The following is a 113255-nucleotide window of genomic DNA, read 5'->3' on the forward strand; positions in this document are numbered from 1 at the left end:
GTCACTTCACCAGACATTGAAAATCAAAAATTGTTTTTGATGTTCGATGCTGTGAGTGCCCACACAGATTGCTTGATTCAAATTGTTAAAGAGCGACGCAACAGTGTGTTGCTGCGGGAGTGGAATTCTACTCAACCGCCTTCTCGAGTCAAGCCTTATTTTCAAAGGCTTTTCGAGGTTACCGACTTGGCTTTCTGCGTTGCCGCTTGCCCTGTCGATGGAGGCGCATTATAGGGAACAGATTCTTTCTGGCAACCCCTTATCTGCAATAAAATTGCAAAAAAGTGCAATTTCTTGGTTATTCATATCAACACACAGCCTTTATACAGACTTATCCACATCCAAGTGTGGAGTGAGGACGTTTTACACCGGATAAATGCCTTACAAGGGTACTGGCCTGGCACTCATCCACCATTGCCGCACTGTCGCGTCTAACGCGCAGCGCCCTCGACATCTTATATATAAGAAGGCGTATGAGGCATATATAGAAGCGCTTATCCCAATCCAGCCTCTTTGACCCAGCACGCCATCAGCTCGCCAGCGGGAAGATCCCGGCAGCCCGATACATCCTGCCCAGCCCAGAGCGGAGAGAAGCCACTGTCCCCCGCCTTCTCGGCGGCGACGCGCAGCGGTGCCAGTGCGCCACTGGCATAGGGGAAGTGAGGGGCAAGATCCGAGAGCGGGCCCAGCTCTTTCATAAGACGGTTGACGATCCCGCGCGCCGGACGGCCACTAAACAGATTGGTCAGTGCCGTCTGCTGGCCCTCTGGTGAATGGATGGCGGCGCGATGCAACGCCGAGGTGGTCGCTTCATGGCAGCAGAGAAAGGCGGTGCCCATCTGCACGGCGCTCGCCCCCATTGCCAACGCGTTGGCGATCCCCTTGCCATCGACGATACCGCCAGCGGCAATCACCGGCAGATCGGTCACCACGAGGATCTGCGCCAGCAGGGTCAAGGTGCTCTGCTGCAAGGCGGGATCATCGGAGAGGAAATGACCGCGATGGCCGCCCGCCTCCAATCCCTGAGCGATGATGGCGTCGGCACCGTGCTGGGCAAGCCATACGGCCTCCGCCACCGTGGTGGCGCTGGCCAAGACCTTGGCCCCCGCAGCCTTCACTTGGACAAGCAACTCGGGCGCGGGCAGGCCGAAGTGAAAGCTGACCACCGCCGGTCTGAACTCAGCCACCATGGCGGCATGATCCTCATTGAAAGGTGCACGGCTTGGCGCCGTCGTAACAGCTGGGGGCTGTACGCCGAACTCGGCGTAGTAGGGAGCAAGGCGCTGCTGCCAGCGGGCCAGAGCAACGGGATCCGGTTCCCGTTGCCGGTGGCAGAAGAAGTTGATGTTAAATTGCCCAAGGCTGCTTTGGGAAAGACGCCCCAGTTCGCCGCGCAGCTCCGCTGGCGTGAGCATGGCGGCAGGCAAGGAGCCCAAGCCGCCCGCTCGGGTTACGGCCAGCGCCAGCTCGCTTCCCTGCACACCGGCCATCGGTGCCTGAATAATGGGATAACGCATCCCCAGCTCGGCAAACAGGCTCATCCGTTCACCCCGAGCAGCATTGCCCGCTCTTGCGGGCCAAACCGGTTGTTGCCATCCATCTGTCAGACTCCTTTCCGATAGCTGTGGTTAAATATCAGGCCCGCAAGGGGCCCGATGAAGAGAGTGGAGGCTTAACGCACGCTGCGCAGCAGGAAATCCGGCTGACCGCAGGAGCGGCGCTCGCGCTTTTGCATCTCGGCGGAGCAGGTGACCGCATCCGTCCCCTCTTTATTGACGCAGATGTAGATCTCCCGCAGGAAGCGGCCACCATCGGCGCAAGCCACCGTGATGTTGTCGGGGGCCAGCCACTCGTTGGCGCTCGCCAGATCGGCCTTGAGCTGGAAACTGGTTTTGCGCAGCGGCTCTTCCGGGGATTGATAAGCCGCCGGGATCTTCACCTTCTGGCGCAGATCGCTCGCCAGCTGATGGAAGGCCTGCTGGCTCAGGCCGGAGCAAGTGCCGTGCTTCTCCCACTCATGGCGATAGAGAAAACGGCTGGGGTAGAGGTCGGCAAACTCGCTCTCCATATCGGGATCGAGCCGTTCGCGGGTGCAGTTGCTGGGGTAACCGCGATCGTACTGAGGCCAAAGACCATGCAGCACAAACCCCAGCTTGCGGGAACACTGGTCCCGATCCGCCGGTTTGACGGCGCAGTGCTCGGGCGACCAGGAGAGCGCCATGGCGTAATAGTCAAACTCCCCCGCCTCCCCTTTGGCTTGCACGGCCGAGGAGAGCAACAAACCACCCGCCAACAGGGCAATCATCTTCTTCATCTTTATATATCCACCTTACGCGACTCTGGATGACAGCCATGCTCCCATATTCTGGCGGCGGGAAACAGCCATGCCGAGACGCCGCGCGACAAGGGTCAGACCAGTCAGGGGTTTCACAAGAGGGCGAGCAGGGGTAAGCTGACCGACCGGTAGGCTCCTCGTCCACCACCAGATAATCCCTCTTGGCAACCACAGGATGTAACATGATCCGCAAGAATCCCTCCGGCCATCTGCCTGTCATCGACGAATCCGCCTATATCGACAAGACCGCCATCATCTGCGGCAAGGTGATCATCAAAGAGAATGTCTTTGTCGGCCCCTATGCGGTGATCCGCGCCGACGAAGTGGATGCCAACGGCGAGATGGAACCCATCGTCATCGGCGCCAACTCCAACATCCAGGATGGCGTGGTGATCCACTCCAAATCCGGCGCCGCCGTCACTATCGGCGAGTACACCTCCATCGCCCACCGCTCCATCGTCCACGGGCCATGCGAAGTGGGAAACCGGGTCTTTATCGGCTTCAACAGCGTGCTGTTCAACTGCCATATCGGCGATGGTGCCGTGGTGCGTCACAACTCGGTGATCGATGGCTGCGATCTGCCGCCGGAGTTCTACGTCCCCTCCACCACCCGCATCAACCAGCAGAGCGATCTGACCCATATTCCGCGGGTTTCAGTGGATGCCGCCGAGTTCTCCGAGGACGTGGCCCATACCAATATCGATCTGGTCAAAGGGTACAAGGCGCTCTCCAACGAGTTCTGATCCCTCTATTTCCCGCGGGTTTCGGTCGATGCCGCCGAATTCTCCGAGGACGTAGCCCACACCAATATCGATCTGGTCAAAGGGTACAAGGCGCTCTCCAACGAGTTCTGATCCCTTTCTTTATTACTAGAGAACAAAACGGGCGCCGAGGCGCCCGTTTTTCATCTGACTATCTATGAAGGCTAGATGGCCCTGACGCAGGTGGCGGCATGGGCCTCATCCGCCAGATCCCACAGCGGATCACCAGTGCTCAGGTCGAGCAGCGGCAACTCACCATCGTCATTGGCAGTCGCATCGCTACTCCAGTAGCGGTTGTAGAGCGGCCACCCCTGCTGCTGAAGCAACTGATCCGTCGCGCCATCCTTGTTGTAAGCGGCAAACAACGCCTCCAGCTCGGCCCGGGTCGGCAGACGCCAGTCATCGTGACCGCGCGCCACCAGCTGCTGGCAGTAATCCCGCGCCCGCGCCTGCCCCATGGTCACATACTCCAGCGGGAAGGGATTGTAGTCACCATCGCTGTCACTGCTCACACCGTCATAGGAGATAGACAGACGCTCCGCCTCGTCCCTGGTCAACTGGCAGACAAAGGCCAGCTTGCCCGCCACCAGCTCGGGTTGACGACAGCCCCGGGCAAAATCGGGCTGGGCATCCACCACCTGCACCGTCACGGTCAACGTGTGACGAGCCGTGGTCGCCACCAATCGTGCCGTACCGACCGCCACACCACGCACCTCGCCCTGCGGACTCACGGTGGCGAACTCCGGCTGTTCGCTGCGCCACTCAACAGGCCCATCGAGCGGACCGAGAGAGCCATCGCTCAGTTGCCACTGCAGTTGCAGAGGAAGCGTCCGCCCCACTTCCAGCTGAGGCTGGGCAGGCAGCACGGCCAAGCCGGTGATCACCGCCCCCACCGGAGTCGGGTCATCCGCCTCACTCACCCCCAGCTCGGCAACCGTGGCCGGAGTGCGGCGCGGCTCGACCGAGGCGCTGCGCAAAAACTCGCCGATGGCATCGAGCTCGTCATTGCTGAGGCCAAGAGCATGCAGGTGATCGGAGGCTTTGGGGAAGAAGGGATCATATTGATCCGCACCGGTCGGGAAGCCGACCCCGCTGCTCCACTTGGTCACGCCAAAGTTGTACATGGCTACCACCCCCTGCACCGAGCCGCCGATACGTTGGGCCAGGATCGGGAAGATGCCGTTGTGCATATAGGGGCCGGTAAAGGCGACGTCCCGCAAGCTGGGGGTCTTGAAGCGACCGATGTCCGCCTTGTTGCGGGTCTGCAGGAAGCGCCCGCGATCTTCCAGCTTGCCACGACCGTAATAGGTGAGCCCCACACTCTCGAACCCGTGCTGACTCAGCAGCGGGCCGGAATGGCAGTTCATGCAGCGGCCATCGGTGCGGTAGAGGTGCATCCCCCACAGCGCCTTGTCACTGAGCGCCTGACTACCCCCTTTGACGAAGCGCTCAAAATCGCTGTCGCGGCTGATGATGGTGCGCTCGAAGGTGGCGATCGCCTTGGCGATCCGCTCCAGCGTGATCCCCTGATCGCCAAAGGCAGTGGCAAAAGCAGCCTGATAGTCGGGGCTGGCCTGCAAGCGAGCCATCAGCTCGTCATGACTCAGCGCCATTTCGATGGGGTTCTGGATCGGGTGAAGCGACTGCTCCTCCAGCGTGGCGACCCGCCCGTCCCAGAACTGGGTCGAGCTGAAGGCGCTGTTGAGGATGGAAGGAGCATTGCGATTCCCCTTCTGACCCAGATGACCTACCGACACGCTCAGGCCGTCGCTCCACCCCTTTTGCGGATCGTGGCAACTGGCACAGCTGATATCCCGCCCCTTGGAGAGCTGTTTGTCGAAAAAGAGCTGCTGACCCAGCACCACCTTGGCCCGGCTATAGGGGTTGTCGGCCGGGAAGGGAACCGCCGGCAGCGGCCCCAGCTCCTGCCATTCCACCCCTTCATCCACCCTGGCGGCAGGCCATTGAGCCGATGAACCGCTATATTGGGCGCGCAGGGCCGCCATGTCCGGCTTGCTGCTGTCGCGCACCACGGAGGGTCGTACCGGATAGGGTGCCAGCGCATACCAGAGCAGACTGCCTTCTCCCTCATCCAGCCAGGTTCGGGTCGCCAGTTGATAGAGACGGGGTTGACCCGCACCATCCTGCAGCCAGATCTGGGCGGGCAGGCCAACAGCAAAGGTATTGGGATAGCGCCATGCCGACTTGTCACTACTCAGCAATCTCTCGAACTCGGTGAGGGTCGGCAGGCGCCAGTCGCTGCGGCCGCAAGCGGTCAGCCCCGCAGCCAGTTGTGGCTGGCTGGCAATCTTCAACCCACTGGTGTCACTGCTATAAAGCCAGTACTGGCTACCCTTGACCCCGCTGACCGTGCGCACATCGTGCAGGCACTGCCAGGGGCCACGCACCACCAGCAGCCCCTGCTCATCGAGACGCAGCAGATCTGCCGTCTCCGGCTCGTCCGGCTGGCTGGGGTTGGCGGGATAGAGCTGGGTGCGGGCGGACTGGATCTGGGCACTGTTGCTGCGCTGATACCAGCTGCGCGCCTGCTTGTCATCGCGCAGGGCCAACAGCATCTGCCAGCTGTCGGCATAGTCGAGCACGGCGCCCGGCTGACGCTGGGCCAGCAGGAAGGCAGCGTAATCCTCAATGGCCGCCTGTTGCTGCACGCGGATCTCCTCTGCCCTGCCCCACTCGGCCTGACTGAGGGAACCATCTCCGCTCTGATCCGCCAGCAGGAAGAGCGCCGTCTCCTCCTCGTTCAATCCCAGCCGCGGCACGCTGTTGCGGCGCGCCAGCGTGATCCCGGCCGAGAGATCCGCCACCCGCACCGATACCGCACGCAGCAGATAGCCCTCGTCGCTACCGAGCAGCTCCAGCGGCTGATCCAGTTGCAGACCTGCTGGCAAGGTGATGCTGACAGGTTGGCCCGGTTCGATGGCCTGCTGCACGCGGATCCCGGTGGCGACCTGTCTCACCTCGAGCAGTGCCCCCGCCCCCAGCCGATCGGCCACATTGACCTCAATGGTCAGGGGAACCCGGGTATGAGTTTCCGGCGGCACTGTTGGCGGCGTGATGGGCGGTTCGGTCGGCTTGACGACCGGTGGGGTCACATCGGGTGAGGGGGTCACAGACGTATTGCTGTGATTGTCATTGCATGCGGTCAGAGCCAGCAGGCTGAGCAGTAAAAGGCTGGTTTTCATTCGGTATGGTTGGGTGGTCAGACAAGTGCGCGATTATCCAACCAAATACCAATCATTATCAATTGCATTCAATTAATATGCTTTTTGACAACAACTCCTTATCAGCAACGCCTTACCACCCGATGAGAGAGGGCAGCCTCTTTGGCTGCCCTCTCTTGCTTCAAACCCGCTTGTCGAAAGCCCGACAATCTTCAGGAGCACTTCTTCAGGCTGATATGCCAGTTGGCACCGGATTGCACCTGATGCTTGGCGGCAAAGCTGTCCATGTTCAGCGCCACCGACACCTGCAGCAGACTGTTGAGGTAGACCAGCGGCTGACCTTCCGGTACGTCACCGAAGCTGCTGACGTAAGGGGCCTTGCCGTCATATTTGACCACATCCCCTTCGCGGATCTTGATGCAGGCGTTATCCCCCTTGTTGATCCCCGCCTTGGTCAGCAGGGCATCGTCGATATTGGTCCAGACGTTGCCGTACTGCACATCGAGGATCGGGATGGTGCCCTTGAGGGTGCCATCCTTCTCTGCTACCGCAGGCTGATAGGGGATCTTCACCACCTCGGCGGGCAGCAGCGGGCCGACCTGCTCATAGCTGATAGCGCCGGAGGCGAGCCGTGCGCCGGTATAGGCGTACACATCGCGGCCATGGAAGGTGTAGGACTTCTCGGAGCCCTTGAGGCGGTTGAGTTTCTCGTCAATCTGGCGCACCGCCTCGATGCCGAAGTGCTCGGCCACCAGGGTCAGGGTGCCGTTGTCCGGGGTCACGATGTATTGGCCACTCTTGGTCTTGAGCACCACTGACTTGCGCTCGGTGCCGACACCCGGATCCACCACGCTGACAAACACTGTGCCCTTGGGCCAATACTGCAGGGTCTGGTAGAGGCGGTAGGAGGCTTCCCAAATGTTGTAAGCCGGGATCTCGTGGGTCAGGTCATAGAGCGGCAGGGTGCGATCCACCCCGAAGGCAACCCCCTTCATGGCCGACACGGCGCCATCTTTGAGGCCGAAATCGGTCTGGATCACCAGCGCTTCGTTGGCGGCGGCGATGCCGCTTGCCAGCATGAGGGCGAGCGCGATAGCACGGGGAGCGGTGCGAATATCCATATCTGAACTCCTGAATCATCTGAGGATAACGAAACGGCGATAGCCATTTAGACATCCAGACTGCCACCAATGGATTTTTTTGCAAGGGGTTTGCCACAAAGTGAGGGACGACTCGCAGAAATTGTGCTCGCCAAACGTCGATAGCGGGGGTATCAAAGGCAGAATGGGAAAACGTTTACAATACAGGAGCTCAGCACCATGACACAACCCGTACCGGAGATGATGACCCTGCTGCTGGAGATTGGTGAACAGAGCAGTCAGCTCTGGCTGAGCCAGCCAGATGCGGCCCCGTCACACTACCCGCTGGCCTTTGGCACCCACGCCATCCAGCCCGGACCGTTTCGCCACGCGCCGCCCACCCCGCTCGAACTGGAGCGGGCCATCATGGTGGTGGAAGATGAGCTGATGCGCATCGCCCCGCAGATCCCGCCCGGCTTGCAGCTGACCCTGCGCAGCCAACCCTCACTGGCCGAAGCGCTGGGGGACAACCAGCTCGACCGGGATCTGGTGGAGCAAGCCTTTGGCCAGCTGGCTGCCATGGCGGAAGGGGATCCCCTCGCCGCCAGCTTGCTGCCCCGCGACGAGCACTTTGCCGCCGTGCTGCTGATCGTCAGGGAGTGGCTGCACCATCTGGCCAGCGAGAGCGTGCTGATCGTGGAGTAGGGATAAATAAGTGGTGAGGGCTTCAGCTTCTGGCAAGGTTTGTCGGTGGATCCTGTCGGGATTTCATTCGCGTATACTTTGCCCGTATGGCGCCCGCGCCCCTATCGGTACTGCACCCAGACACCTATGACCTTATTTTCAGGTAATCCCCCAGCCTTGCGCTGGCCACCGGCGTTTGCTCGCCAGTTCATCGCCAAAGTGGCCGGATTGGCCCTGCTCGCCCTGACCGGGCTGGGCACTGTCTTCTACTACACCTATCTCACTATCCAGCACGACATGGATCTCATCACCGCCAGACAGAAGAACGTGTTCGAGGTCTTCTACCAACGGGCCAAGATCCTCAAGGTGGAGAACATCACCAGCTATCTGGCACAGCACCATCTGCTCGATCAGCCACCGCTCCCGAATAGCGTCGGCAGCGACTATCTCTATGGGTATGACCTCAAAAGCAAATACCGCTTTGCCGATATTCCGCTGCAATACCCAGCAGCCAATATCCTCAACACCTTCCGCTATGCCCTCTCCTATCCGGAGGTGATCAACATCTACACCATCTGGAATGACTACCGGCTGATCGGCATGGTGGCCGACAACAATGTGCTGCCCGCCAGACTGGCGCCGATCAAGGTGGATCTGATGACACTGCCCGCCTGGTATCACTACTTCGGTTGCGCCAGCTTTGCCCCCGGCCGCCCCTTGTGCAGCGCCGATGAGGCCTTTGTCTCCGATATCGAGATCGACAGCTTCAGCATGCGCAACACCATAGTGATGTACTTCCCCTTCATCCATCAGTCGGGGCGCGGCGGTTACAAATACGGACTGCTCGGTATCGATATCGCCGTCGATGAAGCATTTAACGATGTGCTGCGCCCCTTCGACACCATCAACCCGACCCGCACCAACATATCGTTTGAAGCCGCCGAGCCCTGCCGCCCGAGGCATCTCTGCCTGAGCAAACCCTTTATGCGCACCAAGGCGGGGGATGATCTCTATCTGAAGTGGTCCTACAGCTGGGTCGATTTCGTCAAGCTGGCCCTGCAAAGTGCGGCCTTCAAGGTCTATCTCATCGTGCTGTTGATGGGCATGGTGGCCTGGAAGCAGATCTACCTGCGGCTGCGCACCCTGGCGCACACCGACCACCTGACCCGGCTGCCACGCAGGGATGTGCTCTGCCAGAGTCTGCTCCATGAGCACGACTACCTGATGATCCTCGATATCGACAACTTCAAGTCGATCAACGACACCTATGGCCATGGCGTCGGTGATCTGGCACTGGTCGCCTTTGCCCGCCACCTCAGAAGCAATATCCGCAAGGTGGACAGCGCCATCCGTTGGGGCGGCGAGGAGTTTATCGTGCTGTTCAAGGGGATGGAGGATGACGAGATGATGATCCACTCCGCTGGCCGCCTGCTGGATCGGCCATTGGGGATCCCCGAGCTGCCCACCCCCATCACCTTCTCCGCCGGGGTGATCCGCATTCGTGACTACCTCACCGTCACCGAGGCGGTGCATCTCGCCGACGAGCTGCTCTACCACGTCAAACAGCACGGCAAGCACAACATCGCCTGCTACAAGGGCAAAAAGATCCGGCTGATCCGCCCGTTGCCGGACGACGCAGAGGCATAGCCGCCTTCTGCCGCGCCCCCTGCTTCTGTTACCATCGCGGCCACGATCACTCACTGCATCGTGGCCGCAGGCCGCGATAACCCCGACTGGTGCCCCTATGTCCACAGCCTCCTTTGCCGAACTGGCCCTCTCCCCCCGCTTGCAGCAGACCCTGACCGAGCTTGGCTATGCCGCACCGACCCCCATTCAGGCTCGCGCCATCCCCGTCATTCTGGCTGGGCGGGATCTGATGGCGGGGGCACAGACCGGCACCGGCAAGACCGCCGCCTTTGTGCTGCCGCTGCTGGAGCAGTTGCTACAACAGCCACAAGCAGAGCCCCGCCCGATCCGCGCGCTGGTGCTGGTGCCGACCCGCGAGCTGGCGGTGCAGGTTGCCGAGAGTGTCGCGCGCTACGGCCAGGGTACCGGTCTCACCAGCACACTGGTCTACGGCGGGGTGAGCATCGCGGCGCAGGTAGAGGCGCTTCAAGCCGGGGTGGATATCCTGATCGCCACCCCGGGCCGTCTGCTCGACCATCTGCGTCAAGGGGCCTTGAGCCTTGATAGCCTGCGCCATCTGGTGTTTGACGAGGCGGATCGCATGCTCGACATGGGCTTTATGGACGAGATCACCGCGCTGCTCAAACAGATCCCGGTGGATCGCCAGACCCTGCTCTTCTCCGCCACCTGCGACGACAACCTGTTTGCCCTCTGCAAGGTGCTGCTGCGCGACCCCGAGCTGATTGAAGTGGCGCCGCGCAACACCACGGCGGCCGAGGTGGAGCAGCGGGTCTACACGGTGGACAGCGATCGCAAGCTGGCACTGGTCGAACACATGCTGAAAGTGAAAGGGTGGGCACCGGCGCTGATCTTCAGCCGTACCCGTCAGGGGGCCGACAAACTGGCCCAGCAGCTTGGCAAGGCGGGCATCAATGCGCTGGCCTTCCACGGCGACCTGTCGCAAAGCGCGCGGGAGAAGGTGCTGCTGGAGTTTCGCGCCGGCACCCTGCAGGCGCTGGTCGCCACCGACGTGGCGGCCCGCGGCCTCGATATCACGGATCTCAACTACGTGATTAACCTCGAATTCCCATTTGTGGCAGAGGATTACGTCCACCGCATCGGTCGCACCGGTCGCGCTGGCAACAAGGGGCTCGCCATTACCCTGTTCAGCCCGGAAGATGCGCCGCTGCTGGAGAAGGTGGAAGCGGTGCTCGACACCCGTTTGCCCCAGCAGTGGTTCCCCGGCTTTGAGCCGGATCTGACCCGCTTCGAGCCCGAGCCGCGCCGCAACAGCAAGGCGGCCCAGAAACAGCGAGCCAGAAAGCAGGCCCTCGCTGGCAAGAAGGGTGGCAAGGGCAAGCGTTAAACCTCCCCTGCACCGCCAATAAAAAAACGCCCNGTTTTTTGTTATCTGACAGGGGCCAGCTCTTGGCGAGTGACCCCCTAGCGGGTCGCCAGCACCAGTGGCAGGGATCGCAAGATCTGCCGCTCTGCCAGAGTCGAGAGGATAAACATCACCATATAGCCGAGGCCCAGCGCCACGATAATCGCCACCACGTTGGCGGTGAATTCGGCCACCAGATAGTAGGCGGCGACCAGCGCCACTATGCCCGCCAGCCGGATCAACAAACTCCGGGTAAAGTGGCCGTGAGCCTTGATATAGGCGAGCTGATAGCCGTTGAGCATCATAAAGATAAAGAAGATGGAGAAGTGGAACAGCACAGGCACCGCCCCCACGTAGTCGGCGGGGAAGAACAGCAGCACCAGCGGCTTGCCCGCCAGCAGCATCAAGCCAAAGAAGGCCAGACTGACGATGGCGGAGAGGCGGAAGATCCAGCGCCGGATCATCCTTATCTGGCGGTGATCGCCATTGCGCAGATTGACCGCCAGCTCAGGCAGCACAAAGCGGTAGATGGGGAAGACAAACAAGGTGGTCATATAGGTGAAGATGGGGCGCACCACCACCTGGAAATCCCCCAGCTCGTCGATGCTGAAGTGGCGGATGGTGAGCAACACAGTGATGTAGATCATCAGGATACTGGCCCCCGCCTCCAGCGAGGCGGTAAAGCTCTTCTTCACATAGCTCACCATCTCGGGGCCGAGCGCCACCTTGGCCAGCGGCTTGGTGGCGATAGCCCGGCGCCGCGAAACATACATATAACCGGCGATGGCGAGCGACGAGAAGGTCAGCCCGTAGAAGAGCGAAGCGAGCGCATCCATCCCCAGCCAGAAATAGCAGGCCATAAACAACAGGCCGTTGGCCAGCGGCTCCAGCCAGGTGACCCGGTTGGAGAGCGCATACATCCGGTACATGGCCACCAGATTGGTGAAGTAGACCTTGAGCCCCAGCCCGAAGATGACCCCCACCAGTTGCAGATACTCCACCCGGATATGGAGCCCGTGCTTGATATAGGGGATCACAGCACCCCAGGTGAGCAGCACGATGCCGATGAGGAAGTAGCGGAAGATATTGATGATGTCCCGATCGTTCTTGGTCTGGGAGTAGCTCACCACCATGGAGGAGCGAAAACCTGTCATCAGGATAAAAGAGAGGGAGATCAAATCCACCACGCTATTGAACAGCGCCAGCTCTCCCTTGGCGACCCACTGCGCCAGCCACACCTTGAAGGCGAAGCCGATAACGATGCTGACCAGCGAGGCCCACATCCCGGTGATAAAGGCCTGCTTGAGGCGCGCGAGAGAGGCGTATTGCATAACGAAAATGGATAACTTTCAGGGAAAAGAGAGAGGGCCATCTTATGAAAGCCTCCCTCCCTTGAACAGCGTTAATGCCACGCACTCACAGCCACCAAAAAAACCGCAAACGCAAAAGGCCCGCTTATTTCCTGAAAGCGGGCGTTTTGTGGTGTGCCGTTATGGCTGCTGATTGCAGCAATGGCAAGGCTTGCTACCAGTCTGTCGCGCAGCCGTTATGACTGCGGCGCCGCCTTGATCAGCTCCTCGTAGTGATCAATCAGCTCGGGGCCGTGCAGCGGCGAGTCGTGACCGCCAATCACCGTCTTGATCGGCAACTTCATCGCTTTCAGTCGCTCGATGGTCTGCGGATAGGCCTTCACATTGGCAAAGCTCAGGTTACCCAGCTTCTCCTTGAGGATGCAGTTGCCATAGAGCACCTGCTCGTCGGGGAAGTAGACAAAGATGCCGTCCGGCGTGTGGGCCGGGCCCGCGTAGAAGGCGCGCACCTTGCCCTCTTGCAGGGTGAAGTCGCCATCGTGCACCACGTTTGGCAGCACCAGCGGCAGATCCGGATACTCCGGCAGCCCCTTGCGGGTAAAGGCGACAATCTCGGCCCAGTCGCTCTTCATCAGATCCCGGGTCTGGCGGGTCGCCACCACCTTTGCCCCGATGGACTTCCAGTAGGCGTTACCGCCCGCCCGATCGGTGTGGTAGTTGGTGTTGATCACCTCCAGCACCGGCTTGCTGCTGACCCGTTTGATCAGCTTGTGCAGCTCGCGGGCAGTATCCGGCGTCCAGGTCGCCCCCACTACCGTCACCCCCTTGGCCCCGAAATAGACCATGGAGTTCTCTTTGACGTAGTAGTTGTCCTCCACCACATAGACAGGGCCACTTACCTGCTTGAGGGAGATCCCCGCCGCCCGCACGCTGCCACCCCAGAAACTCGCCATCAGCACCACAGCCCCGGCCAATCCACACTTCATCCAACCTTTCATCATCTTGCTCCCTCGAACCAACCGCCCCCTCGCCACCCCTGTGGCAAGCCGGGCCTTTTAAGCAGTGGGCAGAAGATACGGGGGATTTGTGAGGGGAAAATGAGGCTGTGTGAAGAGAAGGTGAAGTCAGGGGGAAGTCAGGGGGAAGTCAGGGGGAAGTCAGGGGAACGTACGGAAAAATCGGCAACGACCTCCTTTTCGCGAACATCCGAATACGCTGCGCTATTCGAACTCATGGCACTAACTGTGAAGACAATCATGCAAACTAAACAATGCTCAATCTATCCCGACAATAGATTAGAAAACAAATATGAAATCATATTATGATACATGAAATTACTCACTAAAACGTGTAGGCACGGTAATGAAGAAAGAGATTTTCTACAAATACAGGGCAATGAATACTAACCTAATAGAATCTCTTTGTTGGGATAAAATATTTTATGCATCACCCGCAACCTTTAATGACCCACTTGACTGCAAAATGTTCTCCATTGAGAATAACTCTTCAATTGAAGAGCTAAGAAAGATATATGCTAGGCTAAAGTTTCCTAGAACACTTAAAAATGCAGAAAAGAACATTAGAGGTAAAGACATTGAAGGAAAAATAAAACCCTTACTAGAAGAAATGGCAAAATCTATAGTAATAGATGACTTAAATAGAATGAGTTATAACTCAACCGATCCAGAGTATACCTGTACACCGGAGGATGCTGAAACTGGAATATTAACTTCAAATATACTTTCGGAGTTAAGGGAGCATTATAGTAGAGGTGTTTTCTGTTTTTCGAAAGATGGGAAAAATATGCTAATGTGGAGCCATTATGGTGATGAGCATAAAGGTATCTGTATTGGATATAGCAATAATAGAAAGCCTATTCCTGATATCAAGCCTGTGATATATGGCAAGCATGGCGTGATAAAAACATCATCACTTTACAATGCCTTTGTTAAAAATGATAAAGATGAACAAGCCATCATAGAAAATGAAATTCTCTTAAAGAAAAGCAGAACGTGGAAATATGAAAAAGAATACAGACTGATAAGTAACATTGGTCTTCAAGACTCTCCCCTAATGTTAGAGGAAATCACGTTTGGTCTCCGATGCCCAGCTGAAATAAGGCATACGATTATCAAAATGATGGAAGGTCGACAACCAAGTATAAAGTACTATGAAATGGTATTAACAAACAAAAATGCAAACCTGATTAAACAACCTTACAACGAAAATTGCGAGTGGAGCGTCCACTTACCCAAGGTAGCATATTCAGGCGTGGAAATTTTTGGTGAACATAAGATGGAAATGCCGAACCAATAACATATTTAAATAAAAACCATCCGAATAATGGGTGGTTTTTTCATTATCTCAGAATGAACCCGAGATATTTAACTCACAACAATCAAACCAACGGTGGCGTCCGTGGCAGCACCATTCGCTTGCTGCTATTGGACTCAAAGCCGAGGCGACACAACGAGCTACCCCCTCCTCACATACGCCAGCACAGGCCAACTCCAAACTAAAATAGTGCAACCATGGCTAATAAACGGCGTTTTCACTGACGGGTATGATGCAGGCCAGATGTATCGCTTGTTAGTGAGATAAGGAACCAAGGTCATGGCTATTCATGGAGCTACCCCGGTGATGTTGAAGGCTATCGACAGCCTGCAGCTCGCCAGCGTCAATCCCGGCAGCAATCAGAAGCTTGCCCTTCATCTGGGTGAAGGCAAGGAGTACACCATTCATATCGGCAAGAGTGGGGATGTCTCCGTACAACGGGACCTGGCCCATTTAAGCACGCTGGGCCGCATCAAAAATGCGGTGATCGATTTCTTTAGCCGCGCCGCCACCAAGGGGGAGAGTGCACTCACCACCCGGGCCACTCAAATTCAGTCCGAGGTGCAGCGGCAGCTGACCGAACTTGGCCAAGCCAAGAAGATTGTGCAGCAAGCCTTTAATCAGCCCGTCAGCGAGTTCAAGAACGAGGCCCAATATCTGAAGCCGGGTAGCGACCCCAAGACAGCGACCATGGCCGATATCACAGATGCCAACAAGAAGCGCCTCGGTCTGGAGACGCTGGATAAGGACTCACTAAGCTTTGTGCAGCAGCACTTCTCCAGCTTTATCAACGGCAAAGATGCCATCTTCAGCATGCTGAGCAGTCGGGTGATCGAGCGGACGATCGCCCTGCACGAGTCACTCTCGGGTGAGGCACTCAGTTCGGCGTTGAATACGCTGGGCCATGAATCGGAGGCGTTCAACGCCAAGGTCAATGCCGAGTTCAATCGCAGCTTCGTCCAGCTGTTTGAGCAAAGAGCCAACGCCGAGCTGGACGCCCTGACCGAGGCAAACACCCGCGCCAACGAAACCTCACCGCTGGTCGAAGAGCACACTGGCTCATCGGACGGGGAGAACGTCGCCGCCAAGATGAAGAAAAGCGTGCGCTTTAACGACAATCCGGTGAGCGATGTCCGGATGTTCGAGCTGGAAGAGGGCCGAGCACTCAATATCAAGGTGTAACCCTTGCCATAAATATGGATGACGGCCCAGCCCGCTCGGTGGCGGGCCGTCTCTTTGTGATCTTACCCTGCCCCTTCGAAGACGACCGGGCAACCGGACTGGAGTGTTGTGTTGGATATCTATCAGAAAATCGTGGCCGAGCTGTCGGTCGAACCGCTGGCCTTCGATGAAAACGGCGTCTGCACGTTCGAGATCCAGCGAACAGCAGAGGAAGCGAGCGCCCCCTTTGTGGTCAATATCGTGGCTCAGCCCGACGAAATGGCGCTGGTGCTCTCGGTGACCACAGCGAGCGATCTTCCCGAGCGCCTGTCGCGCGAATTGTTCCTGCGCTTTGGCGAGCATGCCCTCGCCCCCTTGCGCCATGGCTACGGGGTCGGCATCTATCCGGGCACCGAGCGGGTATCGTTTTTCTCCCAACTCGCGTTGGGGAACTATCGTCCGCAGCAGATCAGGGAGCGCCTCGCCGATCTGCTGGAGAAGGCCCACGAGTGGGAGGCCAGCTTGTCCCAATATGAGCAGACCCCGCCTGTGACAAAAAGCGAGATGGGCGCGAGCCAGAACATCCGGGTGTGATGGCCAAAGCCAGAATATGGACGAAAAAAGAGGGAGGCATAATGCCTCCCTCTCTCTTTGTGCCTGATCTAACAACTATCAGGCCAGCGGCGACGCTCAAGCCAACGGCGGCGTCCGTGGCGGCACCATCCGCTTGCTGCCGGTGGACTCGAAGGCCGAGGCAAAGCGCAGCAGGTTGTTGTCGTCATAGGCGCGACCGGCGAAGGTCAGGCCCACCGGCATACCGATATCAGCCATGATGCCCATGGGGACGGTGACGGTCGGCACGCCGAGGTGGCGAATGGCGAGGTTGCCGTTGGCAACCCAGATGCCGTTGCTCCAGGCGATATCGGCAGAGGCCGGATTCACATCCGCATCAGCCGGGGCGACGTCAGCGACGGTCGGGAACAGCACGGCGTCGAGCTTGAGCCCGTCCATCCAGTCCTCCAGATCCAGCTTGCGGGTCTTCTCCAGACCGCGCAGGCCGTCCGGCACTGTGGCTATCTCGTCCCAGGATTTCAGGCCGCGCTTGGCCATATTGACGTACTCGTCCATGCCCGCCGCCAGATCGCCCTCGCGGTTCGGCAGGGTGCCCGGGTCGTGGGGGAAGATCTTCGGCCCATCGACATCAGCCAGCTTGTTGAGCTTGGGATCGCCGTTGGCGCGCAGGAAGTCGTCGAACGCCCAGCCGGAGAGCTCCCACAACTCATCGTTGAGAAACTCCGGGCTCACGATGCCGCGATTGAACACGGTCGGCGCACCGGGTCGATCCCCTTCGCAGTTGGAGACCAGCGGGAAGTCCACTTCGATGACCTCGGCGCCAGCGGCTTCCAGCGCCTGACGAGCCTGCTCCCACAGCGCAATCACGGTCTCGCGGGTATGGATGCGCTGACCGGTCGGGCCGCCGATACCGGGGTTTTCGCTGGTGCCGGCCAGTTCATCCTTGTTGATAAACATGCGCGGCACGCCGAGGCGCTTGCCCTTGAGGGCATCGGCCTTGGCAGCCAGATCCAGATAGGAAGCCGGACGCACCTCGGAGGCCTTGGGCAGTTGCACCCAGGGCTGCATGCGCCACAGATCGCCACGGGTGTCGGCATCGTCAGCCACCACCACATCCAGCACTTCCAGCAGATCGTTCATGGTGCGGGCATAGGGCACCACCACATCCATGGTCGGAGTCAGCGGCCAGTTGCCGCGCACCGAGATGACGCCACGGGACGGGGTGTAGGCACAGAGGCCGTTGTTGGAGGCCGGGCCACGGCCGCTCGACCAGGTCTCTTCGGCCAGACCGAAGGCGGAGAAGCTGGCGGCGGTGGCGGTACCGGCGCCGTTGGAGGAGCCGGAGGCAAACGGCGCGGTCAGGTAGTCGGCGTTGTAGGGGCTCTCGGCACGGCCATAGACGCCGCGCTGCATGCCGCCATTGGCCATCGGCGGCATATTGGTTTTGCCAAGGCAGATGGCACCGGCGGCGCGCAGGCGCTCAACGGTAAAGGCATCGCGCTGGGCCACCAGATCCTTGAAGGCCGGGCTGCCGGAGGCGGCGGTCAGCCCCTTGACCAGATAGCTGTCTTTGGCGGTGTAGGGGATGCCGTCGAGCGGGCTCAGGGTTTCACCACGGGCACGGCGGGCATCGGAAGCCTCGGCCTCTTTCAGTGCATCGGGATTGGCGACCACCACGGCGTTGAGTTTGGTGGCAGTCTCGGGGCCGTTGTAGGCCTCGATACGGGCCAGATAGGCCTTGACCAGTTCGACCGCTGTGGTGCGGCCTGATTCGAGCGCGGCACGCAGCTCGGCAATGGAAACCTCGGTCACTTCGATCATGGGGATCTCCTGTAAAAGGGTGACTGTTTGTCATGATGATCGCCGCATCGACGCATACGACCATCACACTATCAAGGGATAAAACCCCACGGCGTGGGGTTTTGAATACCAACCTCAGCTGGCGTAAGCCGGTTTACGACCCGTCGCGAGAGGCCGTCAGCAAGGTGAAGAGCAGCGCAGGAACCGGAGTGTATGTGAATACATGAGCCGTTTGTTCCACATAAGCGAGCAGCACATGAGCCTTGATCACGGCTTCGCAGCAGGATCGTCATCCGGTTCTTATTTGCCGGAGGGGATCTGCTGGGTAATGCAGTGAATATTGCCACCGCCCAGCAGGATCTCGCGGGCCGGTACGCCGATCACGGTGTGATCCGGGAAGATCTCTTCCAGAATGCGCTGGGCTTCGCCATCGGTGGCGGCATCCAGCAGCGGATAGACGATGCGATCGTTGGTGATGAGGAAGTTCACATAGGAACCGGCCAGACGGCCTTCTGCCTCGCGCGGCACACCGGTACCGCTCTCGACACCGGCAGACTCCTCTTCAGTGCAGAACAGCGGGCCCGGCTGGGGCAGCTTCCACACTTTCAGCTTGCGACCCTTGGCATCGACCGCTGCTTCCAGCACCTTGAGGGCGGCCACGGAGCGGGCGTACTGGGGATCGTTCTGATCGTCAGTCCAGTGCAGGGCCACTTCACCCGGACGCACGAAGCAGCACATGTTGTCGATGTGGCCATCGGTTTCGTCCATGTAGACGCCTTCGTCCAGCCAGATAAAGCTGGTGACGCCCAGATAGTCACGCAGGTGAGCTTCGATCTGCTCTTTGGTCAGGTGCGGGTTGCGGTTTTCGTTGAGCAGGCACTCGGCGGTGGTCAGGCAGGTGCCTTCGCCATCGACGTGGATGGAGCCCCCTTCCAGAATGAGCGGCGCATCGTAGCGAGCCATCTCGTGTTGGGTCAGCATCTGGGCTGCCACTTCCTCATCCTGATTCCACGGGTAGTAGAGACCGCCCTTGTGACCACCCCAGGCGTTGAAGCCCCAATCCACGCCACGGCACTCGCCGGCAGCGTTGGTAACGATGGTGGGGCCGGTATCGCGGGCCCAGCAATCATCGCTGTTCATTTCAACCAGAGTGACGTGGGCGGGCATGATGGCGCGGGCCTGCTCCATAAACTGGGCCGGTACACCCATAAAGACCGGAGTCGCACCACCGATGGCATCGGCCACCTTGGCGAAGGTCTCTTGCGCGAAGCGACCGGCTACGCGCCAGTTGTCCGGGCGAAACGGCCAGATCATCCAGACGGCCTGCTGGTGCGCCCACTCGGCGGGCATGGTGAAGCCGTCGGCGGCCGGCGTGGAGTTAATGGTCTTGATGCTCATCGCAAGGCTCCTTGCATGGATTGAGGCCCCCGTTTACGCCAGATGCGGCGCGGGAACCCGGAAAAATAACAGTGGGTCGCAGATTAAGACGTTGCGCCCCCATCCATCAAATGAATAGGATGGATTGTCCCATAAACACGGCGAATAATCCCCCCATGAAACTGCACCAGCTCGACCTCAATCTGCTGCTCGCTTTTGACGCCCTGATGACGCAAGGGAGCGTTACCCGCGCCGCCGAGGCGCTCTTTATCAGCCAGCCTGCCATGAGCCACTCCCTAAACCGGCTGCGCACCTTTCTCGGCGACCCACTTTTGGTGCGCACCCCGCAAGGGATGCTGCCGACCCCGCGCGCCCAGCGGCTGCACCTCGGGGTGCAGCAGGCGCTGCGGCTGCTGGAGCAGCAGCTCACCGAGGAAGAAGAGTTCGAACCGAGCCAGTCGAAGCGGCGCTTCGTGCTCTGCACCACAGATTACGTGGAGTGCGTGCTGATCCCGCCGCTTATTCAGCTGCTCAGACGGCTGGCGCCGGGGGTCACCATCGAGATCCGCATCCTGCGCGACACCCTGCCCGAAGCCGAGCTGGCGAGCGGCGAGATCGATCTGGTGCTGGGCTTTGACGAGTACATGCAGGTGCCGGGGTATCTCGGCAAGGAGACCTGGCTCACCGAGCCGCTGGCCGGGCTGGTGCGCGCCGATCTGCCGATTGCCAAATCGGCCCCCGCCGGCGCCGAGGATGATCCCTCCCGATGGCAGGAGCGCATCACCCTGCAGCAGCTCATCGCCATGCCCCATGTGTTCCACTCGCCGCTGGGCACCTCGGAGGCGAGCCTCGACCGCTATCTGAAGAGTCAGGGCTTTAGCCGCACCATCTCGGTCAACAGCCAGAGTTATATGTCCGCCGCAGCCATCGTCAGTCAGAGCGATCACCTGCTGGTGCTGCCCAGCATGGTGGCCGAGCTGCTCGCCACCCACTGGCCGCTGAAAAGCCTGCCGCTGCCCGAGGATGTGCCAGATTATCACCTCAACTGCGTCTGGCATCCCGTGCATGCCCAGCAACCCGCACTGGTATGGCTGAAAGATTTGATGAAAGAGCTGGTGGGGCCGAGGTAACCCTCCCGCAAACAACAGTGGCTCCCGAGGGAGCCACTGTTGTTTCTGCGGTATCGCGTTACGCCCGCAGGGCCCGCATCAGCTGGGCGACTACGTCGTCGAGCAGGGGGCGATCGGGGCGGCACTGGGCGAAGGTGACCAACCCTTGCAGGTTGATCAGCAGCAGGGAGGTGAGGGTGTGGATATTGCTATCTGGGGCCAGTTCACCCTTGGCCTGCGCCTGCGTCAGCAACTCGGCCAGATCCTGCTCCAGCTCGCCATAGATCCCCTTGACCCGCTGGGTCAGCTCCTCATCCTGCTCGCTCAGCTCCATCATGGTGCGAGTCACCAAACAGGAGCCGCAGAGCGCCTCCCCCACAATCCGGTCGAGATAGGCCGCAAGGCCCGCCAACGGGCTCGGGTTGTCGAGCAGGGAGCGGCGCAGGGTGCGTTTGCCCTCGACATAGTGATCCACCGCCGCCAGCAGCAGGCCGCGCTTGTTGCCAAAGGCGCCATAAATGCTGCCCGGGTGCAGGCCGGTGGCAGCCACCAGCTCCTGCATGGTGGTCTTGGCATATCCCTTGGCGCGAAACGCTTCCATGGCATTTCGCAGTACCTCGTCCCGATCAAACTCGGCTATGCGCATGGTTCCTCCCGTGGGAAATGGTTCACCGGCAAGGGGCAACAGGGCCCGCCGATAAAGAGTGGCTGGAAAGGGCGGCAAGTTTACCCCAGCCGCCCGCTCGGGCCAACCTTCTTGAACGCGCATTCAAAAAAAGCTTGCGCCTGACGCAAAAAACGTCTTGAATGCACGTTCAAGAATAACCCGTTCAGGACAATCTATCATGAATACCCTGTTTCAGCCGTATCGACTCAATGACACTCTGACCCTGGCCAACCGTTTCATGATGGCCCCGCTCACCCGCTGCATGGCAGGCCCAGGTCTGGTGCCGACCGAGCAGATGGCAGCCTATTACGGCCGCCGCGCCGACATCGGCCTGATTGTTTCCGAGGCCGTCATCATCCGACCCGACGCGCAGGGCTACCCCAATACCCCGGGCCTCTTCACCCAGGCGCAGATCGATGGCTGGAAGAGAGTGACCAGCGCCGTACATGCCAAAGGCGGCAAGATCTTCGCCCAGCTGTGGCACGTCGGCCGCCTCTCCCACCCCTTCTTCCATCAGGCTGAAGTGTTGGCCCCCTCTGCCGTGGCGCACGAGGGCACTGTGCCCCGCATGCGCGAGCTCACCTATCAGGTGCCGCGCGCCCTGACCGAGGCGGAAATCGCCCAGCTGGTGCAGGATTACGCCCAGGCCGCTGCCAACGCCATCGAGGCGGGCTTTGACGGGGTCGAGATCCACGGTGCCAACGGCTACCTGATCGACCAGTTCCTGCACCACTCCACCAACCTGCGCACCGACAACTACGGTGGCAGCCCGGAAAAGATGAGCCGCTTCGCGCTGGAAGTGGTCGATGCCATCAGCGCCCGTATCGGTGGTGATCGGGTAGGTATTCGCCTCTCCCCGGGTGCCTATGTCCATCTGGCGGGCAGCCCGGAAGATCGCGCCGTGTTCGACTATCTGCTGGGCAAGCTCAACGATCGCCCGCTGGCCTATATCCACCTCGGCATCTTTGATGACAACCTCACCTTCGATTATCTGGGTGGCCGTGCCTCCGACTATCTGCGCGCCCACTACAAGGGCAATCTGGTCGGGGTGGGCAACTACGACGCCGAGCGCGCCGCTGCGGCCATCGAGGCTAACCGCTTCGATCTGGTAGCCATCGGCCGTCCGCTTATCGCCAACCCGGACTACCTCACCAAGGTGAAGAAGGGCGAAGCACTGGTGCCCTACGCCGACACCATGCTGGCTGAGCTGGTATAACAGCCCGCGATCACCAGACCACAGGCAATAAAAAGCGAGGGGAGCTGTTGCTCCCCTCGTGCTATCTGGCTGATGCGCTGATCAGTTGGTGCGGGCTTAATTGGTGCGGATGCTTAATTGGTACGAAATAGCGCCTCGATGGAGAGCCCCTGACTCAGCAGGATCTCTCTCAGACGGCGCAGCCCCTCGACCTGGATCTGGCGCACCCGCTCGCGGGTCAGGCCAATCTCGGCCCCCACATCCTCGAGGGTAGCCGGCTCATAACCCAGCAGACCAAAACGACGGGCCAGCACTTCCCGCTGCTTGGGATTAAGCTCCTCCAGCCAGTGGACAATGCTGCTGCGCATATCATCTTCCTGTGACTCCAGCTCAGGCCCCATGCCGCGCTCGTCGGAGAGCACATCCAGCAACGCCTTGTCGCGATCGCCGCCGATGGGGGTGTCCACCGAGGTGATCTTCTCGTTGAGCTTGAGCATGCGGTTCACGTCATCCACCGAACGATCCAGCGCGAAGGCGATATCCTCGGCGGTCGGTTCATGATCGAGACGGTGAGAGAGTTCGCGCGCGGTGCGCAGGTAAACGTTTAACTCTTTGACCACATGAATGGGCAGACGGATGGTGCGGGTCTGGTTCATGATGGCCCGCTCTATGGTCTGGCGGATCCACCAGGTAGCATAGGTGGAGAAACGGAAGCCGCGCTCGGGGTCAAACTTCTCGACCGCGCGGATAAGACCGAGGTTGCCCTCTTCGATGAGATCCAGCAGCACCAGGCCACGGTTGTTGTAACGGCGGGCGATTTTCACCACCAGTCGCAGGTTGGACTCGATCATGCGCTTGCGGGCGGCTTTGTCACCGCGCAAGGCACGACGGGCGTAGTAGACTTCCTCTTCAGCAGTGAGCAGCGGGGAGAAACCTATCTCCCCCAGATAGAGTTGCGTGGCATCCATCACCTTGTTCAGTTCCGGTGCCAGCAACTCATCGGAGATAATATCTTCCGCCTCGGCGGCTACCTCCTGCAACTCTTCTACCTCGTGAGATTCGGGTTCAGCGTCAAACTCTAACTCTGCATCCTGCATTACCAGTTGTTCTTGGCTCATGGTGTGTCTCCCTGACGTTACCAGAGTAAGACGGTCTCTCTGGGGTTAACGCTTTGGCAAATAGCTCATCGGATTGATCGACTTGCCTCTGTACCGGATCTCGAAATGCAATCGCACATCCGGCGCGTCCGTGCTACCCATGTTGGCAATGACCGAGCCCCCCTTGACGCTGTCCCCTTCCTTCACCCGCAACTCGTCGTTGTGTGCGTAAGCGGAGAGATAGTCATCATCATGCTTGAGGATAATCAGCTTGCCGTACCCCCTTAAAGCACTGCCAGCGTATACCACTTTACCGCTGCTGGCGGCGTAGACGGGTTGCCCCTTCTGGCCGGCTATGTCGATCCCCTTGTTACCCTGTTCTGCAACAGAGAACCCCTCGACAATCCGGCCTTTTGCGGGCCAGTGCCAAGCAAGTCTCGACTGGGAGTTGTTTGTTTTTTGTTCTTTTGACTGAGCGTATTCCTTCGGTGCTGCCGGAGCAACGGATTTCTGAGAGATGAACGGCGTGGTCTGACCAGATCCACTCGGCTCGGCCAACGGACGCGGACCGCTGCTCGGACGGCTCACGGCCACCGGCGTCACGGTTGCCGGACGAGTCGCAGCCACCATCTGGGTCGAACCGCCGCCTGCAGTCTGGACATTGAGCACCTGACCCGGTTGCAGCGCATAGGGGGCGCTCAGGTTGTTGCTCTGGGCCAGCGCCTGCGGCGTCATGCCGAACTGGCGGCCGATGCTGCTCAGGGTATCGCCGCGGCGCACCTCATAGGTACCGGCACTGCGGCTGCTGCCAACACTGGCGCTGGAACCATCGAGCCGCAGTCGCTGCCCCGGATAGATGTTGTAGGGCGGGCTGATGTTGTTGAGGCTGGCCAGCGACGGCACGTCGTTGCCGGAGTTGAAGGCGATGGAGTAGAGAGTATCGCCCCGTTTCACCACATAGCTGCCGCCCTGAATGGGGGCGCTGACCTGGGCACCGCTTTGGCGAGCCGGAATGGTCGAGACAAACTGCCCCTCATCAACACCATCTACCGGAGCTGCATTTTTACTGGAGGAGCAGGCAAGCAGCAGCCATGACAACACCACGACACTGCTTCCTTGCCAAATACGCGAACGCATAATGGATCCTTAACGACTAAACCAGAAATAGGCCACCACGGCCAGACCAATACAGAGCCAACCGAGCACATCAACATAGTGCATCAGTTTGCGTTCCATCTTCTCGCCACCCCAGCGCATCAGGCCCGCCACCAGGAAAAAGCGCATGCCACGACCGATGAGGGAGGTGATGATGAAGGGCAGCAGAGCCATTTGCAACAACCCTGCCGTCACGGTAAACACCTTGTAGGGGATAGGGGTGAAGCTGGCAATGAAAATGACCCAGATCCCCCACAGCTCAAACCAGTTGCGAGCAATCTCGATCTTGTCCTGATAGCCCACAGACTCCACCAGTGGCAGCACGACCGGATCCCACAGGGCATAGCCAAGGGCATAGCCAAACAGGGCACCCAGCACAGAGAAGACAGTAGCCAGCGTGGCGTAGTGCCACGCCTTGTGGGGCTTGGCGAGCGCCATCGGTGCCAGCATCACGTCCACCGGGATCGGCCAGAATACCGACTCGATGAAAGCGGTGATGGAGAGATACCAGGGGGCATGCTTGTGGCGAGCCCACTGCATCACCAGTACGTACAAACGGGAAAACAACTTCACTCAACATCTCCGTCAATCAGGGGAACAAAACGTACCGGCTCCAGAATACGGCTGGTCAGCTGGGATCCGGATCGTTCGATCAGTTGCAGGGTCTGCTGGCTGTCACCCACGGGCAACACCAGTCGACCCCCTTCGGCCAGCTGATCGGTGAGCGCCGTCGGGATCTCGCTCGCCGCGGCCGTCACCAGAATGGCGTCATAAGGCCCCTTGTTGGGCCACCCCAGCCAGCCGTTGCCGTGCTTGGCCGAGACATTGTGCAGATCGAGCTGGCGCAGTCGGCGTCTGGCCTGGAACTGCAGCGACTTGATCCGCTCCACGGTATAAACATGCTCCACCAGATGGGCGAGGATCGCCGTCTGGTAGCCCGAGCCAGTGCCAATCTCCAGCACATGGGCCGGATTGTTTTGCATCAGCAACTCGGTCATTCGCGCCACCATATAGGGCTGCGAAATGGTCTGGCCGTGGCCAATGGGCAGGGCGGTGTTGTCCCACGCCTTGTGCGCCATGGCCTCGTCCACGAACAGCTGGCGCGGCACTTTCGCGATGGTCGCCAGCACGCGAAAATCGCGAATATCCTGCGCAATGAGCTGATTTAACAGGCGCTGTACTATCACACCACCCTCATCCCTGCAGATCTAACCAGGCCCCCAGACCGGCGAGACTGTCATAGGCAGTCATATCGATGGTCAGGGGGGTAATCGAGACATAGCCCTGCTCGATGGCGGCAAAATCGGTGCCTTCACCGGCATCCTGCTGGCTACCGGGGGGGCCGATCCAGTAGATGGGCTGGCCACGGGGATCCTCGGTGCAGATCACCGACTCCGCCCGGTGGCGATTGCCAAGGCGGGTGGTCTTGATCCCCTTGATCTGCTCGAGGGGCAAGTCCGGCACGTTGACGTTGAGGATCTGATCGGCAGGCAGGGGGTGTTTCATCAGCCCCTTCACCAGCAGGGCCGCATAGTGGGCAGCCGTGGCGAAGTGGGTCTTGCCTACCAGCGAGATGGCGATGGAGGGGTAGCCAAGATGGCGCCCCTCGGTGGCCGCGGCGACTGTGCCCGAATAGATGACATCATCCCCCAGGTTGGCGCCGTGGTTGATGCCGGCCACCACCATGTCGGGTTCAGGACGCACCAGCTCGTTGACCGCCAGATGCACGCAGTCGGTCGGCGTGCCCTTCACCGCATAGCTCTCGCACCCATTAAAGCCGTTTTCTGCAATGCGGGTAACCCGCAGCGGTACTTCCAGCGTCAGGGAGTGACTCGCGCCGCTGCGGTTGCGATCCGGCGCCACCACAATGACCTCGCCGCAGGCGCGCAGCGCCTCGCTGAGGGCACGAATGCCCTCGGCATGCACACCATCATCATTACTGACCAGAATTCGCATCGGTCTGATTCCTGAAACCGTGATCGGCCTCTTCGGCCTGCATTAACTCGCGCACCACGCTGGTGGCAAACGCGCCCGCCGGCAGGAAGAAGGAGAGGGTCAGCGCCTCGCCGTCCAGCTGCCAGCTCATCTGCTCCGGCTTGAGCAGCAGGGGGCGCCGGTCCTGATCCAACCCGGCCTTCTCCAGCCCGTCACACCAATCGCTGTAAGGGGCCAGCACGCCCTGTTCGAACTCGGCAGCGGCGCCCTGACTCGCCAGGCGGCCACGGCCCCACTGGGGCGCGGTCAGCTGCACGTCGCCGGAGGCAAGACGCGCTTCCAGCTCGGGGGTTACGCTCTCTTCGCTGAAGATGGAGTGGCTACCCTTGAGCATCACACAATCACCGGCCAGCAGCTGATGAGCCAACCCCTGCTCGATACGGGCGCTGACAATAGCGTTGAACAACATGCTGCGCGCGGCAGAGAGGTAGAGAGAGCGCTTGTTGCGATCCTTGATCCGCTTGCCGGCAAACATCGCCTTGGCCGCTTCCAGGTTGTTGCCTTCACGGCCGAAACGCTGCTCGCCATAGTAGTTGGGCACGCCCTGGGCAGCGATGGCCTGCAGGCGCGCCTCCAGCCCGTCGGCCTGTTCCAGACCGGTGAGACGCAGGGTGAAGTGGTTGCCCTTGAGGTAGCCAACCCGCAATTTGCGGTTGTGACGCCTGGCTTGCAGGATCTGGATGCTGTCGCTCTCGATAACCGACAAGTCCGGTTCGGCCTTGCCCGGCAGGTGAATGCCGAACCACTGCTCGGTCACCGCGTGACGATCTTTCAGGCCCGCCCAGGTCACCGCATTGCGGTTGACTCCGGCCGCATCGGCCAGCAGACCCGCTACCCAGGCGGTGTTTTCGCCGGTTTTGCGCACCCGGACGAAGATATGCTCCCCTTCCCCGCAGGGCTCGAAGCCGAGATCTTCATTGACCACGAAGTCGGCGGCCTCGGCCTTGAGGATACCGCGGGCGGTGGGCGCCCCGTGCAGATAGGCAAGTTGTTCCAGCATTATTGTTTCACCAGTAGGACGACGGCTTCGGTGGCGATCCCTTCCTTGCGCCCCGTAAACCCAAGCTGTTCGGTGGTGGTCGCCTTGACGTTCACCCGGTTCAAATCACATTGCAGATCGGCGGCCAGCACGGCGCACATGGCGTCGATATGGGGGGCCATTTTGGGGGCCTGGGCGATGATGGTCACATCCAGGTTGCCGATGGCATACCCCGCCTTCTGTACCCGGGCAAAGACATCACGCAGCAGAATGCGACTGTCGATCCCCTTGAACTCAGCAGCGGTATCGGGGAAGTGGCGACCGATGTCACCGGCACCGATAGCCCCCAGCAAGGCATCGCTCACCGCGTGCAGCACCACATCGCCGTCAGAGTGGGCAACCAGCCCCTGCTCGTAGGGAACCGGCACGCCACCCAGCATGCAGGGGCCAACACCACCAAATTTATGAACATCAAAACCATGACCAATGCGCATCATCAGCGGCAACCTCCCAACATGCTGAAACCAACCCCATCAATTTTGTGTACGTCCACACCATGTCCAATCCGGATCATGCTAACTCCTTGTTCGGGCCTGTTTGTTCGAGACACTCTGCTCTGAACGGTCTGTTCTGACTGAGGGGCTTATGCCTGCTGGCTTAAAAACAGCCCCGCCAGCGACAAGTCTTCCGGCCGGGTCACTTTGATATTGTCGGCGCGCCCCTCCACCATCCGCACCGTAAATCCGGCCCGCTCCATGGCGGAGGCCTCGTCGGTGATGGTAGCGCCCAGCAGCAGCCCCTCCTCCAGCGCCCGTTTCAGGGCACGGGTCGGGAACATCTGCGGCGTCAGGGCATGCCAGAGCTGCTCGCGCTCGACGGTAGCGATGATATTGCCCTCCCCATCGGAGCGTTTCATGGTATCGCGCACCCGACTGCCGAGAATGGCACCGCCACAGCCCATGGCCGCGGCAATCAGCGCATCGAGATCGCCGTGAGTCAGGCAGGGGCGGGCCGCATCATGCACCAGCACCCACTCCCCTTGCGCCACATAGAGGCCATTGAGGACGGAAAAGGCGCGCTCGGCGCCTCCCTCTACCCGCACAATTCGCGGGTCGGCCGCCACGGGCAGGGCCTCGAACCAGAGGTCATGGGGCGCAAGCGCCACGATCACCTGGGCGATGGCCGGGTGGGAGAGCAGCCTCTCCAGGGTATGTTCGAGAATGGTTTTACCCGCCAGTTGCAGGTACTGCTTGGGGCAATCGGCCCCCATTCGGCTGCCGATACCGGCGGCAGGGACGATCGCCGTCAGGCCGGATATCCGGCTGGCATCAGTCATCGTAGGGCTCATCGTCCGGCGCTGTCTCTTTGTCTTTCTCTTTGGGGATGATCCGGTAGAAGGTCTCCCCCTGCTTGATGTAACCCAGATCGTTGCGCGACAACTCCTCGATGGCCTCGAGGCCAGAGGTGAGATCATCTATCTCGCGGTAAATGAGGTCGTTACGATCCTTGAGAGTCTGGTTGTCCCGCTGTTGCTGCGAGATGGCCTCCGACAGGTTCTGATAATCGGATAGCCCGTTCTTCCCCAGCCAGAGGTCATATTGCAGTCCCCCCAGCAGGAGGATCAGGATCAGGGTGAATAGCCGCATGCACTAGGTCTCCTTCAGGCGGCCTAGTGTCCCATATTCGGTGCCAAGACAAAAGAAAGCGAGCACCCGGGAGCCACCGGCCGAACATAAAAAAGTGCCCAAGAGTGAATCAGATAGCACAAAGCCCCGCCAAACCGGTGCAAGGATGGCCAACCAGGGCGCTCCTTGTCCGGGGGCGGGGCTCTCAATCAGAAAGCGGTAAGGGGGATCAGTTCACCACGACCGGCTCTCCCGCGCTCTCGGCCGGTGTGTTGTACTCCTCCTCGGCATCGCGGAAACGCTCCAGCATCGCTTTTGAGGGCGCTTCGCCCAGCAGACTGCCCACCACGATGGCCAGCAGTGCAAACAGGAAGCCCGGGATGATCTCATACAGCCCCAGCCAGCCGAACTGCTTCCAGACGATGACGGTGATGGCACCGACCAGCATGCCCGCCAGCGCGCCGTTGCGGGTCATCCGCGGCCACAGCACGGAGAGCAGCACCACGGGACCAAAGGCGGCACCGAAACCGGCCCAAGCGTAGCTCACCAGCCCCAGCACCCGGTTTTCCGGATTCATGGCAACGGCGATGGCAATCACCGCGATCAGCAGCACCATCAGGCGACCCACCCACACCAGCTCACGCTGGGAGGCGTTCTTGCGCAGGAAGGGCTTGTAGAGATCCTCGGTAATGGCGCTGGAGCAGACCAGTAATTGACAACTTAGAGTGCTCATTACCGCCGCCAGAATAGCGGAGAGCAGCACACCGGCGATCCAGGGGTTGAACAGGATCTTGGAGAGCTCGATAAAGACCCGTTCCGGGTTGCCGGTCACTCCAGCCGCCACTTCCGGGAAGCGGGCGAAGTAGGCCAGCCCGAAGAAGCCGATTGCCACCGCACCAGCGAGGCAGAACACCATCCATGTCATGCTGATACGGCGGGCATTGGCCATGGAGTGGTGGGAATCCGCCGCCATGAAGCGGGCCAGAATGTGGGGCTGACCGAAGTAGCCAAGACCCCAGGCCATCAACGAGACAATGGCGATCACATCCAGATTCTTGAACATGTCCAGGTTGGTAGCGCTCTTGGCGGCCACCTCGATCATGGCGCTGTCCACCCCGCCGACTGCGATGATGACAAAGACCGGGGTCAGGATCAGGGCGAAGATCATCAGGGTTGCCTGCACCGTATCGGTCCAGCTCACCGCGAGGAAGCCGCCGAAGAAGGTGTAGGTGATGGTGGCGGCGGCACCGACCCAGAGGGCGGTGTTGTAATCCATGCCGAAGGTGCTCTCGAACAGACGGGCACCGGCCACCACGCCGGAGGCGCAATAGATGGTGAAGAAGAGCAGGATCACCAGCGCAGAGAGAATGCGCAGCACCTTGCTGTGATCTTCAAAGCGGTAGGTGAAGTAGTCCGGCAGGGTCAGGGCATTGCGGTTCTTCTCGGTATGCACCCGCAGGCGACCCGCTACCCAGCGCCAGTTGAGGTAGGCGCCGATGACCAGACCGATGGCGATCCAGCTCTCGGAGATGCCACTGACGAAGACGGCGCCGGGCAGCCCCATCAGCAACCAGCCGCTCATGTCGGAGGCGCCGGCGGAGAGAGCGGTCACCCAGCTCCCCATTCGGCGGCCGCCCAGAATGTAGTCATCAAAGTTGCGGGTGGCGCGATAGGCGACGAAGCCGATCAACACCATTCCGAGGATATACACCAGGAAGGTGATTAACATGGGTGTGCTAGCTGTCATGCAAAACTCCGTTTTGTGTCATTTTCTGCCCGCTCTGGTGACGGGCTCATCCCTAAAAAACCGGCCTAGCTTAATCAGCCGTTCGCGCCAGCTCAACCACTTTTAACAAACACAAAACACAATAAAAACCTTTGCGCATCAAATCATCTGCCGCATCAAGAGGATGGCGCCAGATTTCCTGCCGTGGCCGTGACGGTCATCTCGCAGCGCCAGCCGCTACTGAGCGTTATGTTTTCACATTTTGTTACTATCCATTTTTTTACAAGCCGGCGCCCCGCTCCTACACTCCCCGCCCTGTCTCATCACACCAGTCAGAGGTCGGCACCATGTCATCTCATCTGTCACACCTGCGAACCCTCGCCCGCCGCCTTCACCCGGTGGAGGAGTCGGGTCATCTCATCCGACGGGCCAAGTATGTGGGGCGTCTCTGGCTCAATCCCGGCGCCCGCGCCCTCTATCGCCAGCAGCAGGAGCAACCGCTGCTGGCGCAGGCGATCAGCCGCTTCCCCGATATTCTGGAAAAGCCGCTCCACCCCTATCGCCACAAGGGGCTCCGCAAGCGCCTGCGAGCCGGGCTTATCAGCGGCCACTACCAGCAGCTGGCACGTCAGCTGCCCAAGGCGCAACAACTGGCAATCTACAGCGGGCGCGGCCTGCTGCTGGCCCAGTGGCAGAGCGACAAGCTGACGGCACCGCTGACCCTGCAACTGGATTACCAAACCCACATGGGCAAAGAGGGGGAGATGAGCCTGACCCTCAAGCTGGGTGACGCGGCCCTCTATTACATGGCCCTCAATCTGCGCCCCGCGCCGAACCCGACCCTCGAAATCTGCTCGCTGCAGGGCGGCAAGGGACAGAGCGAGGAGATCAAGCAGGTCACCAAGGCGTGCGGCGGACTGCGCCCCATGTCCCTGCTGGTCTATATGGCCGCCGAGCTGGCCCGGGGGCTGGCATGCAAGCGCCTGCTCGGGATCCGCACCCAAAGCCACGTCTATCAGAGCAGCAAGCGCACTGCCGATCGGGTCAAGTTCGACCTCGACGGCTTGTGGCAGGAGCATCAGGGCTGTGTGCTGGATGAACTCTGGATGAGCCTGCCGCTGGAGGTGCCCCGCAAGACATTGGAGGAGATCCCCTCCCGCAAGCGGGCCAGCTACAAGGCGCGCTATCAGCTGCTCGATCAGCTCGGCAGCGAGCTGCAGGCAAATCTGCTGCGAAGCTGAGTCAACGCAGCAGAAACACAAAGGGCGAACAGCTTGCTGTTCGCCCTTTGTCGTGACGGGGAGTTGCCGTTAGCGGTTGATCGCCATCGGCATGCCGTTGCGCTGCTCCAGCGCGTGCTTCACCAACTGGGAGTCGCTGTCGGCGTGGGCAATGAAGCGGGTCACCGCCGGGGTCATCGGCAGCGGCGCCGGCAGCTTGGAGTTGAACTCCTCTTCGCTGCGCGACAGCGGCTGATGCACTTCCAGATAGCGGACACCGTTGGGCTCGAGAGAGGCCTTGATCGGCTGGTTGACGAACTGGACGCGAGTACCGACCGGTACCTGCTTGAACAGGTAGGCGATGTCGTCGTTGCGCAGACGCACACAGCCGTGGCTCACCCGCAGGCCGATGCCGAAGTTGGCGTTGGTACCGTGGATGGCGTACATCTTTCCGATGTAGAGGGCAAACAGACCCATGGGGTTGTCCGGGCCGGCCGGCCATACCGCAGGCAGGCTCTCGCCACGGGCGGCATATTCGGCATGCATCTTGGCGGTCGGGGTCCAGGTCGGGCCCGCTTTCTTGCGCTGCACACTGGTCACCCAGTTTTCCGGGGTGTCGGTGCCGAGCTGGCCGATGCCGATGGGCAGCACTTCCACCACTTTTTTACCCTTGGGGTAGTAGTAGAGGCGCATCTCGGCCACGTTCAGCACGATCCCTTCACGGGGGGCATCCGGCAGGATCAGTTGCTGGGGGATCACCAGCTTCTCGCCGGTCTGTACCAGCAGGGGATCCGCATCGGGGTTGGCTTCGGTCATGTTGGTCAGCCCCAGCTGGAATTTGGCCGCAATGGCCTCCAGCGGCTGGCCGTTCTCTTCGGCCGGAACCACGTATTCCAGATTTTCCCCTACCAGACGGCTGTTGGCCGCAGGCAGAGCATATTCAACAGCGAAAACCGGCGCAGCGGTCAGCAGCAGGCTGTAGCAGAGTGTTGCCACACTATTGCGAAGGAGCTTCATAACTTTCCCATGATGATGACTTGAAGTGACGTCTCTGGGCTGGCAGCTGATCAAGAGGAGATCAGGGGCGCGAAGAGAAGGCCGCCATTTTTCTCCTCTGCACGGCAAATTTCAACTGACAAGTGGCGACGGGTCGATGATTAATATGCGGTTTTTTCCGCGTCCTCGACCCGCCCCATTTCCCTGTTTATCCCCGTTGCCAGGCACGCATATCGTAACCTGTGGGAGATTGATGCAACCGCAGATGAAATTGCTCAATGATGGCGAAGATATGGTCGAAAATATCGGCCTGGATCCCTTCGTAATCGGCCCATGCGGTGGTCGCGGTAAAGCAGTAAATTTCCAGCGGCAAACCGTCTGACGTGGGTGCCAGCTGGCGCACCATCAGGGTCATGTCCTTGCGAATGCCGGGGTGGGCACGCAGGTAGGCATCCAGATAGGCGCGCAGGGTGCCGAGATTGGTGAGGTGACGACCGTTGATGGGGCAGCTCAGGGCATCGCTCAGCTGCTGGTTGTAGGCACTCAGCTCCTGCTCCTTGCGGCTCAGATAGGGTGCCAGCAGTTGCGCCTGCTTGAGCTGCAACTGCTCCTCGGCCGTCAGAAAACGCACGCTGGTCATGTCGATATTGACGCTGCGCTTGATGCGGCGGCCGCCCGACTCGGTCATCCCCTGCCAATTCTTGAAAGAGTCGGAGATCAGGGCATAGGTGGGAATGGTGGTGATGGTCTTGTCCCAGTTCGACACCTTGACCGTGGTAAGCCCGATGTCGGTCACCTCACCATCGGCGCCGTACTTGTCCATCTGCAGCCAGTCACCGACGCTCAGCATCCGGTTGGCAGAGAGCTGGATCCCCGCCACCAGCCCGAGGATGGGGTCCTTGAACACCAGCATCAGCACTGCGGTCATGGCACCCAGACCGCTGAACAGGAACAGCGGCGACTTGCCGAGCAGCAGGGCAATCATCAGGATGCCCACCAGAATGCTGCCTACCAGCTTGGCTCCCTGGAAGATGCCGCGCAGGGGCAAATCACGACCAAGGCGGGTGTAACGGCTCACCGACAACAGGCAGTCGAGCAGGGCGAAGAAGGCCAGCAGCAGGAACAGCAAAATCCAGAGCTGGGCCACCATCTCGATAAGTTTGAGGCTATCCGATTGACGGGGCAGCCAGATCTCCGCCTGACCGAGCAGCACGGCCCCCTGCAGCACAAAGGCGAGCCGGTTGAAGAGGCGCTGTTGCAGCTGAGGCGGCAGCCACACCTGTTTGGCCTTGCCGAGGATCCCCACCAGCCGGACCAGCAGTACCCGGTGCAGCGCCATGTGCAGCAGCAACGAGGTGATGACGATAAAGCCCAGCGCGATCACCAGCGCCATCATGCTGGTCACTTCCACCCCAAGGCCCGACAACCAGTTAAAAAACACCTCTTTCATTGCTCTCTCCCGAACCGGGCAGCCCGCAGGCTGCAAAAACAGTGGTGGTCAGGGTACCGCTCCCCTCCCCCATGTCAAATAACGGGTCGCCACAAACGACAACGCCCGGCACAGGCCGGGCGTTGTTTCAAAGCGAGGCTGACTTAGCAGACCAGGCTCAGGGCATCGCGAGCGATGACCAGCTCTTCGTTGGTCGGGATCACCATGGCGCAACGGCTGTCGGCGGTGGTGATGCGACCTTCGCCACCCAGTACCGCGGCGTTGTTGGCCTCTTTGTCCACCTTGAAGCCGAACAGGGCCAGACGGTTCAGCACCATCTCGCGCACCATGGCGGCGTTCTCACCGATACCGCCGGTAAAGACCACGGCGTCCAGACGACCGTCCATCGCAGCAGCATAGGCGCCGACATACTTGGCCACACGGTAGGTGAAGACATCCAGCGCGCGCTTGGCACCGGCGTCGGTGGCGTAGTTGGTGGTGACGTAGCGGCAGTCGCTGCTCGCTTCGGTCATCCCCAGCAGACCGGACTCACGGGTCAGGGTGTGGTTGATCTGCTCCACGCTGTAACCGAGCTGGTCGTGCATGAAGAAGACTACGGCCGGATCGATATCACCGGAGCGGGTACCCATCGCCAGACCTTCCAGCGGAGTCAGACCCATGGAGGTGTCAACGGATTCGCCGTTCTTGATGGCGCAGACAGAGGCACCGTTACCCAGGTGGCAGTTGATGATGTTCAGTTCATTCAACGGCTTGCCCAGCTCTTTCGCGGCTTCTTCCGCGATGTAGCGGTGAGAAGTACCGTGGGCACCGTAACGACGAATACCGTGTTCGCGGTAGAGCTTGTGCGGCAGCGCATAGAGGTAGGCCTCTTGCGGCAGAGTCTGATGGAAAGCGGTGTCGAACACGGCCACGTTCTTCTCGGACAGCTGCGGGAACACTTTCAGCGCGGCGCGAATACCGATGAGGTGGGCCGGGTTGTGCAGCGGGGCGAACGGAATGGCGGCTTCGATACCGGCGATCACGCCGTCATCAATACGCACGGAGCGGGAGAACTGCTCGCCACCGTGTACGATTCGGTGACCGATGGCCACCAGTTGCTCGGCAAGAGTCGGATCCTGCGGCAGGATGTGACCCACGATATGGTCGAGGGCCTCCTGGTGAGCGGCACCCGCTCCCAGCATGGCTTCGCCCTTGACCCCGTGGAGTTTCCATTTGATACGTGCATCATCCAGATTGAAGCATTCGGCCAGGCCGGACAGCATGTCCTCACCTGTTTCGGCGTCCATTACGGCAAATTTCAGGGAAGAGCTACCGCAGTTAAGGATCAATACCAACTTGCTCATTTTCTACATCTTCCTGTGCTTCGGCTTTATGCCGACAGTGTCGTGTCATCCAAAAGAGGATGGGATTCCCCTGCCGGGGGCTTATGGTCGCAGGAGGGTGCGTCCAATTTTTCAATTCTTGCTCTTGAAAGAGTCATCGCAACTTGTGGTGCGTATCACTGGTTTCAATGCTTGCGAGCCTCAACGCATCAGCAGCACAGGGCTCGCCTCAATGGGAGTGCTCAGGCGATAGCCAGCAGATCCTTGTGTACCTTGACCACCAGCTTCTTCACCTTGGCGGGCTGGTTGATGGTACAGAGCGGGCGGTGCAGCTCGCCCGGCCAGAAGATGGCGAAATCGCCCGGTTGCAGCGCCAGATAGCTGGTCTGCTCGTCATCGACAAACCAGAGGTCGGGATGGGGATGGTCGGCGCCGTCACTCACGTAGTCGTGGGGGCCCACACCTATCCACTCTTCACCGCGCAGCAGCAGCTGGATATCGAGATACTGCTGATGGAATTCGCCACGGCGATCCGCGGCTGGCTCGGTCAGATCCTCGCTCACCAGACAGAACAGGTTCAGGCCATCGATCTCGGTCTTGCCGAGCGGCGCGTCACCCCAGTGCGCCACGCTCTTCACCACCTCGGCCATGATGCGGGCCAGCGGGGCGGGCAGCGGTGTCCGCTGCAGGGTGTTCAGGCTACCGGTGATCATGGCGTCTGTTTCCTGTTAGGTATATCTGGGCGGCATCTTTGCCAGCCAATGAAAAAGGACCTGTGACAGGTCCTTCAATAATGCCGTCTGCAATCCGTGCAAACCGGTTTAGAGCTTTTGCTCATGTTCAGCTATATGGGCACTGTTACACACTCGTCAGCACCTTGCCAAGAGACATAATCCCATTTTCATAGTGATCGTACCAGCTGAAACCATATTATTCACCACCCTTTCCCCCTCGACTTTGACCAGACGCAAAAACGGGCGCATCAGCGCCCGTTTTTTTCGCAAAACCGTTTAACAACCGGTTTCATTCAAGCCTTTTTGGCGTTTTCCACCGGTTTTGCGTACATGGCTCGCCAGATCGCCTTGTGCTCTTCCGGCACCTCTGACTGACGGGTCAGGAAGGCCGCCTGCTCGATGGTGTTGGCCTTGCCGGAGACATCGGCCGCCAGATAGTTGCTGGGGAAGAGGTGGTAGCTGCTCCAGATCGCCTTGTCGATCAGCGCGGCCAGTTCGTCCGGATCGCTGAAGCCCTCGGTAATGGGGGCGCCGAAGGAGACGTGTACCCGCCCCTTCATGCCGACGATACCGGCGACAATACTCTCGATATCCTCGAACTCGCCCTTCTCGTAACTGCCGTTGACCGACTTCTCGTAAAGCTCGCGCGCCTTCGCCTTGTCGGTGGGGTCGAGCTCATAGCTGATGCTGACCGGCACGATATTGAGGCTGCGCATGTAGTCGACGAAGTCGATCTTCTGCTTCTTGCCGTCGACGTAGAACATCTTGAGGATGGCGGGATCTGTCTTGTCATCGCCATTCTTGGCGCGCCCTTCCTTCTGGGCGATCCAGATGGAGTGACCTTCGTGAACCGAGTTGCCAATATAGGCAGACAGCTCGCCGAGCGCCTTCATCATCTCCCGCGGCCCCTTGGCGGAGCGTTTGACGATAAAGCTCTTGTTGAGCTTCATCAGCTCGGTAGCGCAGGGTTTGCGCAGCAGGTTGTCACCGATGGCGATGCGCACGGTATCGAAACCGTGGGTGTGCAGCCCCCAGTTGACGAACGCCGGGTCCATGGCGATGTCTCTGTGGTTGGAGACAAACAGATAGCCCTGCTCTTTCTTCAGATGCTCGATCCCGGAGAAGGTCACCCCCTTGGTGGAGGTGGCGATCATGCGGGACATGTACCGGGTGACCCCCATCTGGACCTGATGCACAGTGGTCACTTTTGACCATTTGCGGCGCAGGAACAGGCGGATCAGCGGGCGAATGGCCCAACCCAGCCAGCTCATCAGGGAACCGAAACGATACTTGGCGATGGCGCCGATAAATTCATCATCCTGGATCAGCCGTTCGATGGCTGCCGGCACTTCTTCATCGCGGTAGGGGCGAATATCCGCGAATCTATCTACTTCAGTCACAATGTCAGCCTTGCATGCTAGGAAACCGCAGCCAACCCGCGTTGGCCGGGGAAAATTCAGGGCGCAATTTTACACGCTTTTATGGCAAGGGGTATGAGACAAGCATGAATAGTGAGATCTGACCAGTTTATTAATCAGCTGCCAGTGCCAGCGCGACCGCCGCTTCGGCATGGATGGCAGTGGTGTCGTAGAGCGGCACCACCGCCCGGGCATCCCCCACCAGCAGGGCAATCTCGGTGCAGCCGAGGATCACCGCCTCGGCACCCGCGGCCGCCAGTTCCTCGATAATGGCCAGATACTCGGCGCGCGACGATGCACGGATCTCCCCCAGACAGAGCTCGTCATAGATGATCCTGTGTACCCGCTCCCGCCCGGCCTCATCGGGTACCAGCACCGCCAACCCGAAGCGCTCCTGCAAGCGCCCCTTGTAAAAATCCTGCTCCATGGTGAAGCGGGTGCCGAGCAGGCCGACCCGGGTTATCCCGTCCGCCCGCAATGTGGCCGCAGTGGCATCGGCGATATGGAGCAGCGGGATATCGATGGCCGCCTCAATCTCGGGCGCCACCTTGTGCATGGTGTTGGTGCCGATCAGCAAGAAATCGGCACCGCCATCCTGCAACTTGCGCGCCTCCGCCGCCAGCTGACGGGCAGTGGCGGGCCAGTCACCGGCATGCTGCAGCCGCTCGATACCGGCAAAGTCGACACTGTTGAGCAGCACCCGCGCCGAGTGCAAACCACCTAGCTGTGCGCGCACCCCGCGGTTGAGCGCCTGATAGTAACTGACGGTGGACTCCCAGCTCATGCCACCCAGCAGACCGATACATTTCATAGGAACTCCTTTCATCCCAAGGGAGGGCAGACCCACGCTACCTTGCAGGCAAGGTCACGCGGGCGAGATAAAAAAGGCCCCGCAGGGCCAACAAGACAGCCGGTAAAGACCCGGGTTAACCCCGGGCTAAATCCAGATCATCCCGACACAGGCGGCCGTCGCCAGCCCCATGCCGAGGTTGAAACGCCGCCAACCCCGGGCAGTGCGAATGATTTGCCGCACCTGGGCACCAAAAAGCACCCAGAACGCCCCGGTGTAGAGGCCGGTAATAAAGAAGATCACCAACACCCAGAGCGCGGAGGGCCAGTAAGCCTCCCCCGCCAGAGTGAAACCGCTGATGGCGGAGAGCGCCATCATCCACGCCTTGGGGTTGAGCAGTTGCAGCATGGCCCCCTGATGGGCGGGAATGAGCGGCCGGTTGCCCTCGGCCGGGCCGCTGGCCGTCGCCACCTTCCACGCCAGCCAGAGCAGATACGCCGAACCGATAAGCTTGAGGCCGTCGTGCAGCAGCGGCACCTTCTCGAACACCACGCCAAGCCCCAGCGCGGTAGCGAGGATCATCAGATTGATCCCCCCGACCACCCCAACCAGCAGGGGAATCGTGCGGCGAAAACCCTGCGCCGCCCCGGCGCTGGTGAGCAACATATTGTTGGGCCCCGGCGTGCCGCAGGTAACCAGGGCAAACCCCGCCAGGGGCAGTAACCAGTTCAGATCCATCTCAACCTCTTGTCGATGCAACGCCCCCGTTATGGGGAAAGCCTTCTAATATGCAGAGCCAACCCCGTGGCGACAAGTCAGAAATGCCTCTTTCCAGGCCACCTCCCCCCATCAGAGCAACACGGCTCAATACCAGAGCATCACCACGCAGAGCGCCGTCAGCAGACCGAGGGATCCGTTGAGTCGCCGCCAGCCCCGATCCGAGCTGATCCAGTTGCTCAGCTGATGGCCGAACAGTACCCAGACAAAGCAGACCGGCAGGGCCACCAGCACAAACATGACCATCACCGCCAGCTGACTCGACCAGTAACTGGCGCCGGGCAGGCTGAAGAGACTGATAGCGGAGATCCCCATCATCCACGCCTTGGGATTGAGGAACTGAAAGCCCAGCCCCTCTAGCATGGTTAGCGGACGGGCACGTCGGGCCGGATCACTAGGCGCACCGGCCACCGCGATACGCCACGCAAGCCAGAGCAGATAGAGGCTGCCGAAGATCTGCAAACCGAGGCGTAATAAGGGCCAGCGCTCGAACAGGGGATAGAGCCCCAGAGCCAGCACCAGCTGCAGCACCGGCTGCCCCAGCCCCACCCCGAGCAGATGTGGCAGGGTGCGACGCACCCCGAAGTTGGCGCCGGAGGCCGTCAGCATCAGGTTGTTGGGCCCCGGCGTACCGCAGGTGAGTACGGCAAAACCGAACAGGGTGACATACCACTCCATCGTCATATTGTGACTCCTTGCCTGCCACATTGTATCGATACAATGTGTGCTATTTGGTTGTTATCAGGTTGAAATTCACGCTATATTGACAACAAATTTTGATCAATGGATTTATTGTCACCATGACAATCTGGACGCCCGACCTTGCGGCCTTCGATGGCCCCCTCTACCTCAAGCTGGTCAAAGCGATCGAACAGGGGATCGTGAATGGCGAGCTGCCACCGCAGACCCGATTGCCCACCCACCGATCCCTGGCGGATCGTCTGGGTGTCACCGTCGGCACCGTCACCCGCGCCTACAGCGAGGCAGAGCGGCGCGGCCTGCTGGCCGCCCGGGTGGGCCACGGCACCTGGGTCAAGGGAGCGAACACGGATCCCGCCAATGAGTGGGTGATCCGTCAGGAGGAGGGGCACCGCATCGAGCTGTGGCAGAACCTGCCGGTGCAGCTGGATCGGGCGGCCATCATTCGCCCCATGCTGGGGGAAGTGGCGGACGGGGATCTCAACGCCCTGCTCGGCTACGACAAGGAGGCGGGACGGCCTGATCAGCGCCAGCAGTTCGTCAACTGGCTGGCGGAGCAAGGGGTGGCCTGCAGTGAGGATCGCCTGCTGTTCAGCCACGGCGCCCAGCACGGCATCATGCTGGCGCTGCTGGCGACCGGCTGCGTGGGGGAGACCATCCTGTGCGAAGGGCTAAGCTACCCCGGCATGCTGGGCAATGCCCGCCAGCTGAAGAATCAGGTGGTGGGACTGGCGATGGACGAGGAGGGGCTGCTGCCCGAGGCACTGGACGCCGCCTGCCGTACCCGCCGGGCCAAGCTGCTCTACCTCACCCCGACCCTGCAAAACCCCACCACCGCCATCATGAGTCTGGCGCGGCGGGAGGCCATCGTCGCCATCGCCCGTCGCCACGATCTGCTGATCATCGAGGATGACGTCAACGGCCTGCTGCCCCAGCAACCTGTGATCCCTCTGGTCAATCTGGCGCCGGAGCGGGTCATCTATCTGGGTAGTCTGGCCAAGATCGCCTGCGGCGGTCTGCGGGTGGGCTTCGTGCTGACGCCCCCCGCCCTGCGCAGCGCCTTCGCCCAGACCATGCGGCTGTCGAGCTGGATGGTGAGCCCGCTGCTGATCGAGCTCGCCTGCAAAATGGTCAGTCAGCGCCAGATCATGCCGCTGGTCGAGCAGCAGCGGGAGATCCTCAAGCGCCGTGGCGAACTGCTGCGCCACCTGCTGCCCGCCGCCCGCTGGCAGCCGGGCAGCATGCACGCCTGGCTGCCGCTGCCTGAACCCTGGCGCAGCCAGCAGTTTGCCGCTGCCGCCGATGCCCTTGACGTTGGCGTGGCGAGCGGGGAACACTTCGCCGCCGGTCAGTTTGCCGCTCCGCAGGGGGTGCGCCTGAGCCTGAGCCAACCCGCCACCGACGCCCGGGTCGGCGAGGGGCTGGCCCGTCTGGCGCAACTGCTGCAGGGGACGCCCCCCAGCAATCCCCTGCTATAGTCAGGGCCAGCCGACCTGACCTTCACGCTTCATCGTCATAGCCAAGGAGATGCCGTGCCCCCCATCAGAGCCGCCCTGCTGCTTGCCACCCTGTTGCTGGGTGGCTGCGCCTCGTCAACGACCCACCAGCAGCTGGGGGCCGCGCTCAATGGACTGGAAGGGGAGTTGCAACGACTGGAAGAGGAGCTGGCGGCGATGAACGGCTTGCACTATCAAAAGGCGATCGATGCCCCGCTCAGTTTGCGCCGTGCGCTCGGGGCGCCGCTGCCCACCCCAGAGGGGCTGGTGCCGGTGGCCAGCAAGCTGGAGGATGGGCCACTCCTTCGCTATCAATACCGACTGCCAGCGGGGATGGCGAGCCTGCCTCAGGACAACCTCTGCCAGCGCTACGAGTTCGAGCTGCGCCATCTGGGCCGCCTCGGCAAACTGGAATTAAGCTGGCTGGGGGAACAGGGCAAGGGGTCGCGGCTGATCCGCCAGAGCGACTGCCCCTTCGGGACACAGATCCGCCCTCGGCAATAGCAGGTCGCGGGCCTGAGCGATTACATAACCGATTGAAATAACAGCCCATAGTGCGCCCTCCAGCACCCTGCTGGCTACTGTCAGCTTTTCACTCAGCGAGTGCTGTGCCTATGTTCCTCTTGGGTCTACCATAATCAACCTAATGGTTTGCTCACAGGAAGTACCTGCATGACGATACTGCTGCTCGAAGAGGATCCCCTGCTCCGTAGCGCCATCACCCGGGAACTGACCGAACAGGGGGTGCCCGCCGATCGGATCCACTACCACAGCCATCCAAACCACGAGCGCAGTGGCCTGCTGGCCCTGCTGCAACAGCACGCCTTCGACGCCATCATCTGTCAGCAGGACAAACAGCAGGATCTTGACGGAGCCCGGCTGCTGCACGAAGCGCACTATCTCGGCCTGCTGCAACCCGGTTGCGTATTGCTGCTGCTCGATGCCGATCAGAGCGAGCAGGAGTTTCTCCCCTCGGATCTCTACTTCTCCCTCTATCTGCCCCTCCCCTTCATGACCCAGCAGCTCACCGCGGTGCTCGGCCAGCTGGTGAAGTTAAGCAACCTGACCCGCACGCTGGCCGCCCCCATTCTGCTGCGGGAGTGGCAACTGGCTACCGCCCTCTGTGAAGACCTGCTGTTTCAACGGGAGAATCGCTCGCTGACCCCCTGGCTGGATCGGCTCAAGGGCTACCTGCTGCTGCAATCAGCCGAGCGGATCACCGCCGCCCAGCACTATGCCCTCTGTGCCAACGAGTATCAGGCGAGCTGGCCAAGGGCCGGGCTCTTCTACGCCATGCTGGGGCTCGGAAAATTGCAGAGCGCCCGGACCGACTTGCAGCGCCATCAAGCCAGCGTCTCGATGGCCACCCGGCTGGAGCTGCAACTCGCCAGCCAGCTGCACCAGCATCACTGGCTGGCGGCGTGGGAGACCATGGGAGAGCTGCTGCAGATCCGCCCCCATCAGCCGCGCTGGCACCAGCTGGCGATGTTGCTCGGGCTGGTGCTGCAAGATGAGGAGAAGGTGCTGGAGCAGGCCAACAGCCTGACCCTGCGCCACTTCGGCGAGCAGCGCGTCCGCCTTGCCATCGACAGCTTCATGCTCAATGCCAGTCTGGCGGTGCTGTGGCACGCCCCCTCCAGCAACCGGATCCGCTCCCTGCAACAGGAGTGGGAGCACCTCAAACGCACCGTCCACCTGCAACCCCACGAATATGAGTTGCTGCAGGCGCTGATGCTGGGGCTGGATTACCGCTTCGACGAGGCGCTGATCCTGATTGCCCACCACCAGCCGGATGAGGGGAGCGACAACCACCTCACCCTGCTGCTCGGCTTTGCGGTCAGCCAGTTCTGCGGTTTGCCCCACCATGCCCAGCGCTACCTGACCCAGCTGACCCAATACCGCGTCAGGGTGGCGCCCCACCCGCTCACCCGCCAGCTGTTCCACCATCTGGTGGCCGAGCTGGGCCAGCGCCTGACGGCGAGAGAACAACGGCTGAGCGAACTGCGCCAGCTGCGCCACAAGGCGATGCAGGCCAGCCAATATCAGACAGCCCTGCAAGCGGGCTTGCAGCTGCTGGAGGAGTTCCCCGCCCTGCCGGGCGATGCCTGGCAACTGCTGGAGCTGCTGCAACACTGCTGGCCTGCGGGTATGGCCGCTCCCAGGGTGGCGCTGCTGGTCGATACCCTGGAGCGGCGCCTCAAGCACAGCCCCGCGTTTCTCGATCAGCATGCCCGGCAGTACCAGCGCACCCTGCAGGAGATCCGCACCCATCTTCAGCCGCACCTCTCCGGCAGCGGCCCCTCCTGTCTTGTCGCAGGGCAGCCCGAGCCGTGATGATGCAAGCGTGCAAACCGGCATTGTCGGCAAAGCCAATATAGAGAGAGGGGAGCCTTGGCTCCCCTCTCTCTATTTGTTCTCTGTCAGCTGATGGTGCTTAGTGCCAGACTCAAACCAGCGCATCACTCTCCAGCGCCGCCTTGAGAAAATCCTTCCAGCTGATGATGCCGACCAGGGCGCCATTCTCCAGCACCGGCAAGCAGGAGACCCCCTTCTCCAGCATCAGCTTGACGCCGTCGCGCACGGTGAGATGGGGTGCGATGGTGACGAGCTGACGACTCATGATCTGGTGGGCCCGCTTGTTGAGGGTTTCGGTATCGCGGCTCATCTCGGCTTCGGAGTCGAGATAGGGGCTGATGGCACGGAACAGATCCCGATCCGAGATGACCCCCACCAGCTCCTCCTCTTCCAGCACCAGCAGGTGGCGAAAGTGTGCCTGCTCGAAGATATCCCTGATGACTCGGAGTCGATCATCCATTGAAACGGTGGCGACCCGGGTCGTCATAATATCCCTGATATGCATGCTAACCTCCCGTAACCAAACTGGTTTCTCTGTTATGGCATGTTTTTGCAGTGCCAGCCAGTGGCCAACCCTTCGCTACAGTGCAAATCAGCGTCATTTCACGTAAGATCCGCGCCAGTTTTTCTCCTCCATTTTGAGCAAGCAGATCCCACCCATGATAGTTGCCAGTCAAATCGAACTGATCCGCGGCGGCCGCAAGCTGCTGGACAACGCCTCCGCCACCATTCACCCCGGCCACAAAGTGGGTTTGGTGGGCAAAAACGGCTGTGGCAAGTCCACCTTTTTTGCACTGGTACGGGGCGAGCTGGCCATCGACAGCGGCACCTTCAGCCTGCCCGCAAGCTGGCAGATCGCAGGCGTCGCGCAGGAGACCCCGGCGCTCGACTGCTCCGCCCTCGAGTATGTGATCGACGGCGACAAGGAGTTCCGCTCGCTGGAAGCTCAGCTGGTGCAGGCCGAGCAGGATGACAATGGTCTGCTGGTGGCTGAGCTGCACGGTCGCCTCGATACCATCGGCGCCTACAGCATTCGCGCCCGCGCCGCCGAACTGCTGCACGGCCTCGGTTTCAGCGACGAGCAGCTGAGCTCGCCGGTACGCAGTTTCTCCGGTGGCTGGCGCATGCGTCTGAACCTCGCCCAGGCGCTGCTCTGCCGCTCCGATCTGCTGCTGCTCGATGAACCGACCAACCACCTGGATCTCGATGCGGTGATCTGGCTGGAGAAGTGGCTCAAGGGCTATCAGGGCACGCTGGTGCTCATCTCTCACGACCGCGACTTCCTCGATTCGGTCATCAGCCGCATCATCCATATCGAGAACGGCAAGCTCAACGAATACACCGGCGGCTACTCCGACTTCGAACTGCAGCGCGCCGAACAGCTGGCCCAGCAGCAGTCGATGTACGAGAAACAGCAGCGCGAGATGTCCCACATGCAGGCGTATGTGGACCGCTTCCGCTACAAGGCCTCCAAGGCCCGTCAGGCCCAGAGCCGCCTGAAAGCGATGGAGCGGATGGAGAAGATCCTGCCCGCCCACGCCGACTCGGAATTCAGCTTCGAGTTTCGCGAGCCCTCGGCCCTGCCGACCCCGCTGATCGCCATGGAGAACCTCTCTGCCGGTTACGGTGACAAGGTGATCCTGGAGAAGATCAAACTCAATCTGGTACCGGGTTCACGCATCGGTCTGCTCGGTCGCAACGGCGCCGGTAAATCGACCTTTATCAAGATGCTGTCGGGCTCCAACCCGCCGCTGTCGGGCAAGCTCGAAGTGAGCGCCGGGGTGAGCATCGGCTACTTCGCCCAGCATCAGCTGGAGACCCTGCGTCTCGATGATTCCCCGCTCGATCATCTGGCCCGCCTCGCGCCGGACAAGACCGAGCAGGAGCTGCGCAACTATCTGGGCAGCTTCGGCTTCCACGGTGACAAGGCGCTCGACAAGGTGGCCCCCTTCTCCGGCGGCGAAAAAGCGCGGCTGGTGCTGGCGCTGATCACCTGGCAAAAGCCGAACCTCCTGCTGCTCGATGAACCGACCAACCACCTGGATCTGGAGATGCGCCACGCCCTCACCATGGCGCTGCAAGGCTTCGAAGGGGCCATGGTGGTGGTCTCCCACGACCGTCACCTGCTGCGTACCACCACAGATGACTTCTATCTGGTGCACGGTGGCCGGGTCGAGCCGTTCGACGGCGATCTGGACGACTACCACAAGTGGCTCGGCGAGCAGGAGAAAGAGGCCAACGCCAAACCGGCGGATGGCCCGGTCTCTGCCAACTCGGCGGTAGCGCGCAAGGATCAGAAGCGGCGCGAGGCGGAATTCCGCCAGCAAACCCGTCCCCTGCGCCAGAAGCTGGAAAAGCTCGAAGCGAGCATGGAGAAGCTGCAGGGCAAGCTGGCCGACATCGAGAGCCAGCTGGCCGACCCCGCTATCTATGAAGAGAGTGCTAAAACCAAGCTCTCCGAGCTGCTCAAATCCCAGGGCCCCCTCAAGGAGCAGCTGGAAGAGGTGGAGCTGGAGTGGATGAGCCTCTCCGAAGAGCTGGAAACCATGGAGCAGGCCTTCTTTGCGTGACGAACAGCTGATGGCCAGCGAGCGGGTCGCGGTCCACGAATTGCCGACGCCGATCGGCTTCTGGCACTGGAGCGGCAAGGTCTATGGTGAGCGCAGCCAGGATTGGCTCACCGTGCAGGAGCAGGGGGGCAACGTCAATCTGGCGCTGCTGCTGCACCGGCTCGATCAACTCGGCATCGTGGTCGATCTCACCGACCTGCAACCGGCGCTGGTGCAGACCGAAGCGGTGCTGACCCCGTGGCGCGCCCTGCGCCAGAGCGCCAAGACGCGACTCGACGAGCAGCAGTATCAGTCGATGCTGGCCCACGAGCTGGAGCTGGAGCGGCTGCAACAGGGCGTCCTGTTGCAGACCCTGCGCAGCCTCCCCCTGTTTCGCGGCAACAGCCGCAATTTGTTGAACTATCTATCGTTACTGGGTGCCCAGCAGGGCCCCCTCAGAGATCTAATATGCTGAGCTACCGCCACGCCTTTCACGCCGGCAACCATGCCGACGTGCTGAAACATGCCGTTCAGGCCCTGATCATCGAGTCCCTCAAGAAGAAGGAGAAACCCTTCATCGTGCTGGACACCCATGCCGGTGGCGGTCTCTACGACCTGCGCGGCGACTGGTCCCAGAAGAAGGCCGAGTATGCCGACGGCATCGGCCGCCTGTGGGATGAGCGGGCCCAGTGGTCTGCCATGGCCCCCTATCTCGGCGTCATCGAGGAGATGAACAGCGATGGTCAGCTGCACTACTACCCCGGCTCGCCGGAGCTCTCCCGCCGCCTCACCCGCGAGCAGGACAAGCTGGCGCTGATGGAGCTGCACAACAACGAGGTCGAAGATCTGCGCGCCAACATGGGCTATGACCCCCGCGTCGCCGTGCACCACCGCGACGGCTTCGAGGGACTGATCGCCCTGCTGCCACCGACCCCGCGCCGCGGGCTGGTGCTGATCGACCCGCCCTATGAGCTCAAAGAAGATTACTTCGCCGTGGTCGACACCCTGAAAAAGGCACAGAAGCGCTGGGCGACCGGCATCTACGCCCTCTGGTATCCCATCCTCGGGCAAGAGGCGGACAAATCCCGCGATATGCTGCGCGCCATCAAGCGGGAGAACTTCGGCAACGTGCTGGTGGCCGAGCTGGAAGTGGCCGGTCAGACTGCCGACTGGGGCATGAACGGTTCAGGCATGCTGATCATCAGCCCGCCCTGGATGCTGGACGAGCAGATTGAAGCCTTCCTCAAACCACTCTGTGCCAAGCTGGCGCAGGGCGCCGGCGCCCAGTACAAGGTGGAGTGGCTCAACAAGGCCGAGGATTAATCCCCCGCCCCTACGGCGCTCACCGAGTTCAAAAGCAAAAGCCCCATCACGGGGCTTTTGCTTTTGGTGCGGCCGGTGTGTGCGGCAGCCTGAACCTGTGCGGCAACCGCAGCGCGCCCTATGAGCGGACAGGCAGATCCTGTTTCAGCGCAACCAGCAACAGGGCCAGCAGGCCAAAGGGCGGGAACAGGCAGAGCAGGGAGCAGATAAGGGTGACCAGCGCCGGATGCTCGCTCTTGCGGCGCGCCAGTCGCCAGGCGATGACGCCGACGATGACCATCAGCAACGCAATGAACTGGCCAAGCAGGGTGGCATTGATATTCATGAAAGATCCTTTTTCATGGGCAAGTGTGAAGAACCTGTACTTTATCGCCTTGGCTGCGATTGGCAACCGCTGAACCACACCGGCCACTCGCCCGTTGATAGGTTCTCTCTATTCTGGCAATAGATGAGAATAGTTTTCATTTAATCTCATTTCGGCAGATACTCTCATCATCAACAGAGGGAGCCGCCATCATGAAAAAGACCATCAGCTTTGCCATCCTGCACTTCGGTGTCGCCTTTACCGTGGCCTACCTGCTGACAGGTGAACTGCTGACCGCTAGCCTGATCGCCCTGATCGAGCCTGCCGTCAACACGGTCGCCTTCTACTTTCATGACCTTGGCTGGCACAAGCTCAAGCCAAATCACAGCCTGCAGGCCAAGACCAGCAGCTTCGCGGTGGTCCACTTCTCGGTGGCCTTCGGGGTGGCCTTCCTGCTGAGCGGCGAGCTGCTCACCGGCGGCGTGATGGCGATGATCGAACCGGCCATCAATACCGTGGTGTTCTTCTTCCACGAGCGGCTGTGGCGCGCCCGCAGTCAGCAACTGGCGCTGGCCTGATCGACCGGGCAACCCGCCTCCCCCTTTATCGCGGCAACAAAAAACCCGACATTCCGGCCAGGAGTGTCGGGTTTTTCCGTTTGGCAGCCATTTAGCAGTGCAAGTGGGCTCGGCGTCCCTGCTGCATTGCCCTGTAGAGTGTGCTGTAGTAGGCAGATATGCCCTCTCATTGCTGGAATCTATCGATGAACAAGACCTTGCTTGCCACCCTGCTGTTTGCCCCTCTGCTGGCCAGCGCCGCAACCCCCTCCTTTGACTGCACCAAAGCCTCCGGGTCGGTCGAAAACCTGATCTGCAAGGATGCCGGACTGGCCGCCCTTGATAACGAACTGGCGGCCCTCTATCCCAAGGCGATTGCCGCACTCTCTCCCGAACAGCTCAAGACAGAGCGCGCCATGCAGCGCGGCTGGATCAAGGGTCGCAACGACTGCTGGAAGGGGCAGGATCTGCGCCAGTGTGTGGAGGATAACTACCTGCTGCGGATCACCGAACTGCAGATCAGCGGCGGCCAGCTGATGGTGCCGGCACCAGTCAACTACAAGTGCGGCAAGAACGTCACTCTCTCTACCTACTTCTATAACGATGCCAAGCTGCCCGCCGCGGTGATCAACCTTAGCGAGGGCGACAAGCAGCAACAAGTGCTCGCCTATGAAGCCCCCAGCGCCAGCGGCGCCCGTTATGAAGGGCAAAACCTCACCTTCTTCACCAAGGGGGACGACGCCACGCTGGAGCGTTACGGTCAGCCAACCCTCACCTGCATGGAAAATCCGACCAAGGGCTGAGGCTCATAGGGGCGGCTCGTCTTGCCGCCCCACCTTGACTAGATGGCGATATCCAGCGGTTTTCCTTCTCGCACAATTCGCAACTTGAGCGACCCCGGCTTGCTGGTGCTGAGCAGTTCACGCACCTTGTCGATCTCGAGGGGACGATAAGCCACCCCGTTGATCTGTTCCAGAATGTCGCCGTTGGCCAGACCATAGGGGGCCAGATCCCGTTCGTCGCTGTAGTAGACCTGCAGATGCTCGCCATCAAAGCGCACCCCGATATTGCGCAGGACTGGCGGCACTTTGCGCGCCAGGCTGTCAGCGTCGTAGCAGAGCATCATCCGCCCGGGCATGATCGCAAAGCGATTGAAGCGGTTAACAAAATCCAGCCCCAGACCATACTGCTCATTGCTGTTTTCCGACACCCGCAGTTCACCGAGCTGGCGCTCATCAAAGTGCAGGCCGGTGAGGATATGGTCACGCCCCTCCACCATACCGCTGGCGTCCACCCCTTTGCGTGGCATCGCATCTTCGCCAGAGATCGCCTTCTGGCTCGCCATAAAGTCGATAAAGGCATGGTCGGCATAGCTCTGATCGGCCCCGGTATCCAGATACATGCGCACGCTGCTCTCGCCGTGGGTCAGATACACTGCCGGTGAGCGGTTGTAGCTGTCTTCATAGCCGATGCAACGCTCGAACGTAGCTGCCGACGGTGCCGTCAGCGAAGCCGTGAGCTGATGCCTGTCGCGATCAAACACCCAGTTGAAACGGCGGATGGTGTCGATCCCGAGGATGCCATCGATACGGCTGCCAAGAGACTGGGAGAAAAGATCGAAATCAACGGTTGCCCACAGATCGCTGTCATCAATGGTGACCGATCCCAGCGAGAAGGGCTGCGGCTTAACAAAGCCAAGCTGTTCGCTGCCCAGTTGGCTCGAAACGCTGCTCACAGTAGCAAAATCAGCCTGATAGGCCCTGGGCAATTCGCTTAAGGTCAGCGCCTTGAAGCGGCTGGCCAGACGACGATCGATAAAGGTGATACTGGCCCCGGTATCGAGCAAAAACTGGTACTGCTCACCAGCGATAGTGACGGGGATAAGGGGGGCACTTTCGTAATGCACGGTCAGCACCGGGCCGGGTACATTGCGCTTGGTGGATGAATCCGGGGCTGTGCAGCCTTGGACGACGAACAGGGCCAACATGGCCAGCGCCACTTTGAACTGCGACTTCATAACTCTCCTTCCCGATAGCAGATGCCCCCGCAACACCACCGCATAATGCTATCTTGTTGATTTATAGATAAATAAGCTATTTCAGCGGGGGATGCGGACAATAACAAAGAGTTTTATGCTGGTTCAAGCCAGATATGACCATGAATATTCCATGGTGATAGTTCAAGAAGGGTTGTTCACGCTATCTCGGCGCGTCATCAATCGTGGGTGACATTTGATTAATTTATTGATCTTGCACAGAAAATCTCAATATTGAGCTTTCTCTCCACAGCGCCATGGTTAATATTGCCATTTGGCAACAATTGCCTCGTCGGAGTCTCCCATGAGCCATGCCAATCCCATCCCCTTGGTGAACCGCAGCAGACTGGAGGCTGAAATTCAGGGGCGGTAGCCATGTCAACGCTTGCCATGACCAACGTCATACTGATTTTCTATACAGTCGCAATTGTTGTGTAAAAAGAAGAGGTCCATCGAATACGACCAGCTTCAGAGGCAGGGACTTAACCAATTGATTTAAAATATAATTTGCGGAGTGTCATATCGGGCAGGAGTGGAGTTAGATAGAAGGTGGTATTAATGTGTTAGTACCACCTTCTATCTAATCACTGTTATGAATCTATGGATCTCCAATGAAAGATGACCTCGTATTAGTGGCGCTGGATGCAGAGCAGATAGCCAAAGCGAAAGATGAAAATGGGAAGCGTAAGCAGATAACCCATGCGCTTGTCGTTGGAAACTACGGGGTGATGTTCGGTACTGAGAAGCAATGCATGAAGTATTACTCGGTCTGGAAGGATATCTTCAAAGATCTATTCGGCAAGTGCTACGAAACAGACCAGTACCATCTCACCACCTATACAAGCTCCGGCAATGTGGTGATGGATCTGATAGAAGAGTCCGATAGACGGAAACCCAACATAGATTTCATCGAAGATGCGATGAAGCACGAGAAAAAAGGCTTTTGGGCCAAATTGTTTAGCCGCCAGCAAAACTCATAACCAGAAATTTCAGTTCGTTCCGGCCTTGAAGGACCTACTCCGGACACACTCTTCTCCACTTAGCTAAAAAATGACGCCGCTGAACAATGGCATTATAAATACTAGATAATCGATACTTGGTGGTAGTAATAATGACAGAAACAAGTCTTATTGATTTAAAAGCTCTATCTGAACCTGCATGTAAGTTGATTGATGCGATCAGTAACACAATTGGTGTTTTATATGAGCCGACAAGAATTCGCCGAAAAGCTATAGCTGAATCTGATTCACTCGTTATTATGGCTAAAGCAGAGTCTGATGCACTTGCTATTAGGGCTGCTCGACGGATTTCAACACAAGAGACGCGGCGACAAGAAAATATCGAAGGCATTGTCGACAAATCAATTAGCTACCTTGATAATAATGATATTGCTGATGGTGTAGCATTAGATGCTGATTGGTTGTCGTTCTATTTTGATAAATGCCAAGATGTTTCTATAGAAAATGTCCAAAATCTTTGGGCTAAAATACTTGCGGGTGAGGTTTTGGAACCAGAAGCGTGCAGTAGAGCTACATTGCTTGTCCTGCAATCTCTAAGCAACAATGATATAAATTTATTTAATCGTTACTGTCAGTTTCTTTTTCATGTTAACGGTGAGTTATTGCGTTTTAAATACTCATCACTTAACAAACATATCGAAAACAGCGGAATAAGAGAGTCTGATATTCGCCATCTTCAAGACCTTGGTTTGATACAACCTCAGCAACAATTCCATTTTACCAAGAATGAGCGTTATCTAATCGAATATGGTAGCTATAGGTTTGCAATGACGTTGAATGGACATCGTGAAAATCGCACTGAGTTTCTAACTAAAGCTGGACGAGAGCTCTATCGCTTCATTGACATTAAGCCATGTGAAAAATACTACGAGATCTTGTTAAGCAGATCGCAGTTGATGGCTCGTAAAGTAAAAATGTTAGAGTAAATATTTATAATTGAGAGTTATATTGCCAGTAGATTAGAATAGCGAAGCGTATTTGGACAATTGCGAATAAACCGGCCGAAAAATCCACTATCGCTATAGCAAACGTTTCTGACGAGGTGGGGATCCTCTGTCATTCGCTTATTAAGTGAATTTTATTTTTATCCAGTTGGAATAAACCATGAAATATTCATTAAATTGGCAACAACCATTACTCTCCATGAGTAAGCGGTTCTTTATATTTATCACATTGATTTTTGCCGGGTTTGTTGTCCTCAGTACATACAAAACCCAACTCGACATGGAGTTGGGCTATTGGCTCTTTTACCAATATTTAAAAATCCTGCTAGCATGCTTCGTTGTATTGTTCGCAATGGCCCAAGCCTCCAGATTGTTTTCTGTCGAATTAAGAAGTGATGATGTGGTAGGTAGAAACCGCTTCTTTCGGATAGTCTCCATACCATATGCAGAGATGGTCGGCGTGAGCATGGAAATGTTACTAATAGTAAATTGCCTGGTTATTCGCACCAACAGTCGCAAGAAAATCTATGCCCCTTTTGACTTGGATGGCTTTTCAGATTTTTCGAATAATATCGATGCTAGACTAAAAAATAACAGAGCACTTAAAAACCATGCGTAACCAGCTCCATTTTTAGTTCATCCCAAAACTTTCATTATTCCATAGATTAACCTTGTATAAAATTTCATGGAGATATCATGAAGATTTCTGAAGTCGCAGAGATGACAAATATTTCCATTCATACACTGCGATATTATGAGAAAGAAGGACTGTTACTGAATATCCGTAGAAATGAATCCGGCCAACGTTTTTTCGATAAAACAGATATTGAATGGTTAACCTGGATTAAACGTTTAAAGTCTACCGGAATGCCGCTAGCCGAAATAAAGTCATTTGCCAAGCTACGCCAAGCCGGCTCTACAACCTTGTCAGAAAGGAAGTCTTTGCTTGTCGCTCATAAAACCAACCTTGAACAAGAGATCGCAAGACTCAATGGTGAACTGAATATTGTGCTTTACAAAATAGATGCCTACGACCAAAAAATGCTTGACCTAGAGTGAACTCGAGGGATTAGCGTACAGATTCCACAGAAAGGAGTCATTTATGTTTAATCCCGGTTATTACATTACTGCCGAGCTAAAGGTCAAAGTTCCTGAAAACATCGATAAAGCTCGCCAACACTTGAAAGAACTTTGCGAAGAGACTCTAAAAGAGCCTGGTTGCTCTATTTTCACACTTCATCAATGTTTAGATGATAAGAGCCGTTTCTTACTGTGGGAAAGGTTTAACAGCGAAGATGATTTCAAATATCACTTTGAGCAACCTCACACGCAAGAGTATCTGAGGCATGACTTGACAGAGGTGGTGCAGTACTTTGTGACGGATGTGCTCTAACTCGTTCATATCCTGTTTGCTCAGGTCTAATTATCACCAGTCAGTGTCTGACTCCATTTGCAATCACAGCCAATCACGGTTTAGCGAATGTGCTCAAGGAGATTTATGAAGCCCGACTTAACCGGCACACGGATTGTGCTGCGCACCATTGGCCCGCAGGATGCTGCCGATCTGTTCGAGATTTATGGCAATCCACTGACCATGGAGTTTGCCTCTGATCCCTGCTTTACCTCTCCCGCCATGGTGGCGCAGATGATGGCGAGCGTAGTGCGGCTGGAGCAAGCGGGTGAGTCGCTGGAGTGGGCGATTGTCGAGCGGGAGGGCAACAAGGTCATCGGCACCTGCGGCCTGCACAGTTTCAACGAGGCGGGCCACAGCTGCGAGGTGGGTTGCCTGCTCAATGCGGCCTATTGGCGCAGAGGGTTTATGTCAGAAGCGCTGGGATTGCTATTCGCTCACGCCAGCACACTGGGAGTCGCCTGCCTCACCGCAGATATCGATGCAGATAACGTCCGCTCTATCGCCCTGTTTGAAAAGCTGGGCTTCAAGGCGCATGCAGGGCGCTATCAGCGCACGCTCCCCTTTGTCTGACCTGAGACCAGAGCCACAACGCCTGCGCCTCTCAGGCCGTTGTGGCAAGGATCAGGCATAAAAAAACCGGAACCCAAGGGTTCCGGTTTTTTTCATTCCAGCCGAGGCTGGCAAACCAGTAAATTAAGCCTGGTTTTTAACTTCTTTCAGACCGCGGAAAGGAGCTTTGGCACCCAGAGCTTCTTCGATACGGATCAGCTGGTTGTACTTGGCAACACGGTCAGAACGGCTCATGGAACCGGTCTTGATCTGGCCAGCAGCGGTACCAACAGCCAGGTCGGCGATGGTCGCGTCTTCGGTCTCACCGGAGCGGTGGGAGATGACGGCAGTGTAGCCAGCGTCTTTGGCCATCTTGATGGCAGCCAGAGTTTCGGTCAGGGAACCGATCTGGTTGAACTTGATCAGGATGGAGTTGGCGATGCCGTTGTCGATACCGCGCTTCAGGATCTTGGTGTTGGTTACGAACAGGTCGTCACCCACGATCTGGATTTTCTTGCCCAGTTCAGCAGTCTGGTAGGCGAAACCTTCCCAGTCAGATTCGTCCAGGCCATCTTCGATGGAGACGATCGGGAACTTGGTGGTCAGGTCAGCCAGGAAGTCGGAGAAACCGTTGGAGGTGAAGACACGACCTTCGCCTTTCAGGTTGTACTCTTTCTTCTCTGCGTCGTAGAACTCGGAAGCAGCGCAGTCCATAGCCAGGGTGATGTCGGTGCCCAGTTTGTAACCGGCAGCGGCAACGGCTTCAGCGATAACTTCCAGCGCTTCGGCGTTGGATTTCAGGTTCGGAGCGAAACCACCTTCGTCACCAACTGCAGTGTTGTAGCCCTTGGACTTCAGCACTTTGGCCAGGTTGTGGAACACTTCTGCGCCCATGCGTACGGCTTCTTTCAGGGTCTTGGCGCCAACCGGCTGGATCATGAACTCCTGGATGTCGACGTTGTTGTCGGCGTGCTCACCACCGTTGATGATGTTCATCATCGGCAGCGGCATGGAGTAAACACCTGGGGTGCCGTTCAGCTCGGCGATGTGGGCGTACAGCGGCATGCCTTTGGCAGCAGCGGCAGCTTTGGCGTTCGCCAGGGAAACAGCCAGGATGGCGTTGGCGCCGAACTTGGATTTGTTCTCGGTACCGTCGAGGTCGATCATGATCTGGTCAACGGTGGCCTGGTCCTTGGCATCTTTACCCAGCAGAGCTTGAGCGATCGGGCCGTTTACGGCTTCGATGGCTTTCAGCACGCCTTTACCCAGGAAACGGCTCTTGTCGCCGTCACGCAGTTCCAGCGCTTCGCGGGAACCGGTGGACGCGCCAGACGGAGCGGCTGCCATACCAACAAAACCACCTTCCAGGTGAACTTCGGCCTCAACGGTCGGGTTACCACGGGAGTCGATGATTTCACGACCGATCACTTTAACGATCTTGGACATGTGTATTTCCTCAGGTTTCGTAAAAAAACAACAAAAATATGCCAAAAAAAGCGGCTGTGGCACAGTGCCCCAACCGCATTTATTTTCAATTACTTCAAATTACGCTTCTGATACTCGCCTGCCGCCTTCACAAAACCGGCGAACAGAGCGTGGCCATCACGGGGAGTAGAGGTGAACTCCGGGTGGAACTGCGCAGCCACGAACCAGGGGTGATCCGGGATCTCGATGATTTCCACCAACTTCTTGTCGGCGGAGAGACCGGTCACTTTCAGACCTGCCGCTTCAATCTGCGGCAGCAGCTTGTTGTTGACTTCGTAACGGTGACGGTGACGCTCGTAAATGGTCGGGCTGCCGTACATCTGACGCACTTTGGAATCTTCGACCAGGTGGCAGAGCTGGGAACCCAGACGCATGGTACCGCCCAGATCAGACTTCTCGGTACGGGTCTCGACGTTGCCCTCTTCATCCACCCACTCGGTGATGAGGCCGACGACCGGGTATGCGCAATCTTTCTTGAATTCGGAGGAGTGAGCCCCTTCCATGCCCGCCACGTTGCGAGCGAATTCGATCATGGCAACCTGCATGCCGAGGCAGATACCCAGGTAGGGGATCTTGTTCTCGCGGGCATACTGGGCAGCCAGAATTTTGCCTTCCACACCGCGCTCACCGAAGCCACCCGGCACCAGGATAGCGTCCAGACCTTCCAGCAGCTCGGCGCCACGGGTCTCGATGTCCTGAGAGTCGATGTACTTGATGTTGACGGAGTGACGGGTCTTGAGACCACCGTGCTTGAGCGCCTCGTTGACGGACTTGTAAGCGTCCGGCAGGGAGACGTACTTGCCGACCATACCGATGGTTACTTCACCAGTCGGGTTGGCCTCTTCGTAGATAACCTGTTCCCACTCGGACAAATCAGCCTCTTTGCACTCCAGACCGAAACGCTCGGTGAAGTAGGAGTCCAGATTCTGGGATTTCAGCAGTGCCGGGATCTTGTAGATGGAATCGACGTCTTTCATGGAGATGACGGCGCGCTCGGGCACGTTGCAGAACAGGGCGATCTTGGCGCGCTCGTTGGCCGGAATGGCACGGTCGGAGCGGCAGATCAGCACATCCGGCTGGATACCGATGGAGAGCAGCTCTTTGACGGAGTGCTGGGTCGGCTTGGTCTTCACTTCACCGGCAGCAGCCAGGTAAGGAACCAGCGTCAGGTGCATGAACATGGCGTTGTTGCGGCCCACTTCGGCAGCCAGCTGACGAATGGCTTCGAGGAACGGCAGGGACTCGATGTCACCTACGGTACCGCCCACTTCGACGATGGCAACCTGATGGCCTTCGGCACCGGCAATCACCCGCTCCTTGATGGCGTTGGTGATGTGCGGGATAACCTGAATGGTGGCGCCCAGATAGTCACCACGACGCTCTTTACGCAGTACGTCGGCGTAGATACGGCCGGTGGTAAAGTTGTTGCGACGGGTCATCTTGGTGCGGATGAAACGCTCGTAGTGGCCCAAATCCAGATCGGTTTCGGCCCCGTCCTCGGTTACGAACACTTCACCATGCTGGGTCGGGCTCATGGTGCCCGGATCCACGTTGATGTACGGGTCCAGTTTCATGATGGTCACATCCAGACCACGGGCTTCCAGAATGGCTGCCAGAGAAGCTGCGGCAATGCCTTTGCCGAGGGATGAAACAACGCCACCAGTAACAAAAATATATTTGGTCGTCATGCTGAACCTGAAAGAAGTTTAGGGAATTTTAAGGGGTGCTTCGGGGATGAAGCAGGACGGGGAAACAGTATACCAAAAACCCCTCTCCCAAACAATGAGCAAAAATCTATCAGGCTCACCGCCCCCCCATCTTGCGCCAAATCAACTTTGCTCGGTTTCCTTCGCCTTATCCCAGGCGGCATCGAGCTTTTCGAGGGTGCAATCGGTCATTTTCAAGCCTTCTGCGGCGATTATCTGCTCAACCTGACGAAAACGACGTTCGAACTTGGCGTTGGCACCTCGCAGTACCTGCTCCGGATCCTTGCCCAGATGACGCACCAGATTGACGGTGGCAAACAGCAGGTCGCCGAGCTCGTCGCTCACCCGCGCCTCGTCCACATCGGCCATCAATGCCTCTTCCATCACCTCGTCGATCTCTTCGTGGATCTTGTCCACCACAGGCCCCAGCGTCTTCCAGTCAAAGCCGACGGTGGCGCAGCGTTTCTGAATTTTGGCGGCGCGAGTCAGGGCAGGCAGCGCCTGTGGGATATCGTCCAGCACGCTCTCTTTGTCGAGGGCCGCCCGCTCTTTGGCCTTTTCCGCCTCCCAGTTCGCTTTTACCGCCTGCTCGTTGGAGAGATCTGCATCGGAAAAAACGTGGGGATGACGGCGAATGAGCTTTTCACTCACCGTATCGACGATATCGGCAAAGTCGAACAAGCCCCGCTCTTTACCCAGCTGGGCGTAAAACACCACCTGAAACAGCAGGTCGCCCAACTCCCCTTTCAGCCCCTGCCAATCTTCGGTCTCGATGGCATCGGCCACCTCGTAGGCCTCTTCCAGGGTGTGCGGCACTATGGTCTGGAAGTCCTGTTTCAGATCCCAGGGACAGCCGTTTTGCGGATCGCGCAGACGAGCCATGATGTCGAGCAGTTGAGGCAGATCGTAACGTTGAGACATGGGCTACTCACTTTCGATTCGTTAAATGGGGATGAAGCGACATCAGGCCGCGCAGCCGAGCAATCTCATGTCAAGCAGTTGGGGCAGATCGTAACGTTGAGACATGGGATATTCGCTTTCAATTCGTTCAAAAAGGGTCGTAAATGCAGACCGGCCACTGGGGCCGGTCGGTTCGATATCAAAGCCGCTTGGCGCTGATCACATCGTTAAGCTGACTGAGCTTGGCCAACGCCCGGTTGAAGGCGTTGATGTTGTAAATCTCCAGCTCCATGTCGATCTCGGCGGTCTGCTCGCGCACGTTGGAGCGCGAACGCACCCCCATCACATTGATCTTCTCGTTGGCCAGCACGGTAGTGATATCGCGCAGCAGGCCGGAGCGATCGTTGGAGATGATCCGGATGGTTAGGCCGTAGCCACCGGAGTAGTTCTCCCCCCACACCGCATCGATCAGCCGCTCGGGGTTGCGCCGTGACAGCTCTTTCAACTGCTCGCAATCTTCCCGGTGGATCGAAACGCCACGCCCCATGGTGATAAAGCCCTGAATGGAGTCCCCCGGAATGGGCTGACAGCAACGGGCAATATGGGTCATCAGGTTGCCGACCCCTTCCACCACGATGTGGTCTTTGGGCTTGTGGCGCATCGGCGCATTGGCCTTCTGCTCCAGCTTCTCCAGCAAGCGGCGATCTTCCTCTTCCGCCGTCGGCTTGTTGTAACAGGTGTCGAGATAGTTGAGCACCTGGTTGATGCGGATATCGCCGCTGCCGATACCGGCCAGCAGATCGTCGGTACTCTCCAGATTGAAGCGGCGCAGCATGTTGCCCTTGTCGATCTTGGACATGCTGAGGTTGTGGCGATCCAGCTCCTTCTCGAACAGCTCGCGACCAGCCACGATATTCTTGTCCCGATCCAGTTTTCTGAACCAGGTCGCCACCTTGGCCCGCGCCCGGCTGGAGCGCAGGAAGCCGGCGTTGGGGTTCATCCAGTCGCGGCTCGGGTTCGGCTCTTTCTGGGTGATCACCTCCACCTGATCGCCGGTCTGCAGCGCGTAGGTGAACGGCACGATGCGGCCGTCAATCTTGGCGCCGATGCAGCGGTGGCCGATCATGCTGTGGACGTGATAGGCAAAATCAAGCGGGGTAGCGCCAGCCGGCAGGTCGATGACATCCCCTTTCGGGGTGAAGACGTAGACTCTGTCCTCGAACACCTGACTGCGCAGATCTTCCAGCAGGGAGCCACTCTCGGAGAGATCTTCCTGCCAGGCGAGCAGCTTGCGCAGCCACTCGATCTTGTCTTCGAAGGTGTTGGCCTTGCCGCCAGCCTGAGCCCCTTCCTTGTAGCGCCAGTGCGCCGCGACGCCGAGCTCGGCATCCTGATGCATCTGGTCGGTACGGATCTGGATCTCTACGGTCTTGCCCTCAGGCCCCACCACTACGGTGTGGATCGACTGATAACCGTTGGGTTTGGGGTTGGCGACATAGTCGTCAAACTCGCGGGGAATGTGGTGGAACTGGGTGTGGACTATGCCGAGCGCCGCATAGCAATCCTGCAACCGCTTGGTCACTACCCGCACCGCGCGCACGTCGAATAACTCGTTGAATTCGAGGTGCTTCTTCTGCATCTTGCGCCAGATGCTGTAGATATGTTTCGGCCGACCGTACACCTCGGCGTCAACTCCCGCCTCTTTCAGGCCATTACGCAGGGATTGCACAAACTCGCGGATATAGCGCTCGCGGTCGAGCCGCTTCTCGTCGAGCTGCTTGGCGATCTGCTTGTAGGTATCCGGGTGCAGGTAACGGAAGGCAAGATCTTCCAGCTCCCACTTGAGCTGGCCGATGCCCAGACGGTTGGCGAGCGGCGCATAGATGTTGGTGATCTCCTGGGCCATCAGCACCCGGGTCTCTTCATCTGCCGTCTTCGCTTCCCGCAGGCAGGCGATCCGCTCCGCCAGCTTGATCACCACGGCGCGCACATCCTCGACCATGGCGAGCAACATGCGACGCACGTTGTCGACCTGCTCCGGCGAGGTTTCGCTGCGATGGAGGGTCTGCAGGGAGCGGATGGCCTCCATCTCCAGCACCCCTTCCACCAGCTTGGCGATCTTGGAGCCGAAATCCTCGTCCATCCGCTCCTGGCTGATGAGACCGGCTTCGACGAAGGGGTAGATGATGGCCGCTTTGAGAGTACCGATATCCATGCTGAGCATCTGCAGGATGCCCACCATTTCGATGCCGCGTACCAGCAGCTTGCTGGTCAGCGCCTCGTCACCGAGCGTCAGACAATACTGATAGACGGTTCGCAGTTGATCCTTTTCACTGTCACTCAAGGAGAGCGAGCTGACCCACTCTTCCAAGGTGAAGTTGTCTTTCAAATGAATATCGCGAACCGCAACCATGGTATCAATCCTTTAAATTATCGGGCCGAAAGCTGTCACTTTCTCCCCTCATGAGATTGCCTCAAATGGGGATATCCAGCGCACTTTTCAAGGCATATTGTCCAGAAAGACAATAGAGCGCGCCAACAGGCCCTGCCGAACGACGAGGGTCTAGATTACCCCAATCACATCAGCTCAAACAGCCGCAGACATGCCAGATTGCACATCCGCATCGCCGTACCAATGAGCAGGATTACTTCATATACACACCAGCTCAAACAGCCGCAGACATGCCGGATTGCATATCCGCATCGCCGTACTGATGAGCAGGATTACTTCATATACACACCTGCTCAAACAGTAACAAACATGCCGGATGACCTATCCGGCATCGCCGAACTGATGAGTCATTTACTCCCGTTCAAACAGCGCCATGGACTCCAGATGACCGGTGTGAGGGAACATGTCGAGCATGCCGAGGCGCACCAGACGGTAACCCCCTTTCACCAGCACCTGACTGTCCCGCGCCAGGGTGACCGGGTTACAGGAGACGTAGACCACCCGCTTGGGTGAAAGTTTCACGACGTGTCCCATCACTTCCAGCGCGCCGGGACGAGCCGGATCCAGCAGCACCAGATCAAACCCTTCCCGCGCCCAGGACATGCCGACGATGTCATCGCTCAGGTCGGCCTTGTAGAAACGGGCATTGGTGATGCCGTTGCGACGAGCGTTCTCTTCGGCCCGCTGCACCATGGCCAGTTCACCTTCGACACCCACCACTTCGCGAGCCTGACGGGCCAGCGGCAGGGTGAAGTTGCCGATACCGCAGAAGAGATCGAGCACCTTGTCATCCTTGCTCGCCCCGAGCCATGTCAGCGCCTGCTCAACCATGCTCTGGTTGATGGGGCCGTTGACCTGAATGAAATCACCGGGGGCAAATGCAAGAGACAGGCCATCCAGCGAGTAGGATGGGGAAAATTGTTGCTGCAGCGCTTCGATGCGATCATCGGCAGCCTGCAGATAGAGGTCTATTCCCTGCGCTTTGGCAAACTCCACCAGCAGGGCGCGATCCGCCTCATTGGGGCGGCCAGTATGGCGCAGCAGCATCATGATCCCCTGCTCGGCCTGGATAAGCTCCGCATGGCCCAGCTCGCGCTGGCTCTTGAGGCGATTGAGGCACTCACGCAGCGGGGCAATCAGCGCAGAGAGCGGCTCGGCCAGTACAGGGCAACTGTCGATCTCCACCAGATCGTTGCTGTTGCGGCGGCGGAAACCAACCCGGGTGCAGCGACCGTTCTTGTCAAATTTGATGGCCAGACGACAGACCCGGCGATAGGCACGATCTTCACCGGTCAGTACCGGCTCCAGCGCTGGCGCCTTGATGTTGCCCAACCGCTCGAACAGGCTGACCAGTCCCGCCGCCTTGGCGGCTTGCTGATCGGCAACCGACATGTGCTGGGCACTGCAACCGCCGCACTCTCGATAGTGGCTGCAGAAGGGGGCGATACGATTGGCAGCCGGGGTCACCACCTGTTGCAAGGCGGCGTGACCATACTGTTTTTTTTCTTCGGTGATGCGTGCCTTGACGGTCTCGCCGGGCAGCGCCCCTTCGACGAAGATCGCCTTGCCCTGATGGCGACCGATACCGACGCAGTGGTGATCGAGGGTGTCTATCGTAAATTCAATGCGTTGGAGCTGGGTGGACTTCTTTTGGGGCTTGAAAAACTGGGCCATAAAACTTGGTGCCTATAGGTGGCTATGTCATGATTGTGGAATCTGCTGCCGGGTATTGTCCCACAAGAATAATAGTATGACCAAATACGGCCACAGAGCCCGTGTATTGCCATCAACCCTATCGCCAACCCTGTTTACTGGTGGCCTGTTCGTATGACCAAATATGGCCTGAGAGCACGCGTTCTCGCCTTCACCATCCTGCCAACCCTGATCATCGGTGGCCTGATGGCCGGTTACTTCACCTTCCACCGCTACCAGCAGCTGGAAAACAACCTCATTGATCAGGGGATCAACATCATCGAACCGCTGGCGATCGCCAGTGAATACGGGATGACCCAGCACAGTCGCGAATCCCTCAAGCGGCTGATTGGCCTGACCCATCGCAAGAACTCCCCCTTCATCAAGTCCATCGCGGTTTTCACCCAGGACAACCAGCTGTTCGTCACCTCGAACTACCACCGGGATTTCACCCGACTCAGGCTGCCCGATGGCGAGCCTATTCCGGATCTGACCAGCGTGACGTTTCAGGGGGACGACATCATTTTGCGCACTCCGATCCAGGCCGAAACCAGCCTCGATGGCTTCCCGCTGCCCAGCGATGTGGAGCCGCCGATGATCGGCTACATCTCGATGCAGATGGCGACCGATCGGGCCATGCTGCTGCAGTACCGAGACACCTTCTTTGCGGTGATCATGGTGCTCATCGGGGTCGCCTTCAGTACCCTGTTTGGCTTCCGGCTGGTCAAGAGCGTGACCCAGCCCATCACCAACATGGTGCAGGCGGTGCACAAAATCAGGGAGGGGCGGCTCGATACCCGAGTCAGCGGCCAGCTCACCGGCGAGCTGGATATGCTGAAAAACGGCATCAACGCCATGGCCAAGGCGCTCTCCGAATATCACGAAGAGATGCAGCAGAATATCGATCAGGCCACCTCTGACTTGCGCGAAACCCTGGAGCAGATCGAGATCCAGAACGTCGAACTCGACATGGCCAAGAAACGGGCGCAGGAGGCGGCGCGGGTCAAGTCGGAGTTTCTGGCCAACATGTCCCACGAATTGCGTACCCCGCTCAACGGGGTCATCGGCTTTACCCGCCAGCTGCTGAAAACCAGCCTGACCCCGAGCCAGACCGACTACATGCAGACCATCGAGAAGTCGGCGCGCAACCTGCTTGGCATCATCAACGACATCCTCGACTTCTCGAAGCTGGAAGCGGGCAAGCTGCAGCTGGAGCATATCCCGTTCAGCCTGCGCGACACCCTCAACGAGACCATGCACCTGCTCGGCCCCAGCGCCCACGACAAGCAGCTGGAGCTCTCCCTGCGGGTGGATGCCGATGTGCCGGACTACCTCACTGGCGACCCCATGCGTCTGCAACAGGTGCTGACCAACCTCACCGGCAACGCCATCAAGTTCACCGAGCAAGGCAACGTCGATGTCCATATCGAGCAGACCGGCAGTGGCAACCACAAGGTGAGGCTCAACGTCCAGATCCGCGATACCGGCATCGGCATCTCCCAAGAGCAGCAACATCAGCTGTTCCAGGCCTTCAATCAGGCCGACTCCTCCATCTCCCGCCGTTATGGCGGCACGGGTTTGGGCCTCGTCATTACCCAGAAGCTGGTGCAGCAGATGGGCGGCCAGATCCGCTTTGAATCGGAACTCGGCAAGGGCTCCATCTTCTCGTTTAGTCTGGATGTGGAGGTCTCCCCCCTGCCCCAGACCGATCAACTGCCGCTGGATCGGATCCGTGGCAAACGGCTCTGGCTGCTGGAACCGGATCCCTTCGCACAAGCCTCTCTGCTCGCCCTGTTGGCGGAGTGGCACCTCGATGTGCACCCACTGACCAGCGATGATCCTTGGCCTGAGATGAGCGAGCAGGAGATGGTGATCATCGGCAGCAGCACCCTGCATACGCCGCAGCAGGTGATCGGCCGTCTCGACAGACTGAACGGCCAGCAGCAGAACACCATAGTGCTGCTCAGCAGCCACGAGCCGGCGCTCTATGAAGCGATGCTGGCCCATGGCGCCCAGCACTGTCTCTCCAAACCGGTCAACCACCGCAAGCTGCTGCACGCCCTGCTCTCGCCGGAATCGAGCCGCCAGAAGCTGCCCGCCCAGCCTGCACCGCGCCAGTTGCAGCCCATCAAGGTGCTGGCGGTGGATGACAACGCCGCCAACCTCAAGTTGATTGCCGCCATGCTCAAGGAGATGGTGAGTCAGGTGGTGGTGTGCAAAAACGGCAAGGAGGCGGTCAAGCAGGCCCAGAGCCAGCCGTTCGACATCATCTTCATGGATATCCAGATGCCGATCATGGATGGCATCAGCGCTACCCAGGCGATCCGCAACCAGTCCCTCAACACCACCACCCCGATCGTGGCGGTGACCGCCCACGCCATCCCCGGAGAACGGGAGCGGCTGATCAGGCAGGGGATGGACGACTATCTGGCCAAGCCCATCGACGAGAGCATGCTGGCCCAGCTCATCACCGACTTTGCCCATCGCCGCCACCAGAATAATGGTGCCCAACAGATCGACTGGGCACTGGCGGTGCGGCAAGCGGCGGGGAAAGAGCATCTCGCCAGAGAGATGCTGACCATGCTGCTGGCCAGTTTTGACGAAGTGGAACCTGTGCTGGATAGCGCGCTGGCTGGCGAAATTGAAGATAGCGAGGTGCTGGCACAGCTCCATCGCCTCAACGGCGGCTGTGCCTATTCCGGGGTGCCGGGACTGCAACGGCTGCTCTCCCAGCTGGAGCAACAGCTGCGTGACGGCGCTCCGGTCAGCGAGCTGGAACCCGAGCTGCTGGAGCTGCAAGATGCGCTGGAACTGGTGCGCCAGGAGGCGCCCCGCTATCTCGGCAAAGCTTGATGAGCTTGACCTGAACTGTATCGGCCCCCGCTTTTTCTGACGCGAGGGCTGCCAGATGGTAAAGTTGCGCCGTTTACACAGGAGTCAGCATGACCAACAACGATATTCTGCGCCGTCTGCGCTACGCCCTCACCATCAGCAACGACCAGATGGTCGAGATGTTTGCCAAGGGCAACCTGACGGTCACTCACGCCCAGCTGCACAGCTGGTTGATGAAAGAGGCGGCGGAAGGTGAAGAGCAAGAGGCAGGCTATGTCGCCTGTCCCGACTCTGCCCTGAGCCAGTTCCTCGACGGTTTCATCATCGCCCGCCGCGGCGTGCGGGAAGATGCACCGCCCCAGGTGATCCCGAACCGGATCAACAACAACATGATCCTGCGCAAGCTGCGCATCGGTCTCAACTTCAAGGAAGAGGATATGCTCGGCACCCTCAAGCTCGCCGACTTCAACCTCTCCAAGTCCGAGCTCAGTGCCCTGTTCCGCTCCAAGGATCACAAGCACTATCAGGATTGCGGGGATCAGATCCTGCGCAACTTCCTGATCGGTCTCACGGCCAAATACCGCGGCTAACCAGCCGCGCGACTGACCAGACAGGGCCTTCGACATGTGCCAGCGACTCACTCCTCCCACGCTCAGCAGCCTGGCTGCAGCAGGGGGATGGCGCTGGCGCTGTCTTCTTCCCCTCTTCTTTTTACCACTGGTTCTGCTGCTGAGCGCCTGCACACCATCCGAGTACCAGCTATCTACCCGCTATCAGAGCGCCAACCAGAACGAGCGGATCGCCTTTCTGATCCTCCACTACACCGACGAAGATGATGCCAACTCCCTGCGCCTGCTGACCGAGCAGGAGCACAAGGTGAGCGCCCACTACCTGATCCCCCGCGACAGCCACGAGACACCGTTCACCGTCTATCAGCTGGTGCCGGACAACGCACGCGCCTGGCATGCGGGACGCAGCCGCTGGCACCAATATGCCGGGCTCAATGCCAGCTCCCTTGGCATCGAGATCGTCAACCTTGGCTATCCAGCGGAAGATGAGCCGCTGGCCCCCGATGCCCGCCGCTGGCAACCCTATACCCCACAGCAGATTGCTGCCGTCGGCGCCCTCAGCCGAGAGCTGGTCGCCCGCTACCAGATTCCACCGACCCAGGTACTGGGCCACAGCGATGTCGCCCCTGAGCGCAAGCAGGATCCCGGCCCCCACTTCCCCTGGCGCCAGCTCTATCTGACGTACGGGGTCGGCGCCTGGCCCGATGAAGGTCGGGTGGCCGAGTTACTGGCCAGCCCCTTGCCCCACTGGGATGCGGCCATGTGGCAGCAGCAGTTGGCCCGCTATGGCTACGGCCTGCCCCGGAGCGGCCAGTGGGATGAGCAGAGCCGCGCCGTCATGGGCGCCTTTCAGCTCCACTTTCGCGCCAGCAAGGTCGATAGCAAACCGGACCGCGAGTGTCAGGCCATCCTGATGGCGCTGCTCGAAAAATACTTCCCCTAATCCTCATCCATTGCCCCCGTTGCTGCGTACTGTTTGATAGCCGTTAGCTATCAAACAGTTAGGCACAAGCAATTGTCCCTGCATTTTGCAAGGCGTTACTCTGACTGCGTTCCGAAAGAGAATTTAAAACCGATTTCCAAATCTGGAGGTGAATGATGAAAAGCCCGATTGGTCTTGATACTGCTCAATCACAAGCCCTGGCAGCCGAGTTGAACAAATTGCTGGCCAGCTACCAGATCCTCTACATGAACGTGCGCGGCTTCCACTGGAATATCCGTGGCAACCAGTTCTTCGAACTGCACCTGAAATTTGAAGAGATTTACAATGACCTGCTGCTGAAAGTCGATGCACTGGCCGAGCGGATCCTGACCCTGGATGGTGTGCCGATGCACAGCTTCAGTGACTACCTGAAAGTCTCTGCCATCCCGGAGCAAAAGGGGCTGCACGATGGCCGCGCCTGTGTCGAATCCCTGCTGGAGAGCTTCCGCGAACTGCTGGTCGCCCAGCGCCGTATTCTGGGCCAGGCCGCCGAAGCCGGTGATGAGGGCACAGCCTCCATACTCTCCGACTATGTGCAGCAACAGGAAAAACTGGTCTGGATGCTGCGCGCTTATCTGGCCTGATAGTGAACCAAGCCGACTACAGCGTACGTATGCTGGTTTGAGTAAGTACCGGGCCGAAAGCTCCTGACCAGACCACGGCCCAATCCATCTGATTGTTATGTTCTGTTGCAAACCTGAGTTGTCTCTCCTTTTATCCACCCGCTTGCCGCCCTGTTTGGGCGGCTTTTTTTGTTTTTGATCTGCATCAAGGGAATCTTAATTGGCAAATTGAATACCTATTAAGTTTTTCGCGAGAGGAATAGAATCGCCACAAAACAGACAACTGAAATGTCCAATTAGGAGAGGCATGATGTTTTGTGTGCAATGTGAACAGACAATTCGTACCCCGGCAGGCAACGGCTGTGCCTACGCACAAGGTATGTGCGGCAAGACGGCGGAAACCTCGGATCTGCAGGATGTGCTGATCTACACCCTGCAGGGGCTCAGCGCCTGGGCGCTGGCCGCCCGCGAGCAAGGCATCATAGATCGCGAGGTCGATGCTTTCGTGCCCAAGGCCTTCTTCGCCACCCTCACCAACGTCAACTTCGACTCGAATCGCATCGTGGCCTACGTCAATCAGGCCCTCGCCTATCGCCAGCAGTTAGCCGATCGTCTGACCGCCATGGCGGTGCAGGTCAACGACTTGCCACAGTCCGCTTACTTCGAACCCGGTGCCGAACTGCTGGAACAACTTGCCCATGCCGCACCAGCCGCCCCCAATCGGGGCAAGAGCGAGGTGAACGAAGACATCATGGGGCTGCGTCTGCTCTGTCTCTACGGCCTCAAGGGCGCCGCCGCCTACATGGAGCACGCCCGGGTGCTGGATCAGCAGAGTGACGAGGTGGCCGCCGAATTCCACCGCATCATGAGCTGGCTCAGCACAGACCCGAGCGAAATGGGTCGGCTGTTCAGCTGCGCGATGGAGATCGGTCAGCTCAACTTCAAAATCATGGAGATGCTGGATCTGGGTGAAACCAGCGCCTTCGGCCATCCGGAGCCGACCCAGGTACGCGTCACCCCCATCCCCGGCAAGTGCATTCTGGTCTCCGGCCACGACATGATGGATCTCAAGCTCATTCTGGAGCAGACCAAGGGGGCCGGCATTCATGTCTACACCCACGGCGAGATGCTGCCCGCGCTGGCCTACCCCTTCTTCAAGCAGTACCCCCATCTGGTGGGCAACTACGGCTCCGCCTGGCAGAACCAGCAGAAGGAGTTTGCCAACTTCCCGGGCGCCGTGGTGATGACCTCCAACTGCATCATCGACCCGAATGTGGGCAACTACTCGGATCGTATCTTCACCCGCTCCATCGTCGGCTGGCCGGGCGTCACTCATCTGGAGGGGGATGATTTCTCCGCCGTGATCGCCAAGGCGCAAGCGCTGGAAGGCTTCAAACACACCGAGCTCGAGCACTTCATCACCATCGGCTTTGCCCGCAACGCCCTGATGCAGGCCGCCCCCGCGGTGATTGAGAAGGTCAAAGCCGGAGAGATCAGCCACTTCTTCCTGGTGGGTGGCTGTGACGGCGACAAGGCCGAGCGCGCCTACTTCACCGAGTTTGCCAAGGCGGCGCCGCGCGACAGCCTGCTGCTCACCCTGGGCTGCGGCAAATACAAGTTCAACAAGCTCGATTTTGGCGACATCGGCGGCATTCCGCGTCTGCTGGACGTGGGCCAGTGCAACGATGCCTACTCCGCCATTCAGTTGGCGCTGGCACTCTCCGAGGCGTTCGAGTGCGGGGTCAACGATCTGCCGCTGACGCTGGTGCTCTCCTGGTTCGAGCAAAAAGCCATCGTTATTCTGCTCACCCTGCTCTCCCTCGGGGTGAAGGATATTCGTACCGGCCCGACCGCCCCCGCCTTCCTCACCCCGGCCCTGCTCAAGGTGCTGGAAGAGCAGTTCGGTCTGAAAGGGACCACCACGGCCGAGGCTGACTTGGCCGAGATCCTGGCGGCCTGATCGGCATCTCATGTTGTAAGCGTTTGGCGAGCCGCCCGGCTCGCCTTTTTTCTGGACCCGGCTTTTTCACCAGACGTTTTTCGAACCGTTTCAAACCTAAGGAGCCTTGTGATGACCTCTCTCACGCTCACCTGCATTGGCCGCCAACAGAACACCCACGACGTAGTGAGCTGGCAGCTGGTGCCGTTTTCCGGCAGCCTCCCTCCCGTGCTGGCAGGCCAGTGCATCACCCTGCACACCGAGATCGACGGCCAGCCGGAGTGCCGCGCCTATACCCTCTCCTCCAGCCCGCAGGATGCATGCTGGCAGGTCACCATCAAGGATGTGGGACGGGTCTCCCGCCATCTGCACCAGACCCTGCAAGTGGGCGACGAGATCCGGGTGGATGGGCCGTTCGGCGATTTCAACCTGACCAACCTCCCTTGCAAACGGCCACTGCTCTTGAGCGCTGGTTCCGGCATCACCCCCATGTGGGCCATGTTGCGGGACGAGCTGGCCAAACGGCCGGATGCCGATATTCGCTTTATCCATAGCGCCCGCTCGCCAGCAGATGTGATCTTCGCAGATGACTTGGCTGAACTGGCCGAAACTCATCCCGGTGTACGCCATGCCCTGATACTGGAAGAGGCCCCTGCAGATCACCCCTGGATTGGCCGACTCACCCCCGCCATGCTGGCCGAACTGGCCCCTGACCTGCGCGAACGCCATGTCTATCTCTGCGGCCCGGCCCCCTATATGGCGGAGGTCAAAACCATGCTGACGGAGCTGGGATTGCCGCCGGAGCAGCTGCATCAGGAGTCTTTTGGCCTTCCTCCAGCAGAGCCTGCCACCACCACCAGCGACCACTTCTGGCTAACCCTGAAAAAGAGCGGCAAAAAGGTGAAGATCCTGCCGGGTCAGACCCTGCTGGCGGCGCTGGAAGCGGCGGGCGAAACCATAATGGCGGCTTGTCGCGCCGGGGTATGTGGCAGCTGTCGTTGCACCACCACAGGTGACATCGAGCGCCAGAGCGTGATGACCCTGAGTGCTCAGGATCTGGAGAGCGGCGTTGCTCTGGCCTGCTCCTGCACCGCGAAAGGGGATATAAGTCTCGATTATTGATATACGCAAAGGGCTTCATTGGTATCTCAACCTTTTCCCGAGCGGGCAGGACGGGTAGACTCTGCCCCAGTTTCACCAGAACACGGGATAAAAAATGACAATACTGGTCACAGGGGGCGCCGGCTATATCGGCTCCCACACCCTGGTTGAGCTGCTCGGCGCGGGGCAGCAGGTCGTGGTACTCGACAACCTCTCCAACTCCTCACCGGAGTCACTCAAGCGGGTCGAGCAGATCACCGGCAAGCCGGTCACCTTCATCGAAGGGGATGTGCTGGACAGAGCCTGCCTGCAGCAGCTGTTCGCCAACCACCAGATCGAATCGGTCATCCACTTCGCCGGTCTCAAGGCGGTCGGGGAGTCGAGCCAGATCCCGCTCACCTACTACCAGAACAACATCAGCGGCACTCTGGTACTGTGCGAAGAGATGGCCAAGGCCGGGGTTTTCCGCCTGGTATTCAGCTCCTCGGCCACCGTCTATGGCGATCCCGCCTCGGTGCCGCTGCGGGAAGATTTCCCCACCAGCGCCACCAACCCCTATGGCCGCTCCAAGCTGATGGTCGAAGAGATCCTGCGCGATCTCGCTAAATCCGATCCCCGCTGGGCCATCGTATTGCTGCGTTACTTCAACCCGGTCGGCGCCCATGAGAGCGGTCTGATTGGTGAAGATCCCAACGGCATCCCCAACAACCTGCTGCCCTATATCAGCCAGGTGGGTGTCGGCAAGCTCAAGGAGCTGGGGGTATTTGGCAACGACTACCCGACTCCGGATGGCACCGGCGTGCGTGACTACATCCATGTGGTGGATCTCGCCATCGGCCACCTGAAAGCACTGGCGCGCATCAAGAGCGACACCGGCGTCTTCACCTACAACCTGGGCACAGGTCAGGGCTACTCGGTACTGGAGATGGTCAAGGCGTTTGAAGCGGCCAGCGGCCGATCCATTCCCTACCAGATCAAACCCCGTCGCCCGGGCGACATCGCCGAGTGCTGGGCAGAGCCGACGCTGGCCCGTGCCGAGCTGGGCTGGCAGGCAGAGCGCGGTCTGGAGCAGATGATGGTCGATACCTGGCGCTGGCAAAGCAACAACCCGAACGGTTATCAAGGCTGATCTCTCGCGGGTGGATAACAGAACGCCCCGACATTTTCATGTCGGGGCGTTTTATTTTGCGACGTTCAATCAGTGGGTCTGACTGCGCAGCAGCGGCACACGGGCCAATCGGGGGGCAATGCGGTCTATCAGCCGCTCCGCCAGCGGAGTCAGCAGCAACCAGGGCAGACAGAGGGTCGCCAGCCCCAGCGCGCCGACATAGACATCGGTAAACCAGTGGGCACCAGCCAGAATGCGCGGCGTGGAAAAGATCGGCACCATCAGCAATGCGGTGACTCCCGCCCAGCGCGGCAGATAGCGCAGGGCAAAACCGGCGAAGATCATCAGGAACAGAGCGTGATCCCCGGGGAAGCTGTCACCGGAAGAGTCCTTGGTCGGAATACCGCTGATCTGGGTCACCCGCAGCGCATCAGCCACCATCAGGGTCGGGCTGGGTCGCTCCACCGGCAATCGGTGACCAAGCTGGTTGATCACCAGAGCACTCAGCAGCATCACTATGCCCATCGCCACCAGCTGGCGACGACCCGCCAAATCCCGGGCGAAGAAGCAGCGGGCCAGGATCAGCCCCATACAGGCCAGCACCGCCAGATCGAACAGCCGGTTATTGGTGATAGCCACCAGATCGGCCCACAGAGCCGACTGCCCGAGCCAGCCGTTAACGGTATGAAAAATCGCGAGGTCCCACTGATCCCAGGGACCATGATCGGGCAACGCAGCCCAACTGATGGCCACCAGACCACCGACCAGATAGCAAAGCAGGAACTTGCCCATGGGGACTCTCCTTTGGAAAAGGGCAATATCGTAAAACTGTAGAGTGCGTCACAAAACCGAAGAATTGTAAGAAAGTGCGACACAATATAAAGTCTCAAATAAAGCCTGCCAGCCCATTCCAATCTCGCATATCCCAACAGCGCCAAGATTTCTGCCTCCAGTGCTGCATCTGTGGGCCGCTCACCATGAGTGCGGCTTGTGCCACCACCGCAACACCCCCTAGAATGCGCACTTCCCTTTACTGCGAAAGGAAGCGGTATGCATATTCACATTCTCGGGATCTGCGGCACCTTTATGGGTGGTCTGGCGGTGTTGGCAAAACAGCTTGGTTACCGGGTGACCGGTTCGGATGCCAATGTCTATCCCCCCATGAGCACCCAGCTCGAGCAACAGGGCATCGAACTGACCGAAGGCTATGACCCCTCCCAACTCGATCCGGCGCCGGAACTAGTGGTGATCGGCAACGCCATGAGCCGCGGCAACCCCTGTGTTGAATATGTGCTGGACCGCAATTTGCCCTACATCTCCGGCCCCCAGTGGCTGCTGGAGCACGTGCTGCAGGATCGCTGGGTGTTGGCCGTTGCCGGCACCCACGGCAAGACCACCACCGCCAGCATGCTGGCCTGGGTGCTGGAGTACGCCAAACTGGAACCCGGTTTCCTTATTGGCGGCGTGCCGGGCAACTTCCCGGTCTCCGCCCGTCTCGGCTCTGCCCCCTTCTTCGTCATCGAAGCGGACGAGTATGACTGCGCCTTCTTCGACAAACGCTCCAAGTTCGTCCACTACCATCCGCGCACCCTGGTGATGAACAATCTGGAGTTCGACCATGCGGACATCTTCCCGGATCTCGCCGCGATCCAGCGCCAGTTCCACCACCTGATGCGCACCGTGCCGAGCAACGGCCGGGTGCTGTTCCCGCAAGCCGATGACAACCTCACCGCCGTGCGCAAGATGGGCTGCTGGAGCGAAGTGGAGCTGGTAGGTCAGGACGACGCCAAGTGGAAGGCGGTCAAGCTGGCCGATGACGGCTCCGCCTTCGAGGTGTGGCTGGATGGTGAAAAACAGGGCGAGGTGCACTGGGAGTGCATCGGCGAGCACAACGTCAACAATGGCCTGATGGCCATCGCTGCCGCCCGCCACGCCGGTGTCATGGTGGAGCATTGCATCGCCGCCCTCTGCCAGTTCAAATCTCCCAAGCGGCGGATGGAGCTCAAGGGTGAGGTAGCGGGCATCAGCGTCTATGACGACTTTGCCCACCACCCCACCGCCATCGAGACCACCCTCGGCGGCCTGCGCGCCAAGGTAGGAGAAGCCCGTATTCTGGCGGTGCTGGAGCCACGCTCCAACACCATGAAGCTGGGGGTTCACAAGGAGGAGCTGGCCGGCTGCTTCGATGGCGCCGACGAGGTGTTCTTCTTCCAACCCCCCAACATCGGCTGGGATCTCGGCGAGGTGACGGCCCATATGACCCGACCCGCCAAGGTATTCAACGATCTGGAGACCCTGATCAACCGGCTGGTGGCCGAGAGCCGCGATGGCGACCATATTCTGATCATGAGCAACGGCGGCTTCGGCGGTATTCATGACAAGCTGATCGCCCGCCTCAAGGATTACCACGGCGAACTATGAACAAAGCGATCACCCTGGCGCTGACCGGCGCCTCCGGCGCCCCCTACGCCCTGCGCCTGCTCCAGTGTCTGGTGCAGGCGGACTATCGGGTCTACCTGCTCGCCTCATCGGCGGCTCGTGTGGTACTCAAGACCGAGCAGCAACAGGATTGGCCCGGCTCGCCGAAAGAGCTCTCTGCCTATCTTTGTCGCCAATATGGCGCCAAGGAGGGGCAGATTGTCGCCTGCGGCAAGGAGGAGTGGTTCTCGCCGGTGGCCTCCGGTTCGGCCGCGCCCAAACAGATGGTGGTCTGCCCCTGCTCAATGGGCACCGTCTCGGCCATTGCCAACGGCACCTCGGACAACCTGCTGGAGCGGGCAGCGGATGTGGTGATCAAGGAGCGCGGCCAGCTGATCCTGGTGCCCCGCGAAACCCCCTTCTCGGCGATCCATCTGGAGAACATGCTGAAACTGGCACGGCTCGGGGTGACCATCATGCCCGCTGCCCCCGGTTTCTATCATGAGCCGAAAAGCATCGCCGATCTGGTGGACTTTATGGTCGCCCGCATCCTCGATCATCTGGGTGTCGAGCATGAGTTGACCCACCGCTGGGGCTATGGCCACCACTGAGCGGACCGCCATATCCGGCCATAAAAAAACGGCGCCACTCAATGAGTGACGCCGTTTTTTCGTTAAGCCGTGTTAGCGAGCCTGAATTGGCGCCGTCACGTACTTGAACAGGAAATCAGTCACCTCTTGGCGCACCGGGCGCTGAGGTTGATTGATCATCTGCATCATCACATAGCCAAAACCGGTCAGAGAGCGGGCCAGATCCTGTGCTGACAGCACGCTGGTGATCTCCCCTGCATCCATGGCGGTTTGCAGCTCGCTGGCGATCAGCTCAAGGCACTGATCGAGCAGCCGGGTATAGCGGGGCCATACCTCTTCCCGAACCGATGAGCTCCACTCCAGCCAGATACCGGCATAATCCGGTTGATCGTAGGCGGCATCGACAGAGAGGCGTACATGACGCTGGATCTTGTCGAAAATGGAGCCCTGGTCACCGTATGCCTGCGACAGCATTTGGTTCACAAAGCGTTCGATCTCGGCCAGCACCTCATCTACCAACTCCTCGCGGGTGTTGAAATAGTTGAAGACGGTAGCCACAGAGACCTTGGCCTGTTCGGCTATCTCGGCGTGACCTGCACGGCCAATGCCGCGACGGGAGAACACCTCGATGGCACATTCCATCAATTGGGAGCGACGAGCTTCCGGCGACAGCCGGGTACGACGTCTTATTTCTGCGCGTGGTTCCATAGTTTTTATCATCTAATAGTTATTGATTATGGTGTTTATAGTATTTTAACTAATCATGCCTGAGTGCCTGCTAACTCTATCAATTAAAATAAGCCGATAAAAGCACCACGTATCTCTAGCACCCTTCAACATGAGTGGTAGAATCATCGGTTTTGATATTCATGAACGGCCAAATCCCCTTTGGCCTTATGGGAGTAAGTGATGAAACACACCGTCGAGGTGATGATCTCCGAGGCTGAAGTAGCCGCCCGGATCGCCAAATTGGGTGAAGAGATCACCGCCCGCTATCAGGGTTCTGACGAAGTCGTGATGATTGCGCTGCTGCGCGGTTCCTGCATCTTCCTGGCCGACCTCTGCCGCCAGTGCCAGCTGCCCATCACCCTGGACTTCATGACCGCCTCCAGCTACGGCTCCGGCATGCACAGCACCCGTGACGTCCGCATCCTCAAAGACCTGGACGACGACATCAAGGGCAAGGATGTGGTGATCGTGGAAGACATCATCGACACCGGTTACACCCTCAACAAGGTGCGCGAGATCCTCTCCCTGCGCGAGCCGAAATCCCTGGCCATCTGCACCCTGCTGGACAAACCCTCCCGCCGCGAAGTGCAGGTGCCGGTCGACTGGATTGGCTTCGCCATTCCGGACGAATTCGTGGTCGGCTGTGGCATCGACTACGCCCAGAAGTACCGCAACCTGCCGTTTATCGGCAAAGTGGTACCCCAGGAGTAAGCCAGGTTCAGGTATATCACGGGTGAAGCGGCCTTGCGCCCTTTACTCTGTGCAGGCGGCCTTGGCCGCCTTTTCTGTATCGAGCCGGATTCAACCATCACAGAGGTTGCAATGAACGCACTGGAAATCAGCGGCCTGAAAAAGACCTATCAGGGGGGCGTCGAAGCCCTTAAAGGCATCGATCTTACCGTCAGGCAGGGGGATTTCTTCGCCCTGCTCGGCCCGAACGGCGCGGGCAAGTCCACCACCATCGGCGTCATCAGCTCGCTGGTGAACAAGAGCGCCGGCAAGGTGAAGGTATTTGGCTACGACATCGACAGCGATCTCGAACAGGCCAAGGCCCAGCTCGGGCTGGTACCGCAGGAGTTCAACTTCAGCCAGTTCGAGAAGGTGATCCAGATTGTCACCCATCAGGCCGGTTTCTACGGCGTGCCCAAGGCTGAAGCCAAAATCCGTGCCGAGAAGTACCTGCGCCAGCTCGATCTGTGGGAGAAGCGCGACATGCCTGCCCGCACCCTCTCCGGCGGCATGAAGCGCCGCCTGATGATCGCCCGCGCCCTGATGCACGAGCCCAAGCTGCTGATCCTCGATGAACCGACCGCCGGGGTCGATATCGAGATCCGCCGCTCCATGTGGACCTTTCTCAAGGATCTCAACGAGCAGGGCGTCACCATTATTCTCACCACCCACTATCTGGAAGAGGCCGAGATGCTCTGCCGCAACATCGGCATCATCGACAAGGGTCGTCTGATCGAGAACACCAGCATGAAGAATCTGCTGGGCAAGCTGGGTCGCGAGACCTTCCTGCTCGACCTTGCGCCAGGTTCTGCCGTACCTGAGGTGCCGGAGTTCAACGGCCGGATGCAGGATGAACGTACCCTTGAGGTGGATCTCGACAAGAGCCAGTCACTCAACAGCCTGTTCGAGCAACTGTCGAAGCAGCAGGTGCAGGTCGTGAGCATGCGCAACAAGGCCAACCGGCTGGAAGAGCTGTTCGTCAATCTGGTCGAAGAGGGGAGAAAAGCATGAATCTGGCCATCTACTACATCGCCTTCAAGAGCATTCTGGCCAAAGAGGTAAGCCGCTTTACCCGGATCTGGATCCAGACCCTGGTGCCACCGGCCATCACCATGAGCCTCTATTTCGTCATCTTCGGCAACCTGATCGGTTCGCGCATCGGTGACATGGGCGGCTTCACCTACATGGAGTTCATCGTGCCCGGCCTCATCATGATGTCGGTGATCACCAACTCCTACTCCAACGTCGCCTCCTCCTTCTTCAGCGCCAAGTTCCAGCGCAATATCGAGGAGATGCTGGTGGCGCCGGTACCCAACTACGTCATCATCGCCGGTTACGTGGGCGGTGGCGTGGCGCGCGGCCTCTGCGTCGGCCTTATCGTCACCCTGGTGTCGCTGTTCTTCGTGCCGCTGCAGATCCACCATCTGTTCAGCGTCTGCTTCACCGTGCTGCTCACCGCCATCCTCTTCTCGCTGGGTGGCCTCATCAACGCGGTGTTTGCCAAGACCTTCGACGACATCAGCATCATCCCCACCTTCGTGCTGACGCCGCTCACCTATCTGGGCGGAGTGTTCTACTCCATCAGCCTGCTGCCCCCCTTCTGGCAGGGTGTCTCCCAGGTGAACCCCATCATCTACATGGTGAACGCGTTCCGTTACGGTTTCCTCGGTATCTCCGACGTGCCGCTCGGCACCGCCTACCTCATCATCATCGGCTTTATCGTGGCCCTCTACGGTATCGCCTGGTGGCTCATCTCCCGCGGCACCGGCCTGCGCCACTGATTGCCAAAACGGGCACCTCGCGGTGCCCGTTTTTTATTCCCCCTGTAGCCCCTTCAACCTGCCAGCCCCCTTCTCAATAACCTGCCTGTCATTAAGGATTTACCTGACACCTTGTGATCCACCGCAATTTTCGAATTACCCCCAAAGGTATAATTCTCGCGGTTGGATGTGCCGTCACGGATGGCTCGTCCGTCTCTTCATTTCTCTCATCAGGGCAGGATCGCCTATGTCACTTATCACCGAGTTGCCAGCCATATTCGATAGTTTTTCAGATGCCCGTCGTCAGGGCTTTCTGGCTGTAATGGCACTCAAGGAGCGACAGATCCCCCTGGTCGGTACCTACTGTACCTTTATGCCGCAGGAGGTGGCGATAGCCGCCGGCGCCGTGGCGGTATCGCTCTGCTCCACCAGCGACGAGACCATCGAGGAGGCCGAAAAGGATCTGCCCCGCAACCTCTGCCCGCTGATCAAGAGCAGCTACGGGTTCGGCAAGACCGACAAGTGCCCCTACTTCTACTTCTCCGATCTGGTGGTGGGGGAAACCACCTGCGACGGCAAGAAGAAGATGTACGAGTACATGGCCGAGTTCAAACCGGTGCATGTGATGCAGTTGCCCAACCGCGCCGATGACGAGGCCTCCCGCACCCTGTGGCGCAGCGAAATCGTCCGCTTCAAGGAGTTGCTGGAGCAGCAGTTCGGCAAGCCCATCAGCGAGCAGGCATTGCGAGACGCCATCGTGCTGAAAAACCACGAGCGCCGCGCGCTGGCCGATTTCTACCGGCTGGGCCAGCTCAATCCGCCGGCACTCAGCGGTACCGACCTGCTCAAGGTGGTCTATGGCGCCACCTTCCGCTTCGACAAGGAGCTGCTCATCAGCGAGCTGCAGGAGATGACCCGCCGCATCAAGGCCGAGTATGCCGAGGGCAAGCGGCTCGATGCCCGCCCGCGCATCCTCATCACCGGCTGCCCCATCGGCGGCGCGGCCGACAAGGTGGTGCGTCTCATCGAGGAGCACGGCGGCTGGGTGGTGGGTTACGAGAACTGCACCGGCGCCAAGGCGACCGAGCAGTGCGTCAGCGAGGAGGGCGATCCGTTCGATGCGCTGACCGACAAGTATCTGGCCATCGGCTGCTCCTGCATCTCCCCCAACCACCAGCGCATGAATCTGCTGAGCCAGATGGTGGAGGAGTATCAGGCGGACGGAGTGATCGATGTGATCCTGCAGGCTTGCCACACCTATGCGGTGGAGTCGCTCGCCATCAAGCGCCATGTGCGCGAACGCCACGGCATCCCCTACATGGCAGTCGAGACCGACTACTCCAGCGCCGACAAGGGACAACTGGCCACCCGGCTGGCCGCCTTTATCGAGATGCTGTAAGGAGGCGCCGTGTCACTCTCCATCGGGATTGACTCGGGCTCCACCGCGACCAAGGGGATCCTGTTCGACAGCCGGGATGGCGGGCGTATCGTCCGCCGTTTTCTGGTACCGACCCCCTTTCGTCCGCTGGCTGCCATCGAGCAAGGCTGGGAGGAGCTCTCGGCCGATTTTCCCCAACGACCTTATCTGACGCTGACCGGCTATGGCCGGGATCTGGCGTCGTTCGCCGATCGCCGGGTCACCGAGATCTCCTGCCACGGGCTGGGCGCTCGCCTGCTCTGCCCATCGGTACACACCGTCATCGACATCGGCGGGCAGGACAGCAAGGTGATCCAGCTCGATAGCGACGGCAACCTCACCGATTTTCTGATGAACGACAAGTGCGCCGCCGGCACCGGTCGCTTTCTCGAGGTGATCACCCGCACTCTGGGAGCTCGGGTCGAGCAGCTTGACGAACTGCTGCAAGGGGCCGAGCCCCACGACATCAGCAGCATGTGTACCGTGTTTGCCGAATCGGAGGCGATCAGCCTGCGCTCGGCGGGCATTCCGGCCGAGTCAATCCTGGCCGGTATCGTCCGCTCCATGGCCCGGCGCAGTGCCAACTTTATCGGCCGCCTCGGCGCCCGACCGAGCGTACTCTTTACTGGCGGTGTCAGCCACTGCGCCACCTTCCGCCACTATCTAGCCGAAGGGTTGGGCTGCGACGTGGCTACCCACCCGGATGCCCAGTTTGCCGGTGCGCTGGGGGCCGCCCTGTTCGGCGCGCGCGCCAGCACGGGAGGCAAATCATGAATCAGGAGTTTCTCTACCTGTTCCACTCCACCCTCGGCACGGTCAGGATGCGCAAGCGGCTGGAGCAGCACGACCAGTCGTTTCGGGTCTGCGACGTGCCGCGCCTGCTCAGCGCTGGCTGTGGCCTCGCCATTCGCCTCCACTGCCCGCCAGACGAGTGGCAGCAGTGGTGCCAGAGCGGTGAAACCGCTGCCGTCTTTCGCTGCGAAGCGGACGGCGACTATCAGGAGCTGACCCGCTATCCGGCCGATAGCCCGGACATGGCGAAGCAAACGCCTGTGGCTGGCAGTCGGAGTCATGGATGATAAAGGTCTATCCCATGGCCGTTTATCTGCGCATGCTGGCCAATCTGGCGCTGGGGGGATTCTTTCTCGCCTCCGCCGGGTTCAAGCTAGTCTCCCCCGCCCTGTTCATCGAGCAGATCGGCGCCTTTGGCCTGATCTGGCCGCTGCTGATCCCGTTCGTGGCCTGGGGGCTGATCGCGCTGGAGCTCTGCGCAGGGCTTGCGGTCATCGCCAACCGGCGCTGGGGACTGTGGCTGGTGATCGGGCTGCTCGCCCTGTTTATTCCGGTGTTGGGCTATGGCGTTGCCATCGGGCTCGACATCTCTTGCGGCTGTCTAGGCAGGGCTGACCTCAGCTCGTTGCCGGAGGCCATTGTGCGGGATCTGCTGCTACTGACGCTTGCGGGCGCCCTGCTGCGAACTTCCCGCCCCGTTTTTCCCGTTCTAAAGGAGTAGTGACATGATGACATTGCGATCCCGCACCCTGCTGGCCTCGCTGATCGCCGCCAGCTTTGCCCTCGCAGGCTGTGGCGATAACCAGTTCGAGCAGGAGGTGAAGCTGGAGCAGTCGGCTGTGCAGCTGGCACAGGAGGCGCAGCAGGGGGGCTATCAGCTGCTGACCGTGGCCGAGCTGAAGACCCGGATGGACAAGGGCGAGGAGCTGGTGATCATCGACACCATGCCCTATGAGGACTCCTACAAGAAGGAGCACATCCCGGGCGCCAAGAACTTCGTCTTCGTGAAAGAGGCCAAGGCCGGTGATAACTGGAGCGAAATCGTCGAGGGGAGCGGCACGGCGGAGCAGTTCCAGGCGCTGCTGGGTGAAGACAAGTCCCGCCCGGTGGTGATCTACTGCGGCTTCGTCAAGTGCGGCCGCAGCCACAACGCTGCCGCCTGGGCGGTGACTCAGGGCTATCAGCAGGTCTATCGGGTGCCGGGCGGCATCTTCGCCTGGAAAGGAGCCGGTTACCCCGTCTCTGCCGAGTAACCGCGTCTGCCCACAAGGCAACACAGCCGATATGAAAGAAGCCCGCAACTGCGGGCTTCTTTCATATTGGGCAACACTCGGAGTTAACTGGCGGCCTGCGTCTGCACCGTCTCCACGTTGGCCAGTTGCTGCTTGCCCAGCAAACGCTTGGTGATCATCGCCGCCATAATGGAGCCGTTGACGTTGAGGGCGGTTCGGCCCATATCCACCAGCGGCTCGATGGCGATCATCACTCCCACCAGCGCGATGGGGAAATTGAGGGTGGAGAGCACGATAAGCGCAGCGAAGGTGCCGCCACCGCCGACGCCAGCCACTCCGATGGAGCCCAGCGCAATCACCGGCAACAGAGTCAGCAGGAACAGGGGATCAAACGGGTTGATGCCGAGCATGGGGGCAATCATCGCCACCATCATGGCCGGATAGATACCGGCGCAGCCGTTCTGGCCGAGGTTGGCACCGAACGAGGCGGCAAAGTTGGCGATGCTGGCGGGCACACCAAGGCGCTGCTGGGTCTCGATGCTGAGCGGAATGGAGGCGGCGCTGCTGCGGGAGATAAAGGCGAAGGTGAGCACGCCCCACACTTCCCGAAGATAGTGCAGCGGGTTCTGGCCGATCAGCAACAGGATCACCATGTGCACCGCAAACATCGCCAGAATGGCGACGTAGCAGACCAGAATAAAACCGAGCAGGCTGAGGATCTCGCTCAGCGGATAGTGGGCCACCACCCGGGCGATCAGCGCCATCACGCCATAGGGGGTGAGCGCAATCACCACCCGCACCATCTTCATTACCCACAGTTGCAGAGTGTCGATGGCGACAGCGGCGCGGGCACCCGCCTGTGGATGCTCCGCCTTCATCTGCAGCAGAGCAACCCCCGCCAGCACGGTGAAGATCACCACCCCGATCACCGAGAGACCGCGGCTACCCGCCATATCGGCGGTAAAGTTGGTGGGCACCAGCGAGAGCAGCAGGGCCGGCAGGGTCTGGGCACTGTCGATGGTGCTCATACTCTGTTGCAGGGCTGCCGTGTCGCTGCCGTGGCTCAACAGCCCCTCGGCAGTGAGGCCACTCAGATGGGTTACCGTCATCCCCACCACACCGGCGATCATCACCAAGGTCAGCATGGAGCCGATCAGCACGGCACTGATCTTGCCGAATGACTGGGCCTGCTCCAGCTTGTTGATGGCGGAGAGGATGGAGGTGAACACCAGCGGCATCATCACCACCTTGAGCAGGCTGACATAGCCACCGCCGACGATATTGACCCACTCCAGGGTCTGCTGAACGCTGGCATCATCGGCGCCCCAGCCCAGTTGCAGCGCCAGTCCGAACAGGGCACCAAGCAGCAGACCCGCAAGCACCTTGCGCGAGAGCGGCACAGTAGAGGGAATCCGGGTCAGGCCAAAACAGAGCAGACAGAAGAGCAACGAAGCAAACAAGGTAAACATAAATAAACACCTGTAGCGGCCATCAGGGCCGATTGTGGACAGCGAAAACAGAGGGTACGAGCGGGGTCGCGGGGGAGAACGCCGGATTGCAGGCGTGAAAAAGCAGCGGACGCCCGAGGGGGCGTCCGCTGGCAATCAGGGGAATTACTTCTTTACGGGGGCGTCGTACTGTTCGGGTTCGTCGCTATAGACGCAGACATTCCACTTCGCGGCCAAACCATCTTCCGCCAGACAGTAACGCTCGAAGAAAGCCTTGATCTCCGCGCGCTGGCAGTGCGCCTCGAAAGAGGCCATATCTTGCCAAATCTCGTTGAACACGATGGGAAAACTTTCCCCCTCGGCAAACGGGCTCGCGATGTGGCGGGTTACCCGATATTGCAGGCAACCATCCTCACGCAGGGTGTTGGGTTCGAGCGCCTGCAGCACCTGAAACAGGGCCTGCTCCTGACCGGGCTTGGGCAGGAATTGGGCAATGCAGTAAACCTTCTTGGACATGGGGTCCTCCTGGTTGTGGCGGGCTCAGGCTTGCTGCAGCGTGACCACTTGATTGTCGATAAGGCGGGCCTTGCCAAGATAAGCGGCCATCAGGATCACCAGCTGTGCGCTCTCGTCAGTGGCGGATTCGAGGGTGGCGGCATCGACGATGTCGATGGCATCGGTACGAAAACCGGCGTTGTCGAGACGCTGGCTGGCCTGCGCCACCAGCGACGGCAGGTGGTGATCACCCGCTTCGATCTGCTCGGCAATCCAGTTCATGGTGCGCGCCAGCTCGGGGGCAATGGCCCGCTCGGCGGCAGTCAGGTAGCCGTTGCGGGAAGAGAGCGCCAGCCCGTCTTCGGCCCGCACGGTGGGCACGCCGACGATCTCGATGGGCATCGCCATGTCGGCCACCATCTTTCGAATAAGCGCCAACTGCTGGTAATCCTTCTGGCCAAAGCAGGCCACATCCGGCTGTACCAGATTGAACAGCTTGGTGACGACGGTACTGACACCACGGAAGTGACCCGGGCGCAGCGCTCCCTCCAGCAGATTGGAGAGACCCGGCACCTCGACGAAGGTCTGGCTGGCCAGCCCCTGCGGATACATGATCTCCGGGGTCGGGGTGAACACCATATCGACACCGGCCGCTTCCAGCGCAGCGCAATCCTGCTCCAGAGTTCGCGGGTAGTTGGCAAGATCCTCGGCCTTGTCGAACTGCATCGGGTTGACGAAGATGCTGACCACCACCTTCTCGGCGTGGCTGTGCGCCTCTTTCACCAGCGTCAGGTGGCCCTGATGCAGGTTGCCCATGGTGGGCACGAATGCGATGGCACGCCCTTCACGGCGCCATTGGCTGATCTGCTCACGCAGAACGACGGGATTATTTACGACCAACATCAGCAGTTCACCTTCCGATAAATCAAAAAGAGAGACGGGTTGCATCCACAGATAGCGCTCGGGCGGGATGGGGCACGAACATGGCTATCAGCAGTTCACCTTTAGATGAATCAATAAGATACGGATTAGCTATACAGATTAACGGTGCGAGGCTGACAAGCAGAGACGGGGGCCGCAGCCCCCATCATGCAACCGCCAGGATCAGTTGAAGCAGTGCTCCGGGCCGGGGAAGCTCCCCTCGCTCACCTGCTGCACATAGAGGCGGATGGCGGCACGCACATCGCCGGTCTCGGCCAGGAAGTTCTTGGTGAACTTGGGCACATAGCCGGAGGTGACGCCAAAGGCATCGTGCATCACCAAAATTTGACCATCGGTCGCGGGGCCGGCACCAATGCCGATCACCGGGATGCGAAGCGCCTTGGTGATGCGCTCGGCCAGCGCAGTGGGCACACACTCGAGCACCAGCAGCTGGATACCGGCCGCTTGCAGTTCGAGGGCCTGACGGTAAATTTCCTGGGCCTGAAACTCATCGCGCCCCTGCACCTTGAAGCCACCAAAGACATGAACGGATTGCGGGGTGAGGCCGAGGTGACCACACACCGGCACCCCGTTGCGGGTAAGGTGGCGGATAGAGTCACAGAGCCAGTCGCCCCCTTCCATCTTCACCATGCGGGCACCGGCCGCCATCAGGCGGGCGGCGTTCTGGTAAGTCTGCTCGGGAGTGGCGTAGCTCATGAACGGCATGTCGGCGACCACCAGTGCCTTGCTGGCACCGCGCGCCACACAGCGGGTGTGATAGACCATCTCATCCATGTTGACCGCCAGGGTATCCTGACCCCCTTGCAGCACCATGCCCAGTGAATCGCCGATGAGCAGCACGTGGGCCCCCTCGTCGTCGAACAGCTTGGCAAAGGTGGCATCATAGGCGGTGATGGCGGTGAACTTTTGACCTTCCTGCTTCATCTTCAGCAGGCTGGCGGTGGTGATCTTGCTCATAGAGGCTCCTGTACGTCTGCACGCGGGGCAATGATGGCCAAATCATTGTGCGGGCAGCGGGCAACCAGTAGGGCGAGCGGGGTGCCGCAGGGCAGCACCAGAGCAGGCGCAATTTCGGCAAGGGGCAGCAGCACGAACTCCCGCTCCTTCATGCCGTAGTGGGGTACGATCAGGCGCTCATGGTTGATCACCTGATCCCCATAGAGCAGCAGATCGAGATCCAGAGTTCTCGGCCCCCACCGCTCATCTTTGCGCACACGTCCCTGTTCCAGCTCGATTTTTTGTAATTGATCCAGCAGCGCAAGGGGCGCGAGCCGGGTATTGAGCCGGGCCACGGCATTGACGTAGTCCGGCTGGTCAGCAGGGCCCATGGGGCGGCTGCTGTAAAACGACGAGGCCTCCACCAGCACAGATTCCGGCAACCTTGCCAGGGCGGCAACGGCGCGACGAGCCTGACCCAGCGGGTCAGACAGGTTGGAACCAATGGCGATGAAGACCTCGGTCATCACGTCTGTTGTCACTCGGCCACTTTCGGTTTGCGGCGACGGGGGCGACGACGGTTGCGGCTGTTGCTGCTGCGCTTCTCGCCATCGTGGCTGCGGGACTCACCGCGCTCACCGCTTGCCGGGCGACGGGTCGCTTCACGCTGCAGTTGCGGGCGCACATCCGGATTGGAGGCAACATAGCGCTCCCACCAGCTGGCCAGCTCACCGAGACCGCGCTCGACCCGGTTGCGCAGCAACAGGAAGTCGAACGCAGCGCGGAACTTGGGATGCTCCATGGCGCGCTCGGGGTGCTTGCCCTGACGGCGGGTCAGACGCTGTTGCAGTGCCCAGATGTCGCGGACATCTGTGGTGAAACGGCGGGGAACGGCGATGATCCGCACCTGATTGTCCAGCACCTCGTTGATCGCCAGCATGAAGGCGTCATACCAGGGCAGGCCGCTCTCGTTCTCCAGCACCCGACCACGGGCCTCGACGCAGCCCCACAGCAGGGTGGCGTAGAGGAAGGCGGGGGTGACGCGCTTATCTTCACGAACGCGGGTGTCGGTATCGATCAGCGCCTGCTCGATAAACTGCTCGTAGGGCGAGTTGCCGTGCGGGGTAAACAGCGCAGCCACTTGCGGGAAGAGCTGCTGGAACAGGCCATACTCGCGCAGCAGTTTGTAGGTCGCCAGACCGTCGCCAGCCAGGAACAGCTTGAGGGTCTCCTCAAACAGGCGGGCAGCCGGGATGTCTTGCAGCAGTGGCGCCAGCTCCTTGATGGGGGCTGCGGTACGCGGACTGATGGTCATATCCAGCTTGGCGGCAAAGCGCACGGCGCGCAGCATGCGCACCGGATCTTCACGATAACGGGTCTCGGGATCGCCGATCAGCTCAAGCTTGCGCTCGGCCAGATCTTCCAGACCCCCTTCGAAATCGTGCAGGGTGAAATCTTTGGCGCTGTAGTAGAGGGCGTTGACGGTAAAGTCGCGGCGCTCGGCATCCTCTTCGATGGTGCCGTAGACGTTGTCGCGCAGCAGCATGCCTTCATCAGACTGGGCCGACACATGTTTGCTGGTATTGACCTGATGGTGGTGACCCCGGAAGGTGGCCACTTCGATCACGTCACGACCAAAGACAATGTGGGCCAGGCGGAAACGACGGCCAATCAGGCGGCAGTTGCTGAACAGCGCCTTGATCTGCTCCGGCGTCGCATCGGTTGCGATGTCGAAATCCTTGGGCGTCTTCCCGAGCAGCAGATCCCGGACTCCGCCGCCGACCAGGTAGGCCTCATAGCCCCCTTTGTTCAGGCGATAGAGCACCTTGAGTGCATTCTCGCTGATCTCTTTGCGCGAAATAGGGTGCTGATCACGGCTTAAGGTACGACGTTGACCGGCGACACGGGCTGGAATGGGGGATTCCACCGACTGCTCGCCGTCTTCCTTGCCGAGCACCTTGCGGCAAAAGTTTGCGATCTGGGAAAAAATGGTACACCTCTTCATGACTTCTAAATTGACGGGAGGCCAAAAAATAGCGGCCTATCATAGCTCACGCCTAACCAAATGAAAAACCGTGCTGACAATTGATCCCGCATGAAACCGTCTGCCAGCGAAAATAGCGGTCAATCTGCACATAGCTCAGGCCTGCACAAATGAAAAACCATGTGGCTACTTCAGCTCATTTGAATCAAACCGAGCCAAAAAATAGCGGTCTAACTGCGCATAGCTCACGCCTGACCAAATGAAAAACCGTGCTGACAATTGATCCCGTTTGAAACGGATCATCCCGGTAAAATCACAATCAACAGCGGCAATTTACGCTCAATCAAACAAAAATCACCTGGTCGACTCAGCAATCCGCGAGCGGGATTTTCTCGCTGGCGGGCACCCGTTCTAGCTGCCAGTTAGCGATACCCCATTCGATGATCTCGTCGATCCGGCTCGCCATCAGCTCGGGCGGCGGGCACTGGCCGAGGAAGTGCAGCGCCTGCCACAGGGCCGGTCGCACCTCATCAAGCGCCAGGGCCGGCGCATGGTTCTGCTTGGAGAGCTTGTTGCCGTCGGCCAGCACCGCCAGCGGCAAATGCACCCAGTCGGGCACCGGTGCACCCAGGGTCTGGTAGAGGGCAATCTGGCGCACCGTGGGCTCCAGCAGATCGGCGCCGCGCACTATCTCGGTGATGCCGCTGTCCATATCATCCACCACCACCGCCAGGTTGTAGGCATAGAGCCCGTCGCGGCGACGGATAATAAAATCCTCCTCGGCGAGCGCTGCAGGGACCGCGATATGGCCCTGCAAGCGATCGTCGAAGTGGTAGACCGGATGGTGCTGGCGCAGCCGGGCGGCACAACCTTCGGCCGCAAGTCCCAGCGTGCGGCAGTGGCCGCTGTAGAGACCGCCCGCGGCCATGATTTCGCGCCGGGTGCAACGGCACCAGTAGAGGTCCCCCGTCCGATAGAGCTGGTCGATGATCTCGTCATAACGGCCGTGGCGCGCGCTCTGGAACATCTCCTCCCCGTCCCACTCGAGGCCATATGCCTCAAGGGTCTTGAGGATCAGGGCCGCAGCCCCCGCCATCTCCCGCGGCGGATCGATATCTTCGATGCGTACCAACCAACGTCCCTGCTGCGCTCTGGCCTGCAAAAAGCTGCCGAGGGCGGCGATCAGCGAACCGAAGTGGAGCGGGCCTGAGGGTGAGGGAGCAAAGCGACCGACATAGGGGCGCGCAAGGGGTGAGGACGGGGGATTCACTGGCATGACTGTTCGGGTAAGCGATTCATTGAGGCTGCATTCTGGGGCGCGACAGCCAAAAGCTCAATAAAAAAGGGAGCCCGCGAGCTCCCTTTTTCATATACCAGAGGGTCGGGATCAACCGGCCATCTGTTTTTCCTTGATCTCGGCCAGCGTCTTGCAATCGACACAGAGGTCGGCAGTCGGACGGGCTTCCAGACGACGGATACCGATCTCGATACCGCAGTGTTCGCAGTAACCGAAATCATCGTCTTCAAGCAGCTGCAAGGTCTTCTCGATCTTCTTGATCAGCTTGCGTTCACGGTCGCGGGTACGCAGTTCAAGAGCGAACTCTTCTTCTTGCGCGGCACGATCCACGGGATCCGGGAAGTTGGCAGCCTCGTCTTTCATATGGTCGACGGTACGATCAACTTCCTGCATCAGTTGGTTGCGCCAGGCACCCAGGATCTTGCGAAAATGCGCCTTTTGTTGGTCATTCATGTACTCCTCACCCGGCTTTTCCTGGTAAGGCGCGACACCCGCAATGGCCAGGGGGCCCAGAGATTTCCTGTTTTCGCCTGTTGGCATGCCCTGTCTCCTAATTCAGCACGCTACCCGTGCCATCCATAAATTGAGGGCGACATCTATAGCAGAAGGGTAACGGGTAAGCAAACGAGCCGTACCAATAATGTTACCCACTCCAATATTTATGCACTCCCCTCGGGTAACAGGTGACCAGATTCAAACGGGATAAACCCTTGAGCCACCATGCCTTGCACCCCAACATGGGGCCGATAGCATAAAATTTCAACCCCCGCCGCGATTGCCTGCTCAATTAGCAGACTATAGTGCGGATCTATATGGGTTGCAGGGCGCATCCGGCTTATTCCGGAGTGCAACACCATAAAGAGCAGCACGGCCCTGTGACCTGCCGCTTTCATGGCCATCAATTCACGCAAATGCTTGGCGCCACGGGCAGTGACCGCATCGGGGAAGTAGCCCATGCCAGCCTCCTCCCGCTCGTCGAGCAGGGTGACAGATTTTACCTCGATGTAACAATTGCCCTTCTCGTCATCTTCCAGCAATAGATCGATGCGACTGTTCTCTTCGCCATACTTCACCTCGGTGCGCAACCGGCTGTAACCCGCCAGCGGAGCGATGGCCTCCTGCTCGATCAGCTCCCGGGCAATCTGGTTGGCGCGCGCCGTGTTGACGCAGATAAAGTGGCCCGCCGGGCTCTCGGCGATCTCCCAGCTGTTGGGCAGCTTGCGCTTGGGGTTATCGGAGGTGGAGTACCAGACCCGAGTACCCGGATCGGCACAACCGGTCATGGCACCGGTATTGGCGCAATGGATGGTAATGACCTCGCCGTTATCGAGTTGCACATCGGTCAGAAAGCGCTTGTAGCGGGCCACCAGCTGGCCCGATTGCAGGGGGGGATCAAAGATCACGGGTTAGCCCTCCGCGCGTCTTCTTTTACCCGGGCGCGCAGCGGCCAGCAGGCAAGCGGCTCGTAGCGTACCCCGTCCGGAGTCGAGATGGATTGATAGAGGCAGAACTCATCGGCCTGCAGCAGAAAATTTGGGGCAGGCAGGATGGCCGGAGCCTCACCCGCCTTGCGCGACAGGGTGACATGGGGGCGATAACCCTGCTCGCCATTGCCAAGGCGCAACTTCTCGCCGTGGCGGCGCAGCGCCTTTGCCAGCACGGTCAGCTCGTTGGGCCACTCCTTCGGGCCAATCCAGGCAGCCTTGGCCCGGCTGAACCAGCCGGTCTCGTCCAGCCTGATGGAGAGCGGCGGACAGTGCTGACGCTCTACGGCGGCGATCAGGCGGCGGGTGGTCAACTCGTCTGCCTCCCCCAGAAAGGCGAGGGTCAGGTGGAGGTTGGCTTGCGGCACCGGCTGACCGGGCCAGGGCAGCGGATCGCGCCAGGCGATGAGCTCGGGAGCGAGCTCCTTGACGGGCAGGGCAAAGAAGAGTTTGGCCATGTGGTGATAATGCCTTTTTCACGCTCATTGGATGGGCCCATTCTATGGCAGCCATCCGGCCATGTCTCGCCACCCTCCCGCCCGAGTGACCATATCCGCACATCCACTCACGGTGGCGCGGGTGGCTGTGGCAGAATAGGCGCCGTTTTACCGGTTGCCACAGAAGGTGCTCATCGCTTTGTCCCAGCTCCCCATCGTTTCGGTATTGCCCGAACTCTTTGCCGCCCTCGACAGCCACAGCAGCGTGATCCTGCAGGCGCCACCCGGCGCGGGCAAATCGACCCTGCTGCCGCTGGAGCTGGTGCGTCAGAACCGGCTGCCCGGCCGCATCATCATGCTGGAGCCAAGGCGCCTCGCGGCGCGCAATATCGCCAGCTTTCTAGCGCGCCAGCTGGGGGAGAAGGTGGGCGAGCGCATCGGCCTGCGAGTGCGTGGCGAGAGCCGCACCAGCTCAGCAACCCGGCTCGAGATCGTCACCGAAGGGGTGCTGACCCGGATGTTGCAGCAGGACCCGGAGCTGACTGGCGTCTCGCTGGTCATCTTCGATGAGTTCCACGAACGCAGTCTGCACGCCGATACCGCGCTGGCCTTCGCCATCGAGAGCCAGCAAGGGCTGCGCGATGACCTCAAGCTTTTGATTATGTCCGCAACCCTTGATGGCATGGCACTCGAGACCTTGTTGCCGGATGCCCCTGTGGTTCGCTCGGAAGGGCGCGGTTTCCCCATCGACTACCACTACCGCCCAGCCAACCGCCAGCAGTGGCTGGAGCCGCAGGTCGGCGCCGTGGTACTCGAAGCGCTGGCCGAGCAAGATGGCAGCCTGCTGGTCTTTCTGCCGGGACAGGGTGAGATCGAGCGGCTGGCGCAATGGCTGGCAGACAAACTGCCGGACGACGTGACCCTCGCCCCCCTCTACAGTCGCCTCGATATGGCGGCGCAGCAGGCGGCCATCGAACCGGCGCCTGCTGGTCGCCGTAAGCTGGTGCTCACCACCAATGTGGCGGAGACCTCCCTCACCATCGAAGGGGTCTCTGTCGTTATCGACAGCGGGCTGGAACGACGGGCCTCCTTTGATCTGAAAAGCGGCGTTACCCGACTGGAGACCCGCCAGATAGCCAAATCCTCCGCCACCCAGCGGGCAGGTCGCGCCGGTCGTCTCGGCCCTGGCGTCTGCTACCGGCTCTGGAGCAGCGAGGTGCAGGAGCGACTCGCCGAGCAGAGCCCGCCAGATATTCTCACTCAGGAGCTGACCGGCCTGCTGATAGATGCCGCCCAGTGGGGCGCCAAGGTAGAAGATCTGCCGCTTCTCGATATGCCTCCCGCCGCCGCGGTGGCCAGCGCCCAGCGGCTGCTGGTGGCCCTTGGCGCCATGAAGCCGGAGGGTGAGCAACAACTCACTCCCGCTGGCCGCGCCATGGCCGCCTTCGGTACTCACCCTCGCCTCGCTCGCATGCTGCTGCGCGCCCGCGAGCTGGAATCCGAGGGTCTGACAGGGATTGTCGCCGATGCCGCTTATCTGCTGGCGTTGCAGGAAGAAGATCTGCGAGGATCGGAGCGCCTCTCTGTGCTGTTCCACCGCCGCCAAAACGCCCTGCGCCAGAACGCTGCCCGCTGGTTTGAACGGCTTGGCGCCCGACCTGCCAATGCACAGGGCCAGTGGCTGGGGCTGCTCTGTGCCCTCGCCTGGCCGGATCGCATCGGCAAACTGCGTAGCGGCAGTCGTTATCAACTCAGTGGTGGGGTGAGCTGCGATCTGGTAGAAGGTCATCCCTGTCAGGGACAAGGGGCCCTTATCGCCATCGAGATGGGGCAGAACGATCGCGGCAGCCGCATCTTTATCGCCGAACCGGTCGATCTTGACGAGCTGGTACGCCTGCTGCCGGAACTGGTGAGCGAACGGCAGTGGTTCGACTGGGATGAGCGGGAAGAGCGGGTGCGCGCCGAGCGCCAGCAGGTGATCGGCGAGCTGGTGCTGAGCCAGCGACCGCTGACCGAACTCTCTGACGAGCAGAAAGGGCGCTGCCTGCTGCAAGGCATTCGCCGCAAGGGGCTGCATGTGCTGCCTTGGGACGAGAGCAGCGAAGGGCTGCTGGCACGCCTGCGCTGCGCCCGCGACTGGCTGCCCGATGAGGGGTGGCCCGCGATGGATGACGAGAGCCTGCTGGCCACACTGGAACAGTGGCTGCTGCCAGCGGTGAGCGGTATGACCCGGCTGGAGCAGCTGAAGAGGCTCAATATGAGCGACATCCTGCGCCAATCCCTGCCCTGGCCGTTGCCCAAACGGCTGGACGAGGCACTGCCGAGCCACTTTGCGGCGCCCACTGGCAGCCGGGTGCGGATCCGCTATCAGCCGGGGCAGGCACCGGTGATCCCGGTGCGCATTCAGGAGATGTTCGGTCAAGGTTCGACCCCCTGCGTGGCCGATGGCCGGGTGCCGCTGGTAGTGGAGCTGCTCTCCCCCGCCCAGCGACCGCTGCAGATCACCGCCGATCTGGCCGCTTTCTGGGCTGGGTCCTACGAACAGGTGAAGAAAGAGATGAAGGGACGCTATCCCCGCCACTACTGGCCGGATAATCCGCTGGAAGCGATGCCGACCAAAGTCACCAAAAAGAAGATGGGCATCTAGGTTCGATGGGTTAATCCCGCTCGGACGTTCGCGAACGCGACATAACAAGTAGAAAGGAAAGCAAAGAGGATTTATGGCAACCCAACGACGCAAGCGAGCCCCCAAGAAGGCAGCGCCCAAACGCACCATCTGGCGCAAGCTGTTCTGGCTTGGCTTCAAGCTCTCCCTGGTGGTGGCGGCCTTTATGGTGGTGTTTGGCATCTACCTCGATACCAAGGTGCGCGAGCGCTTCGATGGCGAGAAGTGGCAGCTGCCGGTGATGGTCTACAGCCGTCCGCTGGAGCTCTACCCCAGCCAGCGCCTGTCGCGAGACCAGATGCTGCGCGAGCTCAACATGCTGAGCTACAAGCAGGTGCGCCAGCCTCACACGCCGGGTGAATACACCATCAACGGCAACCGCATCGAGCTTATTCGCCGTCCGTTCGAGTTCTATGACGGCGCCGATGGAGCCCGCGGCCTGCGCCTCACCTTCAACGGCCCGCGCCTTGAGGGGATCCAGTCGCTGGAGAACCAGCGCCAGCTCGGTTACGCCCAGATGGACCCGGTGCTGCTCGATCGCCTCAATACCGAGGATCGGGAAGATCGCCTGCTGGTGCGTATCGCCGAGGTGCCGGACAGCCTGCTGGTGACCCTGCTCACCACCGAAGATCGCGACTTCTACCAGCATGGCGGCGTCTCGCCGGTGGCCATCATGCGCGCCATGTTCGCCAACCTGATCGCGGGTCGCACCGTGCAGGGGGGCAGTACCCTCACCCAGCAGCTGGCCAAAAACTTCTTCCTGACCCGTGAGCGCAGTCTGTGGCGAAAACTGCAGGAAGCCTATATGGCGGTGCTGATCGACTATCGCTACAGCAAGGACGAGATCCTCGAGTCCTACCTCAACGAGGTCTATCTGGGGCAGAACTTCTCGCAAGGGGTCTACGGTTTCGGCCTCGCCTCCTACTTCTACTTCGGCATTCCGGTCAACGAGCTGGATATCGATCAGGTCGCCCTGCTGGTCGGTCTGGTGAAAGGCCCCTCCTATTACGACCCATGGCGCTTCCCGGAGCGGGCCAAGACCCGTCGTGATCTGGTGCTGAAGCTGCTGATGGATCACGGCAGCCTGACCCAGGCCGAATATGAGCTGGCCAGCCGTCAGCCCCTCGGCATCATCGCTCGCGGCCAGATGAGTTATGGTCGCACCCCGGCCTTTATGGGACTGCTCAAACGAGAGATCCAGAGCCGCTTCGGCGCCGATCTGCTCAAGCAGTCCGGCCTCAAGATCTTCACCAGTCTCGACCCCATCGCCCAGCACGCGGCCGAGCGGGCGGTCGAATCGGGCCTCGCCGATATCGAAAAGCTGCGCGGCAAGAAGAAGCTGGAGGCGGCCATGGTGGTCTCCGACTGGCATAAGGGCGAAGTCGTCGCGCTGGTGGGTGGCCGCGATCCCCGCTACGCCGGGTTCAACCGGGCGCTGGATGCCCGCCGCCAGATCGGCTCGCTGGTGAAACCGGCGGTCTACCTCACCGGTCTCTCCAACGGCCTGACCCTGGCGACCCCGCTCAAAGATCAGCCGATCCGCATTCGCGGTCAGGATGGTCAGGTCTGGACGCCGCAAAACTACGATCGCAAGTTCCGCCAGAGCGTGCCGCTGATGGATGCACTGGCCAGCTCCCTCAACGTGCCGACCGTCAATCTGGGTCTGCAGGTGGGGCTGGAGAAGGTAGTCGACACCCTGCACAAACTGGGAGTCCAGCAGGAGATCCAGCCCTATCCGTCGCTGGTGCTGGGGGCGGTCGCCCTCTCCCCGCTGGAGGTGAACCAGATGTATCTGCCCATCGCCAATCAGGGGCTCACCCAGCCGCTGTCGGCCATTCGCGCCGTGGTGAACGGAGATGGCAGCCTGCTCTATCAGCATGATCAGACCGCCAAGCGGGTCACCGACCAGCAAGCAAGCTGGCTGACCCTGTTCGCCATGACCAAGACGGTGAGTCAGGGCACGGCCCGCGCCCTCAGTGCCAAGTTCCCGGGCGCCACCATGGCGGCCAAGACAGGCACTACCAACGAGCTGCGCGACTCCTGGTTTGCCGGGATGGACAACAACGAGCTGGTCAGTATCTGGGTCGGTCGCGACGACAACACCCCGGCAGGTTTGACCGGAGCCAGCGGAGCCCTGCAGCTCTTTAGCGGCTACATGAGCCAGCGCGGCGTCAACAGTCTGGGACTGAAGATGCCGGAAGGGGTCACCTGGGCCAACTTCTCCCGCGCCAGCGGTACCCGCGTCGCCAGCGACTGCCCGGGCAGCCTGCAGGTGCCGGCCAAGGCATCCACCATGGGCTCCCCGGCCGGTTGCGCCAGCAGTGCGACGCCACGCAGTGCGCTGGATGACTGGTTCGGCGGTTTCTTCAACTAGATCAACGACACGGGCAGCGCAGGCTGCCCGTTCACTATGCTGCTGACAAGGAAACACCATGACCTTTCCGCTGTTTGACGCCATCCACCATGTGGCCATCATCGCCAGCGATTACCCACGCTCGCGCCACTTCTACCACGAGGTGCTGGGGCTGCCCATCATCGCCGAGACCCTGCGCGAAGCGCGCCAGTCATGGAAACTGGATCTGGCCCTGCCGGACGGCAGCCAGCTGGAGCTGTTCAGCTTCCCCTCGCCTCCCGAACGTCCCTCCCGCCCCGAGGCGTGCGGCCTGCGCCATCTCGCCTTTCGGGTCAGCGACCTTGACCGGGTCATCGCCCACCTGCGGGCCCATCGGGTCGAGGTAGAGCCGGTACGGGTGGACGAGCTGACCGGCAAGCGCTTTACCTTCTTCGCCGACCCCGACGGCCTGCCGCTGGAGCTCTACGAAGCGCCGCGCTGAGCCTGCATCGACCAAGCAATCAGCCAAACAAAAGCCGCCCGGTTGCTACCGGGCGGCTTTTGTTATTGCTTCAGGTTATCAGGCGGTAGTCAGCATAACGACAGCCAGCGCCATCACCATCATGCCAGCCCAGCCAATGGGCTTGAGCCGCTCACCGAAGAAGAGCAAACCGCCCAGCGCCGTACCGACGATGCCGATAGCCCCCCAGGTGGCGTAGGCAACAGCCAGGTCAATCTGGCCGCCACTTACCGCTTCCGAGAGCAAGGTAAAGGCGCCGAGTACCAGCATGATCCCCAGGAATCCCCACCCCTTGTAACGAAAACCCTTGGAGCGGTTGATGGCCATGTTGGCGCCGATATCGATCAGTGCGGCACCCAATACAATCACAAACGGACTCATGCTGTGGCCTCCGCTTCTACTGACTTGTCTGCAGGCTCATCATGGGTCTCCCCCATGGTCACCATAACAATCCCCACTATCGCGAGAGCCAGGCCAATCAGCTCCTGAACGGTCACATCGTAACCAAGGAACATGACCGACACTATGGTGATCAAGGTGATCCCGAGCCCCTCCCAGAGCGCAAACGCAATACCAATGGAGATTGTTTTGGCGGCTTTCGCCAGCAACCAGTACGAGAAACCGATCAACAGCCACATCGGGATGTAATTCATCCAGCCAGCTCCCTGCTCGGGGATCATGGCCATGCTGGAGGTACCGGCGACCTCGGTCACGATGGCGCCGGTCAAAAACAGCCGGGCCAGAAACATACGACTTAATAACATATAAGATGCCTTTGTTGCTTCGACGGGAGAGATGGTAAACGGGGCGAAGCAACTCGCGACAATCGCTCAGCGTCGATTATTCCGACGCCACAGGTTTGCCTTGCCTTGGTTCGGCACGCTAAGGTGATGGTGAAAAACTCCGCCACAGCCTGTAAAACATGAAGCTATATCAAATAGAACTCTTTGTAGAGTCCGCCAATAGCGGCTCTATTGCCAACACCGCCCGTCGCCTCGGCAAAAGCCGCAGCGCCGTCAGCACCTCCATCGCAGCGCTGGAAGTTGAGCTTGGCGTCGAACTTTTTGAACGAGGTGCCAATCAGAGTCGGCTGACCGAAATCGGCGAGCTGGTGCTGGATGATTGCACCCGCCTGCTGCAGGCAGCCAACAGCCTGCAGCAGAAGTGCAAACATTACGCCTCGGGGGCCGAAGTGGCGCTGCGGGTCGCCCGCGATGACGCGATTCCCGAGCCGGTGTGGCGCGAGATGCTGGCCAGCCTGCACAATCAGTTTCCCGGCACCAGTATCTCGCTGGTGCTCGCATCTCCGCCCGAACTACCGGCGCTGGTGGAAGAGGGATTCGTCGATGCCGCCTTTGGCCTTATAACCGAGGATCAGGAGCGCAGCGGCCTCAATATCGACGTGCTCAACCCGATCCGCACCCTGATGGTGGTGGCCCCCAGCCATCCGCTGGCCGGACTGAAGCGGGTCAAACAACAGGATCTGACCGATCACACCCAGGTCACCCTCTCGTATGTAGATGAATTTTCGGTAAAAAGCCTGTTGCCAGTAGGGGGCCAGCACATCGGCCTCTCCAGCTTCGAGTTGATGCGCAATGCGGTGCTGGACGGACTGGGCTGGGCGGTGCTCCCCTCGCCACTGATCCAGAGCCAGCTGCGACAAGGCTCCCTGCTGACCCTGAAACACAAGTTCAGCCTGCAGTGGCGGGATTACGGGGTCTATCTGGCGGAAAACGCCTATCACGGCAAGGTGTTGGCCTGGTTGAAGAAGTCTATCCAGGGGTATCTGGAACCTTTCGAGTAGCGATAAAGAGGCGGAGCCAGCTCACGATATCTACTTATCCTGATGATCCGAGCGGATGTGATCGTGCATACTGTTCACATACTCATTGAGCGCCGGAGGCGTAACCGATATGAGCAGTGCCCAAGACAAGGACGATATCTTGCTGGACGACGACATCATCGAACTCGATGATGAGGAGGTCGTGGTCCCCAAGGCACTCAACCCATGGCAAGTGCTGATCGTGGATGATGAGCCGGATATCCATCATGCCACCCGCCTGGCCCTCTCCAACATTCACTACAAATCCCGTCCGCTGGAGCTGCTCAATGCCTACAGCGGCGCCGAAGCTGGCCGCATGCTGGAGGCCAATCCCAGGATTGCACTGATCCTGCTCGATGTGGTGATGGAGACCGAAGACGCAGGTCTGCGGCTGGTGCACCGGATCCGCAACGAAATGCACAACTCGCTGGTACGGATCGTGCTGCGTACCGGCCAACCCGGCCAAGCCCCCGAGCAGCGGGTGATCCTCGATTACGACATCAATGACTACAAGACCAAGACCGAACTGACGGTACAAAAGCTATATACCACCGTCATCGCATCCCTGCGCTCATACGAAACCCTCAGTGCCATCGACAAGAGCCGCCAGGGGCTCGGCAAAATTCTCGAAGGGGCGGGCGATCTCTACCATCTTCATTCACTCAAGGAGTTTGCCTCCGGCGTGCTGAAACAGATCAGCGCCATTCTCGATGTGGGCACCGAAGGGGCTATCTGCGCCGAACGCCGTCCCGGCGAACAGGGGCTGGAGATCCTCGCCGCCACCGGCGACTACGAGACTCTGCTGGATGATGGCAAGATCACTGACTTTCCCACCCTCAATGACTCGGTCATGAAGGCACTGGCGGCGCGCTGCAACCGCTTTGAACACCCGCAGGACTCCCTCTATATCGCCGCCCAGAATGGTCGCGAATTCGTGCTGAGTTTTACCCCGACCCAGCCTCTCGATCCCCTCGAGTGCGATCTGCTGGATGTCTTCTGTCAGCGCATCTCGGCGGCCTACGACAACCTTTATCTCTACAACCAGTTGCTGCGCGCCCAGGAGGCCACCGTGGTGGCGCTGGCGGCGCTGGCGGAGTTTCGCGACTCCGATACCGGCGAGCATGTCTTGCGGGTGCAGAAGCTATCGGATGCCATCGTGGCCGAATTGAAGCAGATGGCAGCCTATCCCGAGCAGCTGACCCCGGAGTTTGTCGAGATGATCGGCATGGCCTCCATCCTGCACGATGTGGGCAAGGTGGGCACCCCGGATCATATCCTGCACAAGCCCGGCCGTTTCGACCCGGAAGAGCGGGCCATCATGGAGCAGCATGCCGGCATCGGCGCCAATATCCTGCACAAGGCGGGCGAAATGGTGGAGGGAACCAGCTACCTCTCTCTCGGCGCCGAAATCGCCCGGGGCCACCACGAGCACTTCGATGGCAAGGGCTATCCGCAGCAGCTGGCTGGTCAGCAGATCCCGCTGTCGGCTAGGATTGTGGCGGTAGTCGATGTGTTCGATGCCCTGCTCAGCAAGCGCCCCTACAAGGAGCCCTGGACGCTGGCGCAGACCATGGAGTATATCCAGTCCCGCTCCGGCACCCAGTTTGACCCTCATGTAGTGACAGCCCTGTCGCGACTGGTCAACGAGTCGAGACTCCCCTACTCGCTCTGACCCTCTTTGCTCGCAACTCCACATGCCCTGCCGGTGACTTTGCTCACCGGCAGGCCATCAAAACAGCCGTTTTGTTGCATCCTGCACACATCAAAGCGCCGCAAAGCGGAAACATCCCCCTTCTTTGTTAGCGATAGCCGCTGAAATATGGTCATTTAATATCACATCGCTATAATATCGGCCTGCAAACCTGATACTAACAACGAAGGAATTATCATGAGCCTGAACCTGGTACCGGCCGGCAAGAGCCTGCCCGACGATATCTATGTCATCATCGAAATCCCGCAGAATGCCGACCCGATCAAATACGAAGTCGACAAGGACAGCGGTGCTATTTTCGTCGATCGCTTCATGTCTACCCCGATGTTCTATCCGTGCAACTACGGCTACGTGAACGCGACCCTCTCTCTGGATGGTGACCCCGTCGACGTACTGGTTCCGACCCCCTACCCGCTGCTGGCCGGTTCCGTCATTCGCTGCCGCCCGGTTGGCGTGCTGAAGATGACCGACGAATCTGGCGAAGATGCCAAGATCGTTGCCGTACCGCACTCCAAGCTGACCAAGCAGTACGACCACATCCAGGATGTGAACGATCTGCCGGAACTGCTGAAAGCCCAGATCCAGCACTTCTTCGAGCGCTACAAAGAGCTGGAAGCGGGCAAATGGGTCAAGGTGGAAGGCTGGGGCGACAAGGCTGCTGCCGAAGCCGAGATCAAGACCTCTGCCGAGCGTTACGCAGCCAAGTAAGCGTCACCCGGTATGAAAAAGGCGCCTTATGGCGCCTTTTTTGTCGGTGTTTGCGGCAGCTGACCGGCCGCATCTCCGGCAGGATTGCCCTGAATGTATATTTCACGACCATCTTTCTGGTAAGGACGATAGTAATCACCGCCACAGCGATAGCCGCCGCCAGGCTGGCTCATCAGCTCGCAGTTGACCGGCAACACCTCCAGCCACTTGATGGCCTGCTGGTAGCGCAACCACTCCTGCCATTCGTGTTCACGCGCCAGCTGGTCACGCAGGGCAAAGGTATCCGCAACGGACATCCCCTTGTTGACGATCACCTGACCCGCCATGGCTGGCAGGCTGAGCAGCCCAAACAGCACTATGATCCAAGGCTTCATAACCCCTCCAGAGTGACTTAATTTCACAATTAAATTAAAAGTCACATCAATCTGTTATCCAGATCACAAAACGAAACATCACCAAAGTGGTGCCGGCTCACCTAGTTGTTAATTATCGTCCACGGCAGGAAGCACCATCATGCAGCTGATCCCCGCGCTGTTGCTCAGCCTCACTCTCTACACCACCCTTGGCGCCACAAGCAACGCCAGCGAAATCAACATGAGCTGGCAGTGGCAATCCACCGATGGCCAGCGCAAGCACTTCCAGCTGACCACCGACGATCAGGTGATGGCCGCCAGTCGCCACGAGATGAGCCTGCTGAAGGCCTCTCTCACCAATCCGCTGGAGACCCTCTACGCCTATATCAGCCCGCGGCTCTACAACAGCATCAACCTGATCAACCAGAGCAGCCCAGAGACCGCTACCAAATTTCGCAATCTGGAGCAGGCCTTCACCCTGCGGGACGACAGCATGGAGTCGATGCTGTTCTGGCAAGCCTACCAGCAGTATCAGGAGGATGCCTTCTACCAGATGAGGGTGGTGCCCTGCGTTCATCCGGCCAATCGCAAGCTGCCTTGCGTGCGCCCCGATTACTCCCAGCTCTTCTACCACTTCAAAGGGCACCTCAAGCCACTGGCGCAGCAATTTGCGGCCAAGGATCTCGCCACCAGCGTCAGCCTGCTGCAGGAGTGGCTGAACGCCATCCCCACCCAGCCGGAGCAGCTGGATCACTTCGCGCCGCCGCTGCAGGCGTTGCAGGATAACAAGGCCGATAGCGACGAGAAGGCGCTGCTGATGGCCAGCCTGCTGGCAGAGCTGGCCCCGCAATATGTGCTCAGCATCATCTATCCGGATATCAGCATCGGCAGCGTCTCCCCTGCCTGGCTGGCCATTACGGCAGACAGTGGCGTACCCGGTGATGTGGTGGTGATCAACAATCAGCGCCATGTGCTGCTGACCGGCTCGTCCCTGCTGGCCCAGCAGATGACCATGGCCAAGATCCCCCTCATCAGCGAGTCGCTCTACTGACGAAGACAGCTCAGACCAGCAGCCAATTCATTGATTTTTATTGATGTCATGCCATCCTAGCCGCCCTTGCCAGCCAACCACCTGACTGGCGGGGCGCCGACGCTTCTGAATTGCGATCTTATTTAACACTTTTTAAACAGATCCGATCAGTTTAGGATGAAGCTCGCCCATTCCCTCAATCCGAAACTCGTTATAACATAACAAATGGAGTGTCATCAGGATGAAACATCTCGTACTTACTTTGGCGCTGCTGCCATCTCTGGTCTTTGCTCACAACTTCAAGGATGGCAACCCGGTGCCGCTGGTCAATGTCAGTGACAAGGGTGAGCTGGTACTGAACGGCAAGGATATCGGCTACCAGCCGTGGCAGAGCACCTCGCTCACCGGCAAGGTATTCCTGATCCAGCATATTGCCGGTCGCTCCAGTGCCAAGGAGCTGAACGCCCCGATGATCGAGGCGATCAAGGCCGCCAAACTGCCGCAAGACAAGTACCAGACCGTTACCGTCATCAACAGCAATGACGCCATCTGGGGCACCTCCGGCTTCGTGAAGAGCAGTGCCGAGGACAGCAAGAAAGAGTTCCCCTGGTCCGCCATGGTACTGGATGCCAAGGGCATGGCGCGCAACGCCTGGGATCTGACGCCGGAAAGCTCGGCGATCATCCTGCTGGATAAAGAGGGCAAGGTGCTGTTTGCCAAAGATGGCCAGCTCGATGCCAACAACATTGCTACCGTGATGGGGCTCATCAAGTCCCATCTCTAAGTCAGAGAGAAAGGGCGCTGATGGCGCCCTTTCCATAAGGGTCTATGGGTCGTATCAAGCTGAAAATCTGGATCTTGTTGCTGGGCTGGTTATGGCTGCAGCCTGCCCTTGCCCGGCACCAGTTTGAATCTGCCCTGCCCGGCCACGACGACCATCACTGCCTGGTCTGCGCCCTCCATCTGGATGGCAAACAGGTCATCACCGCTACCCCCTATTGTTTCCCCAGTTCGACCTCTGTTCTGCCCGCAGTTGCAATCATGCAACGCTCGGCGGATACAACCACGCTTCACAGCTATGCCATCCGTGCGCCGCCCGCCTCTGCTTTTCTCTATCCCTTTGTTTAATTTCGCTATTTGTTTTGAAAAAGGATTAAAGATGAAAGCAGTTACTCTGTTGCTGGCGGTAGCCACCTTTGGCGCACACGCAAATCACGACGAACACGAGAGCCACAGCCACGGCGCCCACGAGCATGGCCACGGCCACCTCAATCTGGTGGTCGATGGCGACCAGCTGATGATCGAACTGCAGGCCCCTGCTGCCGATCTGGTGGGCTTCGAGCACGTCGCCAAGAGCGATGAAGAGAAGGCGCAGTATGCCAAGGCGGTCGCCCGCCTCCAGCAGCCTGACACCCTGTTCCGCTTCGACCCGGCCGCGGGCTGCAAACTGACCCAGCAGGAGCTGCAAGCCGCCAAAGAAGAGCATGATCACGACCATGACCATGACCATGACCATGACCATGACCATGACCATGACAAGGCTGCCAGCGACAAACATGAAGACCAGCATAATCATGACGAAGCGGGTCACGCCGATATGGGCGCCATGTACACCTACACCTGCGCAACGCCAGCCAAACTGACCGGCCTTGAGGCAACCCTCTTCAGCGTCTATCCGAGCCTTGAGAAGCTGAGCGTGCAGGGGATCCTGCCCACCGGCCAGACCGCTGGCGAGCTGACCCCGTCCGCCAACAAGCTGAGCTGGTAACGCCATGAAAAAAGCCGTGGTTGAGATCCGCGATCTGGCCTTTGCCTGGCCAGGTGGCGACGCCGTACTCGATCTGCCCGCCCTCACCATCCGCGAGGGTGAGCGGGTCTTTATCAAGGGCCCGTCGGGCTCCGGCAAATCGACCCTGCTCGGGTTGCTGGCCGGGATCCAGACCGCCAACCACGGCACCCTGGAGGTGCTGGGCCAACCATTGGCTCAGCTCTCTGGCCGTGCCCGTGACCACTTCCGGGCGGCCAATCTGGGTTATATCTTCCAGCAGTTCAATCTGCTGCCCTTTCTCTCGGTGCAGGACAACGTGACCGCTGCCCTCACTTTCTCGCCCGCCAAACGGGCTCGCCTGCAAGGGAGTCCGGAGCAGGAGGTGCGCCGTCTGCTGGCGGAGCTGCAACTGCCGGATGACGCACTGCATCGCCCCGTCCATGCCCTCAGCATCGGCCAGCAGCAGCGGGTTGCTGCCGCACGGGCGCTGATCGGCTCGCCGCCACTGGTGATCGCTGACGAGCCAACCTCGGCACTCGACACCGACAACCGGGCCGCCTTTATCAAGCTGTTGTTCGAGGAGTGCGACAAGCAGGGCTCGACCCTGATCTTCGTCAGTCACGACCCTTATCTCGAACCCCTGTTCCCGCGGGTCGAAAACCTGCAACAGCTCAACCGGAGGGCATCATGCTAAAGCTAGCCCTGCAAAGTCTCTGGGCCCGCCGCCTTACCGCCGGTCTCACCCTGCTGGCCGTCGCCATCAGCGTCACCCTGCTGCTCGGGGTGGAGCGGGTGCGTACCCAGGCCCGTGAAAGCTTCTCCAACACCGTCTCGGGAACCGATCTCATCGTCGGTGCCCGCTCCGGTCAGGTGAACCTGCTGCTCTACTCGGTGTTTCGCATCGGCAACCCCACCAACAACGTGGGGTGGGACTCCTATCAGGCCATCAAGCAGAAACCGGGCGTTGCCTGGACCATCCCGCTTTCCCTTGGTGACTCCCACAAGGGATTTCGAGTGCTCGGCACCAATGGCGACTACTTCACTCACCTGAAGTACGGTCAGCAGCAATCGCTGCAACTGCGCGAAGGACGGCCGTTCGACACGCCGTTTGAAGCGGTACTCGGCGCTCAGGTGGCCGAGAAGCTCGGCTATCACCTCGACCAATCCATCGTCATCGCCCACGGCGCTGGCAACACCTCGTTCAGCCAGCACGACAACCTGCCATTCAAGGTGGTGGGCATTCTGGCGCCGACCGGCACGCCCATCGATCGCACCATCCATGTGCCGCTGGCGGGGATAGAGGCGATCCATCTCGGTTGGGACACCGGCCGCCACAGCAAGAACGTGACGCCGGAGCAGGCGCTGGCGCAGGATCTCACCCCGAAAACCATCACCGCCTTTATGGTGGGCTTGAGCAACCGGATCCTGGCGTTCCAGCTGCAACGCAGCGTCAACACCTATCCCAAAGAGCCGCTGATGGCGATCCTGCCGGGGGCCGCCCTGCAGGAGCTGTGGAGCCTGATGAGCGTGGCGGAAACCGCCCTCTCGGTCATCGCCGGTTTCGTGGTAGTCGCTGGCCTGATCGGCATGCTGACCACCCTGCTGGCGGGGCTTAACGAGCGGCGCCGGGAGCTCGCCATCTTGCGCTCCCTCGGTGCGGGCCCTGCCCACCTGTTCCTGCTGCTGGCGCTGGAGGCCATGGCGCTAACCACGGTCGGCATCGCTCTCGGGGTCGCCGTGCTCTATCTGGGGCAGGGGCTTGCCTCGCCCTGGCTGCTCAGCCACTATGGCCTGCAACTGAGTCTGGGGCTGCCGAGCACCTACGAGTGGCAGTTGCTGGGGGTAGTGTGGCTGGCAGGCATGGTGATCGGCCTGCTCCCTGCCGCCCGCGCTTACCGCTACAGCCTGAGCGATGGCATGAGCATTCGCGTCTAGCGAGACGCCCAAAATTGAAACAGAAGGACAGATGATGAAGTGGAAAATTGTGGCGCTGCTCGCCAGTCTGCTGGTGCTGCCCGCCCTGGCCGCCGATTACAAGACCATCGACTGGGATGTGCTCATCCCGGAAGGGGAGAAACTGCTGCCACCGCCCCAGGTCAATCACGAAGATCCCATGTCGGTGCCGCAACCAGTGGGCGGAGTGAACAAGAAGCTGGACAACCAGGATGTGCGCATTCCGGGCTTCGTGGTGCCGCTGGAAGGGGATGCCAAGAAGATCACCGCCTTCCTGCTGGTGCCCTACTTCGGCGCCTGCATCCATGTGCCGCCGCCCCCCACCAATCAGGTGATCTATGTGAGCTACCCCAAGGGTGCGCCGGTGGATGACCTGTGGGATGCCATCTGGGTGCAGGGCAAGATGCGCACGGTCAGCTCCAGCCACGAGATGGCCACCGCCTCCTACTCGATGGAAGCGGTCGAGGTGAGCGTCTACGAGGAGTAATCCTCCCATTGCAAAAAAAGCGGCCTCCACAGAGGCCGCTTTGTTATCTTGGCATCCCGGTTGGAGTAACATTCAGCTCCAGAACCTGTGCGAATGGAGTCAGCATGGCAGACCTCCCCCCCCCGAAAAAAGAGAGTTCGATCCTGAGCAGCCAGGAGCAGACCCTGCGTCTGGCACGCAGTCGCGGTATCGACGGCATGCTCACCCGCAACACCGACAGCACCTTCGAACAGCGCGCCACCTTTCGCCATCTGGCGGATCAGGCCGCCCGTCAGCGCAATCTGGAAGCCATCATGGTGATGGCCTCCCGCCACTGCGAAGAGACCGCGGCCGGCGGCGAGATGGACAGCGACTGGCTGACCCGCTTCCTGCAACTGGCGGAAGATATCAGCATGGTGCCGATGCAGCAGCTGTGGGGGCGGATCTTCGCGCTGGAAGTCGCCACGCCGGGCCGCTTCTCCATACGCGCGCTCGCCACCCTCAAAGAGATGACCCAGCGCGAGGCCCAGCTGTTCCAGCGCATCTGTTCACTGACCTGCCACTACACCGGCAGCGACGAGCAGCGACTGCTGCTGGGGCTGCACAAGGGGGCCACCCTGCTGAGTCGCGCCAAAGCAACGCGGCTCGGCCTTGGCAAATACCGACTGCCCTACAACGCCCTGCTGCAACTGTTTGAGCTCGGGCTGCTGCATCGCGCGGAGCTGGAGTCCGGCCCGCTGCCCGCCGATGGGGTCGAGCTGGAGTTCGGCAACCAGCGCTGGCGGCTGCAGTGCAAGCAGAACAACATCACCCTGCTCTACTACCGGCTTACCCCGGTGGGCAACGAGCTCGCCCAACTGCTGCAAGAGTCGCCGCTGGAGGAGTACCTGCAGGATCTGAAAACCGTGCTGGTGCAGGGGATCCAGATTGAAGTGATGCAGCTCGTCAGCGCCCCCTCCTCACCCGCTCCCGACCCTCTCCCCTGATCTCTGGCGGGGCAGCGGATGCCCCGTCGGTTCGTGGTTCCTTCGCATCCAGCTGCTGGCTCCAAGCTTATGGGCTTGACCAGAATAGGTTGCAAATTGCAGATGCCGCAGAGGCACACCCGTCTGCTCCGTTGCATATTGCAAACAGCAACGTTCTTTTCCTGCCAAAACGGCACTAATAACATATCAATCATTAGCTTTTGCCAACTGGCCCACCCCTTGCAGATGTCTTGATGTAGATCAAAATCTAACCATCACAGCTCGGGAGTAAGGCCATGAGAATCAATCAACCGGTTACCCAAAGAGAACGTCTCTATCCAGACCACCAGAGCCTGATCTCCACCACGGATCTGGAGAGCCGCATCACCTACGCCAACGATGAGTTCTGCGAGATAGCAGGCTTCCAGCTCGACGAGCTGGTGGGGGAACACCACAATCTGGTACGTCATCCTGACATGCCGAAACAGGCCTTTGCCGATCTGTGGAACCATATCCGCGAAGGCAAGAGCTGGATGGGGCCGGTGAAGAACCGCTGCAAGAGTGGCGATCACTACTGGGTCAGCGCCTTTGTCACCCCCATCAAGGATGCCAGCGGCCGGGTGGTGGAGTATCAGTCGGTGCGCACCGCCCCGAGCGAAGAGATCAAGCAGCGGGCCGAGAAGGTCTATGCCGACCTTCGCAACAACAAGCTGCCGCTGGCGCTCAAGTTGCCCACCTTCTCCCATACCCTGGCCATCAACCTCTGCCTGCTGCTGAGCCTGCTCGCCATGTTTGCGCTGGGCTACAACCACGACATGAACTGGCAACTGGCGCTGGTCGCCCTGCCGCTGGCGATAGCGGCCATCACCCTGAATGTCCTCTCCCGTCGCCTCGGCAAGCTCAACAAGATGGCCCGCAGCCGCTTTGACAACCCTCTGATGCAGCTGCTCTACACCAACAAGGTGGACAACATCGCCGCCATCGAACTCTCGATGGTGATGAATCAGGCCGAGTTCAACGCCGTGCTGGCCCGCACCCAGCAGACTTGCAGCAAGATCCTGCAGGCCGCCGAAGGGGATCTGCGCAACGCCGAATCCATCACCGACAACCTGCAACAGCAGCAGGCCGAAACCAATCAGGTAGCGACCGCCGTGACCGAGATGTCGGAATCCATTCGCGAGGTGTCACAAAGTTCGACTGACTCCTCCAGCCTGCTGGATGAAACGGCCGTGCTGTTCAAGAGCGGCAACAGTAGCGTGGCCGAAACCGTGGCCGCCGTGGCGGGCATGAACAGCGAGCTGACCACCTCCAAGAGCGTGATCAGTGCGCTGGTCGGCCACTGCCGCGATATCGACGGCATCCTCGATGTGATCAACAACATCGCCAACCAGACCAACCTGCTGGCCCTCAATGCCGCCATCGAAGCGGCCCGGGCTGGCGAAGCGGGTCGCGGCTTCTCGGTAGTGGCCGACGAGATCCGCACGCTCGCCATCAAGACCCAATCCTCGACCAGCGAAATCCAGAAGATGATCACCGAGCTGCAAACCAGCGCCGGGGATGCAGAACAGGCGATGGAGAAGGGCTGCCAACTCTCCGAAAGCTGCCAGCAAAAAGCCTCGGCGACCGGCACCATACTCCAGCAGATCAACGATATGCTGCAGCAGGTCGCCTCTGGCAGCGGCCAGATTGCCCAGGCGGTACAGGAGCAGTTCCACGTCACCGCCGAGATCAACCGCAACGTGCTCAGCATCAAGACCCTGGCCGATGACTCCAGCGTCGGCAGCCAGCACGCCGTGCACGGCATCACCCAGCTGGTAAACCAGTTAAGCGATCTCGACCGGCTGGTACGCCAGTTCCAGAAAGGGGCTCCGGCAAGCCAAAGCCGCTACGAAGTGGCCACCACCCGCGCCGTGCCGGTTCGCCAAGCCAGATAACCACTACCCAAACAATCACCGCAGAAAAACCCTATGGGCCTTTGGGTCCATAGGGTTTTTTAATGCCCGCCAGCAAGAGGGCGGCACTCTCGCTTTCACCTTCCAATCTCACTCTGCGCGGATAGGCTGCTGCGGTGGTGCGGTTATATCACCGTCCGTTATTTATTAATTTATTGATCTTGCTCAGAAAACCGCCCGCTTGCGCTTTTCACCCCAGCCCCGTTCGGTAACATAGCCGCTTGGCAACCTCTCGCAGGAGTCAGCCATGAGCCAAGCCAGTACCAAAACGCAGGTAACAAACAGCAGACTGGAGGCTGAAATTCAGGGGCGGTAGCGTGGTTTTTGTAAGTTGGCACAGCGCGTAGCGAAGCCCAACAGACGAGGATGATCACGCAACCAGAGCGGGATAAACATGGATTGGGCCGTTTGGTAAAAACATTTGTAAATACGTTTCGCGGTAAACGTTGGGCTTCACTGCGTTCAGCACCAACCTACGATATTTAGCCCAATATTCAAGATAGCGAGTCCATACTATAGCGTTGCTTATAATATGATAATTATCTCTCGTATTCATTAACAATAATGACTATATTGACTCCCTTAATTCATTTTTTGCGAAGCACTTATGGAATTGGAACACCTTCATTCATTGCTTGATGAACTGAACCGAGTCCCAGCACCAATTAAACGAGAACAGAATCTCTTTTCAATCGGAGCTAGAGGACACTATGAAAATCCAATTAGTGATCTGTTAGCATTTTTTCTGTCCCCAACAGCAGCTCATAATCTAGAAAGCCTTGTGCTCGAAACCCTACTGGAAGCCCTACCTGAAGGGGTTCAAATATCTGCATCACTGATTAATGAACCCCAGCGGGAAGTAACTACCCATACTAACAGCAGGCTGGATCTGGTTCTTGAATCCGAAGAATGGGTCATGGCACTTGAAAATAAGATCTGGCATCATCAAAACAACCCATTCTCCGAATATAAGAAATATCTTGCGAAACACTATGAAGGGAAACGGCAGCTGCTAGTTGTACTCTCTCCATCTGGTAAATCACCCATTGGTTGGTATGGCGTTGCCTACAACGATTTTCTAAACCGTCTATCTCCCAAACTAGGGCAAGCCTTCATAACCACACCTTTTAACAAGTGGCTTATTCTATTACGCGAATTTCTATTGCATTTGGAGTCATTGATGGCGGTTTCCGATATACCAATCCCTACAGCAAACTTTGTTCTCTCCCACCTCAAAGAGATTCAACAAATACAGGATCTCAAAAACAGCGTGGTCAAAGATCTGCAAGCTCAATATGTACATTATCTAGAGCGATACTTCTGCGAACAAGAGGTTGATATCAGTACCAAGTTACACACTTGGTATGGCTATCCTGCTTTACGATTCGGTTTCACACACTGGAAAACTGACTCTGATGTTGTGTTATTTCTAGATGGCCGTGAAGGGCATCATTTTGCCATCAATTACTATGCTTGTAATTTGCAGGGAGATAAACAGCATAAGGCCGCTCATGAAACATTGCATCAGGTCGAATGCAGCGAGGTGTGGCAAGAACGAGCGAATACCGTTGCTTGCTTTAAGCGGCCACTCAATGACAACACACCAGAGGCCATGTTTGTCGAAGTGGCTCGACACTTAGCATTACTAGATATATTTGAATCAACAGTTCGCTCAAAGTGGGCATGAGGAATACACCATATCTAAAATTAAAATAAAGCTCGGTGACATTATTGCCGAGCTCTTACTTTTACTTAGAAAAGCAATATTTAAATTACAGTTTAACTTATTGGTTTCTTAGATTTAAGCAGCATGAAATCAGGAGAGACAAGTGGAATTGATTACAACCATTTTAGGAGCCGCACTAGGTGGTCTAATTGGATATTTTTTTAGCAAGTTACAATGGGAAAGAGCATTAAAGCATGAAGATCGTGCATACAAATTGGAGAGTAAACGAAAGCTAGTAGAGTACTCTTATGAAACAATAGAGTATGTTCGAGACTATTACTGCAACTCAAAGAACATGACTATCGGTGAATTTATGGTCTGCATGTCTGGACGAAACCCTTTGAAAAAAATGTTGGCGATCGTGGTTACTAGCGCACCAGAACTTTCAAGTGAGATCGATATACTGAAAAAACAGATTGATAAGATGATGGGTCCAGAATATCCAGTACCAGAAGAAAAGTATCGCGCAACGCTCGATGTAGTAAACCAGTTTGGTAGAAATATTACCGCCCATATAAAATCCAATGCTTAACTGATATGGATGATGTGCGCCACGAAATATATCCACCCACCTACTTAATGTGAATGTACAATACAATTACAATAGATATAATGGCGGGCAAGAGATAAAAATATGAGGGAGCCTCCAATATTTCACCCTAAATTGCTAAAAACTTGTTAAGCCCACCTTAAAACACTGACAACAAAATTATAAAAAATAAAACATATGAGTACTCAAGTAGAAAGATTCATTTTTAACAATACAAGAACAAGCCATAAACGATGGGAGTCCATTGTTATGTATGCACTTCACTATGCTCTTAGAGATGTAAAGCTAATGTCTCAATACCCGGTCGACAAATACTTTATCGACGGATATTTCCCTGACTTGAAGATCGCCGTAGAAATTGATGAACCATATCATAACCGGCAAAAAGAAGATGATTTAAAAAGAGAGTCCGACATAAAAGCAGAGCTTGATTGTGAATTTTTTAGAATCAATGTTAGCGAGCCTGTATATGAGTAAATTGACAACTTAGTTGATAAAATAAGAGCTTTATCACCTCCAAAGTGGGAGATCAAGGAACGACCAGCAAGAGCGATTAGCGGTGAGTTTTCACAAGATAAGATAGATGGATTGACTGCAACAAATGCATTTGAATTTTTAGATGGCATACAAGAAGAGCTAGAACAATTAGGTTTATCTGTAGACACTAAAGAACCAAATCCAAATACCTTGCCAAGTAATGGAATGATAGGCTTTGATGTAATTTTAGACAAACTTAGATTAACGGTATTTACGCGAAGCACATGCAAACCCAAAATAATTATTTCGAAATATGATGCTAATACTCTAAGGAAGTTAGGAATAGACTGTTCAGAACCATCCAAAACTAAGCCACCATATTGGAAAATCATAGATATGGACAAACAACTTACCAGAGAAGAGACTGTGTCCTATTTGTTGAATCTCTCAAGAAAACTTAGGCATAAATAAAGATATTTATTTCATCTTGAACACGCACACACGATAAATAACAGCGAAAATACATTACTGATAAATAAGGGGACAATTGCCCCCCTTATTTATCAAAGTTCGATACTAACAATCAACCTCAGTCTGTACAGATCTAGTTATCACCTGACACCGGCCTCAAACCGGTGTCTTGTTTACGCTACTTTAGAGCGCACTTCCTTCGGTATCAATTTCAGACCCTTCTTGAACATGCTGTAGGGGGTTTGACCCTCCATCATCCTGCCCTGATGTGGCCGCTGGGTGTTGTAGTGCACCAGATAGCTATCCAGGTCTGTCTGCATCTGCTCTACCGACTCATACCAGGTCGTCCTCCCCTTGATGCGGAAGTGTTCATCCAGCAAGGTTCGATGCAGCCGCTCGATAAAGCCGTTGCTCTGCGGCCTGCGCACCTTGGTGGTTCGGTGCTCAATCCCCTCCAGTTGCAGGAACAGCTCGTAGGGATGGTGGTCTGGGCGCCCACAGAACTCGCGCCCGTTGTCCGACAGGATGGTATAGACCCGCGCCTCGTGGGCCTCGAAAAACGGCAGCACCGTTTCATTGAGCACATGAACCGAGGTCACCGGCAGCTTGCTGGTGTAGAGCCGTCCCCAGGCGTGGCGACTGTAGCAGTCCAGCACGGTTTG

The 113255-nt window shown here is 59.2% G+C and carries 112 protein-coding genes (1 of these 112 running past the window's edge); 60 read left to right on the forward strand and 52 right to left on the reverse strand.

The window, feature by feature from the left end:
• Positions 1–234 (forward strand): hypothetical protein (locus tag AB5Z05_RS10195; protein ID WP_368151362.1); only part of this gene is annotated, 234 nt, incomplete at its 5' end.
• Positions 235–494: 260 nt separating this feature from the next.
• Here AB5Z05_RS10195 and AB5Z05_RS10200 read toward each other — a convergent pair.
• A complete protein-coding gene (locus tag AB5Z05_RS10200) occupies positions 495–1541 on the reverse strand; it encodes an NAD(P)H-dependent flavin oxidoreductase (RefSeq protein ID WP_368151364.1) in 1047 nt (348 codons plus the stop codon).
• Positions 1542–1672: 131 nt separating this feature from the next.
• Positions 1673–2314: a ribonuclease gene (locus AB5Z05_RS10205; protein ID WP_019446191.1), complete on the reverse strand. Its 642-nt coding sequence runs from the start codon at positions 2312–2314 to the stop codon at positions 1673–1675.
• A 203-nt stretch (positions 2315–2517) separates the two neighbouring features.
• Here AB5Z05_RS10205 and AB5Z05_RS10210 point away from each other — a divergent pair, with 203 nt between their 5' ends.
• Positions 2518–3078, forward strand: coding sequence for a carbonate dehydratase (locus AB5Z05_RS10210; protein WP_005343397.1), 561 nt, complete (start codon positions 2518–2520; stop codon positions 3076–3078).
• A 182-nt stretch (positions 3079–3260) separates the two neighbouring features.
• Here AB5Z05_RS10210 and AB5Z05_RS10215 read toward each other — a convergent pair whose 3' ends face one another.
• The gene (locus tag AB5Z05_RS10215; RefSeq protein ID WP_368151367.1) at positions 3261–6299 is read right to left on the reverse strand and encodes a cytochrome c peroxidase; all 3039 of its coding nucleotides are present in this window, start codon (positions 6297–6299) and stop codon (positions 3261–3263) included.
• A 191-nt stretch (positions 6300–6490) separates the two neighbouring features.
• Positions 6491–7399 carry an S-adenosyl-l-methionine hydroxide adenosyltransferase family protein gene (locus tag AB5Z05_RS10220; protein WP_043821596.1) on the reverse strand — a complete coding sequence of 303 codons (909 nt, stop codon included), beginning with the start codon at positions 7397–7399 and terminating at the stop codon, positions 6491–6493.
• Positions 7400–7597: 198 nt separating this feature from the next.
• On the opposite strand from AB5Z05_RS10220, the gene AB5Z05_RS10225 reads away from it, so the two are divergent.
• From AB5Z05_RS10225 to AB5Z05_RS10235, 3 genes are all read left to right on the forward strand, one after another.
• Entirely contained in the window at positions 7598–8062 is a 465-nt protein-coding gene (locus tag AB5Z05_RS10225) for a hypothetical protein (RefSeq protein ID WP_005362752.1), read from the forward strand.
• A 156-nt stretch (positions 8063–8218) separates the two neighbouring features.
• Positions 8219–9688, forward strand: a complete 1470-nt coding sequence (locus AB5Z05_RS10230) for a GGDEF domain-containing protein (protein WP_368151455.1) — start codon at positions 8219–8221, stop codon at positions 9686–9688.
• Positions 9689–9785: 97 nt separating this feature from the next.
• Positions 9786–11033: a DEAD/DEAH box helicase gene (locus AB5Z05_RS10235; RefSeq protein ID WP_368151369.1), complete on the forward strand. Its 1248-nt coding sequence runs from the start codon at positions 9786–9788 to the stop codon at positions 11031–11033.
• Between the two features lie 77 nt (positions 11034–11110).
• Here the strand turns inward: AB5Z05_RS10235 and AB5Z05_RS10240 are convergent, their stop codons facing one another.
• Positions 11111–12382 carry a hypothetical protein gene (locus AB5Z05_RS10240; protein WP_368151371.1) on the reverse strand — a complete coding sequence of 424 codons (1272 nt, stop codon included), beginning with the start codon at positions 12380–12382 and terminating at the stop codon, positions 11111–11113.
• A 215-nt stretch (positions 12383–12597) separates the two neighbouring features.
• Positions 12598–13362 (reverse strand): CphA family subclass B2 metallo-beta-lactamase, encoded by a 765-nt coding sequence (locus AB5Z05_RS10245; protein WP_164536143.1) that lies wholly within the window; start codon positions 13360–13362, stop codon positions 12598–12600.
• A gap of 361 nt (positions 13363–13723) precedes the next feature.
• Here AB5Z05_RS10245 and AB5Z05_RS10250 point away from each other — a divergent pair, with 361 nt between their 5' ends.
• The 3 genes from AB5Z05_RS10250 (at position 13724) to AB5Z05_RS10260 (ending at position 16450) form a co-directional block, all read left to right on the forward strand.
• Positions 13724–14677, forward strand: a complete 954-nt coding sequence (locus tag AB5Z05_RS10250) for a DUF2971 domain-containing protein (RefSeq protein ID WP_031227460.1) — start codon at positions 13724–13726, stop codon at positions 14675–14677.
• A gap of 297 nt (positions 14678–14974) precedes the next feature.
• Positions 14975–15877: a hypothetical protein gene (locus AB5Z05_RS10255; RefSeq protein WP_139432251.1), complete on the forward strand. Its 903-nt coding sequence runs from the start codon at positions 14975–14977 to the stop codon at positions 15875–15877.
• A 108-nt stretch (positions 15878–15985) separates the two neighbouring features.
• Positions 15986–16450, forward strand: a complete 465-nt coding sequence (locus AB5Z05_RS10260) for a CesT family type III secretion system chaperone (protein WP_368151373.1) — start codon at positions 15986–15988, stop codon at positions 16448–16450.
• Positions 16451–16546: 96 nt separating this feature from the next.
• Here AB5Z05_RS10260 and AB5Z05_RS10265 read toward each other — a convergent pair whose 3' ends face one another.
• Together AB5Z05_RS10265 and aguA are read right to left on the reverse strand one after the other, a co-directional pair.
• A complete protein-coding gene (locus tag AB5Z05_RS10265) occupies positions 16547–18250 on the reverse strand; it encodes an amidase (RefSeq protein ID WP_368151375.1) in 1704 nt (567 codons plus the stop codon).
• Between the two features lie 279 nt (positions 18251–18529).
• On the reverse strand, positions 18530–19627 hold the full coding sequence (gene aguA / locus AB5Z05_RS10270; protein WP_368151377.1) for an agmatine deiminase: 1098 nt from the start codon (positions 19625–19627) through the stop codon (positions 18530–18532).
• 155 nt (positions 19628–19782) lie between these two features.
• Here aguA and AB5Z05_RS10275 point away from each other — a divergent pair, with 155 nt between their 5' ends.
• Positions 19783–20736 carry a LysR family transcriptional regulator gene (locus AB5Z05_RS10275; protein WP_368151379.1) on the forward strand — a complete coding sequence of 318 codons (954 nt, stop codon included), beginning with the start codon at positions 19783–19785 and terminating at the stop codon, positions 20734–20736.
• A 58-nt stretch (positions 20737–20794) separates the two neighbouring features.
• Here AB5Z05_RS10275 and AB5Z05_RS10280 read toward each other — a convergent pair whose 3' ends face one another.
• Positions 20795–21361 carry a TetR/AcrR family transcriptional regulator gene (locus AB5Z05_RS10280; protein WP_279490274.1) on the reverse strand — a complete coding sequence of 189 codons (567 nt, stop codon included), beginning with the start codon at positions 21359–21361 and terminating at the stop codon, positions 20795–20797.
• Positions 21362–21560: 199 nt separating this feature from the next.
• Between AB5Z05_RS10280 and AB5Z05_RS10285 the strand changes: the two genes are divergently transcribed.
• The gene (locus AB5Z05_RS10285) at positions 21561–22598 is read left to right on the forward strand and encodes an alkene reductase (protein WP_164979904.1); all 1038 of its coding nucleotides are present in this window, start codon (positions 21561–21563) and stop codon (positions 22596–22598) included.
• A gap of 113 nt (positions 22599–22711) precedes the next feature.
• Here AB5Z05_RS10285 and rpoS read toward each other — a convergent pair whose 3' ends face one another.
• The 10 genes from rpoS to putP form a co-directional block, all read right to left on the reverse strand.
• The gene (rpoS, locus tag AB5Z05_RS10290) at positions 22712–23695 is read right to left on the reverse strand and encodes an RNA polymerase sigma factor RpoS (RefSeq protein WP_005362773.1); all 984 of its coding nucleotides are present in this window, start codon (positions 23693–23695) and stop codon (positions 22712–22714) included.
• Between the two features lie 45 nt (positions 23696–23740).
• The gene (locus AB5Z05_RS10295) at positions 23741–24811 is read right to left on the reverse strand and encodes a LysM peptidoglycan-binding domain-containing protein (protein WP_076492587.1); all 1071 of its coding nucleotides are present in this window, start codon (positions 24809–24811) and stop codon (positions 23741–23743) included.
• A gap of 9 nt (positions 24812–24820) precedes the next feature.
• On the reverse strand, positions 24821–25402 hold the full coding sequence (locus AB5Z05_RS10300) for a YqaA family protein (RefSeq protein ID WP_323950990.1): 582 nt from the start codon (positions 25400–25402) through the stop codon (positions 24821–24823).
• Positions 25399–26016, reverse strand: coding sequence for a protein-L-isoaspartate(D-aspartate) O-methyltransferase (locus AB5Z05_RS10305; protein ID WP_005335507.1), 618 nt, complete (start codon positions 26014–26016; stop codon positions 25399–25401). Before AB5Z05_RS10305 ends, AB5Z05_RS10300 begins: the two co-directional genes overlap by 4 nt.
• A gap of 7 nt (positions 26017–26023) precedes the next feature.
• Positions 26024–26785, reverse strand: coding sequence for a 5'/3'-nucleotidase SurE (surE, locus tag AB5Z05_RS10310; protein WP_005335515.1), 762 nt, complete (start codon positions 26783–26785; stop codon positions 26024–26026).
• Entirely contained in the window at positions 26766–27824 is a 1059-nt protein-coding gene (gene truD, locus AB5Z05_RS10315; protein WP_368151382.1) for a tRNA pseudouridine(13) synthase TruD, read from the reverse strand. The genes surE and truD overlap by 20 nt, the downstream gene beginning before the upstream one ends.
• Entirely contained in the window at positions 27824–28300 is a 477-nt protein-coding gene (gene ispF, locus AB5Z05_RS10320) for a 2-C-methyl-D-erythritol 2,4-cyclodiphosphate synthase (RefSeq protein ID WP_005335518.1), read from the reverse strand. The genes truD and ispF overlap by 1 nt, the downstream gene beginning before the upstream one ends.
• A gap of 146 nt (positions 28301–28446) precedes the next feature.
• Positions 28447–29139 carry a 2-C-methyl-D-erythritol 4-phosphate cytidylyltransferase gene (ispD, locus tag AB5Z05_RS10325; RefSeq protein ID WP_368151384.1) on the reverse strand — a complete coding sequence of 231 codons (693 nt, stop codon included), beginning with the start codon at positions 29137–29139 and terminating at the stop codon, positions 28447–28449.
• Complete coding sequence (ftsB, locus tag AB5Z05_RS10330) at positions 29132–29449, reverse strand: cell division protein FtsB (protein ID WP_005335520.1); 318 nt, start codon at positions 29447–29449, stop codon at positions 29132–29134. Before ftsB ends, ispD begins: the two co-directional genes overlap by 8 nt.
• A gap of 208 nt (positions 29450–29657) precedes the next feature.
• Entirely contained in the window at positions 29658–31175 is a 1518-nt protein-coding gene (gene putP / locus AB5Z05_RS10335; RefSeq protein ID WP_026035040.1) for a sodium/proline symporter PutP, read from the reverse strand.
• Positions 31176–31501: 326 nt separating this feature from the next.
• On the opposite strand from putP, the gene AB5Z05_RS10340 reads away from it, so the two are divergent.
• Positions 31502–32395: a VirK/YbjX family protein gene (locus tag AB5Z05_RS10340; RefSeq protein WP_368151386.1), complete on the forward strand. Its 894-nt coding sequence runs from the start codon at positions 31502–31504 to the stop codon at positions 32393–32395.
• Positions 32396–32464: 69 nt separating this feature from the next.
• Here AB5Z05_RS10340 and AB5Z05_RS10345 read toward each other — a convergent pair whose 3' ends face one another.
• The 8 genes from AB5Z05_RS10345 to AB5Z05_RS10380 all read right to left on the reverse strand — a co-directional run bounded on the left by AB5Z05_RS10345 (position 32465) and on the right by AB5Z05_RS10380 (position 40545).
• Positions 32465–33391 (reverse strand): L,D-transpeptidase family protein, encoded by a 927-nt coding sequence (locus tag AB5Z05_RS10345; protein ID WP_368151388.1) that lies wholly within the window; start codon positions 33389–33391, stop codon positions 32465–32467.
• A gap of 187 nt (positions 33392–33578) precedes the next feature.
• Positions 33579–34820: a mechanosensitive ion channel family protein gene (locus AB5Z05_RS10350; RefSeq protein WP_167571194.1), complete on the reverse strand. Its 1242-nt coding sequence runs from the start codon at positions 34818–34820 to the stop codon at positions 33579–33581.
• A 143-nt stretch (positions 34821–34963) separates the two neighbouring features.
• A complete protein-coding gene (locus AB5Z05_RS10355) occupies positions 34964–36163 on the reverse strand; it encodes an acetate kinase (protein WP_005354534.1) in 1200 nt (399 codons plus the stop codon).
• A 221-nt stretch (positions 36164–36384) separates the two neighbouring features.
• Positions 36385–36855: a YhcH/YjgK/YiaL family protein gene (locus tag AB5Z05_RS10360; RefSeq protein ID WP_075114585.1), complete on the reverse strand. Its 471-nt coding sequence runs from the start codon at positions 36853–36855 to the stop codon at positions 36385–36387.
• Positions 36856–37169: 314 nt separating this feature from the next.
• Positions 37170–38276: a 1-acyl-sn-glycerol-3-phosphate acyltransferase gene (locus tag AB5Z05_RS10365; RefSeq protein WP_005335527.1), complete on the reverse strand. Its 1107-nt coding sequence runs from the start codon at positions 38274–38276 to the stop codon at positions 37170–37172.
• 130 nt (positions 38277–38406) lie between these two features.
• Complete coding sequence (locus AB5Z05_RS10370) at positions 38407–39105, reverse strand: aspartate/glutamate racemase family protein (protein ID WP_368151391.1); 699 nt, start codon at positions 39103–39105, stop codon at positions 38407–38409.
• Positions 39106–39231: 126 nt separating this feature from the next.
• Positions 39232–39822 carry a LysE family translocator gene (locus AB5Z05_RS10375; protein WP_005335534.1) on the reverse strand — a complete coding sequence of 197 codons (591 nt, stop codon included), beginning with the start codon at positions 39820–39822 and terminating at the stop codon, positions 39232–39234.
• A gap of 126 nt (positions 39823–39948) precedes the next feature.
• Positions 39949–40545, reverse strand: a complete 597-nt coding sequence (locus tag AB5Z05_RS10380) for a LysE family translocator (RefSeq protein WP_005362793.1) — start codon at positions 40543–40545, stop codon at positions 39949–39951.
• Between the two features lie 116 nt (positions 40546–40661).
• Here AB5Z05_RS10380 and AB5Z05_RS10385 point away from each other — a divergent pair, with 116 nt between their 5' ends.
• The 3 genes from AB5Z05_RS10385 (at position 40662) to AB5Z05_RS10395 (ending at position 44390) form a co-directional block, all read left to right on the forward strand.
• The gene (locus AB5Z05_RS10385) at positions 40662–42038 is read left to right on the forward strand and encodes a PLP-dependent aminotransferase family protein (RefSeq protein WP_139739831.1); all 1377 of its coding nucleotides are present in this window, start codon (positions 40662–40664) and stop codon (positions 42036–42038) included.
• 54 nt (positions 42039–42092) lie between these two features.
• Positions 42093–42560, forward strand: coding sequence for a hypothetical protein (locus AB5Z05_RS10390; RefSeq protein ID WP_236303383.1), 468 nt, complete (start codon positions 42093–42095; stop codon positions 42558–42560).
• A 168-nt stretch (positions 42561–42728) separates the two neighbouring features.
• The gene (locus AB5Z05_RS10395) at positions 42729–44390 is read left to right on the forward strand and encodes a hypothetical protein (protein ID WP_368151394.1); all 1662 of its coding nucleotides are present in this window, start codon (positions 42729–42731) and stop codon (positions 44388–44390) included.
• A gap of 112 nt (positions 44391–44502) precedes the next feature.
• On the opposite strand, the gene AB5Z05_RS10400 is transcribed toward AB5Z05_RS10395, so the two are convergent.
• Positions 44503–44916 carry a CBS domain-containing protein gene (locus tag AB5Z05_RS10400; RefSeq protein WP_040068349.1) on the reverse strand — a complete coding sequence of 138 codons (414 nt, stop codon included), beginning with the start codon at positions 44914–44916 and terminating at the stop codon, positions 44503–44505.
• A 154-nt stretch (positions 44917–45070) separates the two neighbouring features.
• Here AB5Z05_RS10400 and AB5Z05_RS10405 point away from each other — a divergent pair, with 154 nt between their 5' ends.
• Genes AB5Z05_RS10405 through AB5Z05_RS10415 form a run of 3 tightly spaced genes read left to right on the forward strand, consistent with a single transcriptional unit; the run spans position 45071 to position 48283 of the window.
• Entirely contained in the window at positions 45071–46981 is a 1911-nt protein-coding gene (locus AB5Z05_RS10405) for an ABC transporter ATP-binding protein (RefSeq protein WP_368151396.1), read from the forward strand.
• Positions 46974–47435, forward strand: coding sequence for a DUF2390 domain-containing protein (locus AB5Z05_RS10410; RefSeq protein WP_368151398.1), 462 nt, complete (start codon positions 46974–46976; stop codon positions 47433–47435). Before AB5Z05_RS10405 ends, AB5Z05_RS10410 begins: the two co-directional genes overlap by 8 nt.
• Positions 47429–48283, forward strand: a complete 855-nt coding sequence (locus AB5Z05_RS10415; RefSeq protein ID WP_047439456.1) for a 23S rRNA (adenine(2030)-N(6))-methyltransferase RlmJ — start codon at positions 47429–47431, stop codon at positions 48281–48283. Before AB5Z05_RS10410 ends, AB5Z05_RS10415 begins: the two co-directional genes overlap by 7 nt.
• Positions 48284–48401: 118 nt before the next feature.
• Here the strand turns inward: AB5Z05_RS10415 and AB5Z05_RS10420 are convergent, their stop codons facing one another.
• Positions 48402–48608 (reverse strand): hypothetical protein, encoded by a 207-nt coding sequence (locus AB5Z05_RS10420; protein ID WP_139428643.1) that lies wholly within the window; start codon positions 48606–48608, stop codon positions 48402–48404.
• A gap of 191 nt (positions 48609–48799) precedes the next feature.
• Between AB5Z05_RS10420 and AB5Z05_RS10425 the strand changes: the two genes are divergently transcribed.
• Both AB5Z05_RS10425 and AB5Z05_RS10430 read left to right on the forward strand, forming a co-directional pair.
• Complete coding sequence (locus AB5Z05_RS10425; RefSeq protein ID WP_042084552.1) at positions 48800–49165, forward strand: DUF2061 domain-containing protein; 366 nt, start codon at positions 48800–48802, stop codon at positions 49163–49165.
• A gap of 185 nt (positions 49166–49350) precedes the next feature.
• Positions 49351–49947 carry an MliC family protein gene (locus AB5Z05_RS10430; RefSeq protein ID WP_368151401.1) on the forward strand — a complete coding sequence of 199 codons (597 nt, stop codon included), beginning with the start codon at positions 49351–49353 and terminating at the stop codon, positions 49945–49947.
• 38 nt (positions 49948–49985) lie between these two features.
• Here AB5Z05_RS10430 and AB5Z05_RS10435 read toward each other — a convergent pair whose 3' ends face one another.
• A complete protein-coding gene (locus tag AB5Z05_RS10435; protein WP_368151403.1) occupies positions 49986–51161 on the reverse strand; it encodes an aspartyl protease family protein in 1176 nt (391 codons plus the stop codon).
• Between the two features lie 629 nt (positions 51162–51790).
• Between AB5Z05_RS10435 and AB5Z05_RS10440 the strand changes: the two genes are divergently transcribed.
• The 6 genes from AB5Z05_RS10440 to AB5Z05_RS10465 all read left to right on the forward strand — a co-directional run bounded on the left by AB5Z05_RS10440 (position 51791) and on the right by AB5Z05_RS10465 (position 55126).
• Positions 51791–52159, forward strand: a complete 369-nt coding sequence (locus tag AB5Z05_RS10440) for a hypothetical protein (protein ID WP_164536121.1) — start codon at positions 51791–51793, stop codon at positions 52157–52159.
• 131 nt (positions 52160–52290) lie between these two features.
• Positions 52291–53124, forward strand: a complete 834-nt coding sequence (locus AB5Z05_RS10445; RefSeq protein WP_201907631.1) for a DUF2806 domain-containing protein — start codon at positions 52291–52293, stop codon at positions 53122–53124.
• Positions 53125–53302: 178 nt separating this feature from the next.
• On the forward strand, positions 53303–53761 hold the full coding sequence (locus AB5Z05_RS10450) for a hypothetical protein (RefSeq protein WP_368151405.1): 459 nt from the start codon (positions 53303–53305) through the stop codon (positions 53759–53761).
• A 77-nt stretch (positions 53762–53838) separates the two neighbouring features.
• Positions 53839–54201, forward strand: coding sequence for a MerR family transcriptional regulator (locus AB5Z05_RS10455; protein ID WP_368151407.1), 363 nt, complete (start codon positions 53839–53841; stop codon positions 54199–54201).
• Between the two features lie 43 nt (positions 54202–54244).
• A complete protein-coding gene (locus tag AB5Z05_RS10460) occupies positions 54245–54535 on the forward strand; it encodes a putative quinol monooxygenase (protein WP_181269196.1) in 291 nt (96 codons plus the stop codon).
• Positions 54536–54640: 105 nt separating this feature from the next.
• The gene (locus tag AB5Z05_RS10465; RefSeq protein WP_368151409.1) at positions 54641–55126 is read left to right on the forward strand and encodes a GNAT family N-acetyltransferase; all 486 of its coding nucleotides are present in this window, start codon (positions 54641–54643) and stop codon (positions 55124–55126) included.
• A gap of 123 nt (positions 55127–55249) precedes the next feature.
• Here the strand turns inward: AB5Z05_RS10465 and eno are convergent, their stop codons facing one another.
• The 5 genes from eno to rlmD form a co-directional block, all read right to left on the reverse strand.
• A complete protein-coding gene (gene eno, locus AB5Z05_RS10470; protein ID WP_005335583.1) occupies positions 55250–56551 on the reverse strand; it encodes a phosphopyruvate hydratase in 1302 nt (433 codons plus the stop codon).
• 89 nt (positions 56552–56640) lie between these two features.
• Positions 56641–58278, reverse strand: coding sequence for a glutamine hydrolyzing CTP synthase (pyrG, locus tag AB5Z05_RS10475; RefSeq protein ID WP_005335584.1), 1638 nt, complete (start codon positions 58276–58278; stop codon positions 56641–56643).
• A gap of 141 nt (positions 58279–58419) precedes the next feature.
• A complete protein-coding gene (gene mazG / locus AB5Z05_RS10480; RefSeq protein WP_043821669.1) occupies positions 58420–59217 on the reverse strand; it encodes a nucleoside triphosphate pyrophosphohydrolase in 798 nt (265 codons plus the stop codon).
• 178 nt (positions 59218–59395) lie between these two features.
• On the reverse strand, positions 59396–61609 hold the full coding sequence (gene relA / locus AB5Z05_RS10485) for a GTP diphosphokinase (protein ID WP_005335588.1): 2214 nt from the start codon (positions 61607–61609) through the stop codon (positions 59396–59398).
• A 390-nt stretch (positions 61610–61999) separates the two neighbouring features.
• A complete protein-coding gene (rlmD, locus tag AB5Z05_RS10490) occupies positions 62000–63322 on the reverse strand; it encodes a 23S rRNA (uracil(1939)-C(5))-methyltransferase RlmD (protein ID WP_100645155.1) in 1323 nt (440 codons plus the stop codon).
• A gap of 153 nt (positions 63323–63475) precedes the next feature.
• Here rlmD and barA point away from each other — a divergent pair, with 153 nt between their 5' ends.
• The 7 genes from barA to galE all read left to right on the forward strand — a co-directional run bounded on the left by barA (position 63476) and on the right by galE (position 72455).
• On the forward strand, positions 63476–66193 hold the full coding sequence (gene barA / locus AB5Z05_RS10495; protein WP_368151412.1) for a two-component sensor histidine kinase BarA: 2718 nt from the start codon (positions 63476–63478) through the stop codon (positions 66191–66193).
• Between the two features lie 89 nt (positions 66194–66282).
• Positions 66283–66762: a DUF1456 family protein gene (locus AB5Z05_RS10500; RefSeq protein ID WP_005343323.1), complete on the forward strand. Its 480-nt coding sequence runs from the start codon at positions 66283–66285 to the stop codon at positions 66760–66762.
• 34 nt (positions 66763–66796) lie between these two features.
• The gene (locus AB5Z05_RS10505) at positions 66797–67684 is read left to right on the forward strand and encodes an N-acetylmuramoyl-L-alanine amidase (protein ID WP_368151414.1); all 888 of its coding nucleotides are present in this window, start codon (positions 66797–66799) and stop codon (positions 67682–67684) included.
• A gap of 155 nt (positions 67685–67839) precedes the next feature.
• Positions 67840–68307 carry a Dps family protein gene (locus AB5Z05_RS10510; protein ID WP_021229540.1) on the forward strand — a complete coding sequence of 156 codons (468 nt, stop codon included), beginning with the start codon at positions 67840–67842 and terminating at the stop codon, positions 68305–68307.
• Positions 68308–68596: 289 nt separating this feature from the next.
• On the forward strand, positions 68597–70246 hold the full coding sequence (hcp, locus tag AB5Z05_RS10515; protein WP_107682719.1) for a hydroxylamine reductase: 1650 nt from the start codon (positions 68597–68599) through the stop codon (positions 70244–70246).
• A 111-nt stretch (positions 70247–70357) separates the two neighbouring features.
• On the forward strand, positions 70358–71347 hold the full coding sequence (locus tag AB5Z05_RS10520; RefSeq protein ID WP_368151417.1) for an FAD-binding oxidoreductase: 990 nt from the start codon (positions 70358–70360) through the stop codon (positions 71345–71347).
• Positions 71348–71441: 94 nt separating this feature from the next.
• Positions 71442–72455, forward strand: a complete 1014-nt coding sequence (gene galE, locus AB5Z05_RS10525) for a UDP-glucose 4-epimerase GalE (RefSeq protein WP_368151419.1) — start codon at positions 71442–71444, stop codon at positions 72453–72455.
• A 69-nt stretch (positions 72456–72524) separates the two neighbouring features.
• On the opposite strand, the gene AB5Z05_RS10530 is transcribed toward galE, so the two are convergent.
• The gene (locus tag AB5Z05_RS10530) at positions 72525–73226 is read right to left on the reverse strand and encodes a phosphatase PAP2 family protein (protein ID WP_368151420.1); all 702 of its coding nucleotides are present in this window, start codon (positions 73224–73226) and stop codon (positions 72525–72527) included.
• 258 nt (positions 73227–73484) lie between these two features.
• Here AB5Z05_RS10530 and mpl point away from each other — a divergent pair, with 258 nt between their 5' ends.
• Positions 73485–74855, forward strand: a complete 1371-nt coding sequence (gene mpl / locus AB5Z05_RS10535; RefSeq protein ID WP_368151422.1) for a UDP-N-acetylmuramate:L-alanyl-gamma-D-glutamyl-meso-diaminopimelate ligase — start codon at positions 73485–73487, stop codon at positions 74853–74855.
• Entirely contained in the window at positions 74852–75463 is a 612-nt protein-coding gene (locus tag AB5Z05_RS10540; RefSeq protein ID WP_069529846.1) for a flavin prenyltransferase UbiX, read from the forward strand. The genes mpl and AB5Z05_RS10540 overlap by 4 nt, the downstream gene beginning before the upstream one ends.
• 72 nt (positions 75464–75535) lie before the next feature.
• Here AB5Z05_RS10540 and AB5Z05_RS10545 read toward each other — a convergent pair whose 3' ends face one another.
• Positions 75536–76150, reverse strand: coding sequence for a TetR/AcrR family transcriptional regulator (locus AB5Z05_RS10545; RefSeq protein ID WP_005335617.1), 615 nt, complete (start codon positions 76148–76150; stop codon positions 75536–75538).
• 201 nt (positions 76151–76351) lie between these two features.
• Between AB5Z05_RS10545 and hpt the strand changes: the two genes are divergently transcribed.
• From hpt to AB5Z05_RS10585, 8 genes are all read left to right on the forward strand, one after another.
• Positions 76352–76882, forward strand: a complete 531-nt coding sequence (gene hpt / locus AB5Z05_RS10550; RefSeq protein WP_005335618.1) for a hypoxanthine phosphoribosyltransferase — start codon at positions 76352–76354, stop codon at positions 76880–76882.
• Between the two features lie 111 nt (positions 76883–76993).
• The gene (locus AB5Z05_RS10555) at positions 76994–77911 is read left to right on the forward strand and encodes an ABC transporter ATP-binding protein (RefSeq protein WP_042052377.1); all 918 of its coding nucleotides are present in this window, start codon (positions 76994–76996) and stop codon (positions 77909–77911) included.
• Positions 77908–78681 carry an ABC transporter permease gene (locus tag AB5Z05_RS10560; protein WP_019445351.1) on the forward strand — a complete coding sequence of 258 codons (774 nt, stop codon included), beginning with the start codon at positions 77908–77910 and terminating at the stop codon, positions 78679–78681. The genes AB5Z05_RS10555 and AB5Z05_RS10560 overlap by 4 nt, the downstream gene beginning before the upstream one ends.
• 226 nt (positions 78682–78907) lie before the next feature.
• Entirely contained in the window at positions 78908–80059 is a 1152-nt protein-coding gene (locus tag AB5Z05_RS10565; RefSeq protein ID WP_368151426.1) for a double-cubane-cluster-containing anaerobic reductase, read from the forward strand.
• 9 nt (positions 80060–80068) lie between these two features.
• A complete protein-coding gene (locus tag AB5Z05_RS10570) occupies positions 80069–80851 on the forward strand; it encodes an acyl-CoA dehydratase activase (protein ID WP_368151428.1) in 783 nt (260 codons plus the stop codon).
• On the forward strand, positions 80848–81156 hold the full coding sequence (locus AB5Z05_RS10575; protein ID WP_368151430.1) for a DUF3343 domain-containing protein: 309 nt from the start codon (positions 80848–80850) through the stop codon (positions 81154–81156). Before AB5Z05_RS10570 ends, AB5Z05_RS10575 begins: the two co-directional genes overlap by 4 nt.
• A 14-nt stretch (positions 81157–81170) precedes the next feature.
• Positions 81171–81590, forward strand: coding sequence for a MauE/DoxX family redox-associated membrane protein (locus AB5Z05_RS10580; protein ID WP_368151432.1), 420 nt, complete (start codon positions 81171–81173; stop codon positions 81588–81590).
• Between the two features lie 4 nt (positions 81591–81594).
• On the forward strand, positions 81595–82122 hold the full coding sequence (locus AB5Z05_RS10585; RefSeq protein WP_058056622.1) for a rhodanese-like domain-containing protein: 528 nt from the start codon (positions 81595–81597) through the stop codon (positions 82120–82122).
• Positions 82123–82205: 83 nt separating this feature from the next.
• On the opposite strand, the gene AB5Z05_RS10590 is transcribed toward AB5Z05_RS10585, so the two are convergent.
• The 10 genes from AB5Z05_RS10590 to thpR form a co-directional block, all read right to left on the reverse strand.
• On the reverse strand, positions 82206–83570 hold the full coding sequence (locus tag AB5Z05_RS10590) for a cation:dicarboxylase symporter family transporter (protein WP_368151434.1): 1365 nt from the start codon (positions 83568–83570) through the stop codon (positions 82206–82208).
• Positions 83571–83714: 144 nt separating this feature from the next.
• Entirely contained in the window at positions 83715–84065 is a 351-nt protein-coding gene (locus tag AB5Z05_RS10595; protein WP_005335638.1) for a putative quinol monooxygenase, read from the reverse strand.
• 24 nt (positions 84066–84089) lie between these two features.
• Positions 84090–84947, reverse strand: a complete 858-nt coding sequence (panC, locus tag AB5Z05_RS10600) for a pantoate--beta-alanine ligase (protein WP_005335639.1) — start codon at positions 84945–84947, stop codon at positions 84090–84092.
• A 201-nt stretch (positions 84948–85148) separates the two neighbouring features.
• The gene (gene panB, locus AB5Z05_RS10605) at positions 85149–85943 is read right to left on the reverse strand and encodes a 3-methyl-2-oxobutanoate hydroxymethyltransferase (RefSeq protein ID WP_005335640.1); all 795 of its coding nucleotides are present in this window, start codon (positions 85941–85943) and stop codon (positions 85149–85151) included.
• Positions 85940–86449: a 2-amino-4-hydroxy-6-hydroxymethyldihydropteridine diphosphokinase gene (gene folK, locus AB5Z05_RS10610; protein ID WP_184235878.1), complete on the reverse strand. Its 510-nt coding sequence runs from the start codon at positions 86447–86449 to the stop codon at positions 85940–85942. The genes panB and folK overlap by 4 nt, the downstream gene beginning before the upstream one ends.
• 11 nt (positions 86450–86460) lie before the next feature.
• Positions 86461–87927 (reverse strand): polynucleotide adenylyltransferase PcnB, encoded by a 1467-nt coding sequence (gene pcnB, locus AB5Z05_RS10615; protein WP_111900188.1) that lies wholly within the window; start codon positions 87925–87927, stop codon positions 86461–86463.
• 346 nt (positions 87928–88273) lie between these two features.
• On the reverse strand, positions 88274–89182 hold the full coding sequence (gene gluQRS, locus AB5Z05_RS10620) for a tRNA glutamyl-Q(34) synthetase GluQRS (protein ID WP_368151437.1): 909 nt from the start codon (positions 89180–89182) through the stop codon (positions 88274–88276).
• Positions 89183–89293: 111 nt separating this feature from the next.
• Positions 89294–89743, reverse strand: coding sequence for an RNA polymerase-binding protein DksA (dksA, locus tag AB5Z05_RS10625; protein WP_005335644.1), 450 nt, complete (start codon positions 89741–89743; stop codon positions 89294–89296).
• A gap of 119 nt (positions 89744–89862) precedes the next feature.
• Complete coding sequence (gene sfsA, locus AB5Z05_RS10630; RefSeq protein ID WP_019444756.1) at positions 89863–90606, reverse strand: DNA/RNA nuclease SfsA; 744 nt, start codon at positions 90604–90606, stop codon at positions 89863–89865.
• On the reverse strand, positions 90603–91145 hold the full coding sequence (thpR, locus tag AB5Z05_RS10635; RefSeq protein ID WP_368151440.1) for an RNA 2',3'-cyclic phosphodiesterase: 543 nt from the start codon (positions 91143–91145) through the stop codon (positions 90603–90605). Before thpR ends, sfsA begins: the two co-directional genes overlap by 4 nt.
• Before the next feature lie 178 nt (positions 91146–91323).
• On the opposite strand from thpR, the gene hrpB reads away from it, so the two are divergent.
• From hrpB to AB5Z05_RS10650, 3 genes are all read left to right on the forward strand, one after another.
• Positions 91324–93771 carry an ATP-dependent helicase HrpB gene (gene hrpB, locus AB5Z05_RS10640; RefSeq protein ID WP_368151442.1) on the forward strand — a complete coding sequence of 816 codons (2448 nt, stop codon included), beginning with the start codon at positions 91324–91326 and terminating at the stop codon, positions 93769–93771.
• A gap of 73 nt (positions 93772–93844) precedes the next feature.
• Positions 93845–96163, forward strand: a complete 2319-nt coding sequence (mrcB, locus tag AB5Z05_RS10645) for a penicillin-binding protein 1B (protein WP_100652841.1) — start codon at positions 93845–93847, stop codon at positions 96161–96163.
• Positions 96164–96221: 58 nt separating this feature from the next.
• Positions 96222–96623 carry a VOC family protein gene (locus AB5Z05_RS10650; protein ID WP_115544320.1) on the forward strand — a complete coding sequence of 134 codons (402 nt, stop codon included), beginning with the start codon at positions 96222–96224 and terminating at the stop codon, positions 96621–96623.
• Between the two features lie 78 nt (positions 96624–96701).
• Here AB5Z05_RS10650 and AB5Z05_RS10655 read toward each other — a convergent pair whose 3' ends face one another.
• Positions 96702–97022 carry an SMR family transporter gene (locus AB5Z05_RS10655; protein ID WP_005335659.1) on the reverse strand — a complete coding sequence of 107 codons (321 nt, stop codon included), beginning with the start codon at positions 97020–97022 and terminating at the stop codon, positions 96702–96704.
• Positions 97019–97405: a multidrug efflux SMR transporter gene (locus AB5Z05_RS10660; RefSeq protein WP_005335660.1), complete on the reverse strand. Its 387-nt coding sequence runs from the start codon at positions 97403–97405 to the stop codon at positions 97019–97021. The genes AB5Z05_RS10655 and AB5Z05_RS10660 overlap by 4 nt, the downstream gene beginning before the upstream one ends.
• 158 nt (positions 97406–97563) lie before the next feature.
• On the opposite strand from AB5Z05_RS10660, the gene AB5Z05_RS10665 reads away from it, so the two are divergent.
• The 3 genes from AB5Z05_RS10665 to ppa all read left to right on the forward strand — a co-directional run bounded on the left by AB5Z05_RS10665 (position 97564) and on the right by ppa (position 100882).
• Positions 97564–98445, forward strand: coding sequence for a LysR family transcriptional regulator (locus AB5Z05_RS10665; RefSeq protein ID WP_021229560.1), 882 nt, complete (start codon positions 97564–97566; stop codon positions 98443–98445).
• Positions 98446–98554: 109 nt separating this feature from the next.
• Positions 98555–100135, forward strand: coding sequence for a DUF3369 domain-containing protein (locus AB5Z05_RS10670; RefSeq protein WP_101529634.1), 1581 nt, complete (start codon positions 98555–98557; stop codon positions 100133–100135).
• A 216-nt stretch (positions 100136–100351) separates the two neighbouring features.
• Positions 100352–100882, forward strand: coding sequence for an inorganic diphosphatase (ppa, locus tag AB5Z05_RS10675; protein ID WP_005335667.1), 531 nt, complete (start codon positions 100352–100354; stop codon positions 100880–100882).
• Positions 100883–100908: 26 nt separating this feature from the next.
• Here ppa and AB5Z05_RS10680 read toward each other — a convergent pair whose 3' ends face one another.
• Complete coding sequence (locus tag AB5Z05_RS10680; protein WP_069529989.1) at positions 100909–101256, reverse strand: hypothetical protein; 348 nt, start codon at positions 101254–101256, stop codon at positions 100909–100911.
• Positions 101257–101395: 139 nt separating this feature from the next.
• On the opposite strand from AB5Z05_RS10680, the gene AB5Z05_RS10685 reads away from it, so the two are divergent.
• The 12 genes from AB5Z05_RS10685 to AB5Z05_RS10740 all read left to right on the forward strand — a co-directional run bounded on the left by AB5Z05_RS10685 (position 101396) and on the right by AB5Z05_RS10740 (position 112122).
• Positions 101396–102286, forward strand: coding sequence for a hypothetical protein (locus AB5Z05_RS10685; RefSeq protein ID WP_368151446.1), 891 nt, complete (start codon positions 101396–101398; stop codon positions 102284–102286).
• A gap of 220 nt (positions 102287–102506) precedes the next feature.
• On the forward strand, positions 102507–103049 hold the full coding sequence (locus AB5Z05_RS10690; protein ID WP_005343253.1) for a YtfJ family protein: 543 nt from the start codon (positions 102507–102509) through the stop codon (positions 103047–103049).
• A gap of 44 nt (positions 103050–103093) precedes the next feature.
• The gene (locus AB5Z05_RS10695; protein WP_160881342.1) at positions 103094–103393 is read left to right on the forward strand and encodes a DUF2607 family protein; all 300 of its coding nucleotides are present in this window, start codon (positions 103094–103096) and stop codon (positions 103391–103393) included.
• Between the two features lie 31 nt (positions 103394–103424).
• A complete protein-coding gene (locus tag AB5Z05_RS10700; RefSeq protein ID WP_368151448.1) occupies positions 103425–104033 on the forward strand; it encodes a DUF2796 domain-containing protein in 609 nt (202 codons plus the stop codon).
• A 4-nt stretch (positions 104034–104037) separates the two neighbouring features.
• Positions 104038–104727 carry an ABC transporter ATP-binding protein gene (locus AB5Z05_RS10705; RefSeq protein ID WP_368151449.1) on the forward strand — a complete coding sequence of 230 codons (690 nt, stop codon included), beginning with the start codon at positions 104038–104040 and terminating at the stop codon, positions 104725–104727.
• Positions 104721–105968 carry an ABC transporter permease gene (locus AB5Z05_RS10710; RefSeq protein WP_043821722.1) on the forward strand — a complete coding sequence of 416 codons (1248 nt, stop codon included), beginning with the start codon at positions 104721–104723 and terminating at the stop codon, positions 105966–105968. Before AB5Z05_RS10705 ends, AB5Z05_RS10710 begins: the two co-directional genes overlap by 7 nt.
• A gap of 31 nt (positions 105969–105999) precedes the next feature.
• Positions 106000–106473 carry a DUF3299 domain-containing protein gene (locus AB5Z05_RS10715; protein WP_236382638.1) on the forward strand — a complete coding sequence of 158 codons (474 nt, stop codon included), beginning with the start codon at positions 106000–106002 and terminating at the stop codon, positions 106471–106473.
• A 104-nt stretch (positions 106474–106577) separates the two neighbouring features.
• Entirely contained in the window at positions 106578–107438 is an 861-nt protein-coding gene (locus AB5Z05_RS10720; RefSeq protein ID WP_047439578.1) for a TIGR03899 family protein, read from the forward strand.
• Between the two features lie 275 nt (positions 107439–107713).
• On the forward strand, positions 107714–109351 hold the full coding sequence (locus AB5Z05_RS10725; protein WP_368151451.1) for a PAS domain-containing methyl-accepting chemotaxis protein: 1638 nt from the start codon (positions 107714–107716) through the stop codon (positions 109349–109351).
• A 625-nt stretch (positions 109352–109976) separates the two neighbouring features.
• The gene (locus AB5Z05_RS10730; RefSeq protein ID WP_368151453.1) at positions 109977–111056 is read left to right on the forward strand and encodes a PD-(D/E)XK nuclease family protein; all 1080 of its coding nucleotides are present in this window, start codon (positions 109977–109979) and stop codon (positions 111054–111056) included.
• Between the two features lie 142 nt (positions 111057–111198).
• Positions 111199–111627 (forward strand): hypothetical protein, encoded by a 429-nt coding sequence (locus AB5Z05_RS10735; RefSeq protein ID WP_158110560.1) that lies wholly within the window; start codon positions 111199–111201, stop codon positions 111625–111627.
• Positions 111628–111894: 267 nt separating this feature from the next.
• Complete coding sequence (locus AB5Z05_RS10740; protein WP_368151458.1) at positions 111895–112122, forward strand: AbaSI family restriction endonuclease; 228 nt, start codon at positions 111895–111897, stop codon at positions 112120–112122.
• Here the strand turns inward: AB5Z05_RS10740 and AB5Z05_RS10745 are convergent.
• Positions 112017–112526, reverse strand: a complete 510-nt coding sequence (locus AB5Z05_RS10745; RefSeq protein ID WP_368151460.1) for a hypothetical protein — start codon at positions 112524–112526, stop codon at positions 112017–112019. The two genes, AB5Z05_RS10740 and AB5Z05_RS10745, sit on opposite strands and share 106 nt — an antisense overlap.
• 240 nt (positions 112527–112766) lie before the next feature.
• A protein-coding gene (locus AB5Z05_RS10750; RefSeq protein ID WP_279460456.1) for an IS481-like element ISAs19 family transposase crosses the window boundary here: on the reverse strand, positions 112767–113255 show its 3' portion. 552 nt of this gene lie beyond the right edge of the window; the window shows 489 of its 1041 coding nt (coding positions 553–1041); the start codon falls outside the window, past its right edge; the stop codon is at positions 112767–112769.

The sequence above is a fragment of the Aeromonas sp. R2-4 genome, from assembly GCF_040908365.1.
GTDB classification, from domain to species: Bacteria; Pseudomonadota; Gammaproteobacteria; order Enterobacterales; family Aeromonadaceae; genus Aeromonas; species Aeromonas veronii.

Bases quoted from the DNA above. Each gene is read 5' to 3' on its own strand.
- AB5Z05_RS10200 (WP_368151364.1), bottom strand. From the start codon at position 1,541: ATGAGCCTGTTTGCCGAGCTGGGGATGCGTTATCCCATTATTCAGGCA.
- AB5Z05_RS10205 (WP_019446191.1), bottom strand. From the start codon at position 2,314: ATGAAGAAGATGATTGCCCTGTTGGCGGGTGGTTTGTTGCTCTCCTCG.
- AB5Z05_RS10210 (WP_005343397.1), top strand. From the start codon at position 2,518: ATGATCCGCAAGAATCCCTCCGGCCATCTGCCTGTCATCGACGAATCC.
- AB5Z05_RS10215 (WP_368151367.1), bottom strand. From the start codon at position 6,299: ATGAAAACCAGCCTTTTACTGCTCAGCCTGCTGGCTCTGACCGCATGC.
- AB5Z05_RS10220 (WP_043821596.1), bottom strand. From the start codon at position 7,399: ATGGATATTCGCACCGCTCCCCGTGCTATCGCGCTCGCCCTCATGCTG.
- AB5Z05_RS10225 (WP_005362752.1), top strand. From the start codon at position 7,598: ATGACACAACCCGTACCGGAGATGATGACCCTGCTGCTGGAGATTGGT.
- AB5Z05_RS10235 (WP_368151369.1), top strand. From the start codon at position 9,786: ATGTCCACAGCCTCCTTTGCCGAACTGGCCCTCTCCCCCCGCTTGCAG.
- AB5Z05_RS10240 (WP_368151371.1), bottom strand. From the start codon at position 12,382: ATGCAATACGCCTCTCTCGCGCGCCTCAAGCAGGCCTTTATCACCGGG.
- AB5Z05_RS10245 (WP_164536143.1), bottom strand. From the start codon at position 13,362: ATGATGAAAGGTTGGATGAAGTGTGGATTGGCCGGGGCTGTGGTGCTG.
- AB5Z05_RS10250 (WP_031227460.1), top strand. From the start codon at position 13,724: ATGAAGAAAGAGATTTTCTACAAATACAGGGCAATGAATACTAACCTA.
- AB5Z05_RS10255 (WP_139432251.1), top strand. From the start codon at position 14,975: ATGGCTATTCATGGAGCTACCCCGGTGATGTTGAAGGCTATCGACAGC.
- AB5Z05_RS10265 (WP_368151375.1), bottom strand. From the start codon at position 18,250: ATGATCGAAGTGACCGAGGTTTCCATTGCCGAGCTGCGTGCCGCGCTC.
- aguA (WP_368151377.1), bottom strand. From the start codon at position 19,627: ATGAGCATCAAGACCATTAACTCCACGCCGGCCGCCGACGGCTTCACC.
- AB5Z05_RS10275 (WP_368151379.1), top strand. From the start codon at position 19,783: ATGAAACTGCACCAGCTCGACCTCAATCTGCTGCTCGCTTTTGACGCC.
- AB5Z05_RS10280 (WP_279490274.1), bottom strand. From the start codon at position 21,361: ATGCGCATAGCCGAGTTTGATCGGGACGAGGTACTGCGAAATGCCATG.
- AB5Z05_RS10285 (WP_164979904.1), top strand. From the start codon at position 21,561: ATGAATACCCTGTTTCAGCCGTATCGACTCAATGACACTCTGACCCTG.
- rpoS (WP_005362773.1), bottom strand. From the start codon at position 23,695: ATGAGCCAAGAACAACTGGTAATGCAGGATGCAGAGTTAGAGTTTGAC.
- AB5Z05_RS10295 (WP_076492587.1), bottom strand. From the start codon at position 24,811: ATGCGTTCGCGTATTTGGCAAGGAAGCAGTGTCGTGGTGTTGTCATGG.
- surE (WP_005335515.1), bottom strand. From the start codon at position 26,785: ATGCGAATTCTGGTCAGTAATGATGATGGTGTGCATGCCGAGGGCATT.
- truD (WP_368151382.1), bottom strand. From the start codon at position 27,824: ATGCTGGAACAACTTGCCTATCTGCACGGGGCGCCCACCGCCCGCGGT.
- ispF (WP_005335518.1), bottom strand. From the start codon at position 28,300: ATGATGCGCATTGGTCATGGTTTTGATGTTCATAAATTTGGTGGTGTT.
- ispD (WP_368151384.1), bottom strand. From the start codon at position 29,139: ATGACTGATGCCAGCCGGATATCCGGCCTGACGGCGATCGTCCCTGCC.
- ftsB (WP_005335520.1), bottom strand. From the start codon at position 29,449: ATGCGGCTATTCACCCTGATCCTGATCCTCCTGCTGGGGGGACTGCAA.
- putP (WP_026035040.1), bottom strand. From the start codon at position 31,175: ATGACAGCTAGCACACCCATGTTAATCACCTTCCTGGTGTATATCCTC.
- AB5Z05_RS10340 (WP_368151386.1), top strand. From the start codon at position 31,502: ATGTCATCTCATCTGTCACACCTGCGAACCCTCGCCCGCCGCCTTCAC.
- AB5Z05_RS10345 (WP_368151388.1), bottom strand. From the start codon at position 33,391: ATGAAGCTCCTTCGCAATAGTGTGGCAACACTCTGCTACAGCCTGCTG.
- AB5Z05_RS10350 (WP_167571194.1), bottom strand. From the start codon at position 34,820: ATGAAAGAGGTGTTTTTTAACTGGTTGTCGGGCCTTGGGGTGGAAGTG.
- AB5Z05_RS10355 (WP_005354534.1), bottom strand. From the start codon at position 36,163: ATGAGCAAGTTGGTATTGATCCTTAACTGCGGTAGCTCTTCCCTGAAA.
- AB5Z05_RS10360 (WP_075114585.1), bottom strand. From the start codon at position 36,855: ATGATCACCGGTAGCCTGAACACCCTGCAGCGGACACCGCTGCCCGCC.
- AB5Z05_RS10370 (WP_368151391.1), bottom strand. From the start codon at position 39,105: ATGAAATGTATCGGTCTGCTGGGTGGCATGAGCTGGGAGTCCACCGTC.
- AB5Z05_RS10375 (WP_005335534.1), bottom strand. From the start codon at position 39,822: ATGGATCTGAACTGGTTACTGCCCCTGGCGGGGTTTGCCCTGGTTACC.
- AB5Z05_RS10380 (WP_005362793.1), bottom strand. From the start codon at position 40,545: ATGACGATGGAGTGGTATGTCACCCTGTTCGGTTTTGCCGTACTCACC.
- AB5Z05_RS10385 (WP_139739831.1), top strand. From the start codon at position 40,662: ATGACAATCTGGACGCCCGACCTTGCGGCCTTCGATGGCCCCCTCTAC.
- AB5Z05_RS10395 (WP_368151394.1), top strand. From the start codon at position 42,729: ATGACGATACTGCTGCTCGAAGAGGATCCCCTGCTCCGTAGCGCCATC.
- AB5Z05_RS10400 (WP_040068349.1), bottom strand. From the start codon at position 44,916: ATGCATATCAGGGATATTATGACGACCCGGGTCGCCACCGTTTCAATG.
- AB5Z05_RS10405 (WP_368151396.1), top strand. From the start codon at position 45,071: ATGATAGTTGCCAGTCAAATCGAACTGATCCGCGGCGGCCGCAAGCTG.
- AB5Z05_RS10415 (WP_047439456.1), top strand. From the start codon at position 47,429: ATGCTGAGCTACCGCCACGCCTTTCACGCCGGCAACCATGCCGACGTG.
- AB5Z05_RS10420 (WP_139428643.1), bottom strand. From the start codon at position 48,608: ATGAATATCAATGCCACCCTGCTTGGCCAGTTCATTGCGTTGCTGATG.
- AB5Z05_RS10425 (WP_042084552.1), top strand. From the start codon at position 48,800: ATGAAAAAGACCATCAGCTTTGCCATCCTGCACTTCGGTGTCGCCTTT.
- AB5Z05_RS10430 (WP_368151401.1), top strand. From the start codon at position 49,351: ATGAACAAGACCTTGCTTGCCACCCTGCTGTTTGCCCCTCTGCTGGCC.
- AB5Z05_RS10435 (WP_368151403.1), bottom strand. From the start codon at position 51,161: ATGAAGTCGCAGTTCAAAGTGGCGCTGGCCATGTTGGCCCTGTTCGTC.
- AB5Z05_RS10440 (WP_164536121.1), top strand. From the start codon at position 51,791: ATGAAAGATGACCTCGTATTAGTGGCGCTGGATGCAGAGCAGATAGCC.
- AB5Z05_RS10445 (WP_201907631.1), top strand. From the start codon at position 52,291: ATGACAGAAACAAGTCTTATTGATTTAAAAGCTCTATCTGAACCTGCA.
- AB5Z05_RS10450 (WP_368151405.1), top strand. From the start codon at position 53,303: ATGAAATATTCATTAAATTGGCAACAACCATTACTCTCCATGAGTAAG.
- AB5Z05_RS10455 (WP_368151407.1), top strand. From the start codon at position 53,839: ATGAAGATTTCTGAAGTCGCAGAGATGACAAATATTTCCATTCATACA.
- AB5Z05_RS10460 (WP_181269196.1), top strand. From the start codon at position 54,245: ATGTTTAATCCCGGTTATTACATTACTGCCGAGCTAAAGGTCAAAGTT.
- AB5Z05_RS10465 (WP_368151409.1), top strand. From the start codon at position 54,641: ATGAAGCCCGACTTAACCGGCACACGGATTGTGCTGCGCACCATTGGC.
- eno (WP_005335583.1), bottom strand. From the start codon at position 56,551: ATGTCCAAGATCGTTAAAGTGATCGGTCGTGAAATCATCGACTCCCGT.
- pyrG (WP_005335584.1), bottom strand. From the start codon at position 58,278: ATGACGACCAAATATATTTTTGTTACTGGTGGCGTTGTTTCATCCCTC.
- mazG (WP_043821669.1), bottom strand. From the start codon at position 59,217: ATGTCTCAACGTTACGATCTGCCTCAACTGCTCGACATCATGGCTCGT.
- relA (WP_005335588.1), bottom strand. From the start codon at position 61,609: ATGGTTGCGGTTCGCGATATTCATTTGAAAGACAACTTCACCTTGGAA.
- rlmD (WP_100645155.1), bottom strand. From the start codon at position 63,322: ATGGCCCAGTTTTTCAAGCCCCAAAAGAAGTCCACCCAGCTCCAACGC.
- barA (WP_368151412.1), top strand. From the start codon at position 63,476: ATGACCAAATATGGCCTGAGAGCACGCGTTCTCGCCTTCACCATCCTG.
- AB5Z05_RS10500 (WP_005343323.1), top strand. From the start codon at position 66,283: ATGACCAACAACGATATTCTGCGCCGTCTGCGCTACGCCCTCACCATC.
- AB5Z05_RS10505 (WP_368151414.1), top strand. From the start codon at position 66,797: ATGTGCCAGCGACTCACTCCTCCCACGCTCAGCAGCCTGGCTGCAGCA.
- AB5Z05_RS10510 (WP_021229540.1), top strand. From the start codon at position 67,840: ATGAAAAGCCCGATTGGTCTTGATACTGCTCAATCACAAGCCCTGGCA.
- hcp (WP_107682719.1), top strand. From the start codon at position 68,597: ATGTTTTGTGTGCAATGTGAACAGACAATTCGTACCCCGGCAGGCAAC.
- AB5Z05_RS10520 (WP_368151417.1), top strand. From the start codon at position 70,358: ATGACCTCTCTCACGCTCACCTGCATTGGCCGCCAACAGAACACCCAC.
- galE (WP_368151419.1), top strand. From the start codon at position 71,442: ATGACAATACTGGTCACAGGGGGCGCCGGCTATATCGGCTCCCACACC.
- AB5Z05_RS10530 (WP_368151420.1), bottom strand. From the start codon at position 73,226: ATGGGCAAGTTCCTGCTTTGCTATCTGGTCGGTGGTCTGGTGGCCATC.
- mpl (WP_368151422.1), top strand. From the start codon at position 73,485: ATGCATATTCACATTCTCGGGATCTGCGGCACCTTTATGGGTGGTCTG.
- AB5Z05_RS10540 (WP_069529846.1), top strand. From the start codon at position 74,852: ATGAACAAAGCGATCACCCTGGCGCTGACCGGCGCCTCCGGCGCCCCC.
- AB5Z05_RS10545 (WP_005335617.1), bottom strand. From the start codon at position 76,150: ATGGAACCACGCGCAGAAATAAGACGTCGTACCCGGCTGTCGCCGGAA.
- hpt (WP_005335618.1), top strand. From the start codon at position 76,352: ATGAAACACACCGTCGAGGTGATGATCTCCGAGGCTGAAGTAGCCGCC.
- AB5Z05_RS10555 (WP_042052377.1), top strand. From the start codon at position 76,994: ATGAACGCACTGGAAATCAGCGGCCTGAAAAAGACCTATCAGGGGGGC.
- AB5Z05_RS10560 (WP_019445351.1), top strand. From the start codon at position 77,908: ATGAATCTGGCCATCTACTACATCGCCTTCAAGAGCATTCTGGCCAAA.
- AB5Z05_RS10565 (WP_368151426.1), top strand. From the start codon at position 78,908: ATGTCACTTATCACCGAGTTGCCAGCCATATTCGATAGTTTTTCAGAT.
- AB5Z05_RS10575 (WP_368151430.1), top strand. From the start codon at position 80,848: ATGAATCAGGAGTTTCTCTACCTGTTCCACTCCACCCTCGGCACGGTC.
- AB5Z05_RS10580 (WP_368151432.1), top strand. From the start codon at position 81,171: ATGGCCGTTTATCTGCGCATGCTGGCCAATCTGGCGCTGGGGGGATTC.
- AB5Z05_RS10585 (WP_058056622.1), top strand. From the start codon at position 81,595: ATGATGACATTGCGATCCCGCACCCTGCTGGCCTCGCTGATCGCCGCC.
- AB5Z05_RS10590 (WP_368151434.1), bottom strand. From the start codon at position 83,570: ATGTTTACCTTGTTTGCTTCGTTGCTCTTCTGTCTGCTCTGTTTTGGC.
- AB5Z05_RS10595 (WP_005335638.1), bottom strand. From the start codon at position 84,065: ATGTCCAAGAAGGTTTACTGCATTGCCCAATTCCTGCCCAAGCCCGGT.
- panC (WP_005335639.1), bottom strand. From the start codon at position 84,947: ATGTTGGTCGTAAATAATCCCGTCGTTCTGCGTGAGCAGATCAGCCAA.
- panB (WP_005335640.1), bottom strand. From the start codon at position 85,943: ATGAGCAAGATCACCACCGCCAGCCTGCTGAAGATGAAGCAGGAAGGT.
- folK (WP_184235878.1), bottom strand. From the start codon at position 86,449: ATGACCGAGGTCTTCATCGCCATTGGTTCCAACCTGTCTGACCCGCTG.
- pcnB (WP_111900188.1), bottom strand. From the start codon at position 87,927: ATGAAGAGGTGTACCATTTTTTCCCAGATCGCAAACTTTTGCCGCAAG.
- gluQRS (WP_368151437.1), bottom strand. From the start codon at position 89,182: ATGCCAGTGAATCCCCCGTCCTCACCCCTTGCGCGCCCCTATGTCGGT.
- dksA (WP_005335644.1), bottom strand. From the start codon at position 89,743: ATGCCAACAGGCGAAAACAGGAAATCTCTGGGCCCCCTGGCCATTGCG.
- thpR (WP_368151440.1), bottom strand. From the start codon at position 91,145: ATGGCCAAACTCTTCTTTGCCCTGCCCGTCAAGGAGCTCGCTCCCGAG.
- mrcB (WP_100652841.1), top strand. From the start codon at position 93,845: ATGGCAACCCAACGACGCAAGCGAGCCCCCAAGAAGGCAGCGCCCAAA.
- AB5Z05_RS10650 (WP_115544320.1), top strand. From the start codon at position 96,222: ATGACCTTTCCGCTGTTTGACGCCATCCACCATGTGGCCATCATCGCC.
- AB5Z05_RS10655 (WP_005335659.1), bottom strand. From the start codon at position 97,022: ATGAGTCCGTTTGTGATTGTATTGGGTGCCGCACTGATCGATATCGGC.
- AB5Z05_RS10660 (WP_005335660.1), bottom strand. From the start codon at position 97,405: ATGTTATTAAGTCGTATGTTTCTGGCCCGGCTGTTTTTGACCGGCGCC.
- AB5Z05_RS10665 (WP_021229560.1), top strand. From the start codon at position 97,564: ATGAAGCTATATCAAATAGAACTCTTTGTAGAGTCCGCCAATAGCGGC.
- AB5Z05_RS10670 (WP_101529634.1), top strand. From the start codon at position 98,555: ATGAGCAGTGCCCAAGACAAGGACGATATCTTGCTGGACGACGACATC.
- ppa (WP_005335667.1), top strand. From the start codon at position 100,352: ATGAGCCTGAACCTGGTACCGGCCGGCAAGAGCCTGCCCGACGATATC.
- AB5Z05_RS10680 (WP_069529989.1), bottom strand. From the start codon at position 101,256: ATGAAGCCTTGGATCATAGTGCTGTTTGGGCTGCTCAGCCTGCCAGCC.
- AB5Z05_RS10685 (WP_368151446.1), top strand. From the start codon at position 101,396: ATGCAGCTGATCCCCGCGCTGTTGCTCAGCCTCACTCTCTACACCACC.
- AB5Z05_RS10690 (WP_005343253.1), top strand. From the start codon at position 102,507: ATGAAACATCTCGTACTTACTTTGGCGCTGCTGCCATCTCTGGTCTTT.
- AB5Z05_RS10695 (WP_160881342.1), top strand. From the start codon at position 103,094: ATGGGTCGTATCAAGCTGAAAATCTGGATCTTGTTGCTGGGCTGGTTA.
- AB5Z05_RS10700 (WP_368151448.1), top strand. From the start codon at position 103,425: ATGAAAGCAGTTACTCTGTTGCTGGCGGTAGCCACCTTTGGCGCACAC.
- AB5Z05_RS10705 (WP_368151449.1), top strand. From the start codon at position 104,038: ATGAAAAAAGCCGTGGTTGAGATCCGCGATCTGGCCTTTGCCTGGCCA.
- AB5Z05_RS10710 (WP_043821722.1), top strand. From the start codon at position 104,721: ATGCTAAAGCTAGCCCTGCAAAGTCTCTGGGCCCGCCGCCTTACCGCC.
- AB5Z05_RS10715 (WP_236382638.1), top strand. From the start codon at position 106,000: ATGATGAAGTGGAAAATTGTGGCGCTGCTCGCCAGTCTGCTGGTGCTG.
- AB5Z05_RS10720 (WP_047439578.1), top strand. From the start codon at position 106,578: ATGGCAGACCTCCCCCCCCCGAAAAAAGAGAGTTCGATCCTGAGCAGC.
- AB5Z05_RS10725 (WP_368151451.1), top strand. From the start codon at position 107,714: ATGAGAATCAATCAACCGGTTACCCAAAGAGAACGTCTCTATCCAGAC.
- AB5Z05_RS10730 (WP_368151453.1), top strand. From the start codon at position 109,977: ATGGAATTGGAACACCTTCATTCATTGCTTGATGAACTGAACCGAGTC.
- AB5Z05_RS10740 (WP_368151458.1), top strand. From the start codon at position 111,895: ATGTATGCACTTCACTATGCTCTTAGAGATGTAAAGCTAATGTCTCAA.